Here is a 115,343-nt window from a genome sequence, read left to right as displayed (position 1 = left end):
GACGATAATCTGCAACTGCTGCTGTTTTAATGACAACGTCTACGTTTTGATAATGTTGAAGAACTGCTTCTAACATATCTTGTGCAGATTCCACTTGCACTGTCGTTACATGTAACGGTGGATTTAATGCTGTCGGTCCTGAAACGAGTATAACATCAGCGCCTAAATTCGCCGCCATTTCTGCAATCGCATACCCCATTTTTCCAGAAGAAAAATTCGTCATAAAACGAACTGGATCAACTTTTTCACGTGTTGGGCCAGCAGTTATTAATATTCTTTTTCCCTGCAATGGTTTGTGTTCTGAGAAAGCTTCCTCTAACCGTGCAATAATCGCTTCAGGTTCTTCTAGTCGTCCCTTCGCTACATATCCACATGCTAAAAAGCCTTCCCCAGGCTCAATAAATGTATATCCTAGCGTTTTCAATGTCATCATATTTTTTTGAACAATTTTATTTTCATACATATGCACATTCATAGCAGGCGCAATCCATACCGGGGCTGTAGTAGCTAACAGAGTAGTTGTAATCATATCATCTGCAATACCACCAGCTAACTTTCCAATACAATTGGCAGTAGCAGGTGCGACAAGTACAACATCCGCCCAATCTGCTAAATCAATATGAGCAATAACAGCCGAGTCTTTCTCATCAAACGTATCCGTATATACATCATGGCGAGAAAGCGCTTGGAATGTAAGAGGCGTAACAAACTTCATTGCCGACTCACTCATCATTACTTTTACAATCGCGCCAGATTGTGTCAATTTACTCGTTAACGCAGCTGCTTTAAAAACCGCAATGCCTCCTGTTACACATAGAAGTATCTTTTTCCCTTTTAGCATATGACTCGTCCTCTTTCTTTTTCAAACTTATAATACTGAAATAGAATTCCCAGCTCGTCAGTACCAATATTTCATTCCTTTCGTAAAAAAATAACAACCTACTTGTAAATAGGTTGTTACCGTTACATAGAAAATTATAAAGTCTATGTTTTATTTTGTCGAAGGCAAAGGCTTATTCAGCTACTTTATCTTCACTTGGTACGTAGCTTAATGCTTCTGCATCGATTTCTTCTAATGCTTTACCTACACATTTATGAGAAACAGGTTGCTCTACAACACAGTTATTAGCAAGTTGCATTTCACGTGCGCGTTTTGCAGCCACTGTTACTAATGTGTACTTAGAATCGATTTTTTGTAGTAATGAGTCAATTGATGGATTTAACATAATTATAGACCCTCCGTCATTTCTTTATAATATTTTGCTACCCTTTCGCGGCGGCAATGTTCGCCAACCACAATTGCTTTAATTCTATCACAAGCTAATTCAACTTGATCGTTTTCTACTACATAGTCGTAAGCGTCCATCATCTCGATTTCTTCTTTCGCTACAGTTAAACGATTTTCAATAACATCTTCAGTCTCTGTACCACGTCCGACAATACGGCTCTTTAGTTCAGATAAACTTGGAGGTGCTAAGAAAATAAATACACCTTCTGGGAAAGCTTTCTTAACTTGAATTGCTCCTTGCACTTCAATTTCTAAGAATACATCTTTTCCTTCTTGTAATGTTTTTTCAACATAGTCAATTGGTGTTCCGTAATAATTACCTACGAACTCAGCCCACTCAAGTAATCTTTCATTACGAATCATTTCCTCAAATTCTTCTCTTTCTTTAAAGAAATAATCCACACCATCTACTTCACCTTCACGCGGCTTACGTGTCGTTACTGAAATAGAGTACTGAAAACGTGTATCCTCATGGCTAAACAGCTCTTTACGAACCGTTCCTTTTCCAACCCCAGAAGGCCCTGAAAGAACGATGAGCAATCCTCTTCTACTTCTCATAAATATGTAAAACCTACCCTTCCTCACTTAAATCTTCTTTATTATTCAAACGATGTGCAATCGTCTCTGGTTGAATTGGACTTAATACAACATGCCCATCATCCATAACAATAACCGCCCTTGTTTTTCTCCCATACGTAGCATCAAGCAAAGCATTATGTTCGCGTGCTTCTTGTACTGTTCGTTTAATAGGAGCTGACTCCGGACTTACAATAGCAATAATTCGATGAGCAGATACAATATTTCCGTATCCAATATTTAAAAACCGCATGGCCATAGTTTGCGCCTCCTAGTAAGTCTATCCGATTTCTCCACCACGTATAACTTTATATATTTTTTGAAAGCTACTCAATATTTTGTACTTGTTCACGAATTTTTTCAAGGTTATTTTTCATTTCTACAACATATTTTGAAATTGTTAAGTCATTTGCCTTAGAACCAATCGTATTAATTTCTCTATGCATCTCTTGCACGATGAAATCCATTTTCCTTCCAACAGGCTCTTCAATCTGCAATGTTTCACGAAATTGCTCTAAATGACTTTGCAAACGAACTAACTCTTCATGAATATCACAACGCTCTGCAAAGATTGCGACTTCTGTTAGCAATCTTTGTTCATCTAACTCTTGATTATGTAATTCTTTTAAGCGATTTTCTAATCGTTCACGATATTTTTGTGTAACAATTGGTGCATGTGGAATAATTGCATTTACACAATTGCTAATCTCTTGTAAACGATACGCTATATCTTTATGTAATCGTTCTCCTTCGTCATCTCTCATCGTTTTCAACATATGAGCAGCTTGACGAACAGCCTCATATAAACTGTTCTCAAAATGTTCATTTACATTTTCTATTTCTTCAATTGCTGTTACTTCTGGCATTGCCATTAATTGCTCGAGTGTAATAGAATCTTGTAATTGAAACTTTCCTTTTATATCTTCCATCATCGATTGGTACTGCTCAAGAAGTGACCAATTCACACTTAATTTTCTTTCAACAAGTCCTTCACCTGCTATACTAATAGACACTTCAATGCGTCCACGTCGAACTTGCTGTGCAATTATTTTACGAATTTTGTCCTCAAATACCATCATTTGCTTAGGAAGTCGAATACTCATCTCTAAAAAACGGTGGTTCACCGATTTCATTTCTACTGTAATTTGAAAAGTATCACTTTCTACTTTCGATCTTCCAAACCCTGTCATACTAGAAATCATTTTTATCACATCCAAGCCATAAAATAACTCAATGAAAAAGGTAATAGAGACAAGGCTCTACTACCTTCTGTAAATTATATCACATTTTCATAACATTGACTATTTCAAGTTTAATCCCTTCTTATATAACATTGGCTTTTTCTTTTTCGCCTTTTTCCCTGTTAATAAAGAACCTACTAGTAAGAAAGTCGGAATTGATGACAAACCTCCAATTAATAACCAATCTCTTGCTTGTATCGGCATTGTGCTAAAAATCGGTTGTAACGGTGGATAATATATCACCACTAGCATGAGTAGTAATGAAATGATAACCGCCCCTACTAAATACACGTTCCCAAATGGATTACGATGAAAGACAGAATGCTCACTACGACAATCAAATACATGAATAAGCTGAGCAAGTACCAACGTCGCGAACGCTACAGTTTGTGCATATTTCAGTTCATTTGGATGTTGGTTATACGCAATAATAAACGCTACTAACGTCACTGCCCCAATTAAAAAACCTCGACTTATTATTTTCCACGCAAGCCCTCTAGCGAATACCCCTTCTTTCGGGTGGCGCGGCGTTCTCTTCATCACATCTCCTTCAGCCTTATCCAAACCTAATGCCATCGCTGGTAAACCATCAGTAACTAAGTTCACCCATAAAATTTGAATAGGAACCATCGGCAGGGGTAATGCAAGTAACATCGCAAATAACATAACTAAAATTTCTCCAACATTTGATGCTAATAAATATCGGATGAACTTACGTATGTTCTCGTATATATTTCTTCCTTCTTTAATCGCTGACTTAATTGTAGCAAAATTATCGTCTAGTAAAACAAGTGAAGAGGCTTCTTTTGCAACATCTGTCCCTGTAATCCCCATCGCTATCCCAATATCCGCTGTTTTTATAGCTGGAGCATCGTTCACTCCATCACCTGTCATCGCTACTATATGCCCTTGATTTTGCAGTGCCTTAACAATTTTTAATTTATGTTCAGGTGATACACGAGCGAATACATACGTATCTTCTACAACATTTTCTAATTCCTCCACATCCATATTCGCGAGTTCTACTCCTTCAACAACGCGTCCATCTGGTGGCAAAACTCCTAATTGTTCAGCAATCGCCATTGCTGTCACTTTATGATCACCTGTAATCATTACTGTTCGAATACCAGCTTCTTTACACTCTTTTACCGCCTGCGCCACTTCTGGTCTTGGTGGGTCAATCATACCTTGTATCCCAACCAACATAAAATCTTTTTCAACGTCTCTTTCATGTTCAATAGAATCCGTTATTTTTAAAGGTTTAAACGCAACTGCAATTGTTCGAAGCGCTTGACTACCTAAGCTATGAATAGCCGCCTGTACTTCTTTTCTATATAGCTCACTTAACGGCTGTTGCTTATCCCCCCATAAAATCGTTTGACTCATTTGTAAAAGAACATCCGGTGCTCCCTTCGTAACAATAAACTTTTTCCCCTCTCGATCTCGTACAATAACACTCATCATTTTTCGAGTTGAATCAAATGGAAATTCACGAATAACTTCAAATTTCCCTTTCAATGCCTCACATGTTATCCCAGCTTTCATTGCTGCAGCTACAAGCGCTCCCTCTGTTGGATCTCCATCTAATACGTACGCCTTTTTCTTTTGAATAATATTTGCATTGTTACATAGTGAACCAAATGTAAGTAGCTGATAAAGTGCTTTTGTCTTAGCTGGATTCACTTCTTTTTCACCTTTCATAAAAGAGCCATTAGGTTCATATCCTTGCCCTGTCACTTTCCACAATTCTCCGCCTGACCACATATGTGTTACCATCATTTTGTTTTGCGTCATTGTTCCCGTTTTATCAGAACATATAACAGAAGCACAACCTAACGTTTCTACGGCTGGTAACTTTCGTACAATTGCTCTCTTTTTTATCATACGCTGTACACCAAGTGATAAAGCTACTGTAACAATTGCCGGCAACCCTTCTGGAATAGCCGCAACAGCCAGAGACACACCAGCTAAAAACATATGATATACTTCATTCCCTTGATACACACCAGCTAATACAACGAGTGCTGTCAAAATAAGAGCCACAATAATTAATATTTTTCCGAGCTGTTCTAACCTTCTTTGCAGTGGTGTTTCCATTTGCTCTGCATTTTGTAACATATTTGCAATTTGCCCCATCGCTGTATTCATACCAGTTGCTACAACGACTCCTGTACCAGATCCTCGCGTAATCATTGTCCCCATAAAAGCCATATTTTTTTGATCACCAATTGCAACATCTTGCCCTTGCAATGCTTCTACCTTCTTTTGTACAGGTACGGACTCCCCTGTCAAAGCAGACTCTTCAATATATAAACTTGATGCTTCAACAAGACGCACATCAGCCCCAATACGATCACCACTGGAAAACTTAATAATATCACCTAAAACAAGTGCTTTAGATGGTGCTTTTACCCACTTTCCATTCCGCATTACAGTAACTTGTGGAGCGGCTAGTTCCTTTAAAGCTTCCAATGATTTTTCAGCTTTTCTTTCTTGAAAAAATCCGAGAATACCATTGATAATAACAATGGCAACAATAGCAATAGAATCAATGTATTCACCTAAAAACGCAGAAACAATTGTTGCTCCAAACAAAACGAGTACCATGAAATCTTTAAACTGTGCTAAAAATACCATTAGTGCAGAAGGCCTTTTTGCTTCTTCTAATTCATTAGTACCAAATTTCTTTACGCGCCCTTCTGCTTCTTTCTCTGTAAGTCCAACCTTTACATTCGTATTCGTTCTTTCTTCCACTTCATGTGCCCGCATTCCATACCAGTTCATCCTGCCATCGACCTCCTGATTCCAGACATACTCTATTGAAAGCTTATTCAGCCTCGTCCAAAAAAATGCTATAATTAACTTTTAGTTAGAAAGGAGTGTTCATTTATGGCATTCGATGGATTATTTACAAGAGCAATTACACATGAAATTGCAAATTCTCTTTACACAGGAAGAATTTCCAAAATATATCAACCTTCAAAGTATGAGATTTTATTACATATTCGAGCAAACGGAAAGAACCAAAAACTAATTCTTTCGTCTCACCCTACATATGCGCGTCTGCACTTAACGAATCAAAACTACGATTCACCAGCAATACCGCCAATGTTTTGTATGCTTCTTCGTAAACATTTAGAAGGTGGGTTTATTGAAAAAATTGAACAAATTGACTTAGAACGTATTATTCAAATTACAGTTCGCAGTCGGAATGAAATTGGAGACGAATCATTAAAAACATTAGTAATCGAAATAATGGGCCGACATAGTAACATTATCTTAGTAGATACGAAAACAAACGTTATTTTAGATAGCTTAAAACACATATCTTTAGCGGTAAACCGCCATCGTACTGTATACGCTGGAGCTGAATATATTGCACCACCAGCACAACATAAAATTAACCCACTTCAGATTGAAACAAATGATGAATTTATTAGACCACTAGACTTTCTATCTGGAAACATGGATAAACAGCTTGTCGGCACCTTTACGGGAATATCCCCGTTATTCGCAAAAGAAGTAGTGAAAAAAGCTGGTATGGTAAATGAAAAAGCATTAGCGGATGCATTTTTCTCCATACAAAAACCATTATTAACTCATACATATTCACCAGCGATGACTACTTCAAATGGGAAAGAATTCTTTTATCTTTTCCCTCTTGCACACTTGCAAGGAGAAGATAAGACGTTCTCATCTGTTAGTGAATTGCTTGATCGTTTCTTTTTCGGAAAAGCAGAGCGCGATCGTGTAAAACAACAAGCTCATGATTTAGAACGCTTTATGCAAAATGAAAAAAATAAAAACGAGAAAAAACTCATTAAACTCGAAAAAACACTGCAAGATGCTGGAAAAGCAGATAAATATCAACTATTTGGAGAGCTACTTACAGCTAATATGTACGCTTTGAAAAAAGGCGATAAAGATATTGAGGTCGTTAATTATTACGATGAAAATGGCGGAACTGTAAAAATCACATTAGATCCTTTAAAAACACCATCCGAAAATGCACAACGCTATTTCCAAAAGTATCAAAAAGCAAAAAATTCAGTTGTTGTTGTAGAAGAACAAATTGAAAAAACCAATGAAGAAATTCTTTATTTTGATAGCTTACTTCAACAAATGGAAGCTGCTTCTTCAAAAGATATTGAAGAAATTCGTGAGGAATTAGCTGAAGAAGGTTATGTGCGCAATCGCAAAACGAAAAACGCAAAGAAAAAGCCTACTAAGCCAGTATTAGATAAATATTTAGCAAGTGATGGCACAGAGATTTTCGTTGGTAAAAACAATAAACAAAATGATTATTTAACAACGAAGTTTGCCCGCCGTGATGAAATTTGGTTACATACGAAAGACATACCTGGCTCTCACGTTGTCATTCGTTCTTTAGAGCCTGCTGAAGAAACTTTACTAGAAGCTGCCAAAATTGCCGCTTATTACAGTAAAGCGAAAGAGTCTAGCTCTGTACCTGTTGATTTCACTAAAATACGCCATGTGAAAAAACCGAGTGGTGCAAAACTTGGTTTTGTTACGTACGACAATCAGCAAACCGTATATGTAACACCAGATGCTGATATTGTAATGAAATTAAAAGCGTAAATACAAAAATGCGTTGCTTATAAGCAACGCATTTTTTATATTCGTTCACACTAGTTCATATACCCATTTACTAATTCATAACATCTTGCTTTTGTCATCTTATATTTCTCTTCTGAAGCTTCTATACGCCTCATCGTTCCGTTATTTGTATCAGTACCAATTGCTTTAACTTTACTTTCTTTTTCTTTAACCCACGCAATTTGTTTCGTTTTTAATGACTGAAACGCATCAGGTGACATCGTACTTTTTAATGTACTGTAAATTTCATTTAGTTTATTATCCCACAGTTCATAATTTCCTTCTATTTCATTTACTATGTCATTATCTGACGCAACATTTGCATGTGTTTCTTGATTTTCTAGAGCAGCTAACTCATTTAAAACCTTAGTTTTGCCTATCGCTGACGAAGTTTCTTTTTTAGGTTGCTTCTCTTCTTTAGATGTAACTTGTGAACTCACACTATTTGCCTTAACCGTTTCTTGATCTTGACTATTATTTTCTCTTGCTACCTTTTCCTGTTTTTGCTCATCTAAATTATATGTAATAACCGATGTTTTTGCATCTACAGCAATTAATCTAGCATTTTCTTTAAAAATATATTTTTTGTCACCACTGTCTTCTTCTTTAACAAAATCAACATTCTTAAAGCCTTGAATTTTCAGAAATTCACTAGCTTCTTCCTTCGTAAGTTTTAAATCGCTAGGTATATGCGATGACCATTTATCTATTAACCATTTTCCATCTTTATAAACGAAAATAAATTCCCATATCTCTGCTTCATTTCCCATATCATTTGAAGGTGTGATAGTCTCAATCGTTAAAATATCTTTTTTCTGTGAATATGTTAATCTCATGTTCGGTTTAATATTAATAGGGAATGGTAACATATCCGTCTCTCTTGATCGATTAAATGTTGCAAGCGACTTAGGAAGCTGATTCTCTACAAACTTTTCTGAAACCAATCCTTTAACTCCTTTTTTAGCTGTCTCTAAATCCCCAGGATTATTTCGGCTCCATCCATTTTCTTTTTCCATCTCACTAAACGCATTTGCTATTCCATCTACACTCTTTCTTACAATCTTTTTCGCTTCTTTTTCTGTCACTTCTGGCGCTTCATCAAGCTGTTCAATCGTTTCATTTACTTGAACTTTGTGTTCACTTGTTTCACACCCCGTTATAACAAGCATACTAGCGGCCAAACAAAATGACATTACTTTACTTAATTTCTTCATACACTCACATTCCTTAACCCAGTTTTTTTCGTTACATCTCTTTACCTATAAAAAACGTAACAATCCCTTATTATACCAATTAACTTAATTCGTTTATACAAAAAATATAATATTTAAATTAAAAAGATTTTCGTTTGCGAGTTTATATTATTGTTCAGTCACATAAAAACTTACTGTAAAAATTTTATATATATTTATTTTACATTCGTCTAGTTTTTTTGACACACAGCTACCCTCTTCTCTTTTATTCTAAATAAATATACTGGCACAATTCTTGCTTTATTAATGTAAAAAGGAGGAATTAAAATGAATGTAAGAATAACTAACATCCAAAAACAACTACATAATTACGGAATCGACGGGTTACTTATTACAAAAAAAGAAAACCGTCAATACGCAACAAACTTTACAGGTAGCGCAGGCGTTGTCTTAATCGCTGCGCATAAAGCTATTTTCATTACTGATTTCCGTTACGTAGATCAAGCAAAAACGGAAATAAAAGCAGCAGAAATTATTATGCATAAAGGAAATTTAGAAGAAGAAGTTGCAAATCAAGTATCAAAATTAAACATTCAAAAACTTGGTATAGAAGACAATAATATGACTTTGCAACAATTTAAGAAACTACAAAAATATATACATACAGAAATGGTTCCAGTGTGTGAGATTATTGAAGATATTCGACTTATTAAAGACACATCTGAAATAGAAACAATGAAAATCGCAGCTACAATCGCTGACGAAGCATTTCACCATATTGTTACATTTCTAAAGCCTGGAATAAGCGAGACTGACGTTCGAGATGAGTTAGAATTTTTCATGCGAAAAAAAGGGGCCACATCTTCTTCATTCCAAATCATTGTAGCCTCAGGCGTTCGTTCTTCACTTCCCCATGGAGTTGCATCAAATAAAATAATCGAACGAGGCGATATCGTTACATTAGACTTCGGTGCACTTTACGACGGATATTGTTCCGATATAACACGTACCGTAGCAATCGGGGAACCATCGGAAGAATTCCAAAAAATATACAATGTTGTACGAGAAGCGTTAAAGCGTGGGACTGAAGCAATTAAGCCTGGAGAAACTGCGAAAAGTATCGATGATATAACGAGGAATTACATTACAGAACATGGATACGGTCAATACTTTGGCCACTCTACCGGGCACGGTCTTGGGTTAGAAATACATGAACCACTTCGCTTATCCCAAGAAAGCAAGGCAACTTTACAAGAAGGTATGGTTGTTACAGTTGAGCCGGGCATTTACATACCGAACTGGGGCGGTTGTAGAATCGAAGATGATATTGTCATCACCAAAGATGGTTATGACGTTATTACAAAATCAAATAGAGAACTAATTATAATCCCTTGTTAATATTATGAAGGTTTAAACAAAACTTTTTTTGCACATAGAATTCCTTCTCTGGAGTATTCATTTAAAGAGGGGGAATTTTAATTGAATTTTGTAATTGATAAATTGGAGGGTTTACATGTAGAATTTTCAAAGCTTGTTTCCATGATGAATTACGCTCGCTATACAACAATGCAAGCAGTGGAAAGTTTAACAATTGAAGAACTTGATTATTTATATGATAAGGAAGCAAATTCAATTGGCATGTTATTGTATCATATGGCTGCTATTGAATTTTACTACCAGATTCATACTTTTGAAGACCGTGAACCAACGGAGGCTGAATTAGAACGCTGGTTACCTGGCATTGAATTAGGCGATCTTGGGCGTGAGAAAATAAAAGGAAACGCTATAGAATTTTACATAAATACATTACAAGAAGTACGTTCCAAAACAATCGAGACTTTTCAATCGTTACCTGATGAATGGTTATTTAAAACGACAGACTTTTGGTATGACAAACCAGCAAATAACTATTTTAAGTGGTTTCACGTTTTTGAAGATGAAATCAATCATCGTGGACAAATTCGTTTAATTAAAAAGATGCAAAAAGCTCATGCAGTAAAATGAGGAAATGCCACCGAATAAGGTGGCATTTTCTTTTATTCATTAACGAATAGCTTTTCGTTTACTATTTTAGTGACTACCACTACCAACATTAAAATGCATATTAAATATAGCATTTTCGCAATAAACAACCACCCTTGAAACATTACAATTCCATCTATTATCTCATTTCCTTTCCATAACAAAAACGGAATTGTGCTGATTATAATGACAAATTCGATGCTGAAAACCATTTTCTTTTTTCGACTATATGCTTTCCATTCATTCCAGCGATACATAGGAGCAAAAATCAATACTCCTATACATAATATAACTGGTACCCATTCACTGTTAAGAAATTGTCCTGAAATAATTGATAATAGTAAACAAACTAGCACACCATAATATCCTATTTTTTCTCTCATTCGTACTCCCCCATTCTACTTCTCCTTTAATATGTAACTTGCTATACTTATAACAATTCTTAGAAAAATAACAACTATTATTACAAGATAAAGACCATTTGCAGAAGACATCCATTCTTGAAAAATAGACATTTTCTCCATTTGTTTCTGACCCTCTATTAAAATAACCCCTGCGAACAATGAGCAAACAACGATGATACCTATCATAATTCCGATACTTTTTACTGTATTGTTTCATACCATCCCAGTTATATAAAAGTATAAATACAAACCCGAAAACAGGTATAATACTTATCCATTCATTGTTTGTAAATAGCTTTAAAATGATTAATAGACTACAAGATATGATAAATCCCAAAAATCCATTTTTTTTGTGCATAAGCCCTCCTCGAATTCCATTTTTAGGATTAATTGTATTGTAACATCCATTTTTTATCCTTACCATTGCAGTACATGAAATTTTACCTTTTTTTCTGTTTCTTATACTCACATACTTTCCCTACTTTCATACAATAAACTACACGATTGCCTAAGGATGTGAATGTTATGGGAGTTGAATTAACGCTATTACACGCTCTCTATGTTATTTGTTTACTCACTATTATTACCTTTTTTATTCTCCGGAAAGATACTACAATTATTTGTATCGTTTTTATCTTTTTATTAGCATTAACTGCTACAAGTTCTATCCCTCTTGCCGTTAGCGGCATTTTTCAAAGTTTTATTTACGCCATTACTGAGCTATTACCAACTATATTAATCATTTCTATTATTGTATCCATGAGCAATTTACTCGTTCATACCGGTATAAATGATACAATGATTTCACCATTTACAAAGATGATCCGTACCCCTACCCTCGCCTACTGGATTATTGGCCTTTTGATGATGACAATTTCTTTCTTCTTTTGGCCTTCTCCCGCTGTCGCCTTAATGGGAGCTATTTTATTACCGGTTGCTGTACGTGTCGGTCTTCCTCCAATTGGAGTAGCAATTGCTATGAACTTATTCGGTCATGGCATTGCTTTATCCGGCGACTTCGTTATACAAGGCGCACCAAAATTAACCGCAGACGCTGCTGGTCTCCCTGTTTCCAGCGTCGTATCTGCAAGTGTTCCACTCGTTATCGTTATGGGCGTTGTGACAACTTCCGTCGCTTTTTTCTTCTTACGAAAAGAGTTTCATACAGGCTTAGCTATACAAGAATCTATTCTATCAACTGAGTCTTCTAAAACGCTCACTTCATTATCTCCTCGCACAAAGAAATGGCTCGCTATTTGTATCCCTATCGTATATATCATTGATATCCTTTGCATGATTCAATTTCAACTACAAGGAAGCGACGCAACTGCACTTATCGGCGGAACAACTGTTATTATGATTATCATCATTTCTCTCATCGCCTACAAAGGTAATGGACTGAATAAAACGACCGATTATTTCATAGAAGGGCTCCAATTTGGCTTTAAAATTTTCGGACCAGTTATTCCTATTGCTGCACTCTTTTATTTAGGAGATAGTGGCTTTGTGAAAATTATCGGGGACTATTTACCGAAAGGTTCACATGGAATCATTAACGACTTAGGCATCGCTTTATCTCAAACTGTTCCTTTAAATCAATATGTATCGGCAGGGACATTAACCATCGTTGGTGTCATTACCGGCTTAGATGGATCAGGTTTTTCAGGTATATCACTTGCTGGTTCCATTGCCAATCTTTTTGGAACAGCACTTGGCCATGGAACAGCTACATTAACAGCACTCGGGCAAATTGCAGCTATATGGACCGGGGGCGGGACGTTAATTCCTTGGGCACTTATTCCTGCTGCTGCGATTTGTAAAGTCGATCCATTTGAATTTGCACGCCGAAACTTTTTACCGGTTGTTATCGGTTTAATTGTCACCACGATCGTTGCAATGTTTATCCTATAACGTAAGCAAGTGTTCTCTTGCTTACGTTTTTTGCTTGTAAAATTCATCATGAATTATCAGTTTTCAAGAGGGATTCGTTATTACTTAGCGAAATTATATTAGGAGAGTAATTATTTCAAAACGTTTACGAGAAACAGATTACTGCAATTAGAAAAGGGGACATACCTATGAATGAATTGATTTTCGTCTTATTAATTTGTCCATTATTTATCTTTATCGTATCTGTTATTGGAACACGCAAAACGAAAACGTATTACGTAATGCCGATTGTAACGTTTGCTAGTTTTTTAATAATAGGTGTTATCGCCTTTACTCCAAAATTTTTCTTTTGGGTTGGCATGTACAGCATCTTCTCGTTTATCGTTTCTTATATGACTCTATTGTTTGTGAAAGGATATGAGGTTGCTGAAAACGCTAAATAGTTGTTAGCAAGGAGACAGCAATATGATTTTCTTTGATATTGATGGAACTTTACTTGATTATGAGGCTGCTGAAAGAAATGGTATTATAGATTTTTTTCAAATATATAATACTATTTTTTCAGGCAATGAATTAGAGGCAACGAAAGTCTGGCATGAATTATCAGAAGAATATTTCAACAAATTTTTATCCAGGGAATTATCTTTTCAAGAACAACAAGTAATGCGAATGTATCATTTATTTAAAACATATGGAGTAAACCTATCACCCAAAGAATCTCAGCATAGATTCAATCAATATATAGAACTATATAAGAACAACTGGACCGCGTTTGAAGATGTACACTATACATTACAGAACTTGCAGCAAGGCGGTCACTCATTAGGTATCATTAGTAATGGTGACTATGAACAACAAGTCGAAAAATTAACTGCCCTAAACATTTTAAAACATTTCAAATATATATTTACTTCTAGTGAACTTGGTATATCGAAACCAGATCCTGAAATTTTTCACAGAACCGTATTACAATCGAACCTTGAAATGAAAGATTGCTATTATATTGGCGATCGATTAGAGACTGATGCGATTAGTAGTACAGCAGCTGGGATGCAAGGGATATGGTTAAATCGAGATAACTCACAACTTAAGTACGATATTCCTACTATCTGTTCTTTACATGAAGTTTTAACAATAATATAAAAAACGACCGCGTTCCCCCGCGGTCGTTTTTTTCATGTTACGCTGTGATCCAAGCTTCGTTAGCTGGATTTTTACGCCACTCTTGTAATTTTTTCGTTTCAGCTTGTCCGATCATACCTTTTTCTGCTGCAACTTCAGTTAATGCACTGTAATCACTTAAAGAATATGATGCTACGTTAGCTGCTTCTAGCTTTTCTTTTCCTGCTTCTAGCTCGTATGTGAAGATTGATACGATTCCTAATACTTCACAGCCAGCTTCGCGAAGTGCTTCTACACATGTAATTGCACTTCCGCCAGTTGAAATTAAGTCTTCTACTACTACAACTTTTTGACCTTTTTCAGCTTTTCCTTCAATTTGATTCCCTTTACCGTGGCCTTTTGCTTTACTACGTACGTAGCACATTGGTAAATCCATACGATCGCTTACCCATGCAGCGTGCGCAATACCAGCAGTTGCTGTTCCTGCAATAACTTCTACAGTTGGGAAATGCTCTTTAATTAACTCTTCTAATCCAGCTGCAATCGCTTGACGTACTTTTGGATAAGATAAAGTTAAACGGTTATCACAATAAATTGGTGATTTCATACCTGAAGACCATGTGAATGGATCATTCGGTTGTAAAAATACTGCTCCAATTTCTAATAAATGCGATGCGATTTCTTTTTTCATACTGTTACACCTTCCCACTGTTGTTTTACTGTTTTATACGCTTCAAGCGGATTTTCTGCTTTTGTAATGCTACGTCCAACTACGATGTAGCTTGAGCCAAGTTCCCTCGCACGTTTCGGTGTTGCTACGCGCACCTGGTCATTTACATCATCGCTTGCAAGACGAATCCCCGGTGTTACTGTTACAAATTCATTTCCGCATACTTCACGTAATTTTGGAACTTCAAGCGTTGAGCAAACAACGCCATCAAGTCCACTTTCTTTCGTTAGTTTTGCATAATGAGCAACCGCTTCTTCTAACGTCTTCTCAATGCCGATCTCTTTTTTCATCATAGCTTCCGAAGTGCTTGTTAGTTGTGTAACTGCAATGCAAATCGGTCTCTCTTTTCCTTCTTGCTTACCTTCCTCTAATCCCTCAATCGCAGCTTTCATCATGCTGCTTCCCCCAGCAGCATGAACATTTACCATATCAACATCTAGACTAGCTAGGCTACGCATAGCGCTTTTTACTGTATTCGGAATATCATGAAGTTTTAAATCTAGAAAAATCTTATGTCCTTTTTCTTTTAAGTACGTAATAATTGCAGGGCCTTCTTTGTAAAATAACTCCATACCAACTTTGACAAATAACTCTTCCCCTTCAAAGTGGCGCAAGAATTGTTCTACATCTTGTTTCCCTGGAAAATCTAGTGCAACGATTAACGACTGTGACATGTTTGCTTCCAGCTCCTTCCTTGACATTCCGAAATGTGATTAAATCCTAATTCATCTAGTAATGCTGGTAACTCTTCAATAATTGTCGGACATACGAACGGATCGATAAAGTTCGCTGTACCTACTGCAACTGCGCTTGCGCCAGCGTAGAAGAATTCAATTACATCTTCCGCTGTTTCAATACCACCCATTCCAATAATTGGAATGTTAACCGCTTGGCTTACTTCATGTACCATACGAATTGCTACTGGCTTAATCGCAGGACCTGATAATCCGCCTGTACGGTTTGCTAAAATTGGTTTAGCTGTTTTTAAATCTAAACGCATACCAAGCAATGTATTAATCATCGTTAAACCATCTGCACCTGCATTTTCAATCGCTTTTGCAATTTCCACTATGTTTGCCACGTTTGGTGACAACTTCACGTATACAGGTACTTCAGAAACCTCTTTTACTCGCTTCGTTAAATCAGCAGCAATTTCAGGATTTGTACCAAAGGCGATACCACCTGTTTTTACGTTCGGACAAGAAATATTTAATTCTAGTGCATGGACATTAGGCGCTTTAGAAATTTCCTTTGCAACCGCTACATAATCCTCAGCTTGTGAGCCTGCAACGTTCGCAATGATTGGAAGGTCAAATTGTTCTAACCATGGTAATTCAGAATTCATTACTTTTTCTAACCCTGGGTTTTGAAGTCCGATCGCATTTAACATGCCGCCCGGTGTTTCAGCAACACGAGGCGTTGGATTTCCATAGCGTGGTTGTTCTGTCGTCGCTTTAATCATGATTGATCCTAGTACACTTAAATCGTAAAACTGTGCATATTCACGACCAAATCCAAAGCATCCAGATGCCGGTATAATTGGATTTTTTAATGATAATCCTGGTAATTCAACTTGCAATCTGTTCATAGTACAACCTCCCCGATTGGAAATACTGGTCCGTCGCTACACACCTTCTTGTAAGAATGTCCACTTGGATCTTCTTGTAAGTGGCATACACATGCGAAACAAGCTCCAATACCGCAGCCCATACGTTCTTCTAATGAAATATAGGCTTTTTTCTCTTTATAACGTCCTTCTAATGCACGAAGCATCGCTAACGGACCACATGAATAAAGAATATCAAAGTCAATTCCGTAATTATCAATTACATCTGTGACAAATCCTTTTGTACCGTGTGTACCATCTACTGTCGCAACGTACGTATCACCAAGTTCTGCAAATTTTTCTTCATAGAAAACTACATCTTTCGTTTGAAAACCTAAGATGTGAATTACACGTACACCTTTTGCAACGAGGCGCTGTGATAGTTCATAAAGTGGTGGTACACCAATCCCCCCGCCTACTAGTAAAGCTGTTTGACCAGCTTCAGCTTCTTCTACAGGAAAACCGTGTCCTAGTGGTCCTAGTACGTCTACCATTTCACCTTGTTTTCTAGTTGCTAATGTTTTTGTCCCTTGTCCTTCCGCACGATATAGCATTGTAAATTCGTTCTTCTCTTGATCTACATTACAAATACTAATCGGGCGGCGCAGAAGGGGCGCAATGCCCTCTGCTACCTTAATGTGTACAAACTGCCCTGGTTCGTTCATTTGCTGTACTAAAGTTCCTTGAAGCACTAACTCGTAAATGTTTTTTGCGATTTCTTTTTGATTAACGACGATCATATTTTGCTTTTGCATCATGCATGTACCACCTCGTGACGCTTTGTTTGCGTAATTTCTTTCATTGAATGAGCTGAGAATGTCATAGATTCTAATACTCGTAAGATTGCTCTTGTTGTATCAAGTGATGTTAAGCAAGCCACACCATTTTCTACTGATTCACGGCGAATGCGGAAACCATCACGCGCTGGTTGTTTACCTTTTGTTAATGTGTTAATTACAAACTGTGCTTTTCCTTGACGGATAATATCTAGTAAGTTGTAGTCTTCAGAATCAATTTTGTTTACAACTTGTACTGGGATATTTTGCTCTTCTAATGATTGTGCTGTTCCAGCTGTTGCTAATAAGTTATAGCCGATTTCGTGGAAACGTTTTGCAATTTCCATCGCCTCTTCTTTATCTTTATCCGCTACAGTAATGATTACTGATCCGTGCGTTGGGATGTTAATTCCTGAAGCAACTAATCCTTTATATAATGCTTTTTCAAGCGTTAAGTCTTTACCCATTACTTCCCCTGTTGATTTCATTTCAGGTCCTAATGTTGTATCAACTGAACGTAGTTTCGCGAATGAGAATACCGGAGCTTTTACATATACTTCTTTCTCTTCTGGGTGATAGCCCGTTCCGTATCCTTGCTCTACTAGGTCTTGCCCTAAAATAACTTTCGTTGCAACATTCGCCATCGGTACGCCTGTAATTTTACTTAAGAACGGTACTGTACGGCTTGCACGTGGGTTTACTTCAATTACGTACACTTGATCTTTGAATACTACAAACTGGATATTTAGTAATCCAACAATGTTTAATCCTTTTCCAAGTGCAATTGTATGTTCAATGATTTGTTCTTTTAGTTTTTCAGATAAACTTTGTGGCGGATATACTCCAATTGAGTCACCAGAGTGAACTCCAGCGCGTTCAATATGTTCCATAATACCTGGAATGAATACATTCTCACCATCTGAAATTGCATCTACTTCAATTTCTTTACCAACCATGTAACGGTCGATTAATACTGGGTGATCTGCATGAACTTTAACTGCATTTTTCATGTAGTGCAGCAGTTCTTCTTGACGATATACGATTTCCATCGCACGTCCACCTAGTACGTAAGATGGTCTTACTAATACTGGATAACCAATTTCTTCTGCGATTGCTACCGCTTGTTCTACAGTCGTTGCTGTTTTACCAACTGGTTGCGGGATACCAAGTTTTGTTAAAGCAGCTTCAAATTTATCACGATCTTCTGCACGGTCTAAGTCTTCAAGTGATGTTCCTAAGATTTTCACACCGTGAGCCTCTAATTTCGCCGCTAAGTTAATTGCCGTTTGTCCACCGAACTGAACAATAACGCCTTCTGGTTTTTCTAAATCAATGATGTGCATTACATCTTCGATTGTTAATGGTTCAAAGTATAATTTGTCAGAAATACTGAAGTCTGTTGAAACTGTTTCTGGATTGTTATTAACAATGATTGCCTCATATCCAGCTTCTTTAATTGCCCATACAGAGTGAACTGTTGCATAGTCAAACTCAACCCCTTGACCGATACGGATTGGACCAGACCCTAGTACAACAACACTCTTACGATCTGTTATCACCGATTCATTCTCATCACCATATGTGCTGTAGTAGTATGGTGTTGCAGATTCAAACTCTGCCGCACAAGTATCTACCATTTTATAAACAGGAGTTATATTGCTTTCTTTACGCATATCGTAAATTTCACGCTCCGTTTTGTTCCAAGCAGCTGCAATGTAGTGATCACTGAAGCCCATTTCTTTCGCAGCTTGTAGTACTTCCATATTTCCTACATTCGCTTTTACTTCGCGTTCCATATTTACGATGTTTTCAATTTTTTGTAAGAAGAAGAAGTCCATTTCACACCATTCGTTGATTTCTTCTTTCGTTACACCTTGACGAATTGCTTCTGCTACAATAAACAATCGCTCATCGTCTGCTTTAATAATGCGTTTTTTCATTGTTTCTTTATCAAGTTCTTTTAAGTGGTCTAATTCTAAGTGATAAATGCCAAGCTCTAAAGAACGAACCGCTTTTAATAATGATTGCTCTAAGTTACGTCCGATTGACATAACTTCACCAGTTGCCTTCATTTGTGTACCAAGTGTTCTGTTTGCTGATTCAAACTTATCAAATGGCCAGCGTGGAATTTTTGAAACAACATAGTCTAATGCTGGCTCGAAGCAAGCGTAAGTTTTTTGTGTTACTGGGTTTATGATTTCATCTAATGTTAAGCCGACTGCAATTTTCGCTGCTAATTTTGCAATTGGATATCCAGTCGCTTTAGATGCTAGTGCAGATGAACGACTTACACGTGGGTTTACTTCGATTACATAGTATTGGAAGCTATGTGGATCTAGTGCAAGCTGAACGTTACATCCACCTTCAATTCCTAATGCACGAATAATTCGTAATGAAGTGTTTCGTAACATTTGATATTCACGGTCGCTTAATGTTTGGCTTGGTGCTACTACGATAGAATCACCTGTGTGAACCCCAACTGGATCGATGTTTTCCATGTTACATACTACAATCGCGTTATCATTCGAATCACGCATTACTTCATATTCAATTTCCTTACAACCAGCAATGCTCTTTTCTAATAAACATTGTGTTACTGGACTATGTTTTAATCCACCGGATACGATTTCAATTAGTTCTTCTTCATTACTACAAATTCCGCCACCTGTTCCTCCCATTGTAAATGCTGGGCGAACAATAACTGGATAACCAATTTCTTTTACAAATTCATGTGCTTCTTCCAGCGTATGAATGATCGTACTAGATGGAATTGGTTCATTTAAATCCTGCATTAATGTACGGAATAAATCGCGATCCTCCGCTTGCTCGATGGCTGATAATTTCGTTCCTAAAATTTCAACTCCGCATTCTTCAAGTATGCCTGATTTCGCAAGTTCAACAGCCATATTTAACCCTGTTTGACCACCTAATGTTGGTAAGATTGCATCTGGACGTTCTTTACGAATAATACGGCTTACGAATTCTAATGTTAATGGTTCGATATATACTTTATCTGCTGTTGCAGTATCTGTCATAATTGTTGCTGGGTTAGAGTTAACAAGGATTACTTTGTAACCTTCTTCTCTTAGAGATTGACAAGCTTGTGTACCAGAGTAGTCAAACTCCGCTGCTTGCCCAATTACAATTGGTCCTGATCCGATTACTAAAATTGTGTTAATGTCTAGGCGTTTTGGCATAACTCTTCCCCTTCTTTCTTGAAGTTTTCAATCATTGCTAAGAAATCTTCGAATAAATCATTTGCATCTTCAGGTCCTGCTGAAGCTTCTGGATGGTATTGTACTGTAAATGCTGGGAACTTCTTATGACGAAGACCTTCTACTGTTCCATCATTTAAAGCAACATGTGTAATTTCAAGCTCTGTATTTTCAACTGATTCTTCTTCTACTGCGTAACCATGGTTTTGAGATGTAATTGCTACTTTTCCAGTTGCAAGATTTTTTACTGGGTGGTTTAAACCACGGTGACCGAATTTCAACTTACTTGTATTTGCACCAGATGCTAGAGCGAACAATTGATGTCCTAGGCAAATTCCGAATAAAGGAACTTTACCGATAATGTCTTTTAACATTTCAATTGCTTCTGGTACATCTTTTGGATCCCCAGGTCCGTTACTTAACATAATTCCATCTGGGCTAAGGCGTAAAATTTCTTCTGCTGTTGTGTTGTAAGGAACTACAATTACATCACAGTCACGCTTATTTAATTCTCGTAAAATACCATGTTTCATTCCAAAGTCTACAAGTACAACTCGGTGTCCGCGTCCTGGACTTGGGTATGGATCTTTCGTTGATACGCGTTTCACGTGATCTGTAAATACTGTCGCTTTTAATTGGCTCACGATGTATTCTACATCTGCATCCATGTTACAAAGGCGTCCGCGTAATGTACCGTATTGACGAATTTTTCTCGTTAATTTTCTCGTATCAATTCCTGCTAATCCCGGGATGTTTCTTTCTTTTAAGTAATCATTTAACGAAATTTCATTACGGAAGTTTGATGGATGATCACAAATTTCGTTTACGATTAAACCATTTACAGATGGGTGAATCGATTCGAAATCGTCACGGTTAATGCCGTAGTTTCCGATTAATGGGTACGTGAATGTTACGATTTGACCGCAATATGATGGATCAGATAATGTTTCTTGATATCCAGTCATTCCTGTTGTAAATACAACCTCACCTGACTTTTCGATTTCTCCTCCGAAACCTTTTCCAATTAATACTGTTCCATCTTCTAAGATAAGTTGTCTTTTCATACTAATGCACTCTCCTTTTGCCATGCGATCTTACCACCAACGATTGTCATTACCGGCCATCCTTGGCATTTCCAACCTGCGAATGGTGTATTTTTTCCTTTTGATAAGAATGTTGTTGGATCAATCTCTTCTTCTTGTTCTAAATCAATGATTGTAATATCAGCTGTTCTACCTTCTTTCAGGCGACCTGCTTCTAAGCCGAATGTATCAGCTGGCTTTTCTGTTAAATATTGAATTAATTGTTCTAGCGTAATAACTCCTTTTTTCACAAGGTTTGTGTATAGAAGCGGGAATGCTGTTTCAAAACCAGTAATTCCGAATGGTGCTCTTTCAATTCCTTGTGCTTTCTCTTCCGCTGTATGCGGTGCATGGTCAGTTGCGATCATATCGATCGTTCCATCTAATAAACCTTCAATTAATGCTGCATGGTCTTCTTTTCCACGAAGCGGTGGGTTCATTTTAAAATTAGGATCAGCTGATGGAATATCATCTTCACATAACACTAGGTGATGTGGTGTTACTTCTGCTGTTACTTTAATTCCAGCGCGTTTCGCATCACGGATTACACGTACTGAACCTTTCGTACTTACGTGACATACGTGATAGTGACAATCTGCTGCTTCCGCAAGCAATATATCCCTTGCAATATGTACAGATTCACATACTGATGGGATACCGTTTAATCCGTGTTTCTCAGAAAACTTCCCTTCATGTACACAACCTTTATTAATAAGCGTATTCTCTTCACAGTGCGCAACTACTGCCATATCTAATTTTGCTGCACGTTTCATAGCCGCTAACATCATGCTCGCATCTTGTACGCCTACGCCGTCATCTGTGAAAGCAAATGCTCCAAGTTCTTTTAATGTTTCGAAATCTGTCATTTCAGAACCAGCTTGACGTACTGTAATTGCTCCGTATGGTAGTACGTTGACATGTGCTTTTTCTCTAATACGATTTTGCAAGTCTTCCATATGTTCTCTGCAATCTGGTACTGGACGTGTATTTGGCATTGCACAAATTGTAGTGAATCCACCTTTTGCCGCTGCTAGTGTACCTGTTTCAATTGTTTCTTTATGTTCACCACCTGGTTCACGAAGATGTACGTGTACATCTACTAATCCAGGTGCGATTAACTTTCCGTTCACATCGATTACTTCAGCATTATCTGCCGTAATATTTTCTGCTACCTTAGCGATTTTACCGTCTTGTACGAGAAGATCTGTTGCTACAATTTTTCCTTCTTCATTCATATAACGACCATTTTTAAACAAGTAATTCATGTTTCATTCCTCCTAATACATTTGGTAAGGCGCGTTTTAGTACAGCCATTCTTACGTAAACTCCATTTTCCATTTGTTTAAATATGCGTGAACGCTCACACTCAACAAGTTCACTTGCAATTTCAACATCACGGTTTACAGGAGCTGGATGCATAATAATGCTTCCTTCTTTCATACGCTTTTCTCTTTCTACTGTTAATCCGTGTTTCTCATGATATTCTTTCATAATGTCTGTTTCATAATGATCATGACGCTCATGTTGTACACGGAGTAACATCATTACATCCACTTCTGGAACAAGTTCATCTAATGGTTTGTATGTTCCAAATGTGTTGTCTTCACCTTTCCACTCTTCTGGACTTGCAAAGTAAATTGTTGCACCAAGCTTCGTTAATGCTTCTGCATTAGAACGTGCTACTCGGCTATGACGAACATCTCCTACTATTGCAATCTTCAAACCTTCAAATCTTCCAAACTCTTGTTTAATTGTAAGAAGGTCGAGTAGGCACTGCGTTGGGTGGTTTCCACATCCATCTCCAGCGTTTAAGATCGGGATATTCACCTGATCTTTTAGTTCATCGAAGTAGCGATCTTGCTCATGGCGGATGACCACTGCTTTTGTTCCGATTGATTCTAGTGTTCTTATCGTATCGTATAAAGTTTCTCCTTTTTGTACGCTAGATGCATCAGCTGAAAAGTTTAAAACATCTAGTCCTAATCTCTTCTCAGCAACTTCAAAGCTAAATCTCGTTCTCGTACTATTCTCAAAGAACAAGTTTGCAACAAAAGTTTGCTCTGTCGTTTTGCTCTCTTTTCCATTCGCAAAATCTTCTGCGTCTTTTAGGATTTCTGAAATTTCTACTTCCGATAATTCACTCATCGTTAACAAATGGCTCATCGTCATCCCTCATCTTTCTGATTTTTATGTTACCACTTTTGTATTTTTATAACAACCTTTGCATAAAAATACCCTAGTCATGTAAGACTAGGGTGCAAGGAAGAAGCCACCCTTTTCCGTCTCACAGGACTGAATTAAAAGGTTATTTTTATGAAGCAATCTGCTTAGATTGTTTTGTATGTTTTTCTTGTTTTGATTCTGGTAGTAGTAGATTTAACAGTACACCTACAATTGCTGCAAGCGCCATTCCTTCGACTTGGAATGAATCCCCTACGTGAAGTACCGCTCCACCAATACCGATTACTAGTATTACTGATGCAATCATTAAGTTTCGTTTGTCACTTAAATCTGTTTTATCATCTACCATCATGCGTAATCCGCTTGATGCGATTACACCGAATAGTAAGATTGATACCCCGCCCATAACTGGTGTTGGGATCGAATGAATCAGTGCAGAAATCTTACCGATAAATCCGAACATGATTGCGAATACTGCTGAACCGATGAATAAGTATACACTGTATGCTCTCGTAATTGCTAGCACACCGATGTTTTCACCATACGTTGTATTCGGTGGCCCACCGATTAGTGATGCAATTAATGTTGCTACTCCGTCACCGAAGATCGAACGGTGTAAACCTGGTTTTTCAATTAAATCTCTTTTAATAACATTTCCAAGTACAATTTGATGTCCGATATGTTCTGATATTGTTACTAGTGCAACTGGTACCATCAAGAGTACAATCTTCCATGAAAACTCTGGTGTGTATGTTACAAATGGTACTGTGAAATCTGGTACAACAAACCATTTTGCCTCAGCTACCGGCTTTAAGTCTACTAGCCCTTGGAAGTAAGCGAAGATATATCCGCCGATAATGCCGAGTAACACTGGTATGATACTGAAAAATCCTCTTCCGAATATCGAGCAAATGATTGTAATTGCTAATGTTACTAATGCTACTGAAAAATGTGTAAAGCTGTATTTGCCATCCGCACCGTTCATCGCCATGTTAACTGCTGTATGTGCTAAAGCTAGACCGATTACCATTACTACTGGACCAACTACGATTGGTGGTAGTAGTTTCATAATCCACTCTGATCCTGATTTCTTAATTCCGAGTGAGATTAAGATGTACACAAGCCCTGCTAACAAACCACCAAGCATTGCTGCTCCCGGCCCACCTGCCGTTTTCGCTGTTATAATCGGTGCGATAAAGGCGAATGATGATCCTAAATATGCTGGTACTTGACCTTTCGTTATAAGAAGAAACGCTAGCGTTCCTAATCCACTTGATATTAATGCTACTGATGGATTCAATCCTGTTAAAAACGGAACAAGCACTGTTGATCCAAACATCGCGAACAAATGTTGTATACTTAAAAATAACCATTTTCCCGGTTTCGGTACTTCATTAACGTCTAACACTGGCTTTTGTTCCATTGTTACATCCTCCTTCAGTTTAAATCTTTGCAATAAAAAAACTCTTTGTGCCTGTGCACAAAGAGTCCTATACTTTCGTATGCCAAATTTGACATATGAAAGCCAAGACCCTTTGGCAGCCTCACAGGACTACATTTAAAAGGGCTTTACTTATCGTATATGCTTACTCGATCTTGTTGATCTGTCTCTTGCAAATCAACTTCGATACGCTCTTCACTTGATGTTGGAATGTTCTTTCCTACATAATCAGCGCGAATTGGTAATTCACGATGACCTCTATCAACAAGAACCGCCAATTGAATTTGAGATGGTCTACCTAAATCCATAAGAGCATCCATTGCTGCTCGAACTGTTCTTCCTGTATATAATACGTCATCAACGAGGATAACTTTTTTCTTCGTAATATCTACAGGGATATCAGAACCTTTTACAAGTGGTTCTTTATTTTTGGATTGTAGTGTTAAATCATCACGATATAACGTAATGTCTAACTCTCCAACTTCCATTTCTTTTCCTTCAATTTGACCAATTCGTTCTGCCAAACGTTGTGCAATAAAAATTCCACGAGTTTTAATTCCGACAAGAACACAATTATCGACACCTTTATTTCGTTCCACGATTTCATGACTAATTCGTGTTAAAGCGCGGCGAATCATTTGGTCATCTAAAACGACAGCTTTCTCTTGCATGCTCTACACCTCCAAGCTTTTTTTCTTGCGTGAGAGTAATGGTATAAAAAAAGTCCTCTCAGCGTGTGCGAGAGGACTTTTGAAAAAAGGGTACAACATACCCTAAGTATTTCAAACCGTTACCTTCTCAACCTCACGGGGCTGTGTTAAAGGATCATTATTTAACTGTTGTCAGTATCTCAGTTTTCTTATGATTTGTCAATACTATTTTCGTAAAATATTTAATGCGTCTTCAAACACTTCTGGAATCGGTGCCTCAAACTGAATATATTCACCAGTACGAGGGTGATCAAATCCTAAAATACCCGCATGAAGTGCTTGTCCATTCATATCTAATGTTTTCTTCGGACCATACTTCGGATCTCCTGCAAGTGGATAGCCAATATATTTCATATGAACACGAATTTGGTGCGTACGTCCCGTTTCTAAGCGACATTCTACAAGTGTAAAGTCTTTAAAACGTTCTAACACTTGGAAGTGCGTAACAGCGTTCTTACCATTTTCATCAACTGTCATACTTTGACGCTCTTTCTTATCACGACCAATTGGTGCATCGATAGTTCCCTTATCATGCGGAATCACACCGTGTACAATCGCTTTGTAACGTCTCGTTACTGTTTTGGCTACAAGCTGATTTACAAGCGATTCATGTGCCATATCATTTTTAGCAACCATTAATAGTCCAGATGTATCTTTATCAATACGATGCACGATACCTGGACGCATTACACCGTTAATGCCTGATAAGTCTGTACAATGGTGCATAAGGCCGTTTACAAGTGTACCACTTGTATGCCCTGGTGCTGGATGTACAACCATGCCACGTGGCTTATTTACAACAAGCACATCTGCATCTTCATAATAAATTTCTAAATTTAAATCCTCTGGTTGAATATCTAGCGCTTCTGGCTCAGGAATCGTTACTGTAATTTCATCTTCTTCTTTTACTTTATAATTCACTTTTACTGCTTTCCCGTTCACTGTCACAACATCATCTTTAATCCATTGCTGTACTTGTGAACGTGACCATTCGTTATTTATCCCTGTAACGAATTTATCAATTCGCTCGTTTTTTTGCTCTGCTGCAACTGTTACTTGTACTACTTCACTCATTCAATTACTCCTTCGCTTTCTTGCCTTCTAATAATGTTTGAATAATAATTAATACAACACCAATACATAATGCTGAATCAGCTATATTGAATACTGGATAGTTGTACGAGAAAATATACACGTGAATGAAATCCACTACTTCTTGTCTAAATACACGATCAATAAAGTTACCAATTGCCCCGCCCAAAATTAGACCTAACGAAATACCTAGAAGCTTGTCTGTTTTCGCATACTTTTTCATATAAAATACGATAAACACTACAAAAACAACTGTAATAATGTAGAAGAACCACATTTTATTTTCTAAAATACCCCAAGCAGCGCCTCTATTTCGATGTGATGTTATGTATAATACATTGTCGATAATCGGAATACTCGTACCCAATTCCATGTTCTTTACAATTAACCACTTCGATATTTGATCGATAGCAATGACAAATAACGCTATTACATAATATATCATTTTCATTTCCCCCACAAAGACAGTGTACCTCAAAATTTTAGCATAGCTGCTACCTTTTCACAATGAACCTTTATAGAAGAATAAAATAAATTAAAAAAAGGTAATATAATATCGTTGTGCGTATTCATACATTTACCTTTTCATAGAAGAATTCATGAATCGTACGAGCAGTCGGCATTGTCTTCATTTGCTTTGTCGAAATTAATCTCCCCGTCTCTTCACAAATACCGTACATGTCTATTTCCATTTTAAATAATGCGCGTTCTACATCCTTTAAATCCTCTTTTATATCATGTAATAGCAATTTTTTCTTTATCTCTTCCTTAATTTCATATCCAAGCTCTTGGCTGAACTCGACATCATATTTGTGCATTACTTCTTTAGCTAGTCTCTCTTGCAACTCTTTTCTCATCAATTGCAATTCTTCTTTTATTTCCATGTAAATTTCATTCACGTGTACATTCCTCCTAGCTGTAATGTACAGTTAGTGTGTCCGAAATTTATTTGCTTACCTCACACACATTTTTCCTTCACAGGAAAGAGTCTGAAAAGTTTTTTTGATATGCCATCAACAAAAAAACTGACTGCATGAATAGCAGTCAGTTTTTTATTATTTTACATAGTTTTCTTTAACAACTGTTGCACAACGCTCACATAATGTTTCATGTTCAGCATCTTTACCAATTGTTTCTGAAACTACCCAACAACGTTCACATGTTTCACCAGTTGCTTGAGCAACAACAACCGCTGTATGTTCATACTTCGGTGCCTCTGCTGGCGCTTCATCCATCATACCACCAAGTTTATACTCAGAAACGATGAATAATTGCTTTAAGTCTTCGCTAATAGACTCTAACATAGCTTTCATTTCTGCAGTTGGATATAGCGTAATGCTTGCATTTAATGACTTACCGATTACTTTTTCATTACGAGCTACTTCTAGTGCTTTTAACACGTCATCACGTAATGTCATAAATGCATCCCATTTTGTTTTTAACGCTTCCGCGTCATCTAATTGTACAGCTTCTGGCATATCAGTTAATTGTACACTTTCTTCTGTTACGCCTGGAATGTATGGCCATACTTCATCAGCTGTATGCGGTAAGATTGGTGTTACAAGTTTTGTTAACGCAACAAGAACATCATATAATACAGTTTGAATTGCACGACGATCTTCGTGATTTGCACCTTCAATGTATAAAATGTCTTTTGCAAAGTCTAAGTAGAATGAACTTAAATCAATTGTACAGAAGTTATGAATTGCATGATACACAGCAGCGAAGTCGTATGTCTCATATGCTTCTTTAACTTTTGTAATTAAGTCATTTAATTTCACTAACATGTAACGATCTACTTCACGAAGTTCAGCTACAGCTACTGCATTTTCACTTGGCTTAAAGTCGTCTAAGTTTCCTAATAAGAAACGGAATGTGTTACGGATTTTACGATACACTTCTGCTACTTGTTTTAAAATATCATCTGAAATACGTACGTCAGATTGATAGTCAACAGAAGATACCCATAAGCGTAAAATGTCTCCGCCTAATTGATCCATAATTTTCTTCGGTACGACGATGTTTCCAATCGACTTACTCATTTTACGTCCTTCACCATCTAATACGAAACCGTGACTTAATACGCCTTTATATGGAGCTTTACCTGTTACAGCAACTGCTGTTGATAATGAAGAGTTAAACCAACCACGATACTGGTCAGATCCTTCTAAATATAAATCAGCTGGACGCTGTAAATCTTCGCGCTCTTCTAATACCGCTTGGTGAGAAGAACCTGAATCGAACCATACATCCATGATGTCTGTTTCTTTACGGAATTCGCCATTTGGGCTACCCGGATGTGTAAATCCTTCTGGTAATAGATCTTTCGCTTCACGCTCGAACCATACGTTAGAACCGTGTTCACGGAATAAATCTGCTACATGGTTAATTGTTTCATCCGTAATAATTGGATCACCATTCTCAGCATAGAATACCGGAATTGGCACACCCCATGCACGCTGACGAGAAATACACCAGTCACCACGGTCACGAACCATATTATGAAGACGAGTTTCTCCCCATGCTGGTACCCATTTCGTTTCCGCTACAGCTTCTATTAATTCTTTACGGAATGCTTCAATAGATGCAAACCACTGTGCTGTCGCACGGAAAATAATTGGTTTTTTCGTTCTCCAATCATGTGGGTATGAATGTGTAATGAATGTTAGTTTCAGTAACGCGCCTACTTCTTCTAATTTTTCTGTAATTGGCTTGTTAGCTTTATCATAGAATAAGCCTTCAAATCCAGGTGCTTCATTTGTTAATACACCTTTATCATCGACTGGGCAAAGTACTTCTAATCCATACTTTTTACCAACAACGAAGTCATCTTCCCCGTGTCCTGGTGCTGTATGAACACAACCTGTACCTGCATCTGTTGTTACGTGATCTCCTAGCATAACTAATGAATCACGATCGTAGAATGGATGTTTTGCAACTGTGTACTCAAGTTCGCTACCTTTTACTGTTTTCACAACTTCAGCATTTTCCCACTCTAACGTTTTTGCAACTGTCTCAAACAGCTCAGAAGCAATGATATATTTCTCATCATTTACTTTTACAATACTATATTCAAGCTCTGGGTGAACAGAAATACCTAAGTTTGCAGGTAATGTCCAAGGTGTTGTTGTCCAAATGATGTACTTTTCATCACCTTCTAATACATTCTTTCCATCTTTTACAGGGAATGCTACGTAAATAGATGCTGATTTTTTATCTTGATATTCAATTTCAGCTTCTGCTAAAGCAGATTCACTCGTTGGAGACCAGTAAACTGGTTTTTGACCTTTATAGATATAACCTTTTTTCGCCATGTCACCAAACACTTTAATTTGTTGTGCTTCATAAGCTGGCTCTAAAGTAATATATGGATTATCCCAATCTGCACGTACACCTAAACGCTTAAATTGTTCACGTTGACGTTCTACTTGTTCATATGCATACTCTGCACATAACTTACGGAACTCAGCAACTGTCATTTCTTTACGTTTTACGCCTTTATTTGTTAAAGCTTGTTCAATTGGTAAACCGTGCGTATCCCATCCTGGAACATATGGCGCACTAAAACCAGTCATTGATTTATAACGAACAATAAAGTCTTTTAATACTTTATTTAATGCATGTCCCATATGAATGTCACCATTCGCATATGGAGGTCCATCATGCAATACAAATAAAGGACGACCTTTTGTATGTTCTTGTACTTTTTCGTAAATATTCATTTCAGCCCATTTTTCTTGCATTGCAGGCTCACGTTTTGGTAAGTTCCCACGCATTGGGAACTCTGTTTTCGGCATCAGTAATGTATTTTTGTACTCCATGCTCAATTCCTCCTTACATGTATAAAAGAAATACTTAAAAAACGGAATAAAAAAGAGACTTTCTCATCCCAAAAAGGGACGAGAAAGTCTCCCGCGGTACCACCCTAGTAGATCATATACATATGTATAGAATCCTCTTTATATTCTTAACGCGAATACACGCCTACGCTTACTCTATTTGTTCAGCGCGGAACTCCAGGGTGATATTCCCACTATCTCCTTATCCTGAGCTTACACCATCCTCAGTTCGCTATATAAGGTTTGAAAAGGTACTTATCCCTATCTTCGTTTTTCTTAATAAATATGTTGTTTAAAATTATATGTAATAATGAGAAAAACGTCAAGCTTACACTGTTTCTTCTTTTTTCAACAGTTCATCTACTTCGTCTTCTAACTCAATTAGTTTATCCCAATCATCGTTGTTTAACATTTCAAGCTGTGTTTCTAATAACATACGGAAACGAGTTCGGAATACTTTCGCTTGTTTCTTTAGCTCTTCAATATCAAAAGCAACTTTTCTTGATTTTACTAATGCTTCGTTAATAATACGATCAGCATTCTTTTCAGCTTCACGCACAATTAATTTCGCTTCTTTTTGCGCATTACGTTTTACTTCTTCCGCTGCTTCTTGCGCAACAACGATAGATTTGTTTAACGTATCTTCAATATTAGAGAAATGATCTAACTTCCCTTCTAACTGCGCAACTTTTTCTTCTAAAGCTTTTTTCTCACGAATGACCAATTCATAATCTTTGATAATTTGATCAAGAAACTCATTTACTTGATCTTCATCATAGCCACGGAATCCGCGACCAAATTCTTTGTTATGAATATCTAATGGTGTTAACGGCACAACGCCACCTCCAAGTAGTTATCTAAATTTCCTCTTTCAATTATATCTTTTCTTCGACAAAATAGGAGGATTTCCTTCTAAAAAACCAATCATTTTAGTATACCATACAAAATTCTCCATTTGTCGCGTTTTGTTCTACCTTCTACAGAAAATAATTTACTTCGGCCATATCCTCTAACAGAAAAAACGTCTCCTGGATAACATTCATAAGAAGTTTGCTCCACTGTTTTCCAATTGACTTTTACTAAACCATTTTTTATGAAAGGTTGTACTTTCTGTCTAGATAAATGTAACATTTCAGCTAACATAACATCTAAACGAAGTGAAGAAACCGTTCCAGATTTCTCCCCCCACGTTTCATGTATTTGTAGAATTTGTTCTCCTTGCACTGCTGATAAGGAGACTTTTACTTTTCCTATTGCTTGTAAGTTCATCTCAATGTACGATACGATTTCTTTCGCAACTACAATTTGGGCACGATTTTCTTGCAGCAAAATATCACCACATTTTTCTCTCGTTAAACCAAGAGACATAAATGTACCTAATATTTGCCTATGTTCTAGCGTATAAAACTTGGAAGGATAGTCAATTTCTAATACTTCTACTTGAAATTCTTCTTCATTTAATTCTAGATAGTCTGGATAAATGAGTGCTCTTTTACGCTCTGCATTAGGCGTTGCACCACCAAATTGCACAGCGACATCTCCTTGTCCAATTACCATAGAAACAATTTGTTGCTGTCTTGGATCAAGGAAATCTGTTAATTTCACTTGATGGTACTCCGCTGTTTGCTTCCACTCCAGCACTTTATCTACAAAGACCTCTTCATCAGGCCTAAAATGTTCGTAAATGCTCATGTATTTAACCTCTTACTATAAGAAATAGCTGAACAAACTGAACAAACCACTTTTAGCAAGTTTTAACGCAAAAATCGCAACGAGTGGAGAAATATCAATCATACCAAGCGGCGGAATAAATCTGCGGAATGGTTCTAAATACGGTTCACAAATTCGCGCCAAGAACTCTCCAAAAGATGATTCCTTTGCACCAGGAAACCATGATAGGAGAATGTAAATAATCAGTGCCCACGAGTAAATCTCGATAGCAGAACTTAACACCATTAAAACTGTTGTCATGGCGTATTACCACCTCTTTATATTTGTTTCTTCTTCTTCACCGAATAACTCTGAAATTGCACCAACAATATCAACATTTTCAGGTGTACACATAAATGTTTTCGGTCCTATTTTTTGAATGTCCCCGCCTATAGCGTATACAGTACCACTTAAAAAGTCAACGATACGTACCGCTTGATCAGTAGACATTCTCTGCAAATTAATTACAACAGCTCGTCTACCTTTTAAGTGGTCCGCAATCCCTTGTGCTTCCGAATATGTGCGTGGTTCTAATAAAACAACTTTTGAAGATTGTTTTGCTGTTTCAATACTCACAACATTTTGCTTCGGTTGCGCTTTTGGAAACGTAACATCTTGTTGTTCTGGTGGATCTTGCTGCTTTTTCATGTCTGTTTGCTCCTTTTCATAACCATATTGAGCTGCTTCTTTTTCTTCCGGTGTATCAAAAAAGAAGTATTTTACTTTTGACCAACTCATAATAAGATTCTCCTTCCTTTTACGCTTTTCCTACTAAAATCGTTCCCAAACGAATATATGTAGCCCCTTCTTCAATTGCAATCGTGTAATCGTTGGACATTCCCATTGATAATTCTTTACATGGCGCATGTAATAACTCTAGCTCCTGCACCTTTGTTTGCAACATACGTAATTCCTTAAAACAGCGTCTGATTTCTTCCTCTTCTTCTGTAAATGGAGCCATCGTCATTAGTCCAACCACTTCAATTTTATCGAATTCTTGCAAACTTTGAATAAAAGAAACAACCTCTTCTATTGCTAATCCTTGCTTCGATTCTTCAGATGAGGTTTTCACTTGAATAAAGCATTTCACTTTCTTATCAGCACGTTTCTGAATTTCTTTCGCCAGGGAAAGACGATCTAACGAATGTAAATAATCAATTTCATTAATGATTTCTTTTACTTTTCTCGTTTGTAATGAGCCAATAAAGTGCCAATTAACTTTTGAACCGAAATGCTCATATTTCTGTAAGAAACCTTCATTTCTATTTTCACCTAAATCGATAATTCCAGTTTCAATTACTTCGTTTGTTTTTTCAATCCCTACAGTTTTTGTCACTGCAACAAGTTTAATATCTTGCAACGAACGTCCAGCTCGAACGCAAGATTCTTTAATAGCTTCGTTTACAATTACTAAATTTTCTTGTACTGTCACTTGCTTCCTTCCTCCTTAAAACCTATGAAACTCAACATTCTTCCTGTCTTACCTTGATCACGACGATGAGAGAAAAATAGTTGCTCTTCACAGCTTGTACAAAGAGATGACATTACAATATGCTCTTCTTTTATGCCTGCTTGTACACATAATATACGATTAATTTCTTTTAAATTAATTGCGTACTGCCCGTCAGAAATTTTTTGATGAGGAACAGCACCGTTAATTACTTTCTGTGCTGCTGTTAATACTCGATCATCCACAACATAACAACAAGATCCAATCGACGGTCCAATTGCAACATGAATTTCATCACTTGAAATACCTTCTGCATTCCACTTTTGAATCATTTCCTTTGCAATCTCTTGTACAGTGCCTTTCCATCCAGCATGCGCAAGTCCTATCATACCATGTGATGGTGCATAAAAATAGAGCGGAACACAATCCGCGTAACAAGACGTTAACAGAACATCTTCATTACTCGTATAAATGCCATCTGTTTTTGAAATGCCGTCCTCATATGAATAAACGCCACTTCCTTTTTCCTGTTGCCCTACTTTTTCAACATGATGATCATGAACTTGTTCAGAGCAAATCCAGTTTTCTAATGGTTTTTGTAACTTATTTGCTAAAATGCGTCTGTTTTCATGAACGTTCTCCACGATATCATTCACATGTAATCCTAAATTCATCGCATGAAAGGAGCCCGTACTTATCCCACCATCTTTTGTCGTAAATCCAGCAGTAATGTTTCCAAGTTCTTTCCACGCTTGTAAATACAGTATACCGTCCACATATTTAAATGGTTCTCTCATAATAAAGCGGCTCCTTTTAATTAAAATAACAGAAAAAAGCATGGTACTTCCTGTCTATTTTACCATACTTTTATTTTTTCATAATCCTAACAGAAAAAAAAGAGGAATTTGTAATATTCTTTATGAAATTGTCGGTGTTTGTATTGATTCTGTTACAGTATTAACAGGATCTACTCTTACAAGTATGACATCCTCCCCAATTTTCACAATTTCCTTCCAAGGAATTACAATCTCAACATCTTTTCCAAAAATACCTAGCATACGTGTCTGTTTGGAAATAATAACAGAACAAACTTGCCCTGTGTTCATATCAATTTCAATATCTCCAATATTCCCAATCCTTTTTCCATCTGAAATATTTATAACATCCTTCATCTGTAACTCTGAAATTCGTATCACCATTTTTACCCTCTCCCTTATATGACGAATTGGAAGCTGTTTCTCATATTTACAGGAAGCCACCTATACGAAACACCATGCTAGTTTCATTATATGAACACTAATCCCCTACTATGAGCACAAACCATATTACATATAAAAAGGTCTCACCATAATTGGTGAGACCTTATCCTTGAATCGTTTTATTCATTTGTTTAATGGCTGACTTCTCTAAACGTGATACTTGAGCTTGGGAAATCCCAATTTCTTCTGCAACTTCCATCTGTGTCTTTCCTTGGAAGAAACGTTTTCTAATAATCATTTTCTCTCGATCATTTAAACGCTTCATTCCTTCTTTCAATGCTAGTTCTTCAACCCACTGCTCGTCCTTTTGTTTTTCATCACTTAACTGATCCATAACAAAGATAGGATCTCCTCCATCATTATAAATCGGTTCAAATAATGAAACTGGATCTTGAATTGCATCTAAAGCAAATACTATCTCTTCATGAGTTACTTCTAGCACTTTTGCAATATCCATTGCTGTTGGTTCTTTTGAATTTTCTGCAATTAACTTCTCTCTTACTTGCAAAGCTTTATACGCAATATCTCGCAATGAGCGCGATACGCGAATCGGATTATTATCACGCAAATATCTGCGTATTTCCCCAATAATCATCGGCACAGCATACGTTGAAAATTTTACATTTTGGCCTAAATCAAAATTATCAATTGATTTCATAAGTCCGATGCAACCAACTTGGAATAAATCGTCAACATATTCTCCTCTGTTATTAAATCTTTGGATGACGCTCAGTACAAGACGTAAGTTTCCATTCACTAATTTTTCTCTTGCGCTTATCTCTCCACTTTGCATTTCACGAAATAATTTACGCATCTCTTCATTTTTTAATACTGGAAGTTTAGCTGTATCAACACCGCAAATTTCTACTTTGTTTCTCGTCAAAGTGTTCCCTCCTATCGGGAGTTGCTGTACAGTGTAAAGTATTTCCTTTGAAGGGGATTTTATGCATATGGTTTTTTCACGATTTTTCATTTAAATTATCTTTCCTAATACAACTAAATAGAATAAGACCAGCCTACATAACGGCTGGTCTTATTCTTCACACCATTTTATTAAATTCTTTTCGTAATCTTTTTATAATTCTTTTTTCTAAACGCGAAATGTATGACTGTGAAATCCCAAGCATATCCGCCACATCTTTTTGCGTCTTTTCCTCTCCTCCAGCAAGCCCAAACCGAAGTTCCATAATTTGTTTTTCACGATCATTTAATTGGTGTAATGCTTTCATTAAAAGGTGACGATCTACAGTAGCTTCTAAATCTTTTGTAATAATATCATCATCTGTACCTAACACGTCAGACAACAATAGTTCATTCCCATCCCAATCAATGTTTAGCGGTTCATCAAAAGAAACTTCCGAACGATTTTTGTTATTCCGACGTAAATGCATTAAAATTTCATTTTCTATACAACGCGATGCATATGTTGCTAATTTTATTTTCTTTTCTGGATTAAATGTATTTACCGCTTTAATAAGGCCGATTGTTCCTATACTAATTAAATCTTCAATATTTATCCCTGTATTTTCAAACTTTCTTGCTATATATACAACGAGCCTTAAGTTGCGTTCAATAAGTAATGACCTTGCTGCCTGATCTCCTTTTGGCAATTTATTCAAAAGAACTTCCTCTTCTTCTTTCGTTAACGGTGGTGGCAACGCTTCACTTCCACCAATATAATAAATTTCATCGGTCTTAATTCCTAATTTCAGCAATACTTTATACCAAAGGTATACTAAATAAAATTTTAATTTCATCATATTATCCCGCCTCTCATTATTAAGCGATCACCATTTTTTGTGAAATCAACATTTTGGGATGCACAATACATTGATACTCCCCATTAGTAGACAGTTGTTGTGTATTTAATCCAATTAATACTTTGTTTACAACAATAGAACTACCTTCATGATCAACTTGCACACTGTCAGGCTTAATTGCCCACAAAAATTGACTTTCTACTCCTACTGCACGGAAAGGAATTAAACGTAATTTTGTCGCCCAACCAGAATCATTTTCTGGTATTTGAGGAATTTCTGTTTTGGAATAAATTTGTTCTGTTAACCAAGATGGTAAGCAATGTTCTAATGATGAAACATGCATAATCATAACGGGTGTTTTTGTTAATGGGTCGTAAAGTTGGTTCCCACTGTCAATAAGACCTGCCAGTTCTAGTTCTTCTTCCGCTAATTGAATTTTTACTTTCACAATTTGGTCATAGTGTATTTTCGTGACCTCTACGCTTTCAATACGCTTTTTAGAAAAATAATAAATTACCGGAAAACCAAAAATAACAAATAACCAACTAATTGGATCGCCGTAAGAAATTGACTGAGATTGAACCAATCCATTTACCATTTCATTCGTTTGCAAAAAGAAATGAGTTCCAATTAATCCTCCGCCAACCATAAAGGTTACAAAGTAAAAAGTAAAAACAGTTTGTGCATAATTTCTAAATGTTGTAAACCCAAATGCTGTATACACAATAAGTAACGAGTACAGTAGTTTCATAATTGGATGTGTCATCATAGAAGCAAAAGGAGTAAAGGCAAAAATAACAATAGTTGAACCTATAAATGCCCCTAACACAAGCCTCCATCTTTTGATCTTCTTTTTTAACACGGTAGCTGTTAATAAAAGCAAAAGAAAATCAATGCAGGCGTTTAACAACCAAACAACGTCGGCGTAAACAACCAAACAATTCACCTCTTTTTTCAAGTTGAGACTAGTATAATGCATATCCAATAGGAAAGTGTGTCAATTTGCGGAGGTGTTTTTTTGTTATTTTGTGATTTCTAGACATAATCTGTCGGTAAAAAATAAAAGTACAAATTCATAGAATGATATACTCTTATTTTCACCAACAAAATATATTGAAATATACGAAATAAAAAAAGACCTGCTTAGCAGGTCTTTTCCATTTAAAAAACAAAAAAGGAGCATGAAAGCTCCTTTTTTTATCGTCTACGACGGTTACGTAAAAATGCTGGAATATCGATATCATCTGAATCTGAATGACGCTCATGTACAACTGGCTCTTCACGCTTCATTTCACGTTTTACTTCACGTTGTTTTGAAGGTTGAGCTACTGGTTGTTGCTGTTGTTGCGTGTGGTTCGCATTCGGACGAATAATTGGTTTTGGTGGTTGAGTTGCAATGCTATCATCAAAACCAGTTGCAATTACAGTTACAACGATATCATCTTTTAATCCTTCGTTAATAACAGAACCGAAGATCATATTTACTTCTGGATCTGAAGCTGAAGCTACGATATCTGCCGCTTCTTGTACTTCATATAAGCTTAAGTTAGCGCCACCCGTAATGTTCATGATAACACCTTGAGCTCCATCAATAGATGTTTCTAGTAATGGACTAGAAATCGCTTTTTTCGCAGCTTCTGCAGCACGATTTTCCCCGTTACCAGAACCAATACCCATTAAAGCAGAACCTCTATTAGACATAATTGTCTTTACGTCTGCAAAGTCTAAGTTAATTAAACCTGGCGTTGCAATTAAATCCGAAATACCTTGAACACCTTGACGTAATACGTTATCAGCTTCACGGAATGCTTCTAACATTGGCGTATTTTTATCAACAATCTCTAATAAGCGATCGTTTGGAATTACAATAAGAGTATCTACATTTTCTTTAAATGCTGCAATACCAGATGCTGCTTGCGTCGCACGCTTACGTCCTTCAAAAGTAAATGGACGTGTTACAACACCAACTGTTAAAGCACCTAATTCTTTTGCAACTTGAGCAACAACTGGAGCTGCACCAGTTCCAGTTCCACCGCCCATACCGGCAGTTACGAAGACCATATCCGCACCACGAAGTGCTTCTTGGATCTGTTCTTTACTTTCTTCTGCAGCTTTTTTCCCTACTTCAGGGTTTGCGCCTGCACCAAGTCCACGCGTTAATTTTCCACCAATCTGCATTTTCGTTTCAGCTTTTGATAGATTTAATGCTTGTGCATCAGTGTTCACAGCGATAAAGTCTACACCTTGTACACCGTGTTCAATCATACGGTTTACAGCATTGTTTCCGCCACCGCCGACACCGATAACTTTTATATTCGCTAATTGATCTTGAGTAGTATCAAACTCTAACATGTCGAAATCCCCCTAGAACCTCATTTTTCGTGTCCAATTTTAATCCCATAAATAACGGAATACACGTTTTACTTTTGACATCATGCGGTCATCATTTTGATTATTATTGTTTTGATTACGAGTTTTTTGTTTTGCAGGTTGCTGTTGTACCGGCGTTGGTGCTGGTGCTGGTACTGGTTCAAAATGCTCTTGCTTTTCCTGCACATTTTTCCCACGTAATTTAGCTTTTTGATAAGAATGTTTAATTAATCCAACTCCACTTGTATATTGGGGCTCACGCACACCAATATAATCAGGAGTTGCTACACGAACATTTTCATGTAAAATATCATATGCAAGGTCAAGAACACCTGGCATAGAAGCAATTCCACCAGTTAGTACATAACCAGAAGCCACTTGCTTTACTCCTAACTTACGCACTTCATCTTGAACAAACATTAAAATTTCCTCTACACGAGCCTCTATTATATCCGATAATTCCAACTGAGAATATTGTTCTGTTTGATCACTTCCCATAATAGGAACCGTAAACATCTCTTCTTCAGATGCTGTATCATAAAAAGCATGTCCATATTTCAACTTAATTTGATCTGCATTTTCTGTTGAAGTTTTCAACCCAATCGCAATATCCTTCGTTATATGGTCTCCACCTAATGGTAATACGCTCGTCGCTTGTAACTCTCCATCTTTAAAAATAGATAAAGTTGTAGATCCTCCCCCCATATCAACAAGGGCTACTCCTCTATTTTTTTCATCTGAAGATATAGCAACTGTTGCAGCCGCTAAAGGTTGAAGACAAATATCAACAATTTCAAGACCTGCTTTTTCTACACAACGAAGTAGGTTATGTAGTAAAGTTCTCGAGCCTGTAATAAGTGTACCTTCCATTTCTAATCTTACACCGATCATCCCGCGTGGATCGTTAATCTCGTCAAGACCGTCTACGATGAACTGTCGAGGTACCACATCAATAAACTCACGTTCTGGAGCAATTGACACAACTTGTGCTGCATCTAGAACGCGTAAGACATCTTCATTCCCGATTTCACGATCTTCATTTGAAACAGCGACTACTCCGTGACAAGGAAGTAGCTGTACCTGGTTTGCATTGACACCTACTACAACTTGCTCAATGTGGATTCCCACCATGCGCTCAGCTTGTTCAATTGCTTTTTTAATTGATCGAACAGTCTCGTCTATATCAACTATCGATCCCTTCTTTAAACCATTTGATTTTACATTTCCAACACCAATAATGTTTAAGCTGTCATTAACCATTTCACCAATGATGACTTTAACATTGGATGTACCGATGTCAAGACTAACATATATTTCATTGCTGTTCATTCTTTGGCACCTCCTTCTTTATTTATACCATACAACTCAATATATGGAACAACAATCGCAACTTTACTATTTATAAGAAAAATATTCAACGTCTTTATACGTTTCCCTTTTTTAACCCTATATTTTTCTTATTTTTATTTAGCATTCAATTAAGAATATCGCAGTAAACTATGAATAACTGCTTATCTTGAAATAATTCTATTTCGAGTGTAAAGTTTACCGCCAAGTATAAGTCTACACTAAGATGTACTCATAGAAAAGTGAAACTTGTACCAATACTAGTATGAATCTAAGAATTTTTACATATTTTTCATCAAATGAACCATTCTTCTAAATTCGTATACATATAATAGAACATTCGTTTTGTTTTTTCTGCTATAATCAACGAAAACTACCATTCTATTCTTTTTTTTCTTCCGCACCTAATTCTTTCGTATATGCACCTACTTCTAAGTCAATTAATACCTTCTTACCTGGCTCAATTGTTTTTAAAATAAGCGGATAGGCTTCCATACGTTTTGCAAATTTTTGAATCGTAGTGCTCACTTCATAACCTTCATTCATATATAAAGTAAGATGATCTTCATTCGCATTTGTTGGTGAATAGCGAATCTCCGAAATAGATTTTAAAATAGCTGGTGTTAATTTTTCTAGTTCAGCGATTAACTCCTTCATTTTCTCTTCTTTAAAAGGTTCGAAAATCGGTGCTGCAACAGGAAGTTTTCCATTAGGTAGTACATCAAGCGTTTTTCCATTTTCTAATAACGGTTGTAATTTTCCCTCTTTATTTATATAACCAATCGTTAAATATTCTTCGATATGAATATCAATCTTGTTTGGAAAACGTTTTTTTACATTTACTGCTTTAATTTCTTTTCGCTTCGTTAAGTTTTCTTCAGCTTTATGTGCTGTCACTCGGAAATAACTTGTATCATATGTCACGCCTGAATCCTTCATTACTTGCTCATCCGTCATATAGTGATTTCCAAACACACTAATCTTTTTTATATTACTAAGCGGAGACCGAAAATAAATTAAAAAGAGCACTAATAAAAATAAAATTGATATGTATAAAATCAATCGATGATTAACATTTTTTTTGTTTTTTTTCTTTTGATTTTTCAATTTTGGTACACGATCTTGTAGTTTAATCACTTTACTATTATTCATGTACGATCCCCCTATGTAACATAAAGAACGGCATGTTCCTCATGCCGTTCTTATCTTCTTATTATAACATAAATGATAATGAGCGGAACGAATAACCGTTATCTTCCAATGATTTCTACTTCTGTATGCATATCTACATCAAATTTATCCTTAATTGTATGTTTTATTAATTCAATTAAGGACAATACATCTTGCGCTGAAGCTCCCCCGGTATTAACAATAAAATTGCCATGCATTTCAGAAATTTGAGCTCCACCAATCCTATAACCACGAAGCCCTGCTTTTTCTACTAAATCTCCTGCAAAATGTGGGATTGGATTCCGAAATACACTTCCTGCACACGGGTGATTCCATGGTTGCGTTTCACGGCGGTAATCTTTATTATTTTGCATGCTACGTACAATTTCTTCACGTTTTCCCGCCTGTAATTGAAACTCCGCCTCTAAAACAATACCAGGACGTTTCGTTTGCAATACAGATGCCCGATAAGAAAACTCCAGTTCTTTATTCATTAACCAGTCAATTGTACCGTCTTCAAACAGAATGAGAGCCTTCGATAATACACTCGATATATCCGATTTATGTGCACCTGCATTCATATATACTGCACCACCGACACTTCCTGGAATACCGCTTGCAAACTCCAATCCAGCTAACCCTTGACGACTAAGTAAAGTTGACAATTTAATAAGAGGATATCCACTACCAACTCTTACCTTATGTTTTTCGACCTCTAAGTGATCTAATCCTTCTCCTAAACGAATAACAACACCTTCTATGCCTTGATCAGATACAAGAAGGTTTGAACCGCGCCCAATTACAGTCCACTTCGTTTTGTATTGCTTTACTAACTGTAATGTTTTTTCAATACCGGCTACATGCTTTGGCACAATTAAAATATCCGCTGGTCCACCTATTTTCATAGTTGTATAACGTGCTAACAACTCGTTAACTAAAACACGACCAACGTCTGCTTCTATAAGCTCATTTACTAATTGTTCCATAGACAATCTCCCCCATATTAAGTCTCCTTATGACAATAATATGCAGGGCGTTCACCTAACGTTATCCCTCTATTTACGGGCAGTACAGCTCCTAAATCAAAATTCGGCGGTAACAAAGAAGTTAGGCGAGAATCGGGATGCCAGTAAACATCCGATTAGTGAAAGGTAATAATCAACGAGAAAGAATCACTCCCCACCGATTAAAGCCTCACTTTATTTTTTTACAAGCTTATTCATTACTTCATACAGCTTATTTGCTGCATCTGGAATACCTAGTTGCTTAGCAGCTAGCTTCATATTTTGTAATGTTTGTGCATCCAATAAAATCTCATCAATATCACGAATAAGCGTTTCAGCTGTTAAATCTTTTTCAAGTAACATTTTTGCCGCTCCTTTATCAACAACTGAACGTGCATTCTTTTCCTGATGATTATTTGTTACGTACGGACTCGGTATTAACACACTTGGTTTTCCTAACGCTGTTAATTCTGCAAGTGTTGTTGCCCCAGCCCTTGAAACAACAAGGTCTACACCAGTTAGTACCTCTGGCATATTATGAATGAACGGCTTAATAATAACATTGTTCGGGTTCCCTTTTTGCTTCACGGCTTCCATCACTTTGTCATAATGCACTTCACCTGTTACATATAGTATTTCGTAGCTTTTGTTCCCAAACTGTTCAATTGCTTCAACGAAGGCATCGTTAATCGGTCTAGCTCCACGACTTCCACCAAATATAAGTACAGACTTTTTAGGAAGAGAAAGCCCAACTGAACGTTTCCCTTTCATTCCATTTTGATCCATTACCTCTGATGCTCGCGGATTACCTGTCATTACCACTTTTGACTCTGGAAAATGCTCTGTAGCTGCTTCAAAACAAACAGCAACTTTATCAACATAACGACTTAAAAATTTGTTCGTTACACCTGGTACACTATTTTGTTCATGTACAATAGTTGGAATACCTAATTTGGCTGCAGCGTATACAACTGGTCCACATACATATCCACCCGTTCCAATTACGATATCCGGATTAAAACGACGAATATATCGTTTACTATCCTGTACACCTTTTAGAAAACGCATTACTGTTTTCACATTATCTAATGATATTTTTCGTTTAAATCCACTTATAACAATAGACTGAAATGGTATACCTGCTTTTGGAACGATTGTACTCTCTAGTCCATTTTCCGTACCAATATATAAAAATCTTGCTTCTGGATTTAACTTTTTTATTTCTCTAATTAAAGCAAGAGCTGGATAAATATGACCACCAGTACCCCCACCACTAACTAATACACGCACTACTAACTCCTCCGCTTCTCTTTTCTTATTTCCATTATATTTATTTCTATATACATATTGCATTTTTACACACATACGAAAAACCCTGTCTTATAAACAGGGTTTAGTAGCGAGAATGGCGACTTATATTTAATAATACACCTACTGCCATTAACATTAATGTCAAACTTGATCCACCATAACTTAAAAACGGCAAGGTAATACCCGTAACAGGCATCAGTCCTGTTACAACACCAACATTAATCATTACTTGAATCGCAATCATCGCCACAATACCTACTGCTAAAAACGTACCATATAAATCTGGCGCTCCTAATGCGATACGAATCCCGCGCCATAATAATAGACTAAATAATAATAACACAAATGAACCACCAATAAAACCTAATTCCTCGGATAAGATCGCAAATATAAAGTCAGTTTGTGGTTCAGGTAAATAAAGAAATTTTTGTCTACTTTGTCCAAGTCCAAGCCCAAATAATCCACCAGGTCCAATTGCGAGTAATGATTGGATAATTTGAAATCCACTTCCAAGCGGATCTGACCACGGATCTAAATATGATGTAATGCGTTTCATTCGATACGGTGCTGATGCAATTAATCCTACAAATCCCGCTACACCAATCAAACCAAACATTGCAAAGTGAAAGACCCTCGCTCCCGAAATAAATATCATAATGATACATGTCCCAACCATTACCGTTCCTGTCCCAAGGTCTGGCTGTAACATAATCATCCCAAAAGCAAGAAACACAAAACTAAGAGCCGGTAATAAACCACGTTTAAAAGATGTGATCAATTTTTGCCGTTCCGCTAAAAACTTTGCCAAGAAAATAATCATCGCAAACTTCATAAATTCTGATGGTTGAATCGAAAATGCTCCGATCCCAATCCAACTTCGTGCTCCTCCTCGAACAAGACCTACTCCAGGAATAAGAACGAGAATAAGAAGAATGAAGCAAACTAGCAAAATTACTTTTGAATACGTACGCCACACCCAATAATCAATTTTCATAATAAAAAACATAGCTACTACACCAAGACCCGCAAACAGTAATTGTCTTTTTGCAAAAAAGAATGAGTCCCCCATTTTATAAGAGGCCCAAACTGCACTCGCACTATAAACCATAATCATTCCGATTGTCAACAACGAAAGTGTTACGATGATGAGCATAAAATCAGGCGTTTTCTTCATTACCCACAAACACCACCTCTTTAGGCAGAACCTTTTGCCCTATGTAACAAAACATCAGTAGGTGTTAGCCTACTGATGTTTTGATTTACTTTATATAAGTTTATGCACAGCTTGTATAAAAATGTCTCCTCTTTCTTCAAATGTTTTAAATTGATCCCAGCTTGCACACGCTGGAGAAAGAAGAACAACATCACCTTCTTTAGAATGAGCATAAGCTTTCACCACTGCTTCATCTAAAGTATCGACACTTTCAATTATATCTAATCCCGCTTTTTCTGCCGCTCTTACTAGTTTGGGAGCTGTTTGTCCAAATGTTACAATCGCTTTTACATTTTTGAAATACGGAATTAAATCATCGAATTCATTTCCGCGGTCAAGCCCACCTGCTAGTAACACAATCGGTTGTGTAAACGCAGATAGTGCTTTCTCAGTCGCTAACATATTCGTTGCTTTTGAGTCATTATAAAACTTACGGTTGTTAATCGTTGTTACATATTCTAAACGATGTTTTACACCCGTAAAACGTTTTAACACGACCGTAATTGCTTCATTAGAAGTACCTAATAATTTCGCAATACTCATCGCAGCTAAAATATTTTCTAGATTATGTTGACCAGGTAAAACGATATCGCTTACTTCAACAACTTTTTCACCTTTGAAATAAAGAGCGTTATCTTTTATACACGCGCCATCTTCAATTTCTTTCGTTGTCGAAAACAAGATTTTTTGACCTTTAGTATCCGCAGATAAAGCCATCACATCTGCATCATCCGCGTTTATTACACTATAATCGTTTTCTGTTTGGTTTTTAAAAACATTTGCTTTTGCTAAACCATATTCCTTCTTCGTCCCATGATAATCTAAGTGGGCTTCAAATAAGTTTAAGAACGCTGCAATTTTAGGCTGGAACGATTCTACTCCCATCAATTGGAACGATGAAAGTTCTGTAACTACAACTTCATTTTCTTTTGCATCCTGTGCTACTTCACAAGCTACAGTTCCTATATTCCCTGCAATAACAGGATGCTTTTGTCCTTCTTTTAACATTTCAAATGTCAGCATTGTTGTCGTCGTTTTACCATTAGATCCTGTAATTCCAACAAATGGCGCTTTTGAAATACGATATGCTAATTCAACTTCCGTAACAATTGGAATTTGCTTTTCTTTCGCAGCAACTAATATTGGATTAGAATACGGGATTCCTGGATTTTTAACGACAAGAGAAATATTTCTCTCTAATAATTCTAAAGGATGGCCACCGCATACAACGTCCATTCCTTTTGCTTGTAATTCTGCAGCAAGTACATTGTCTGCTAAAGGCTTTCCGTCATTTACAATGACATTCGCCCCTAACTTTTGTAACAATGTAGCTGCTGCATAACCACTTTTTGCAATGCCTAATACAAGAATATTCTTATTTTGAAATTCAGTTACAGTTTTCAATTACATCCACACCCCGATATAAATTCCTAACACAGCTAATAAAAATCCTGCAGACCAAAACGTCACAACAACACGCCACTCTGACCAACCACATAATTCATAATGATGGTGTAATGGACTCATTTTAAAGACACGTTTTCCTGTTGTTTTAAATGAAATGACCTGAATAATAACCGATAAAGTTTCCATGACGAATACTCCGCCAATAATTACAAGTAGCAATTCTTGTTTTAATAAAATCGCTACAGCTGCAATGGCTCCACCTAAAGCTAATGAACCTGTATCTCCCATAAACACTTTTGCTGGATTCGCATTGAATACTAAGAATCCAAGTACAGCTCCTACCACTGCCATACAGAATATCGCTACTCCAAATTGCTCTTGTGCCACAGCAATAATACTAAATGCTCCAAATGCAATAGCAGCTGTTCCTGATAATAAACCATCTAAACCGTCAGTTAAGTTAACTGCATTTGATCCACCAATAAGCATAAATAGTACAAGTACAAAATACGCCCAACCTAATTCAAACTTAACATCCGTTCCCGGAATCATGATGTATGTGTGGAACGCTTGCCCTTTTCCAATTAAAAAGAATGCAATAGCAATAACAAGCTGCCCTACTAATTTTTGTTTTGATGTTAAACCAAGATTTCTCTTCTTAACTACCTTTATGTAGTCATCTAAAAATCCGATTAATCCGTAACCAAACGTCACTAATAGTAATAACGAAACCTCTGCACCTAAATAATTAAACTTAATCGCCATAATAAGTGAAGTTACCATCATAGATACGTATATGACGATACCACCCATTGTCGGTGTCCCTGATTTTTTTTGATGTGACTTTGGTCCCTCATCACGAATACTCTGTCCGAACTTTAATTTTCTTAAAAATGGAATAAACAATGGCGAAAGGGCAACAGAAATTAAGAATGCTACCCCAGCCGTTACTAATAAACCTTGCTCAAGCACATGTAGTCCTCCTCTCACGTTGTTACTCTTCGTTGTTTAAACGCCCTGTAATTGCTTCTTTCGCAACTTCTCGATCATCAAAATGATGAACTTCTTTACCAATAATTTGATACGTTTCATGACCCTTACCAGCAATAATAATGATATCATCTGCTTTTACTTTAGTGATTGCATGGTGTATCGCTTCTTTTCTATCAATAATCACTTCATAATTATTTCCACTTGCACCATGTACCATATCATCTAAAATAGCCGCTGGATCTTCACTTCTTGGATTATCTGATGTGTAAATTGCATGAGTTGCATATTTTGTTGCAACACTTGCCATTATCGGTCTCTTCGTTCGGTCCCTATCGCCACCACAACCAACGATACAATACACATCACCTTTTGCAAATTGTTTTGCAGTTTTTAATACATTTTCTAAACTATCCGGCGTATGTGCGTAATCAACAATAACTGTATAATTTTGTCCTCCATCAACAACTTCAAAACGCCCTGGAACCCCAGCTAGTTCCTTTATAACAGCAATGATTGTTTCTAATTTCACACCCGAAACAAGTCCTGCTGCTGTTGCTGCAAGTACGTTATATACATTAAATTTACCTATTAATTTCATCGTAACATTTACACTTTCATACGGTGTGACAAGGGTAAATGTAGTTCCGCCACTCGTCATAACGATATTTTTTGCCATAATGTCACTTGTTGTATCAATACCATATGTTACAACAGTTGCTGCAGTACTTCTCATATACTCTTCTGTTACATTATCATCGCTATTCAGCACAGCGTACTTTTCACGATTATGATTATAACTATTGCCAAGCTGTGCAAATAGTAACCCTTTTGCATGTTTATATTCTTCCATCGTTTTATGATAGTCTAAATGATCTTGTGTTAAGTTCGTAAACACCGCTACATCGTAATCACATCCGTGTACACGACCAAGATCTAACGCATGTGACGAAACTTCCATTACCGTGCTGTCCACACCTTGTTCAACCATTTTTGAAAACGTCTGTTGAAGTGTTAGTGCATCTGGTGTTGTATTTTTCACCTCAAATGTTTCATCACCGATTTTCATATTAATCGTTCCAATTAGCCCTGTTTTATGACCATGTGCTCGCATAATCTCATCCATAATATGCGATGTTGTTGTCTTTCCATTTGTACCTGTAATTCCGATTAAATGTAACTTGTGTGTCGGTTGACCATAAAAATAATCAGCTAAAACCGCTAACGAACGAAAAGTATTTTTCACAAGTACAACTGGAACGTCAACATCAATTGGTCTTTCCGCAACAATAGCAGCCGCTCCTTGTGCCGCTGCTTGCTTAGCAAAATCATGGCTATCAACCGTATATCCTTTCATACATACAAATAAGCTTCCTTCTTTCACTTTACGTGAATCAGCTTCTATAGATGTGATTTCTGGATTTTCTTTTGGAACAACTGGAAAATCATGCAAACATGATAAAAGTGTATGCAACTTCATTTCACTAAACCCTCTCTACATTGTTTATTTATCTTTTTTTCAGTAAGCAACACATTACCTCCTATATAAGGAGGTAAGTGCTACTGGCCTATTTATGACTGAGACACTTATTGTCTCAAGTTAAGTAACTGTTCTATAAAGAACTCACTTCCACCAATTGTACCATAAAACGTACTATGTTACCTTTAATTCCCGAAGTAAATTCTAATTTTTGAGCCTTCTTTTACTTTAGCTCCCGCTTCTGGTGATTGCTTAATTACTTTCTCTCCATCTCCACTTATATCAAGCTGCAAATCGACGAGTTGTGTTTGTAAATCTTTCTTTTTCATTCCAATTAAATTCGGAACTTCCACAGTTGGTGTATCGCCCCATTTATATTCTTTTTCAACTTGTTCTTTTCTCGGTTTCACTCCCATAACAGGAAGCGCATCTCGAAGGATATTCCCGACAATTGGAGCTGCTACCACTCCACCAAACTGTGTAACCCCTTTTGGATTATCAACAGCAACATACACAACAATCTCTGGATCATCCGCTGGAGCAAATCCGATAAAAGATACAATATAATTATTCTCTAAATATTTACCATCTTTCACCTTTTGAGCAGTACCCGTTTTTCCACCTACACGATATCCATCAATATAAGCACCTTTACCAGAACCTTTCGCTACAACATTCTCTAATGCATAACGAACTTTTTCTGAAGTTTCCTTGGAAATAACTTTTCTTTTCTCAACAGGTGTCTTTTTACTAACAACTTGATTATTTTTCGGATCAATAAACTCCTTAGCTATATACGGCTGATACAATGTTCCACCATTTACAGCCGCCGCTACAGCTGCTACTTGTTGAATTGGTGTAACAGAAACCCCTTGGCCGAATGAAGTTGTCGCTTGCTCTACTGGACCAACTTTATCTAAATTAAATAAAATCCCACTGCCTTCACCTTGCAAGTCAATCCCAGTCTTCTGCCCAAAACCAAAATTACGAATGTATTTAAATAATCGGTCTTTACCAAGGCGATCACCAAGTTCAATAAATCCCGGGTTACATGAGTTTTGAACGACTTCTAAAAACGTTTGACTGCCATGACCTCCTGCTTTCCAGCATTTCAATCTAGCTCCACCGACTTCAGCTGCTCCATCATCATAAAACGTATCCTTCTCTAAGTCTACTAAATTTTCATTCAATGCTGCAGCTAGTGTAATGATCTTAAATGTTGAACCAGGCTCATACGTACTCCACACAGGTAGATTTCTGTTATACACTTCTGGAGAGACACTTTGAAAATCCGCTGGATCAAAACTCGGCCGACTAGACATCCCTAAAATTTCACCATTTTTAGGGTTCATTGCAATTGCAATCATACCGTCTGGATTATAAGTTGACTCCGCAATATTCATTTCTCTTTCCATAATCCTTGTAATACGCGCATCGATTGTTAATCCTAAATTTAAACCGGCTTCTGGTTTTTTGAAATCATCACCAACATTAGGCATCCTTTGCCCTTTCGCATCTGCAAAAAAACGCACATGACCTTTGTCTCCATTTAGCTCTTTATCATAATATTTTTCTAGTCCCATAAGACCTTGGTTATCGCTACCTGCAAAACCTAATACATGTGATAAAAAGTTTCCAAATGGATAGTACCGGATAGAATCCTCTGCGATATACACGCCCTTCAAACTTAATCCTCGTACTTCTTTCGCTTTGTCATGTGATATTTTCCTTCCGCCTTTATCTAACCTTACAATCGATTCTTTTTTTGTAATTCTTTTATAAATCTCATCTTTTTCCACACCTAATACTGCAGCTAACTTCTCTGCAGTCTCTGCTGGTTTTTCAATTTGCCTTGGTACAACAAAGACAGTTGGAGCACTTTTATTCGTGGCAAGTTCCACACCATTTCGGTCTAAAATTTTCCCACGTTCGGGTTCAAAAGTAATATTACGACTCCATGAATCTTTCGCACGATCCGTTAACATATTCCCAAGAAAAAATTGCACATATCCAAGACGAATATCGATAATAGTGAAAATAAGTATACCTGATATAAGTATAAAAATAAGTCGTTTTCTAACTGTTACATTTGATACACGCATATCGGAACAAGCCTCCCTTACGCCTAGCTTGTTCCAATATATGCTTGTACTTATTTAATTAGAACTTCTTCTCTTTTACCATTACGGCTTTTCTGCTTCTTGTTGTGGTTCGAGTGGCGGTACGAGTGTGACACCTAATTCTGTACCAGGTTGTAATAATGTTCCTTCCGCCACACTTTGTTCTGTTACGTATCCTGTACCAGAAGGTTTCAAGTTAAGCTGTAATGTCTTCGCTAAATTCATAACATCACGCAGTGCCCATCCTTGTATATTTGGCATTGTAGGCTTATCTCCTACCAAGAAGACTCGGTCGCCTTTTAATGTTTGTTCAGTCGCTTTTGGTACTTGTTGCTGTACTTTCCCTTCACCTAGTACGATTGGACGAAGTTTTGCTTTATCAATCGCTTTCCCCGCTTCAGCCATCGTTTTACCAGTTACATCTGGAACAGTAGTTTGTTGTTCTTTCAGATGTTTTTTCGGATCTTTCACTTCATTTGGCTTAATCTTTAAATACTCTAAACTATTTTTTGTTACATATTTAAAAATATCAGCTAAAGGTTGTGCGCCGTTCTCATCATCTTTTAATTTCGGCTGTTTAACAGCTACATACACAACAAGTTGTGGATCGTCCATTGGTGCCATACCTAAGAATGAGAATATATAATTCTGTCTTCCTGTCATATAGCCGCCTTTTCCATCCGGAATTTGCGCTGTACCTGTTTTACCACCAACTGAATATCCATCAATTTTATAAGCTGTCCCTGTACCTTTCGGAGATGTAACAACACGTTCTAATAACTGTCTTACTTGCGCTGCTGTTTCCTTTGTAACAGGTTTTCCTACTTCTTCTGGCTTATGTTCTAATTTTACTTTGTCTGTTATCGGATCTACAATTTTATCAATTGCATAAGGTTTCATCATTTTCCCATCATTTGCAATGGCCGTTGCAGCTTGTACAAGCTGAATTGGTGTTACAGTGGAACCTTGTCCAAAAGCTGTTGTCACTTGTTGTATTTGCTGATCAAATAAAATTGTATTCGATCCTTCACCTGATAAATCAATGTTCGTTTTTTCATCTAATCCAAAACTATGAATATATTTTCGGAAACGTTCTGGACCAAGTTTTTGATCTCCTAAAATTGCAAACGCTACGTTTGAAGAACGCTCTACCCCTTCATCAAACGTGATAGAGCCCCAACCAGCACCACCGTTATGATCTTTTATTTTCCTATTTCCGACTTGATATGTCCCGGACTGATAATAATCTTGCCCTTTGTACACACCTTCATTAATAGCTGCCGCTAACGTGAAAATTTTCATTGTTGATCCCGGTTCAAATGCATTGGCAATTGCGTCATTGAAGAAATATTTAATTTGACGATCATTAGGGTCATAACTAGGTTTAGTAGACATCGCTAATATTTTTCCGGTTTTCGGATCTGCAACAATCCCTATTAAACTTTCTGGCTCATATTGCTTACTTGCTGCTTTCATCGCGTCTTCTAAATAACTTTGGACACGTTGATCAATTGTTAAATAAGCGTTATCTCCATTTTTAGGTGCCTTTACATTAACTTTTCCACCATCAAGGGATACACCTTTACGATCACCTGTATACGCTACTTCTCCATTAGAAGCACTTAAGTATTTATCCAAGCTTTTTTCTATGCCAAATTGACCTACCGAGGTTCCATTCTCATTTGGTTTTGCATGACCTATAACGTAAGATGCAAAATCACCGTTTGGATACACCCTTGCATTTTCTGTAATAAAAGATATTCCCGGCAATTTCAACGCTTCTATTTGTTCCTTCTTTTCTTTCGTCAAATCCTTGCCTAACGTTCCAAATTCGACTTGACTTCTACCTTCCTTATTTAAAGAAGCTAAAATATCCTCTTCGCCTTTTCCAAGTACTCCTGCAATTTTCTTTGCAGTATCTTCTTTATTCTCAACAGAGTTAGCACCTTTTAGCGCAGCTACTATTTTATAAGAGTTTGCGTCTTGTGCTAACACATGACCGTTTTGATCATAAATGGTTCCTCGGTTCGCTTCAAGAACTCCTTTTTTACTATGCTTTTGTTTAGCAAGTGCATCTAAATCCTGATTATGAACTGTTCCTGTTGATTGTATGTAAAAAAATCGGGCTAATAACAGCAAAAAGAGCAGGAGGAAAAATATCATAAAATAACCTGCTCCCTTATTGGTATGAAATTTAGTCATATTCTTCTTCATCGTTCCTTCACACCTATTGCCTTATTTGAGGCCTTTCACATTATTCGCATTAATTTCTAGCCCATGTTTTTTTGCAACTTCAGCGATTCGTTCATAGCGACTTAACTTCTCTACTTCAGCTTGTAATTCTTGATTTTCTTTTTGCTGCTGTACAATTTTTTCTTCTATCGTCGCTGCTTCTACATTAACTTGATAAAGGCCTGCTTTATTTCCAATAAACGCGACACAGGCATACAATAAAAAGCCAATAAACGCTACATACAACAGTTTTTCGATTCTTGTAATTTTCGCTTTAACCTTCGGCTTAGCCATCTGCTGTGGGGGCGTTTGAATTTGCACCTCTTCTTGCGCTTGTTGTTTGTACTTTACAGCTAAATTAGTCATACCTCTCTCTCCCTTTTATCGTTTTTCAGCGATTCTCAACTTCGCAGAACGCGCACGATTATTTTCTTCTAGCTCTATATCAGAAGGTAAAATCGGTTTTCTTGTAATAAGCTTTAATTTCGGCTTAAATTCATCAGGAATAATCGGTAATCCTGGTGGCAATTGTGGCGTTGTACTATTTCGCTTAAACGTTGTTTTACAAATACGATCTTCCAATGAATGGAATGTTATAACACTAACCCTTCCACCTGGCTTAACCATCTCAATAGCAGATTCCAATGCTTCTTCAAATACTTTTAATTCATCATTTACAGCTATACGAATTGCCTGAAACACCCGCTTAGCAGGATGCCCACCAGTTCTACGAGCAGGAGCCGGAATACCTTCTTTAATTAGCTCTACTAATTCTCCTGTCGTTTCAATAGCTTTATTCTCACGATAAGCTTCAATTTTTCTTGCAATTTGTTTTGAAAATTTCTCTTCACCGTATTGGAAGAAAATCCTTACAAGTTGTTCATATGACCAGCTATTTACAACATCATATGCTGTTAATGGGGCATCTTGATCCATCCGCATATCTAACGGTGCATCATGATGATAACTAAAGCCTCGCTCTGGTGTATCTAATTGTGGGGATGAAACACCTAAATCAAATAAAATACCGTCTACTTCTGTTATACCTATTTCTTGCAGTTTTTCAGCTAAATAACGGAAGTTACTCTTTACTGTTATAAACTGTTCACCGTATGAAGAGAACTTTTCTTTCGCGTTTTGAATCGCTATCTCATCTTGATCAAACGCTATTAATTTTCCACCTTCAGTTAATTGAGATAATAAATAAGAACTATGTCCTCCTCCCCCCAGTGTACAATCTACATATGTACCATCTGGCTTTATATCTAAGCCGTCTACTGTTTCCTTTAAAAGCACTGTTACGTGTTTAAACATTGTTGCACCTACTCTTTTTCCAATTAATTATGTTGAATGTATCCCTTCCTCTAAGCACATATTTCACGCTTAGAGAATGAAATAATACGAAAGAACGACTCATTTAACTTACCAACAAAGGCAACATACTATACAAATCGCTATTTTCTTTTATTATATACTAAATTTTATCATCTTTTGCGGGAATTTAAATAAAAAACTGTCGAAAAAGCGAATAATACGTTTACATTTTGTGCTATTTTGTCATATATTTAAGTATCCAACACAATTACCATATCCAACACTTTTTTGATTGATAATTCAGAAAAAAATCACTTCACAGTAAATTCAACGGAATAAAAATAAAATCCTGCTCCAAAGAGCAAGATTTTATAGTTTTATAACATGATGTTTTCCGTCCCAAGAAAAAGGGTTTTCCATTACACGATCAACGAAATCCAAACCAAACTGATTTAAATAATAACATACATTCCACACACGTTCTTGCGGCGCACCTAATGGACGAAGTGCGAATTGTATACGGCGGAATTTATTTAGCTGAACCTCATACTTTTTCTCAACATTTCTTTTCAACATTCTTTCCAGCAGTTCAATTTGTTCATTAATTTTCAATTCGTTTTTCCCTGCAAACGCACCTAATCCTGGCTCTATTTTCTTTACAAATTGCTGTAAAGATATATGAATATCGGCAATTTCTTTTTTCGCCTTTTCAAAATGATCATCAATCGGTTCCTCTACTCGATTAGACAACCAGTTTTCACGCAGTTTATCGACATCATTTAAAAACGGATCACTTTCTCTCAATTGCAGATCGAATAAATCTGTCGCTATATCTCTCTCCACATAAGTAATTGTAAGACGAGGAACGACAGGTGGCATTTGAAAACCGACAGTATGGAATACTTGTTGTAATTCACTCCAATAAGCTAATTCCCCTGGACCTCCAATAAATGCGAGCGTAGGAAATACATACTCTTGCATAAGAGGACGCGTTACAACATTATTACTAAAACGTGCCGGATTTCTCTCCATTTCTTCAATCAACTCTTCATATGAAAAGGAATGCGCCCCATCCTTTCCAACAAACTTACCTTGATGCTCTTCAAGCAATACTCGTTCATTATCTATTTCCATGAATATATGCACTGCATGAGACTTCGTTTCAATAATCGGTTTGTATCCTAGTTCTTTAATTACTTCCTGCTGATTACGAAGCCCCTCTTGCACCTCTTTATACTTACTTATAATTCGCTTAAAAAATGGAATTTCTAACTTTCTTAATTCAGGATGATGTGAATCAACAAGGATTAAACCAGAATTAGCAAAGATTTTCGTAATAAGATGAGCAAAGAAATCTACATACGTATTCGATTTTTTCAAAGCATCATCAACAAATTTTAATACATCCTTTGTAAAATTTGTTTCTGGGTATGTTTTAAAAATCTCTTCAATCCAACTTCTACAATCTTCAACAGAAAGTTCAGACTCAGAAGCACTCGCCTTTTTCGGATTACGATCATAAAAAATAGTTTTTTTCATCTTTTTATTTTTCGCTACAAAAGTATGGTTAATCTCATCCATATCATGATCTTCACCCGCAATCCAGAAGACAGGGACAACTTTAACCCCTAAACTTTCTTCCTTTTCCTTTGCAAGCTGTAAAATTGAAATAACTTTATGAATTGTATAAAGCGGTCCAGTTAATAACCCCGCTTGTTGTCCAGCTATAACAACATATGTATTTTCATCTCCAAGCGCTTTTACATTTTGAAGTGTAGATTCTCCCGCTTGTAATTTTGTATTATATTCTAATAAATGCGCTACTAAATCTTGGCGGAAAAACTCCCTTTCACGCAAATCATGTAAACGTTGTTTAAAAGCATCTTCTGTTAACATATAATCAAAACATGACTGTATCTCTTTTTTACCGTTCATATAGTCCGCTACAACACCTTGTTGCGGAACAGAGATTTCTTTTATCTCCATATAATTCTTCCTTTCGTATCCAGTTCTCTCACCAATCCACATTGTAGTCAATGTTTCACTTAAAAGCAAAGAATAACACTTATACTCTTGTTTCTAACCCCTTTATTGCATCGAACAAAAATTGAAGTGTCGGAACTGGTCGTTGCTGTTTCTTAGCCTCTTCTAATACATACCCAACAATCGCATTAATTTCCGTCTGTCTATTCGCTCTTACATCCGCTAACATAGAGGATGTATTACGAGACGTTCCTTCACACACATTTCGTACCATTTGCCATACCATTTCTTTTTCTCCTCTAATAAGAAATGCGACCTCCTGAAACACTTGCTCCATCATTTGATAAAAAAAACGATTCGTGATTAATTCACCATTCTTTACTCCCAATAACGCTGTCAACGGATTGATACATACATTTACTACTAATTTTTTGCGCATAATCTCTTCCCAATCTGTTTCTATTTGAACTGGAAAATAAGCAACAGGAAAAGAATGAAATATTTTTTTAAAATGTATAGATTGGCCACAAACCACTCCAAATCTCGTTACACCTACTCCAGTATGATGAACGATGTGCCCTCCCTCTTTTTTCGCACCATGTTCTACAATACCAACAGCTATATTTTCACTCCCTATTTGCAGCATCTTTGGGAGATGCGACATTCCGTTTTGCAAAAAGATTAATGATGATGCACCTTCCACAAACGGTAGTATGTCATCTATATGATATTGCTTCACAGCAATAAATATATAATCTAAATTTTGCGCTACCATACTTTCTATCGGTAAAACAGGCGGATATACTGTTTCCCATCTTCCATCTCTAATACAAGTTACACCTGTTTCATTTAATTCTTCAGCCTGCTTAGCTGTTCTTGTAAACAACGTAACATCTTGGTTACTTTTTTGTAAATAAAATGTATACAATAGACCAATAGCACCTGGTCCGACAATTCCAATTTTCATTTTCACACAAGGGATTCACATTAAGTGCCCTTGCCTCCCCCCTTTTTCATATCTTTTTAAAGTACATGAGCACGCCCTATAATTTCGTTGTCCTCTGCCAAACAAATACACTCTCATTTTTCACTATGTATATACTGCCTATTAATACACTTATACTCTTAGTTTAGCAAATCCTCAAAAAAATAATAAAAGAAATATACTATCTTCTTCATAAAAATAAAAAAATGAGTTATACTATTATTATAAATATTTTCACTTTTCTGCATTCAACGAGATAAGAAAAGGATGTGATGTAATGGGATTCCCAAAAGTTGAGCGCTTGCTCATCAATTATAAAACGTTAGATGAATTCAAAAAATTTAAAGGGTGCGGAGCCCAGGAACTATCTATGCTGGAAGAATTGCAAGCAAACATTATTGAAAACGACAGTGAATCTCCATTTTACGGTATTTATTATGGCGGATCACTAATCGCACGTATGAGTCTATATATGAAAAGAAACGGCGGAGAACCATTCGAAATTACAGGTCCTTACCTAGAACTTTATAAACTTGAAGTATTACCAACTTTTCAAAAACAAGGATTCGGACAAATGCTTGTAAATCATGCGAAACAACTGCAATTTCCTATTAAAACGATAGCGCGTATTCATTCAGCTGGTTTTTGGGATAAATTAAATTTCAGCCCCGTATCAGTAACTGATGGAGATTTTTATATTTGGCATCCAGAAACAAATTTGAATGCGGTTACAAATGAAGAATCGGCTTAAGAAATAAAAAAAACAGCTGTATAACAGCTGTTTTTTTATTTCTTAAGCTTCTCTAACTTCTCAGTCGAGCGAGCATTGTTTCTTTCCGCTACCATTACACTTCTTTTTTGATCGATATAATCAAGCAATGTTCTATACTCTTCCTCATATACTGATAATCGCTCCAGAAGACGCTCTCTTTCTGTTTGTAATGATTCAACTTGTTGTTGCAACACCGTTAAAGAGTTTTCATCTTTATAATTTTGCAAGAAATCAATAACATCATTCAACGTAATTGACGTAGGTTCTAACACTTTTGTCTCTTTCACTTCATAATTTTCTACTTTACGAAGTTGCTTCGCTTCCTCAATACGTTCTTTATATTGCTTTCTTACGTAAGAATTCCACCTAAATCCACATGCTGCTGGTGTACGAGATAAATTTTTCCCCACTTCCTTAAAGGCAGAAAGTTGTGTTCCACCTTCTCGAATATGCCGGAGTACTACTTCTGCCAGAAGCAAATCTTCATCATCAGTCCAAGCATCTTGTCTTGTTGTCGCCATTTCTCTAGTCCTCCCTATGCATTTTTTATTAAGCATATGCAGTTACTAGAAAAGATAGAATACAACAACTAAAGATTAAGACAAAAAAAATAAACGCAGAAGATATCTTCTGCGTTTATTTCCCTGCAATTACTTGCTGATTACTTCTTTACCTTTGTAAGTACCGCATGCTTTACATACACGGTGAGCTAATTTCGCTTCACCACAGCTTGGGCACTCTACCATACCAGGTACTGATAATTTGAAATGCGTACGACGCTTTCTTTTTACTGTTTTAGAAGTTCTTCTAAAAGGTACAGCCATTCTTCCCACCTCCTTAAAAGAAATAGTTATTTTCATATGAAGGCCTGAACCAGTCTTCCGATTATTTGTCAAAAAACTTTGCAAGTCCTGCCAATCTTGGATCAACAGTCTTTTCTTTGTCTTCTTCCGAAATCACTTGCCAGTCTTGACCTTGCGTCGGTGCTCCACCAGAAACATCATCACTGAAAATTTGCATTGGAATCTCCAAAAGTATATTTTCCTTGATTACGGGCAGTAAGTCAAGTACTTCTCCTTCTAAACAATGAATTTCAGCTTCAGTTTCAAATTCTTCTTGTGAAGTTTGGAACACCTCAGTTGTTTTAATGTCAAATGGTAATGTCACATCTACTAAAGAACGAGAACATGGTAAAACCATGCTTCCAGTTATGTGTAGATGAAACGTAAACTTACCGGAGCCAAAATCAACTCTTCCCGTTACATGAACAGGATTAATTTCACGAATATCTTTCTCGACCTCTTTTAGCTCACTTACATCTACCATCTCATCCAATGTCAATCCTTTATTTCTCAATTTATTCAATTGATGGATGGACCATTTCATATCATATCACCTCAAGGCAACAAACAAAATTATAGCTAGCCATTTTATATTTGTCAATGTTTTTTCTTTACACTATAATGAAGTCATCATAGTAAATAATATATAGAGTATCACGTTTTTCAAAAAGATGCTACATCGAAAGGAGAGATTACCATAAAAGCTGGTGGTATTGTTGTTGAATATAACCCTTTTCATAACGGTCATCTTTATCATGTGCAAGAGACAAAAAAGTTAACACAATCCGATATAATAATTGCCGTTATGAGTGGTCCTTTTTTACAGCGTGGTGAGCCCGCACTCATTTCCAAATGGTATCGCACTAAAATGGCCTTAGCAAACGGCGTAGACCTTGTTGTAGAGCTTCCATACGTCTTTGCAACACAAAAGGCTGAAACCTTCGCAAATGGTGCTATTTCCATTTTAAATGCCCTACGTGTTTCTGAAATTTGTTTCGGTAGTGAGGATGGACAAATCGAAAATTTTTATAATACCATCTCCGTACAAAAAAACGAAGAAGAGACTTTTAACTGCCTTGTAAAACAATTCATGGACGCTGGAAATAGTTATGCAAAAGCAACATCGGATGCTTTCTCACACATTTTAACATCCGAAAAAAACATAGATATGTCACAACCAAATAATATTTTAGGCTTCCAATATATTAAAGCAATTCTGTCACAAAATAGCTCTATACAAGCTCAAACTATAAAAAGATTCGCCTCTCATTATCATGATGAAACATTTAATGACCAACATATTGCAAGCGCGACAAGCATTCGGAAACAACTCTTTAGCGAAGAAGGATCATTTACAACAATTGAACCTTTTCTCCCACAGGCAACCACTTCGCTTTTAGCAAATTACAAACAAAACTACGGGATATTACATAATTGGGAACAATACTTTTCATTTTTTAAATATAAACTCATGACGATGTCTTCAGGAGACTTACGACATATATATGAAATAGAAGAAGGTTTAGAGCATCGTATTTTATCAAAAATACAAAACAGTTCCTCCTTCTATTCATTCATGGAAGCATTAAAAACAAAACGCTATACATGGACTAGACTACAAAGAGCTTGTACACACATTTTAACAAACACAACAAAAGAGGAAATACGTAGCGCAAATATAGAACAACATGCACCATATATCCGCCTGCTAGGCATGTCACAAAAAGGACAAACTTATCTTTCAAAAAACAAGAAAAAAATCGAACTTCCAATCCTTACTCATACAAAAACATTTGACCATGCTGCTTTAGATATAGAGAAAAAAGCAAACTCTGTATATTTCTCCATCATGCACGAACCGTTACGCACGCAACTATTAAAACAGGATATAACACACCATCCTATTCGCTATGATGAAACAACTACAAAATTCCTATAAAAAACCTCTCTATTTCAGAGAGGCTTTTTCCTTATCCATCTTTTCTAAATATGTTAACGCATCATCCAGCGTATCCACTGGTACAATTTTCATTTTTGTTTTAATGTCCTTTGCAGTCTCAAGTGCATCTTTATAGTTCGATTTCTCCGCTCCTTTTTCATTTGGCGCAAAGAACACCTCAGCCCCAGCATCGCTAGCAGCCACCACTTTTTGATTTATACCACCAATCGGGCCAACTTCTCCTTTTTCATTAATTGTACCTGTTCCAGCTATTTCATGTCCTTTTGTTAAGTCTTCTTCCACAAGTTGATTATATATTTCTAATGTGAACATTAAACCTGCGGATGGTCCACCAATTTCATGAGAATTAATTTTCACTTTCGGATCGACCACTAATTCTCTTTCCGTAACGATAGAAACACCTATACCGACACGTCCATTCCCATTAGGAATCGTCTTTACATTTAAATTTTCTTTCAATTGTTTTCCATTTCTCATGTACTCAATACTTACAGCATCGCTTTCTTTTTTCCCAGTCATATATTCAATAAATTGCTCCGTCTTTTCAAATGTTTTTCCATCAACAGCTATAATAACATCACCAAGCTTAAGCTTTCCTTCTGACGGCATTCCTTTTGCCACACCAGCAACTAATACACCTTTATTTTCAAAAGAAACGGAGCGATTTGCACGTTTATATGCATTATAAATTGCTGCATTTTGTGAATCTTTCATCGCATAATTTTGGCGAAATTGATATTCTTCATTACTCTCACCTTTTTGCAATATTTCTTCCGCTTTTGAAATATGTGTATATTTATTAAACTGTGCCGCTATTAAATTCACCACATTTGCGGGTCCCATTGAAACCGTAACAAGCATAAAATCACCAGATTCTTTCGTTCCACCCTCAACTTGAACGTAAGGCTCTAATTTGGCAGCCATTCCTGGTTTTGTTACATAATACGGTAAACGCACGTAAACAAGTAACATCGCCAATATAACCCCTATTAAGATTGCATATATAAACCGAAAACGCTTAAACATTATGTTTCTCCTTCCACTGCTCAATTAATAAATAAATATTTGAAACATGTTTTTCCGCTTCTACTTCTCCAACTCGAATAATGTCTTCAATGTTTGTAAAAGCACGTGAACTAAATTGCTCTACAGCTGGTCGCATCATTAAATCCGATGCAATTTGCCGATTCATTACAAGCTCATGCTGCATAATTTCTATACTTTGCATGATTACGTCATAAATGGACGTAACATCGCCATTCACCTTAATTGGAGACACATCCACAGCGATAACAATATCGGCCCCTAATTCTTTCACAACCGATACTGGGATACGATCAATAACCCCACCATCCACTAATAATCGTCCATCTATTTTTTCTGGTACAAACACTCCAGGAACAGATATGCTAGCCCTCACCGCATCTGCAACTGGTCCACTTGTAAAAACCACTTTTTCCCCCTTCAATATGTCAGTAGCCACAACAGCCGTCGGGATATCTAACTCTTCTAAATTTTTATTATATGTAAACATTTTAATCATATCTTTGACACGTTTTCCAGCAATAAATCCCATTTTCGGTACCGTGAAATCTAAATAATACTTCCGCTTGAAAACAGATGCCAATTTATACAATCTTTCAACGTTACTACTTGCCGCATAAAACGTACCTATTAGCGCCCCCATACTACTTCCTGCAATCATATGAATAGGGATACCAGCTTCCCTTAAAACCTTTATTACACCAATATGAGCAAACCCTTTCGCTCCTCCAGACCCAAGTGCTAAACCAATCTTTGGTTCTTTCATTTTTCTCACCCTTTAATTTTTTTCATTCCTTTTTCATACTTATGGTCTAAATTCACTACGTATCCACGTATACTGAAATGAACGTTTTTTGGGACAAAGGGGGATTTACTTACATGTATGAAAAATGGAAAACCGCTTTCCTTACCATATCAACGCTTTTTTTAACCTTTTCTCTTGTATTCCACCCCCAAGCCGCTTTACAAGCTTCTATTCGCGGGTTAAATATATGGTGGGAAGTTGTATTCCCTTCACTACTACCGTTTTTCATCATTGCGGAACTTCTAATTAGTATCGGTGTTGTAAAATTTATTGGCGTTATATTAGAACCACTCATGCGCCCACTTTTTCGCGTTCCAGGGATAGGTGGATTCGTTTGGGCAATGGGAATGGCTTCAGGTTTCCCTGCAGGCGCCAAACTAAGCGCTAGACTACGAAAAAGCAACCTTTTAACTCAGATTGAAGCGGAGCGCCTCGTTTCTTTCACAAATTCTTCTAATCCACTTTTTATTTTCGGTGCTGTGTCTATCGGTTTTTTTAATAATCCGAAATTAGGGATTATATTAGCGGCTGCCCATTATTTAAGTAACTTTGCTGTCGGATTAATTATGCGTTTTTACGGCCATAATACCGCTTACAAAAATAATACACACACTACAAAAAAACGCCGCTTTCAAAACCCTTTTTTAATTCTTCACGAGACACGCTTACAAGAAAAAAGACCAATCGGTAAATTACTTGGGGATGCTATCGTTTCTTCTATTCAAACATTACTTATGATTGGCGGATTTATTATTTTATTCTCTGTGTTAAATAAAATGATTACTGTATTCCACATTACAGCAGCTCTTTCTTTTATTATGCAACATATTTTATCATTCTTCCAACTAAGTACAGATTTTAGTATACCTATATTATCAGGTGTTTTCGAAATGACACTCGGAAGCCAAATGATTAGTCAAATAAATGAAACACCCCTCTTACAACAAGCTATGGTAACAAGCTTCATTTTAGCATTTAGCGGTCTTTCTATTCAGGCACAAGTTGCTAGCATATTAGCTGAAACAGACATCCGATTTAAACCCTATTTTTTCGCACGAATTATTCAAAGTATTCTTGCCCCTATTTTTACATTTATATTTTGGACACCATTTTATGAGAAAGTAAGTTCTTTCTCACCTATGCAAAAAGATATTCCTGTATTTTTATCCAAGCATCCTTCTATACTACATGAAATTTGGACATCTTTTATACATTACGGACCAATTTTCACATTATTTTGTCTATATTTATATGTTATTTTATTATTTTTTCGCACGTATAAAGAAAAACCCCGTTCACTTTAACGGGGTTTGAAACTTTTCTTTTAAAGCACGCTCTACAATAGGAGGCACAAGATCTACTACACTTCCTCCATACCTCGCAACTTCTTTCACAATACTCGAGCTTAAAAATGAATATTGGTTGTTTGTCATAATAAAAAATGTTTCAATATTTTCATCTAATTTTCGATTCATAGAAGTAATTTGCATCTCATATTCAAAATCAGAAACTGCTCGTAAACCACGTAATATTGCATTTGCATTACGCATTTTTGCATACTCTACTAACAGCCCACTATGCGAATCTACTTTTACATTCGGGATATCCTTTGTCGCTTCTCGAATTAGTTCTAATCGCTCTTCAACTGAAAAGAATGGTTTTTTAGATGAATTGTTTAAAACGACTACGTACACCTCATCAAATACTTTTGCTCCCCTTTTAATAATATCCAGATGCCCAAGGGTAATTGGATCAAAACTTCCTGAAGAAATAGCTATACTTGTCATTCTGTCCCCTCACCTTCATACTTATAAATCGATATTGCAGTAATCCCATAATTCTCAGCTCGTACTTTTACAAGCTTTCCTATTGAATCAGGTAAAACCACATCATTACCATGCTCTGCCATAATTAATCCATCACTATGTAGCAATCCATGTTGATCCATTACACTAATTAAAGATACAATTTTTTGCTCTTTATATGGTGGGTCTATTAATATAAGATCGAATGACATTTCACGTTTTATAAGCGCCTTTACTGCACGTTCCGCATCATTTCGATATACTTCAGCTTGTTCCTGTATTCTACAACTTTCTAAATTTTGATGAATTACTTTTATCGCTTTACTATCCCTATCAACAAAAATCGCTTTATCGATCCCTCTGCTCAAAGCCTCAATTCCAAGGCCACCACTACCACCAAATAAATCAAGGGCGATACCACCATCAAAATAAGGACCTATCATATTAAAAATAGATTCTTTTACTTTATCTGTCGTTGGACGTGTTGTATTACCAGGAACCGCTTTAAGTGGGTGTCCTTTACATTTTCCTGAAACTACTCTCATCTGTTGTCACTACCTTTATTTCAATCTATCGAGCGATTATAGAAAGCCATTCCCACTTCGGTAACCGTTAACAAATTACATTCACCAAAATATTAGAAAACTCAGCATCAAATAACCACTCATTATTTTTATGTATTCATCTCATCATTCACTAATATGAATCCAATATGTATATTAGTTCCACTTTATCTTTTTTATCCTATCACAAAATAAAAAAAAGAAAAATAAAAAGCCTGACATAAAATTTAATTTCATTATGTATATCTTCATTTAGATTGGACATAAATAATTATAACAACATCACCTTCGATGTTGTTGCCAACCGCGGAGAAGACTTACGTTTCCCCATAAGTTCTTCCTCCGGTTTCTCCTCTCCCTTTGCCTTCTTACTAGTACATGCTAGTATAAGAAGGGCCCTGCTATGCAGGGTTTTTTTTCTTTGTGTGCTTTTCATTTAAAAAGTGAAATGGTACAGTAAAAGAAAGAGGAGGAAAAAATATGATTCAACGCTTTATAGAACTCGGAGAAGGCTACTCTGATTTATATGAATTACTTGAAATTGCCAAAACAAATCAAGAACGTATAGCACATATGTTACAATTTGAAACGATAAAAAACGATAAAAAAGTGTGTTCGCTTGTTGTAATATTAAAACCAACTACTACTGGTGATTTCCAACCATTATACATATGTCGTGAAGGCATTCCTGTATTTGAAAATAAAAAAAGTAAACGTGTCATTTTATTTGAAGAAACGGCAGAGCAACTCGGAAAAAAAGTGGCTACTTTTACTGTAAAGCCATCTACAACTTTCCCAGAAAAAGAACTATTTTTTAATCATTTAATTGGTATTTTACGAATGAACAATTTCATTCCTCCGATGAAATAACACTTTATTTCAATTAAAAAATCCCCCGCTAAATTTAGCAGGGGATTTTTTCTATTAGCTATAATCGTATTCTTTTGCTCGATCAGGACGGGAATTTTCAAATTCCGTTTTTAAATACGGGCGATACGACTGTTCTATCTTTTTCACAAAAGGAAGTTTGTTCAATTTATGCATCATATGCTCAATTTGTTCCATGTCACAATATACTACAGCATATTTTAATCGTTTTGATATGTAATGTATGTTACCATATTTCCTTAAAATCTTGGCATGTTTCAATGAATGTAAATAAACAATCATACTTTGTCGTTGCCCGAACATAATCTTCTCCATCTTCTCCTTTTAAAAACATATATTTTATATTCTATGAAAACCAATCAGAAATTTATAACATTACAGGACAAACTCTGTATACGTTTCCTTCCAACTTCTAAAAAACGGGGTACATCACCCCGTTTTTTTACAACCACAACCTCCGCCAGTACCACAACCTCCACCACAGCCACCAGCATCAAAGAATGGATTCCCTGTTGGCACTTTAATGGAAGAAGACACTTCCGAACCGATTGCTACACTAACTTCATCTAATAACTTCTGCAAAGCAGTTTCTGCTCTTTTAAAAGCTGCAACCTTATCATGTAAGTCCACAGAACGCTTTAATTCTCTCATTTTCATCGATACGGTAGTGTAGTCAGGATGGTATTTTCCAAAACGCTGTACTTCCTCATACCGTTCTTTCATCGCTGTAAATTGCTGAATTAACGTCTGAAGTTCCATATCTTCATGTAATTCTCTATAATACTTACGATAATCTTCTGCTATATCTGAACAGATAATCGCTTTTGCAAGCTGCTCTGCCTTATCTAATATTAATACGCTTTCTAGCGTCGCTACAATCATGAGAGACACCTCCGAGTATCCATCATACCACATTTAGATTAGAACTACTAATTGAAGTGACTTACTCAAAAGAAAGATATAATGAAACTATTTTCACACTATATCCGTACACACTTATACATTAATATGTTCCGCTATATTATATTTAAGAACATCCCATTTCCCACTATTTTGTTTCACATAACTAATACACGCATTTTTTAATGGTGTCTTAAATGTAATTTCATCTGGTTTAATGGCATGTAAAATTGCTTTTATCGCGTGTGAGTGAGCAACAATAATAATACGTTTGCCAAAATGAGTTGTTGCAACATCTTCTAAAGCAGCAAAGCAACGAGCTACAATCTCTTCATCTTGCTCCATACCTTCTACTTTACCCTCAGCAATCAACTCTCTAACAGTCGCAACTGGCTTCCCTGAAGCTTCTCCAAAATTCCGTTCAACAAATCGATCATCTAATAAAATCGATTGTAATCCAGCCGCCTTTGCGATTTCATTAGCCGTTTCTTGCGCTCTAATTAACGGGCTACTTATAATGATATCCCACGTTTCTTCTTGTAAAGCAGCTGCACTTTGACTCGCTTGCTTCTTACCAACTTCATTAAGCGGAATATCTTCTCGCCCCTGAATAATTTCTTGAAAATTCCAATCAGTTTGTCCATGTCGTACTAAACAAATTTCCGTCATGCTGCAACTCCTTTTTAAATAATCAATCTCTATTGTAACAAAAGTTCTGCATGACGGACATATTTTTCACTTGTAATTAGGTTGCATTTTGTTGCTTCATATACTGAAACATATCAATCATGATCGAAGCAACAGCCAATTGATTTTGAAATTTTTCCACTTTATCTGGTATTGTTTTTTTGAAATGTTGCATCGCCGCTAACTCAAAAGCCTCTTTTTCTTCAGGATTTCGTGTTAATTTTCTATACCAGTACGGTTGCTCTCTAATATAGCGAGATAAATCCTCATCAGCCTTTATAAACTCCATAATTTCTGCTCTCATCATCTTTCCCCCTAATCCTTTTGAAAGAAAAACGGGTTATTTTCTGAAGTACTTTGTTCTTGCTGCGTACGGTTACCTTGAAATTGCTGAATAACTTGTTGCACGCTCCCAATAGCACTCGTCACATTAGCTAAATGGTTCTGCATTTGTTCCACGTCCAACTTTTTAAAAAAAGAAAGCATTTGCCCCATCACATCAGCAGTTTTTTCCTCTTCAGTTCGATTATCTTTTTCTTTTTTATTTTCTTTTACCGAAGAAAACGCAGGCGCTCCATCCGGTCTATAAGTTGCCCATATTGGATCTTCTTCACCAAGTAAGTACCATTCTTCATAAAATTGTTGCCAAGTTTTGTGACCACTTCTAACCTCATGAACCATTTTAGGGTGATGGTTTACAAATTCTTTAAACTGTTGAACCGATGGATGTAACGGCCCTTTTGTTGTTGGCATAATCCTCACCTCTCCATGTATATCTACTATATAGTAAGAAAAAAAAGGCGCATGGTTCGCCTATTTTTAGACGATTCATGCACCTTTTTTTCTGCTATTTGCATACGGTCAGATTCCCACCTACAATTCAGTGAATACGAAGTAACTAATTAGGTGATGTAACACCCCATTGCTTACAGTTTCGCTTTATTTTCGAATAAAGTTTTGTGTATAAAATTTATCGTATACACCAACACCTAATCCTGTAAATTGTTCATTTAATAAATTCTTTCTATGCCCCTCACTATTTAACCAACCTTGCACTGCCGCAATTCCATCACTATGTTGCGCCGCTATGTTCTCACCAGCAAGTTGAAATCCTACTTTCCCGCGCTGCAAACGATCTCCTAGCGTACCTAATGTAGGTGAGTCATGAGAAAAATAATTATTGTCTTTCATATCTTTACTGTGACCAACAGCAACATCTGCCGTTTCCTGATCCCATGTTAATAATGGTAATTTATGACGACTTCGAATGATATTTGTTAAATCAAAAATTTGTTGCATATTCCCATTTTCTACTTGTTTTATCTTTTCTGGAGTCAATGGTTGTTCTGCTATTAATTCACCTGAATAAACGAGCTGATACGGTCTTTGGCGTAATAAAGTTTCATCATCCATATAACGAACACCCACAAGCTCATGTGTAAATTGATCAAAATACAATTGCGCCCATCCATCTTCTACAGGTATTAACGGTTGTTCCATGACTTCGGTATCAGATAGTTCAAATTGATAACTATTTTTCCCTCTTTTTAATGAAATTTCATGCGAAAGCGGACTTTTTTTATATACTTCTTCATATTTTTCATTTATATAATAAGGTGGAACCTTAACTTGTTCACCAGCAGCGTACGCCGTTATAACTTTACGTTCAGAAACTCCGAATTGAACATACTGAGTTAAATCCTGATTGTATACCCACCATTCATATCCGTATGCAGATGGCTCTATTCGAGAGGGTTCTCCCCACTTCGCTAATAAATTTTCAGAGTCTTCACCAATCATATTTAAAACAGTGTCTGAGGAGTCTTCCTTAATTTGCTTTTTCTTTTTCACAATTTTATTTTCTTGCTTTGATTGAGATGGGGTTAATATATATTGTGAAACGAGTAATTTCCCGTATAAATCAACAGCTAAAATTAAAATTGTAATCATTACGATACGCAATAATTTCTTCAAACGATATACCTCCTGAACAAAACATAAAATTGAGATATACACAAATCCTTTTCTTTCTTTTTGTGTGTACCGTACTCTTTTCACTATATCATATTTTTGTGAAAAAAGTCTGGATTATCCCTTTTCTCTCAATATGAATTGCACTTTCTTATTATTCATACTATTATAAAAATAATGGTGTAACATTAAAAAAGGAGGTATTATATGCAATTTACAAATACGAAATTTAATGGAGCCGTCGTTGAATTAACTCTTTTAACTGAAATCATGGAAAACAACCACTTCGTACTTGCTGGACAGTGGGATTATGAACGGGTTACATACGATTATAAATTTGAAATATTAAATGATGTTTATTATTTGCGAGTGCAAGGAGTTGCTGTTGAAGGTGACATCGGCAGTAGACACGCTGAAGTAAAACTACTCCCTCCCTTATTAGGAAAACATTATTATCCTCACGGCGTTGAATATGGCGATGATGAGACTTTCCCAACGAATGTACTTCAAAAAAGTGAACAACTCCTACAAAATGTCGAAAAAGAGTTAAAGGAACTTCAAATTATTGATTAACAAAAACAAGCGCATCAATATGATGCGCTTGTTTTATTTCCCTTCCCTAAGAATGAATCGTTTTTTTTACTGGATATCCATAAATAGATCCATCTTTTACTTTAATCTCATCTTCCCAAGGAACCTTATATTTACCTTCAGCTAAATCTTTTACAAACGTATATGGGTTTTCTTTCACCCCACCAGGAGTTGCTACATATCCTCTTGAACCTAGATTATATATATTATTTTCTAATCCCCATCCTAATCTAGCCTGATCTGCTAGTTCTGGATATACTTCAGCAGTAACAATCTCCCAAGGATTTCGATGCCCCTGTACTAAAGTAGTCCCATCAAAATTACATACTTGTCCTTCACCAAAGTAATAAAATACACCATCATAACCCGCTAAGTTTACCGACAATGTATACATTAAATTCTGCCATGCATTTGAACGATTGGTTAGCATCCATTGTTCACTAACTTGTGTGCTATACCCAGAAATACGAATCAAGACATTTGCACCTTTATAGGCTGCTTCACGAGCTACTTCAGGGAACATGCCATCATGACAAATACAAACAGCTAATTTACTTCCTCCAGGTCCATCACAAACAGGTAAGCCTAAATCTCCAGCTTTCCAAGGCTCGACTGGCACCCAAGGATTTAGCTTACGATACTTCAAAATCATTTCACCTTGTGGATCAATAATAACTGCTGTATTATATGGCTCTCCACCATCAGGGTTTTTTTCCATTATTGAAAAAACACCATATACTTTAGATTCCTTACATGCCTCAGCAAATAAGTCTGTTTCTGGCCCAGGCACTGTACATAAAAATTCTTCTGTAGTCCATTTTTTTGTATTGAGCCCTTGTGTACTATATTCAGGAAATACTATCAATTCTAATCCTGGGTAACCTGATTTGGTCGAATGAATTGTTTTTATGATTTGTTGAATTTGTTTATCAATGTCTGCACGTGACTCTACTACTGGTACTGGATATTGAATTAGCGCTGTCAAAAAACCACTAATCGGCTTTACCATACTTCCACTACTACCCATTTAAATTCCCCCTTAAAATAGTTCGTATTTATTAAAGATAACAATATATATTTGTAACTCTCTAAAAAACTTGCACTACATATGGAATTATTACGTATGAAAGCTAGTAGTAAATTTTATATCCACTTTTAGTACACGCCTACACTAACTTAACATAAATAATTAGAAAATTCAATCTTTTATAAAAAGCTAAAACTAAAAAAGAAAAAGCGTATGGAATCCCATACACTTTTTTTACTTAGTTTGTAAATACGGCGGCAATTGTTGTAACTGCTCCTTATCCTTTTCACGTTCTCTACGTGCCCATCTAAAGAATACATAGCCTATAATTGTACCGTACACTATTTCCTGGACAATTTTCATTATGATACCACCAGTTTGCTGGTCTTGTACTACTGGCATCCAGTGCAAAAATTCCGGTCCCGTTATATTTAAATCTGATAAAGTGCCCGCTGGTACACATAGTTCCATCGCTTTCATCCAAGCAGCCGGATCCGTATACGTTGCAAATAACGGGGCTGTCGCAAAAATTATTAACGCACAAGCTGGCGTTAATAATATACCATTAGCAAACATGTAACCAAGTTTCTTTATATCACTTAACGTTTGATATTCTGGTAATGGATTTAACATCGGCCACCACATCATGATTGCTGTAAAAAACAATATAGCGAGACAAATAGGATGAGCAATTTGACTTTGTTTTACCGTATCAAAAACAACTGGTAAATGATAAAAAGAAAACAGGCCGTTAAATACAAACAACGCAATAAGTGGTTTAGCAAATACCTTTAATATAATTTGAACGAACTTAAAAGAAGTAATGTAACGATATAACCAAGTTGGTATACCAAGCAACAGTAACGGTGGAACTGCAATATACATGACTGCCATTTCAAACATATGAGCACTAAATATAATATGGCCAATTAAATCAATAGGCCCTCCCTTTACAAAATACAAAAGAACAATACCAGTCATAAAATAAAAAATTTGCTTCTTACTTACCTTCGTCGCATTTTCAAATCGCATTCTATAAGGTCCAATAATTAAGAAGTACCCAATAAGAATCGAAAGCATAAATAATAAAAAAATTGGACTCCATAAAGCCTGAAAACCAAATATCCACAAGTTACTCATTTTCACACCTACCTTCGTAAGGTTATCCCATAATATGAAGAGGGAGCTGTGACAACACAAGCTCCCTTATATTTCACTTTTCAAATCCACACAATTGTCATAAAAGCTAAAATTGTAATTAACCCTATTAGCAGGCCAGAGTAAAGAAAGAAACTTGCTGCTTCATGTCCTTTATGGCTCATATGCATAAAATAATACAATTGAAAAATTACTTGTACCACTGCTAATAGTAAAATAAATGGCACAGAGAAAGTCGGACTAAAAGTTTTTGGATACGCCACTGCTACAAATGCAACTAATGTTAAAAAAACCATTAATGCAAACGTAATAACTTGATGCTTCATTTCCTCCGCACTTTTTCTCTTCCGATAAACAAGATCAACTTTAGGATTATTCGTTTGCTTTATCGCCATTGTTTATCCCACCATTCCCATTAAATATACTACAGTGAAAATAAACACCCAAACTACGTCAATAAAGTGCCAATAAATCGATGCAACATAAAACTTCGGTGCATTGTATAAATTTAGACCTCTCTTCGCATTTCTAAAGATTAATGTTAAAATCCAACACAACCCAAACAATACGTGGAGTCCATGTGTACCAACAAGAGCATAAAATGCAGAGCCAAACGCACTACTTCTCATAGTATGCTTAAATTCATGTGTATAATGGTAAAACTCATATATCTCAAACCCTAAAAATCCTAAACCTAGCAATACAGTTACTAGTAACCAAAGTTGCATTTTCTTAAAGTTAAAGTTTTTCATGTGATACATCGCATATACACTTGTTAAGCTACTCGTTAATAAAAGCATCGTCATAATGAAAACGAGTGGCATTTGGAACATTTCTTGAGATGTTGGTCCACCATTTGTAGAATTCTTTAATGCTAAATATGTTCCGAATAAGGAAGCGAACAACACTGTTTCGCCTCCAAGAAATAACCAAAAACCGACAAACTTATTTTTCCCTTCAAGGGTTGCTTTTTCAGGCTCTGCTGGAAATGTTTCATTCGTTAATTTTTCATCTACATGCATTATGCCTTGCCCCCCTTATCATCTAAATCTTCCTTATGAATATGGTATCCATGATCATCGATTACTGAACGTAGGAACATTGCGCCAAATGTAATGATTAAACCAATAATTGCTACTAATAACCAGAACTTATCTTTTCCGCCCTGCATATACATTGCACCAAATGCCGCTATAAACAATCCGAAAGAAATGACAAATGGTGAAAACGAAGGATTTGGCATATGAATATCACCAACTGGTTCCGCTGCTGTCATCTCTTTATTACCTTCACGTTTTTCAATCCAAAACGGATCTAATCCGCGAACAAATGGTAGTTGTTTAAAGTTATATTCTGGTGTCGGTGCTGGCATCGTCCATTCTAATGTACGTGCATCCCACGGATCACGACCAGCTTTTTCTTTTGATACTGTCGTTTTAATTACATTGAATAGAAGAACAATCGTCCCAAGAGCCATAAACACCGCTCCGATAGAACTAATCATATTCCCCATTTCCAACCCTTGCCCTTCAAGATATGTGTAGTAACGGCGTGGCATACCAATCAAGCCAAGGAAATGCTGAATAAAGAACGTTAAATGGAAACCGATAAAGAATAGCCAAAACGTTATCTTTCCTAATGTTTCATTTAATACTTTATTAAACATCAGTGGCCAATAATAATGAGCTCCTGCAAGTAAACCAAATACAACACCGCCAACGATTACATAATGAAAATGTGCTACTACGAAATAATTATCATGAAATTGATAATCAGCTGGTGCAGATGCTAGCATAACCCCTGTAACTCCACCCATGACGAATGATGGAATGAAAGCTACTGCCCACATCATCGGTGTCGTAAAACGAATATTTCCGCCCCACATTGTAAAGAGCCAGTTGAATATTTTGATACCAGTCGGAACCGCAATCGCCATTGTTGCAACTGAGAAAATAGCATTAGCAACTGGACCAAGTCCAACAGTAAACATATGATGCGCCCATACCATAAATCCTAAAAATCCAATTAATACAGTCGCAAACACCATGGATGAATAACCAAACAATCGTTTTTTCGAAAATGTCGCGAAGATTTCTGAGAATATTCCGAAAGCTGGGAGTATAAGAATGTATACTTCTGGATGACCGAAAATCCAGAATAAATGCTCCCATATAATTGTATTCCCACCCAATGCTGGATTAAAGAAACTTGTTCCAAATAAACGATCTAACATTAAAAGTCCTAATCCTACAGTTAACGGTGGAAAAGCGAATAATATAAGCGAAGATGTTACAAATGTCGTCCATGTAAACATCGGCATACGCATATACGTCATTCCTGGCGCACGCATATTAATAATGGTGACAAGGAAGTTAATCCCTCCAATTAATGTACCAATACCTGAGATTTGCAAACCGAGTACATAGAAATCAACACCATGACCTTTAGAGGCTAAAGCTAAAGATGCATAAGATGTCCATCCTGCATCAGGTGCTCCACCTAAAAACCAACTTAAATTTAAAAATACTCCACCAAAGAAAAATAACCAAAATCCGAGTGAATTCAAAAACGGGAACGCTACATCACGTGCACCAATTTGAAGTGGTACAGCGGCGTTCATAAATGCAAACACGAGTGGCATAGCTGCGAGGAAAATCATTGTTGTACCGTGCATCGTTAATACTTGATTATAAGCATCCCCAACAAGAAAAGCGTTGTTAGGAATCGCTAATTGAAGGCGAATAAATAGAGCTTCTATTCCGCCTATTACAAAAAACAATCCACCTGCAATTAAATAGAGAATGGCAATCTTTTTATGGTCTACTGTCGTTAAATAATCCCATATGACAGCACCCATCCCCTGTTTTTTTGCTACAGAACTCACGTTTTCAACCTCCCCTTCGCGAATAATCCCTCTTTACTTTTCAACTTTTAACGTTTGTAAGTATGCATTTAATGCATCAATTTGATCATCCGTTAAGTTGCCATATTTGCCAGTCATTTTGTTTCCTGGCTTCATATTTTCAGGATCTTTCAGCCATTTTTTTAAGTTTTCTTCATTGTTTTCGGCAATACCGGCAACCATATCGCGATCCGCAAAGTTTGCTAAGTTTGGTGCGATACGAGCGGAAGGTGGTCTACTATCATTAGATCCAACTGCGTGACAACCAATACAGCTTTTATTAAATATTTCTTGGCCCTCTTGCGCCTTTGTTGAAGCTACTTCTTTCTTCCCATCAATCTTCTTCATATCAGCAAGCCAATTTTTGTACTCGCTTTCATCTAAAGCTTTCACTTTAAATTGCATTAAAGAATGTGATGGGCCGCAAAATTCTGTACAAAAACCATTATAAGTGCCCGATTTATCTGCCTTTAACCACATTTTGTTCACATTGTCTGTATTTGTATCCATTTTCCCAGCTAAAGATGGAACCCAAAATGAGTGTTTAATATCGGCACCCTTCAAATTTAAATACACTTTCTTACCTGTGGGGATGACTAAATCTTGCGAAGTTACTATCTTTTCTGATTTATAAGAAAATTCCCACCAATAAAGATTCGCTGTTACATCAACAACGATAGTATCTTTATCAATATTCTTTTTCTCCATCGCACTTACATCAGCAAGTTTGAATGTATATGTAACCGTTGGAACAGCTAAGATTAGTAAAAGAATAATCGGAATAACTGTCCATATAATTTCTAGCTTGTGATTTCCTTCAACTTGCTCTGGAATATAATCTTCCTGACCTTTCTTTTGTCGGAAACGCACAATTACATACAAGAAAATAATAGTAACTACTAGTACTACTCCTACCATAATTGCACTTGCCAGTAGAAGTAAATCATATTGCATTTTTGCTACTTCTCCTTGCGGAATTAAAGTAGATTGAAAGGCTTTACCGCATCCCCCTAACAGTAAAGCCAGCAGTGAAACGAACGAAAGCAGTCGCCACTGTTTCTTCATACAAACAACCCCCACTTTCCTTGTGAATTAGATTGTACTTTATAGTTAAGTAAAGTAAATCTCAACGTAAAGAAATCCAATTATGTCGTTGTCTTAGAAGAATGTAACTACAATCATTGATACAAATAAGATTGTTAAATAATTTAGGGAATAAACAAACATTTGCACAGACCATTTTATGTCATCTTTCTTACGGAATCCATAAAATCCTAAAGCGATCCATCCGATGTTAAGCAGTGTTGCAATTACCATAAATGTTATCCCTAGTCCACTCATATAAAATGGTAGTGGTAATAAACATACTGTCCAAATCATAATTTGGCGTTTCGTAATTTCAAATCCATGAACTACAGGAAGCATTGGAATTCCTGCATTTCGATATTCATCAACACGTTTCATCGCTAATGCAAGGAAATGTGGGATTTGCCAAATAAACATAATTAAAAATAACATCCAAGCAATTGGATGACCTAAAGATGGATCAATTGCTGCCCATCCAATTAAAGGTGGAACTGCACCAGATATACTACCTACAACAGTATTTAGTGTATACTTTCTCTTTGTCCATAAACTATATAGAACAACATATGTGAAAGCACCAATAAATCCCATTAAGACTGCCATTGGTGTTGTTAATAATAAAAATACAAAACCAAGAAGTAATATGACTAGTCCAAATGTAAGTGCAAATCCTGGTTTATACTTTCCAGTAACCGTTGGACGGGTCTTTGTTCTTTCCATTAATGGATCGATGTCTCGATCAATGTAGTTGTTTAAACAACATACCCCTGCCATAACTAATCCAGAACCAACGATTGTAAAGAATAACTTATCCAGATTGTCCATTACACTTAATCCATTAAAGTGTAATGCCAACCAAAATCCTGTAAATACAGTAAGTGTATTTGAGTTTACAATCCCCATTTTAACGAGTGCTTTTAAATCTTGTATCCGAGTTGTTTCCGGTACACTTGTAACAGCGGACTCATCATGCAGCTCACTTGTTGCATGGTTCATCACTCTAACCCCCTCTTAAAACTTTCATCTTTCTTTTTGCGCCTATTTCAAATGAAATAATTCGCTTCTATATAGCAATATTATTACAGTAGAAACATTGTTAACCCATTCTACTACTAATCTACGCCCATACTCCAATATATTAAATCATATTTCCCGAACATTTTGTGAAGAAAACATGAACTTTTTGTGTCGAATATAAAAAACTTCATTCTGACTTGTCCTTATCATAACATGATGTTACCTTCTATAATAAACTATTTTATCCTATTTAACACGTATTCTCCCCATTTCTTTTCAAAATAGCCTATTTTTCACCTAATTTTTTCCTTAGGAACCCTGTTTTTACACCTATTTTCTCCCCCTTTCCTTTCCCCTCCATTTCTTTGCTATTTTATTATTTTTTATATATCATAGGAACTAGCGCATTTTATTCTATACATAATGGAATGAAAATATTTCGCAATAACTTCATAGCAGAAAGATGGTGAAAGAGATTGCAACGCTTTATTAAATGGTTAGCAGTCATTACAAGCCTTGATTTATTAATAGTTTTATTAGGAGGCGCTTTAGTTACAAAAACAGGTTCTGGTCAAGGTTGTGGTAAATCATGGCCACTTTGTAACGGTGAATTTGTTCCATCTAATTTATCAATGGAAACTATTATTGAACTTAGCCACCGATTAACATCAGGATCAGCTGGAATTCTTGTCACTCTCCTTTGTATTTTGTCCTGGAAATATTATAAACATGTGCGTGAAACAAAAACGTTAGCAATTTTATCCTTCGTATTTTTAGTTGCACAAGCATTAATGGGAGCAGCAGCAGTTGTTTGGGGACAAATGCCAGCTGTACTTGCTATCCATTTCGGTATTTCCTTAATTTCATTTGCTTCTGTCATTTTATTAACGTGTCTTATCTTTGAAATTGACCAAAAATTTGATGCACGTTCTCTTATTATGGACAAAAAAATGAAATTTCATATTTATGGTGTAACAATTTACAGTTATATCGTCGTCTACACAGGTGCTTTAGTACGTCACGAACGAGCTAGCTTAGCCTGTCCAGACTTTCCTTTATGTAGCAAAAACAGACCTATGCCAACTCAACTACATGAATGGGTTCAAATGGGCCATAGAGTTGCAGCAATGTTAATTTTCGCTTGGATACTTTACGCGATGATTCTCGCTATTCGTCATTACAAACAGCAACCTGTAGTATATTGGGGATGGATCATTTCATTTATCCTTGTTACACTTCAAGCTGTAGTAGGAATTTTAGTTGTATTTACAAACGCTAGTTTAGCAATGGCATTGTTACATTCTCTATTCATTTCTTGCTTGTTTGCCGTACTATGCTATTTAGTTATGTTAGGAACAAGAAGTAAAGTGAATGCAAAAGAAGCTGGATCAACTTCTAAACAAACAAAATAATTTAAAACTAAAATCCCTTGCCAATTCGGCAAGGGATTTTTTGCAATAAAGAAAAGAGCTGTATTTACACAGCTCTTTTCTTTATTTTAGTGATCTAATTCAATAAGTAAATCACCCGTTTGAATTGCATCACCATCGTTAACATATACTTTTTTCACTTTACCATTGAACGGCGCTTGAACTGTCGTTTCCATTTTCATCGCTTCTGTAATTGCCATAGAATCGCCTTTTTTCACTTCATCGCCTTCTTTTACAACTACTTTAATTACCGTTCCTGGCATTGTTGCACTAATGTGATTTGGATTTTCACGGTTTCCTTTCACACGTTGTGCAACTGTTGCTTTCACACTCTCGTCTTTCACGACAATTTCACGTGGTTGACCATTAAATTCCAAGTAAAGGACACGATTTCCATCCGGCTGTGGTTCTCCAATTGATACAAGTTTAACCATCAATGTCTTACCTTGTTCAATTTCCACATCAATTTCTTCACCTAGCCTCATACCATAGAAGAATGTCGGTGTATCAAGTACAGATACATTTCCATAAAGCTCAGCAACTTTTTCATAGTCCATAAATACTTTTGGATATAATGCATATGCAACTACATCAAAAATTGTTACTTCGCGTCCAAGTTTATGGAATAATTCTTCTTTTAACGCGTCGAAATCTACTGGCTCTAGTAGTTCACCTGGTCTTACTGTTAACGGCTCTTTCCCTTTTAAAATAATCTTTTGCAATTCTTTCGGGAAACCACCGTACGGTTGACCTAAATCACCAGAGAACATTTCAACAACAGATCCAGGGAAGTCCAAAGCATGTCCACGCTCTAAAACATCTTGTTCTGTCAGGTGGTTTTGAACCATAAATAACGCCATATCGCCAACAACTTTTGATGACGGTGTTACTTTTACAATATCTCCAAACATGTCATTCACACGACGGTACATTACTTTCACTTCATCAAAGCGATCTCCTAAACCAACCGCCTTCGCTTGTTGCTGAAGATTACTATACTGTCCACCTGGCATTTCATGCATATATACCTCTGTGTGAGGTGCATTCATACCACTTTCAAACGGTGCATAGTATTTGCGTACATCTTCCCAATAATGAGATAGCTTTTCTAAAGAATCGATATTAACATCTGGTTGTCTTTCATTTCCACCTAGTGCATAGAATAATGTGTTCGCACTCGGTTGTGACGTTTGACCAGCCATAGAACTCACTGCTACATCGACAATATCAATCCCTGCTTCAATTGCCTTCGTATACGTTAATATACCATTTCCACTCGTATCGTGCGTATGCAGGTGAATCGGAATCGATACCGTCTCTTTTAATGCTGAAACTAAATCATATGCTGCGTTTGGTTTTAGTAAGCCAGCCATATCTTTAATACCTAAAATGTGAGCTCCCGATGCTTCCAACTCTTTTGCTAAGTTTTTATAATAATTCAAATCATATTTACTACGTAATGGATCATGAATATCTCCTGTATAGCACATTGTCGCTTCTGCAATTTTACCAGTATCTCGTACAGCATCAATTGCAACTCTCATACCTTCTACCCAGTTTAAACTATCAAAAATACGGAACACATCAATGCCTGCTTGAGCAGAACACTCCACAAATTTTTGAATTAAATTATCTGGATAGTTTTTGTAGCCAACTGCGTTTGACGAACGTAGTAACATTTGGAATAAAACGTTCGGCATTTTTTCACGAAGATCTAGTAATCGTTCCCATGGATCTTCTTTTAAGAAACGATACGCGACATCAAACGTTGCACCGCCCCACATTTCAGCTGAGAATAGGTTTGGTAACATTCTTGCTGTTGGCTCTGCAATTTGATGTAAATCTTTTGTACGAATACGAGTTGCAAGTAATGACTGATGTGCATCACGGAATGTTGTATCCGTTAAAAGTACACGGTTTTGATCCTGTACCCATTTTACTAATCCATCTGCTCCACGCTCGTCCAAAATTTGTTTCGTTCCATTTTGGATTGGCTCTGAATGTTTTAAACATGGAATACGAGCATCTGGGAATATTGGCTTTTCTTTTTTCCCTACTCCTGGGAAGCCATTTACTGTTACTGAACCAATATAATTTAACATTTTCGTTCCGCGGTCTTTACGTTTCGGGAACAAGAATAGTTCAGGTGACACATCAATAAACGAAGTATCATATTCTCCTGATAAGAAGTTTTTATGTTTTACTACATTCTCTAGGAATGGAATATTTGTTTTAATACCACGAATACGGAATTCTTTTAAGTTACGTTCCATTTTTGCAGCAGCTTGCTCAAAAGTAAGTGCCCAAGTTGTAACTTTTACAAGTAAAGAATCGTAGTATGGTGTAATAACTGCACCTTGGAAGCTATTTCCTGTATCAAGACGCACACCAAAACCACCGCCTGATCGATACGCCATAATTTTTCCTGTATCCGGCATAAAATTATTTAGTGGGTCTTCAGTTGTTACACGAGATTGGATTGCAAATCCGTGTACAACCACTTCCTCTTGCTTCGGAACACCTACTATTTTACTATGTAATGCATGTCCATCAGCTATTAAAATTTGTGATTGAACGATATCGACTCCTGTGATCATCTCTGTAATCGTATGTTCTACTTGAACACGTGGATTTACTTCAATAAAGTAAAACTCATCATCTTTTACAAGGAATTCTACTGTCCCTGCATTTAAATAGTTTACATTTTTCGTTAACTTCACAGCAGCATCACAAATACGCTGACGCAGATCATCTGAAAGTGATACACTCGGTGCTATTTCTACAACTTTTTGATGACGACGTTGTACAGAACAGTCACGCTCGTATAAATGAACAACATTGCCTTCTTCATCTGCTAAAATTTGTACTTCTATATGTTTAGGTTTTTCAACGAATTTTTCGACGTAAACTTCATCATTACCAAAGGCTGCTTTCGCTTCTGATTTTGCTCGATTATATGATTCTCCTAATTCCTCACTAGTACGCACAATACGCATACCACGACCGCCACCACCAAGGGACGCTTTAATAATAATCGGGTAATCATACTTTTCAGCAAATTTTTCGACTTCTTCTAATGAATCTACTGGACCATCACTACCAGGTATAACTGGAATTTGTGCTAGCTGCGCTTGTGTTCTTGCTTTCACTTTATCTCCAAACATATCTAAATGCTTACTTTTCGGACCGATAAAGATAATTCCTTCTTCTTCGCAACGTTTCGCGAATTGAATATTTTCTGACAAGAAACCATATCCAGGGTGGATTGCATCTACATGATTACTTTTTGCAATCTCAATAATGCCTTCAATATCTAGATAAGCATCAATTGGTTTTTTTCCTTCCCCAACTAAATAGGACTCATCGGCTTTATAGCGATGATAAGAACCACTATCCTCTTTCGAATAGATTGCAACTGTTTTTAATCCAAGTTCCGAACAAGCTCGAAACACACGAATTGCAATCTCTCCACGGTTAGCTACCAATACTTTTTGAATACGTTGCAGCTTTGTCATGATTTTCCCCCTCTACTTTCCTACCACTCTAGAGATAAAATATATACACACCTTAAAAAGCGTGAAGTTCTTCACTTTCCACATTATATTATACTTAGAAAGCTTCACTTTATTTTTATCCATCATACCTTATTTTTTAACAAATGATAAGTTTTCTGTGCAATTTGTTTCACAAAAATAGTATAGCATACCTCTTCCTTTTCTAACAACTTAATTGTATATCACATTTAAACAAATGTGATATATCTTTTAACTGAAAGAGAAATTAATACATCATATTTAAAACTACTTGAAAATAAAAAACACATCCTGCTCTAAAGCACGATGTGTTTTTTATTTTACAACTACAAGATGTGGTCCATTTTGTTCTCTTTCTTTCATTACCTCATTCTGCTGTTTTTCTTCTCGTTTTACATGACTAGCAATATTAAGTAGTATTCCCATCGCAAGTAGATTAGCTAATAAAGAACTACCACCATAGCTGACAAACGGTAATGGTACTCCTGTAAGTGGTATTACTCCAGACATACCACCAACATTAATAAACGTTTGAACTCCAAACAAGCTTGCAATTCCGATAGCTATTAAACTTCCAAATGGATCTGTACATTTTTGTGCAACTCTAAATGACCGAATAATAATAAGTAATAAACAGATTAAAATGATAGCTACACCTATAAAACCAAGTTCTTCAGATATAATTGCCATTATAAAATCCGTTTGCGGTTCTGGTAAATAACCATATTTTTGTACACTATTCCCTAATCCTCTACCATTAAGCCCTCCAGAAGCGATTCCAATAAATGAATTCACTAATTGAAACCCATCCTTTTGAGGATCATTAAACGGATCAAGGAAAACAGAAAAACGCGCCTTTTGATATGGATTTAATGCATAATTACCAAGAAGATATAGTGCCGGAATCCATACTATAGAAGTTAAAGCAATTCGTTTAATCCATAAGTTAACCTGTACTCCCGAACAAAGAAACATAATTCCTACTGTTCCTGCAATTAACAAATCAGTACCTAAATCATTTTGCTTTAATATTAAAAACATGATTATACCAACACCAATAAGTACTGGACCTGACCCTTTGGAAACAGGTGTATTCGTTTCTTGTCTTTTGGCAAAGAAATGAGCTAAGACAAGAATAACTGTTATCTTAACAAATTCTGCAGGCTGTATTCCAAATATCCAGCCGTTTGCACCGTTTACTTTCTTAGTGAAAAAGGCAGCTGCAGCTAATAAGGCAACACTAGCACCGTAACTCCCCAACAAAAAAATTCGTTTTCTCCAAACTTTATATGGGATAGTAGCAATAATTATTAATACTATTGTCCCAGCAACTAAAGTAATTAATTGTCTTTTAAAAAAGAAATTTGCTGGTTTATCAAATCTCGAAATTGCAACAATGGAACTAGAACTATATACCATTATTACTCCCAGCACACATAAGATAACAAGAGGAAGTAACAATGAATAATCCATTGATTTCCATACTTTTTTCATTTCATTTCCTCTTTCTGTTTCAATTTAATTATTGTTGTATTCCATATGTACATTGATTCTTCCTGCTTTATTATACAAATAAAAAGCTCAAACTAATTTAGTTTGAGCCCCCTTATTTGAACCCGTTATTGTTGTTTGTTTGTAAACGCTTCATGAAGTGCAGATAACTCACGTTCGAGCTCACCTAACATTGCTTTCCCTTGTTCTTCTGCAATAAGACCAAGGCGAACTGCAAAATCGACCTCGCGGGATAGTCCAAACATTTGTGTGTCTAACACTTCTTCATATAATGGACATTGCGGCATTGTAAGATGGTCCATTTGCACCTTAATAAGTCTTAAAATCTTCTCTGCATCCGCTTGTAGAAGGGCTAGTGCCTTTTCCTGATGATTTGCTACTGTCTCAGACGCCAAATTGATTCCCTCCGTTTCCGTCCTACTCTCCTCTATCCTATCTATTAATATTAGCGATAGTTTTAATAAATTGCAATAGAAACATTTTTTGTGACAACAGTGTCTAATGCTATTATACTGAAAAGTGGGAGTATAACACAAATGGGGGAACAACAATGAGCGAAATTTTATTTATTAACGGAAAAGTACGTTTTCCAATCACTATTGATCCAACTGTTTGGATCTTTGATGATCGAAAAGTAGATTTGACAACTTACTTTGATGAAACTAGAGAAAACACGTCTGAACTAGAAACTTATTTAAAAAACACTTCAGAACATTGGGATCGTGAAATTCGTGATGGTGCTGCCTTCCCGCCAATACAACAAAGTGTAAAGAAATATAAAAAAGAACAGCTAATTACTGGAACATTTGGTATACCCTTTCATCCATTCCTTGCTAACGCTGAAATTTTAGAGGACGCTACGCAAGTTGAAATTGAAACTGTAGATCATACAATGACACTTCCATTAGAAACTGTCAAAAATGCTATACTAGGTTTTTCAAAAGAAGGAAAGCCATTAAAAGAAGACGGACCTGTTCATCTCTATTTCAATGATGGATCTAATCGACAAAATCCAATCCGGAACATCCGTAAATTTACAATTATTTAAAGAAAAGGAGTGAGCTTAAGCTCACTCCTTTTTACAATAAATCTGCTGCTAGTTGAGCTAAATTAGATCGCTCCCCTTTAACAAACTTCACATGACCACTAATGCGCTGTTCTTTAAACTTCTCTACAACATACGTTAAGCCATTATTATATTCATCTAAATATGGGTGATCAATTTGCTGAGGATCTCCCATCAATACAATCTTACTCTTTTCCCCTACCCTAGTTAGTATCGTTTTCACTTCATGCTTTGTTAAATTTTGTGCTTCGTCAATGATAATGAACTGATCTGGAATACTTCTCCCGCGTATATAAGTAAGGGCTTCTACTTCAATCGAACCCATTCCAGCTAAAATAGCATCTAACTCTCCTGGCTTTTTCGTATTAAATAAATACTCTAGGTTATCAAAAATTGGTTGCATCCATGGTCTTAACTTTTCTTCTTTTTCTCCTGGTAAATAACCGATATCTTTTCCGACTGGGACAATTGGTCTTGCAACGAGTAATTTTTTATATAACCCTAAGTCTTCTGTTTGCATAAGTCCCGAAGCTAACGCAAGTAACGTTTTTCCTGTGCCGGCTTTCCCCGTTAATGTTACGAGCGGAATATCTTCACGAAGCAACAATTCTAATCCCATAATTTGCTGCACGTTTCGTGGTCGTATCCCCCACACTTGTTCATTGTGAAAAATAAGTTTCTTTACCTTCTTACCTAAGTGATCCACAATGCCAAGCGCAGAACTAGAGCCCCCTAATGCATCTTTCATTACTACAAATTGATTTGGGTAAAAAGGGTGATTCGCAATTTCAGATAGAGGCAATTCACCTTTCTCATAAAAATAATCCAATTGTTCTTTTGATATATATCCTTCTAAAAAGCCAGAATATATATTTTCTACTTCAATTACGCGATCACTTAAATAATCTTCAGCCTTCAAACCAATTGCATCAGCTTTTACCCTTACGAGTACATCTTTACTTACTAAAATAACAGACTTCCCGTCCTCTTTTTCCTGTTCTTCTAAAGATAGATTTTTTGCTACAGCTAAAATTCGATTATCATTTGTTTTTTCTACAAAAATATCTTGTAGTTGCACAAATGAACGATGGTTTAATTCAATACGAAATGTTCCGCCATTTTCTAGCGGGATACTTTCATGCAGCTTTCCTATTTCACGAAATTTATCTATTAACTTAGATACATAACGAGCATTTCGTCCTACTTCATCCATATAACGTTTTTTCGAATCAACCTCTTCTAATACAACTGCTGGAATCACTACTTCATTGGTTTCAAATGAAAAAATAGATAAAGGATCCTGCAAAAGTACATTCGTATCTAACACATAAATTTTATCCAACCTGTTACCCCCTGACTCCACTTTTAAATTTGTAGAACAAGGGTTTCATCCATAAAATATGGACGAACCATTGTTATAATTATATGTACCGTGTAAACGAGGTAGAATCGAAAATCATAGTCATTAAACCTTTTATTTATTCTTTATTCATTTCTATTCAATATATTACTTTTTATTATAATTATTAACGTTAAATCACAATAACCGATTACAAAAGTGAATAAACGAATTTCTTATTTAGCACATTTATAATTCTCTTATTCCTACTAGTACTTCGTTATCCAGCTTTTTGGCCGCCCGAAGATCGTATGTTTTTTCATATGTTGGTTCAATTGCAAGTTTCGCTCCATAAAACATAACATCACGTACTTCTTGCACATTAACTTCTATTACAGTTAATTTCAAAGAAATACCTTCCATTCTATCTGTCAAAATTTCACCTGCACCACTTATAGAAAATACGGATTCATTCGCCATTATAGTCAATACTACACCTGTATTATGCCTTATATTTTCCACAATACGTGAACGTTGATCTACTGCAAATCGAATACTAGTTTTGCTCACTGCATACACCCAAGAAATAGCACTTACGTTAGGAACTTGTTTTTCGAAATCTGTCGTTGCTATCATCACAATACACTCTTTACGCAACGTTTGTACTAAACCCTCTGTTAAAGTAGGCTCTACTACATTCGCCATATTTTCACCTCCAAACATACTTGGTATATCCTTATCATAACTTATTTTTCGAATTGCGAAAATATTATTTTTTCCCACTATTATTCAAAAACATTATACTTCCATGATATACTTATACTGATAGAATTCGTATTGAGGTGACGAAATGAGAGTCAAATGTATGATTTGTGATAAAAAAGATATGTTAGATGATGAAAATCCTATGGCAAAAAAACTGCGTAATCGCCCTATTCATACATATATGTGCATGGAATGTTCGGAACGAATTGCAGAGCGTACAATGGAACGTCATGCAAGTGGTAATTTCCGATTATATCGTGATAAAAAAGTCGAAGACGATTGGTAAAATGTAAATAAGTCCTTACTCATATAGATAAGGACTTATTTATATTTTTCAGGCTCACGATTCATTTGATCCAAGAAACAATCAATAGCTTCTAATGGAAACCTTGCAGATTTCCTTTCCCCTTTCATTTCATATGTAATTAAATACATTTCCTCGTTCTTTTTAACTTCCACATTTTTTAATTTATGTTCTTCATATATCATATTTTGAAATAACAAATACGTTTCTTTTGCAGCACTATCATCCGGACGTGCTTCCGCAACTGTTTTAATTGTTAACCAATTATATAGTGCATCTTGTACTGAACGCATAAAACTTCGCCCCCTCACCCTGCTTTTTGTTGTTTCGCTTGACGCAAACGCAATCTATAAATTCCAAGTACAATTGCCGCTACAACAAGTCCTTCTCCAACAGGTAAAAATACAGCAAAAAAGGTTAATACTGTACATCCAATTGCTAATGATATGTATATTACTATATTTTTTAGTACAGACAACTTTCTAGCAAATCCTAAATTATAGACGAGAGCACTTAATATAATAATCGTCCCATAAAGTAACCACATTCCTAACTCTGGATTTTCATCAACTTTACATAATTTCGCAAAAAAAGACATTCTTTCTAACACTATTTATCCCCCCTTCTCATAAAAAACAAAATTTCTTTATGTACTTAATACAAGAGTAACCTGCGAAAAAAATACTGTCCACTAAAAAGAGTAAATATTCTAAAAAATAAACATAAAAAAACAGCTACCTTAAAGGTAGCTGTTTTATTTTTTATGCTTCTACAGATTTCTTTTTCTTAGCAGCTCTTTCACGTTCGCTCTTATCAAGAATCTTTTTACGTAAACGAATTGATTCTGGAGTTACTTCACAGAACTCGTCATCGTTTAAGTACTCTAATGACTCTTCTAGAGTCATTAAGCGTGGTTTTTTCATTGTTGAAGTTTGATCTTTCGTTGCAGAACGAATGTTAGTTTGTTGTTTCATTTTCACAACGTTAACTGTTAAGTCGTTCTCACGAGTATGTTCTCCTACGATCATACCAGCATATACTTCTGTACCTGGTTCAACGAAGATTACACCACGGTCTTCAACTTGCATAATACCGTATTGTGATGCTTTTCCTGTTTCAAGTGAAACTAGAACACCTTGGCGACGTCCACCCACTTGTCCAGCATGTACTGGTTGGTAGCAATCGAATGTATGGTTTAAAATACCGTAACCACGAGTTAATGTTAGGAATTCTGTTGTGTAACCAATTAAACCACGTGCCGGAACCATGAAAGTAAGGCGAACTTGACCGTTTCCGTTATTCACCATATCTAACATTTCACCTTTACGTGCACCCATTGATTCCATAATAGAACCAGTGTATTCTTCAGGAACATCGATTTGTACGCGCTCTACAGGTTCACATCTTACGCCATCGATATCTTTAATAATTACTTCAGGCTTAGATACTTGTAGTTCATAACCTTCACGACGCATGTTTTCAATTAAGATAGATAAATGCAATTCCCCGCGTCCAGATACGATCCATGCATCAGGAGAATCTGTATTATCTACACGTAAACTTACATCTGTTTCTAATTGTGAACGAAGACGCTCTTCAATTTTACGAGATGTAATAAATTTACCTTCACGACCTGCAAATGGGCTGTTATTTACAAGGAATGTCATTTGTAGCGTTGGCTCATCAATACGTAATAATGGTAAAGCCTCTTCATGCTCAACCGGACATACCGTTTCACCTACGTTGATGTCTTCCATACCTGAAACAGCTACTAAATCTCCAGCTTTTGCTTCTTCAATTTCTTGACGTTTTAATCCAATGTAACCGAATAATTTCGTTACGCGGAATTGTTTTACACTTCCGTCAACTTTCATTAAAGCAACTTGTTGTCCAACCTTCATTGTACCGCGGAATACGCGTCCAACTCCAATACGTCCAACGTAGTCGTTGTAATCAAGAAGTGCTACTTGGAATTGAAGTGGCTCTTCGCTGTTATCAACTGGTGCTGGAATATGTTCGATAATTGTATCGAATAATGATTTCATATTCTCTTCTTGATTTGCCGGATTTGAATCCAAGCTTGCTGTTCCGTTCATTGCTGATGCAAATACAACTGGGAACTCTAATTGATCTTCGTTTGCACCAAGTTCGATGAATAAGTCAACTACTTCATCAACTACTTCATCAGGGCGAGCGAAGTCACGGTCAATTTTGTTTACAACAACGATTGGAGTTAAGTTTTGCTCAAGAGCTTTCTTTAAAACAAATCGTGTTTGTGGCATACAACCTTCATATGCATCAACAACAAGTAGAACACCATCAACCATTTTCATGATACGTTCTACTTCTCCACCGAAGTCAGCGTGACCTGGTGTATCTAAAATGTTAATTCTTTTATCTTCATAGTGAATCGCTGTATTCTTCGCTAAAATTGTAATACCGCGTTCTCTTTCTAGATCATTTGAATCCATTGCGCGTTCTTCAATATGTTCATTCGCACGGAATGTCCCCGCTTGACGTAATAACTGGTCAACAAGTGTTGTTTTACCATGGTCAACGTGGGCAATAATTGCTATATTACGTAAATCTTGTCGTTTTTTCAACATGTCCAACTCCTAATGTCTTTTTAATCCTTCTCTATTATAAGAGCGAAGGGGATACAATAGCAATTAAAATAAAAGCAAGAATGAAAATATAGTTGTATTCTTACTTTTGTGAAAGTAAAATGAGATTGGAGGGTGAAGAAATGGAACACATTCAATATCGCTTTTTATTAACCGCAATTATCGGTGTTATTTTCTTAATCGGTATCGGCATTATGATTGCTGAAAATAGTCCAATCGGTATTATTATTTGCATTATCGGTACATTTGTTGCAGTTGGATACGGTTTTGTAACAAAAAGAAAAATGCGCAAATCACAATAACGCTAAAAAGTAAGAAGCTTATACATAGCCTCTTACTTTTTTTGTGGCTCTGATATAAAAGATAACACTTCTTCATACACTCCTGGTTTTGCAACTAGCACACTGCTCTTCTCTATGATAGAAAGTGGCGCTCCAGAGAATGTCGTTACCTTCCCTCCAACTTCTTCTACAATTATCTGTCCTCCGCCAAAATCCCATGGTGATAATCTCGGCGTTACATATGCATCTATTCTTCCTGTTGCAACGTACACCATCTCTAACGCTGCACAGCCATACGATCTCGTGCCCCTTGCTTTCTTAACAAGTGCCATCATACTTTCCATATTAAGCAATGGATTATCTGTAAGCCATACCGCATTTAAAGCTACAATACCTTGCTCTACAGTTCCTTTTTCCAATGGAGGAATTGATATATCATTACAAAAAGCTCCAGATCCCTTGACTGCATGATATAGTTCATCATGTACTGGATCATAAATAAGTCCAATCTTTCCGATACCGTTCTTATAAATCCCAATTGAAATTGCAAAATTTCTTTTTTGATGAACAAAGTTCATCGTGCCGTCAATTGGATCAATTAACCAAACAACCCCGTCAGAAGACGTTATCTCGTCTCCATAACCTTCTTCTCCTAAAATATTATGATTCGGGAATGTTTCTTTAATTTTCCCAATTAAAAACTGTTCTATCTCTCGGTCCATATTTGTAACTAAGTCAGCTGCATTGGATTTTGTTTCTATAATAAGTGCTTTTTTCATGGATGCCATTAAATGCTCTCCTGCATCCCGAATCCACCGTTTGGCGTGTGCATCGATGTCTTTCCATACTTCTTGCATGTTTAAACACTCCGATCTTTACTGTTCACAGAAAAAACGAACCCTTTATAAGGTTCGCACCAACTAATTTTTTATACATATACTATTATTACGCTTCTAAACGAATCATTTCAAGTCTTAACACTTCTAACTTTTGTACACACTCTTCTTTTTTCTGTTTATCATCTTCCATCATCGCATCATATAAAGTTGCTAATTCATAATCTAGCTCCAAACGTAGCACCGGTATTCTCTTTTCGGCATCTGTTCTCTTTAACGCATTAATCACCTGTCTCATATTATTTGCCTCCTCCCAATATTCGTCTGCCCTCGGACTAGAATTAATTCAATTTTCTGATTTTTTGTTTTATACTATACTATGTTGGATAAATCATCTATGCAACAAAATTATATTTTTTTATTTAAATTTTTTTGTGCTGTTTTTTTTATGAATAGTACAAGCTATGCTAAAATAAAAGCAAAATAGGAGTTGGAGGAACAATCATGACAATACAAACATTCAAGTCAACTGATTTTGATGTCTTTACAGTTGATGGTCTCGAAGAACGAATGAGTGCAATTAAAACGAACATTCATCCTAAGCTAGAAGCTTTAGGGGAACAATTTGCAGAATACTTATCCCAACACACTGATGAGAACTTTTTTTATCATGTTGCAAAACACGCACGTCGCAAAGTCAATCCACCAAACGATACTTGGGTTGCTTTTTCAACAAATAAACGAGGATATAAAATGCTACCGCATTTCCAAATCGGCTTATGGGGTACTCATGCCTTCATATACTTTGGTTTAATCTATGAGTGTCCACAAAAAGTTGAGACGGCTCATGCCTTCTTAGAACATTTAAATGATTTAAAAACAAATATTCCAAATAACTTCGTTTGGTCCATTGACCATACTAAACCAAGTGTGAAATTACATAAAACACTTGAAACCGAAGACTTACAAAAGATGATTGAACGACTAGCTACTGTAAAAAAAGCAGAATTATTAGTTGGTATTCATATATCACCAGAGGAGTTTTCAGCAATGACCAACGAACAATTCCTTGCTAAGATTGAATCTACGATGCAATCACTCCTTCCTTTATATGCACTTTGTAATCGATAGTAGAAAACGGACAATATATATTGTCCGTTTTTAGTTGTTATCACATTATATCACTTCAGTTTTTATTTTTCAAAATATTTTTTACATTTTTACAAGCTTTTGTTCTTCGACTTCCTTTGCTCTTTGAATAGCACGATATATAGAGTATCCACTTACTTCTTGAAACTCTTTATCAATTTTCTTTTCTTCTGCTTTCGATGGAACAATCTCTTTAAAACGACGATATAAACCCATTAATTCTTCTCTTATAATTCCTTTTTCATAAGCTTTCTCAATTGCTTCATAAAACTTCACAATTATAACCATTTCCTCATTTGACCAATCATAATCTAACGGATATTGATATTCCATTTCGCACCTCATTTATCATTTCTTCTTGTTTCATTATGCTATCTTAAAGAGAATGTTTTATTCTTCATTATAGCCACTCTGCATTATACACTATTTATTCATTTTAATGGAATTGTCTTCCTCCATTCATTAGTTGAGGCTAACTATTAAACATACTCACCTTAAAAATATTTTTTTCTATACATCTATAATTATTGGTGATATAATGCTTTTGTTTTATAGAAAATAAAGTGAAGCTACCATCTCAAAACCGATTTTTTGAATGGCAGAAAAACAAGCCTCATTCTAAAAAAAAGGACTTACCTTTTTTAGAGCAGGATTATATAAAACAAATTAAATATTATGAAGAAGAAGGGGTGTATAGATTGTCCCAATACGAAACACCATTGTTTACCGCTTTAGTTGAGCACAGTAAGCGAAATCCAATTCAATTCCATATTCCTGGTCATAAAAAAGGACAAGGCATGGATCCTACATTTCGCGAATTTATTGGGCATAATGCATTAGCAATTGATTTAATTAATATTGCGCCACTCGATGATTTACATCATCCAAAAGGTATGATTAAAGAAGCACAGGATTTAGCAGCCGCTGCATTCGGTGCAGATCATACTTTCTTTTCTATTCAAGGTACAAGTGGCGCTATTATGACAATGGTGATGAGCGTTTGCGGTCCTGGTGACAAAATCCTAGTACCACGAAACGTGCATAAATCAGTAATGTCAGCTATTATTTTCTCAGGTGCAAAACCGATTTTCATGCATCCTGAAATCGATCCGAAACTCGGTATTTCTCATGGAATCACAATTCAATCTGTCAAAAAAGCACTTGAAGAGCACTCAGATGCAAAGGGCTTACTTGTTATTAATCCAACGTACTTTGGATTTGCTGCAGACTTAGAACAGATTGTACAATTAGCACATTCTTATGACATCCCTGTACTAGTCGACGAGGCTCATGGTGTTCATATTCATTTTCACGATGAATTGCCGATGTCAGCGATGCAAGCTGGTGCAGACATGGCAGCAACAAGTGTTCACAAATTAGGAGGCTCTTTAACTCAAAGTTCTATTCTTAATGTGAAAGAAGGCTTGGTGAATGTAAAACATGTCCAATCTATTATTAGCATGCTTACAACTACATCAACTTCTTACATCTTGTTAGCATCACTTGATGTTGCGAGAAAACGTCTTGCTACAGAAGGAACAGCACTCATAGAACAAACAATACAATTAGCTGAACATGTTCGTGATGCTATAAATTCTATTGAGCATCTTTACTGTCCTGGAAAAGAAATGTTAGGTACAGATGCTACCTTTAACTATGATCCTACAAAGATAATTGTATCTGTAAAAGATTTAGGTATTACCGGCCACCAAGCTGAAGTATGGCTTAGAGAGCAATATAACATTGAAGTAGAACTCTCAGATCTATACAACATACTATGTCTTATCACTTTAGGAGACACAGAAAGTGATACAAATACACTTATTGCAGCATTACAAGATTTAGCAGCAACATTTAGAAATAGGGCAGATAAAGGTGTTCAAGTACAAGTAGAGATTCCAGAAATTCCAGTGCTAGCACTTTCTCCTCGAGATGCTTTTTATTCGGAAACAGAAGTCATTCCATTTGAAAATGCAGCGGGTCGTATTATAGCTGATTTTGTTATGGTTTATCCGCCAGGGATTCCAATCTTTACTCCGGGGGAAATTATTACACAAGAAAACTTAGAGTATATTCGTAAAAACTTAGAAGCAGGTTTACCTGTACAAGGTCCTGAAGATATGACATTACAAACATTACGTGTTATTAAAGAGTACAAGCCTATCAGTTGATAGGCTTTTTTTTCACCTTTTTTCCTTTTCTTCATACGATACTAAAGAATGTAACGTATAGGTGGGGATACTATTATGATTGTAATAGGCCGTTCTATTGTACATCCTTATATTACAAATGAATATGAGCCATTTGCAGCAGAGAAACAACAAATTTTATCAATAATGGCAGGAAATCAAGAAGTTTATTCCTTCCGAACAGCTGATGAACTCAGCTTTGATCTCAATTTACGAGTTAATATTATTATCTCTGCACTAGAACTTTTTCAAAGTGGATTTCAGTTTCGCACATTTCAACAATCCTTTTGCAACCCCCAGTATTGGAAAAGAACATCCCTTGGAGGATTCGAGCTTCTTCCAAACATACCACCTTCTATTGCCATACAAGATATTTTCAAAAACGGAAAACTATATGGAACTGAATGCGCAACCGCTATGATCATTATTTTTTATAAAGCTTTATTATCATTGTATGAGGAAGAAACTTTCAATCGTCTATTTGCAAACCTTTTACTTTATACATGGGACTACGATCAAGATCTAAGGCTCATAACAAAAACCGGTGGCGATCTTGTTCCAGGTGACCTCGTTTACTTTAAAAACCCACAAGTGAATCCAGCTACGATTGAGTGGCAAGGAGAAAACACAATCTATTTAGGAAATTTCTTTTTTTACGGACATGGCGTAGGTGTAAAAACAAAAGAAGAAATTATTTATTCATTAAATGAACGACGAGTCCCTTACGCTTTTATTTCAGCTTTCTTGACCGATACTATTACCCGTATAGATAGCCGTATAATGAGCCAATACGCTTCTTCTAGTACACCACAGACATCCATAAGCTTTATTCCAATTAGAGATGATGCAATCGTTGCAACAGTTGGCCATACAACTACAATTTATTAAAAAAGCGCCTACACATGTAGGCGCTTTTTCTTATTATTAAGCTTTTGTATGTTCTTTATGGTCACATTCGCAATGAGATCCACATTTCCCGTATAGTACTGTTGATTTTTCATCTTCAAAATGTCCAATTGTTCCTTCACATACTTGGCATACGATTGTTCCCATTTTCATTTCCCCCTGAGTTTTAATAGTAATCTATTTATCTATCATTAAGCTTTCGCATTATCTTTTCTAGCACAGTCACAATTTGTTCCACATTTTCCGTAAAGTACTGTCGTTTTCTCATCTTCAAAATGTCCGATTGTTCCTTCACATACTTGGCATACGATTGTTCCCATTTTTCATTTCCCCCTAAGTTTATGGTCCTAAAAACTTTTAGCTGTCCATTTCCTATAAATTATTGGGCTTTTGTATGCTCTGTGTGATCACATCCGCAAGATCCACATTTCCCGTAAAGTACCGTTACTTTCTCATCTTCGAAGTGTGCAATTGTACCTTCACAATCTTGACATACGATTGTTCCCATTTTTCATTTCCCCCTAAGTTTATAATCCCAAAAACTTTTTTGTAACCGCTTAACTTTCTGTCTTTATTTTAATATGTTATACTTTTTACGTCAATAGGTTTTTAGTATAACACATTAAATATTTTAAATTTTAATTAGTATGCGATATTCAAATAAAAAACAGCCATATTTATAAGTACGACTGTTTCACATTAATTATTCTTCATATTCCGCATGTAAAGAAGTTGACGGAACTAGAAATTTGAAAAACTGAGCTAACTCCTTCGCTTCCTCTTCTGATCCTAATTTAAAAATCTCCTGTATATATTGAACATTCTCTACATCATCTCTTCCGAGTAAAGTAGACCTTCCTGTTTGCATACAAACAATGAGCGGTTTTCCAAAAAACATATTTGTATAAATAACACCAAAATCATAACGTGTATCATGTGTCATAAACCCTAAAAATCGTACCTTCACACTTTCATGCTCATCATACAATTTTTCAAACATTGGTTTCCACCTTTCTACATCACGTTTCATTAATAGTATATTAAACAAAACATGTAATACTCCTTTTAATTGTCAAAAAATTCAGTAGGATGTAGAATGATAGTATTCTACTAAGTTAGGGGGAACTTATATGCAACACGCCTTTATTACGCTTGTACCTAAATCCAACCAACAATCTGTTTCAATAGATGATATAAAACAACTTTTTCATTATTATAAAACAGTTACTTCTAAAACTGGTGCCCAAATTAATTACACGTATACAAATACCGCTTTTCCTTATGAAATTTTAGATACATCTACAACAACATTAAAACTTCAATCCAATCACGACCGGTATGACTCAATTTATATTGGTGTTGGTATAGAAAATGAACAATTTTTCATCCAAGTTTCTTTACCACCTAATGCAACATATGGTGACAAAGGGAAAGCAAATGAATTTTGCCGTTTTTTAGCGAAGAAATTAGAAGGAGAGTTACAATTATTTAATGGAAGAACAATGTATTTTTATAAACGTTAATTTAAAAAATAAATAATACGATTAAAAATAGTATACAATTCGAACATGTAAGAAATAACGCTTGCTTTCTTACGTGTAATACAAAATACGCTATTACATAGGCTAAATACAGGAATACGAAAAAAAGAATAACTTTATAATGAAACTTATCACCATTCGATAATGTTAATACAGTGGAAAAGCCACTCCATAGTAGTAAATGATAAAATATAACATGTAATATTTTCATGGAACCTTCTCCTTTGACATGCTCTATTTTATTAATATATGGGGTTAAGTTTGAATCAATTACATATTATAGAATGATATATATTACCTTTGAAGTAAGTTACGCCTAAATCATTTGTTAAAGTATTATATATTCATTCGACAAGTACGTTTAAAGACCTTGCAAGTCATTTGATGAAAATAAAAATAGCCCCTCTCTTACAATAAGAGAGGGGCTATTTACATTACTTAAATTATTTTACAATGTGAATTGGCATTCCAAGAGCAACTTCAGCTGCTTCCATTGTGATTTCACCTAATGTTGGGTGAGCATGGATTGTTTGAGCGATATCTTCAGCTGTCATTCCAGCTTCGATAGCTAAACCAATCTCAGAGATAATATCAGAAGCACCTGCACCTGCAACTTGAGCACCTACAAGAAGACCATCTTCTTTACGTGTTACAAGTTGTAGGAAACCGTCAGTGCTGTTTAATGATAATGCACGACCGTTAGCAGCGAATGGGAACTTAGATACAGTTACAGTCATTCCAGCTTCTTCAGCTTGTTTTTTAGTGTAACCAACAGATGCTAATTCTGGATCAGTGAAGCATACTGCAGGAATTCCGATGTAATCGATAGCTGATGCATGGCCACTAATTGCTTCTACAGCTACTTTACCTTCGTAAGAAGCTTTGTGAGCTAATGGTGGTCCAGGAACGATATCACCGATTGCATAGATGTTTGGTACATTTGTACGACATTGCTCATCGATTTCGATGATGCCGCGGTCAGTCATTTTAACTCCAACTTGCTCAAGACCGATTTCTTGAGTGTTTGGACGACGACCTACAGTTACTAATACGTAATCTGCTTCTACAGTTTGGATTTCACCTTTAACTTCAAAGCTAACTTTTACGCCAGTTTCTGTTTCTTCAACGCCTTTAGCCATAGCTTTTGTATGGATATTTACGTTACCTTTTTTCTGTAGAGCACGTTTAACAACAGAGCTCATAGCTTTTTCGAAACCAGCTAAGATTTCGTCGCCAGCTTCTACTACAGTAACTTCTGTACCGAAGTTAGCATATGCAGTACCTAATTCCATACCGATGTAACCGCCGCCGATTACAACAAGTTTTTTAGGAATTTCAGGTAAGCTTAAAGCACCTGTAGAGTTGATAACACGTTTAGAGTATTTGAATCCTGGAATTTCGATTGGTGTAGAACCAGTTGCAAGAACAGCATTTTTAAACGTATAAGTTTGAGCTGCATCTTCAGTCATAACGCGTAATGTATTAGCATCTACGAAGTAAGCTTCACCGCGAATGATTTCAACTTTGTTACCTTTAAGAAGGCCTTCAACACCGCCAGTTAATTTCTTAACTACGCCGTTTTTCCATTCTTGAACTTTTGTAAAGTCAACTTTTACGTTCTCTGCAGTGATACCCATGTCATCAGAATGCATTGCATTCTCATAACGATGACCTGCATTGATTAACGCTTTTGAAGGAATACATCCAACGTTTAAGCATACGCCACCAAGGTTAGCTTTTTCAATGATTGCTACCTTTTGACCTAATTGTGCTGCACGAATTGCCGCAACGTATCCACCAGGACCTGCACCAACAACGACTGTATCTAATTCAATTGGGAAATCTCCTACTACCATTGTTATTACGCCTCCATTACTAATAATTGTGGGTCATTCAATAGACGTTTAATTTGGTTTAACGCTTTTTGAGCAGTTGCGCCGTCAATTAAACGATGGTCAAAGCTTAGAGATAATGCTAATACTGGAGCTGCAACGATCTCACCATTTTTCACAACTGGTTTTTCAGCGATACGGCCGATACCAAGGATTGCTACTTCTGGGTGATTGATAACTGGAGTGAACCATTGTCCACCTGCAGAACCAATGTTTGTAATTGTGCAAGAAGCACCTTTCATTTCAGTTGGAGCTAGACGACCTTCACGTGCTTTACCAGCAAGATCATTGATCTCGTTAGAAATAGTGAAGATAGACTTGCGATCTGTATCTTTAACCACTGGTACTAATAGACCTTTGTCTGTATCAGCTGCGATACCGATGTTGAAGTAATGTTTATGAACTACTTCTTGAGATGCATCGTCTAAAGAAGTGTTTAACATTGGGTATTCACGTAATGCAGATGTTAAAGCTTTAACAACGTATGGAAGGTAAGTTAATTTAATACCTTTATCAGCTGCTACTGCTTTGAACTTCTTACGGTGAGCAACAAGCTCAGTTACATCAACTTCATCCATTAATGTTACGTGAGGAGCTGTATGCTTAGAGTTAACCATTGCTTTCGCAATCGCTTTACGGATACCACTCATTTTCTCACGAGTTTCTGGATATTCACCAGCTGGAATTGGTTGTGCTTTTGGTGCTTCTTCTTTCGCTGCTGCTGGAGTAGCTTCTACTGCTGCTGGAGCCTCAGTTGCTGCTACAGTTTGTCCACCATTTGCAAATGCATCGATGTCAGCTTTTACGATACGGCCGTTCTTACCAGTACCAGCCACTTTATGAATGTCTACACCTTTTTCACGAGCGTATTTACGAACAGATGGCATAGCGATTACGCGCTCATTTACTACTTCTGCAGTTGCTGCTGGAGTAGCTTCCGCTGCTGGAGCTTCTACTGCTGCTTCTTCAGCTTTTGGAGCTTCATCATGATCGTCACCTTTAAATTTAAGGTTTTCGTATCCAGGAGCATCAAATTTAATTAATGTATCTCCTACGATTGCAACTGTTCCTTCTTCTACAAGTACTTCAAGTACTTTACCTTTAACAGGAGAAGGGATTTCTACTACTGCTTTATCATTTTGCACTTCAAGAAGTACATCGTCTTCATTTACTTCATCGCCTGGTTTAATAAACCATTTTACGATTTCACCTTCGTGGATACCTTCACCGATATCTGGTAGTTTAAATTCAAATGCCACGGAATTCAGCCCCCTGATTCATTTCATTATTATGGAATATGTACAAAAGAAACCAGCATGTGCTGATTTCTTTTGCACATGAAAAACTAAAAATTAGAAGTTCATTACTTTGTTTACAGCTTCAACAATATCCTTGTGGTTTGGTAACCATACGCTCTCTGCTTGAGAGAATGGGAATACTGTATCAGCAGCTGCAACACGTACAACTGGAGCTTCTAAGTTTAAGATTGCACGGTCGTTAATTTCCGCTACAACGTTAGCTGCAATACCAGCTTGTTTTTGAGCTTCTTGAACTACAACTACGCGACCTGTTTTTTCAACAGAAGCGATGATTGTTTCGATATCTAATGGTTGAACTGTACGTAAGTCAACAACCTCTAAAGAGATACCTTCTTTTTCAAGTTCTTCAGCAGCTTTTAATGCAGCGTGAACCATAGCACCGTAAGCGATAACAGATACATCTGTACCTTCACGTTTGATATCAGCTTTACCTAAATCAATTGTGTATTCGCCTTCTGGTACATCTTGACGGAATGAACGGTACAATTTCATATGCTCTAAGTAGATAACTGGATCGTTGTCACGAATCGCAGAGATTAAAAGACCTTTAGCATCGTATGGAGTAGATGGAATAACAACTTTTAGACCAGGTTGTTGAGCCACTAATCCTTCTAAGCTATCAGCATGTAGTTCAGGAGTATGAACACCACCACCGAATGGAGAACGAACTGTTACTGGAGCAGTCCAACGTCCACCAGAACGGTAACGCATACGAGCCAATTGACCAGAAATTGAATCCATTACTTCAAAAACGAAACCGAAGAATTGGATTTCTGGAACTGGACGGAATCCTTCAAGTGCAAGACCAACTGCAAGTCCACCAATACCAGACTCTGCAAGTGGAGTATCCATTACACGATCTTCACCAAATTCAGCTTGTAAACCTTCAGTAGCACGGAATACACCACCGTTTACACCAACGTCTTCACCAAATACAAGTACGTTAGGATCATTTTTCATTTCAACGCGTAAAGCATCAGTGATTGCTTGAATCATTGTCATTTGAGCCATGGCTTACTTCGACTCCTTTTCTTTGTAAATTTCATATTGTTCAGCTAAGTTGTAAGGCATTTTTTCGTACATGATTTCCATTAAATCAGTTACTTTTTGTTTTGGAGCTTGGTCAGCCTTAGCAATTGCTTGTTTGATATCTTCTTTTGCTTCTTCGATTACTGTCTCTTCAACTTCTTGAGACCATAGGCCTTTAGCTTCTAAGAACTTACGGAAGCGTACGATTGGGTCTTTTTGTTCCCATTCGTTTTCGATATCTTTTGTACGGTAACGAGTTGGGTCATCACCAGCCATTGTATGTGGACCGTAACGGAATGTTAAAGTCTCGATTAAAGTAGGGCCTTCGCCATTTACTGCGCGCTCACGAGCGAAAGCAGTTGCTGCGTATACAGCTAATGGATCCATACCGTCTACTTGAATTCCGTAAATACCTGCTGCTACTGCTTTTTGTGCTACAGTTTTAGCTGCAGATTGCTTTTCTACTGGAGTAGAAATTGCATAACGGTTGTTTTGAACAACGAAGATTGCTGGAGCTTTGAATGCACCTGCAAAGTTCATACCTTCGTAGAAGTCACCTTGTGAAGCACCACCGTCACCAGTGTAAGTAATTGCAACAGATTTTTTACCACGTAGTTTCATACCTAACGCAACACCAGCAGTTTGGATGATTTGCGCACCGATAATGATTTGTGGAGCTAATGCATTTACATTCTCAGGCATTTGGTTACCCATGAAGTGTCCACGAGAGAATAAGAATGCTTGGTATAATGGTAATCCGTGCCATACTAATTGTGGTACATCACGGTATCCTGGTAAGATGAAGTCTTCTGCTTCAAGTGCGAAATGACTCGCTAATTGAGAAGCTTCTTGTCCAGCTGTAGGTGCGTAGAAACCTAAACGTCCTTGACGGTTTAAAGAAATAGAACGTTGATCTAATACGCGTGTATACACCATACGACGCATTAATTCTTTTAATTGATCATCAGATAATTCAGGCATAGCTGCTTCATTCACAACTTCACCGTTTTCATTTAAAATTTGTAATGTTTCAAATTGAGCTGCGATAGCTTTCATTTGCTCATCAACATTAAATAGGGTCTTTTTTGTTTTAGTACCCATTCCGTTCACCTCTTCCTCTCTTGAACCATATTCTGAAACGCTTTCACTGGCTATTTTCCAGTTTAAAAAGCGCAACGATGTAAACCAACATGTTTGTCTGTCGGTTGAGAATAATTTTGTGTACCTAACAATCTGTACTAATGTTTTTTCAGAAACATATTAATACAATCTTGATCACGTTTTTTAGTTTACAACTATTCTAATTACGATGTCAATTACTTTGAATACGTTTTTTTATAAATAATATGCAGGTTTCTACTACACAAACGTGTTTTTATTTTTTACATCTGTATTAGTAAGCATTGACCTACTGTTATATTATTCCCTTTTTCACTTATTTTTTCTCTTAGAATAATATGTAAACGATTTAATTCTCTTTAGTTTTTCTCTCTTCGTAACAAAAATATACAAACTACTCTTCCTTTTTTAGGTAAATACCTATACATTTCCACCCTCTCTTCCATACATTATAGTAACCGCAGTATTAGCGGGAAATGATAAAGGAGGTCATCTCATGTACGGATACTCATATTGTTATCCAACTTGTTCATATCCTTCCTACGGTTATGGCGGTTCTTGTGGCGGGTCTGGACGCGGCTTCGCCTTAATCGTTGTGTTGTTTATTCTTTTAATTATCGTTGGTGCTGCTTGCATTCGCTAATGTAAAACGAAACAACTATGGAAAGAAAAAGACGGCTTTGCCGTCTTTTTCTTTTTATCACATACATAACTACTCTATAATAGAACGATTTCCAAAATGCCTACCCTTTCTTGCCGATGACTTTTTCCATCTCCTTTGGTAGACTAAAGAGGAAAGGAGAGATTACATATGCTTACAATGAAAGATGTTATTCGCGAAGGAGATCCTATTTTGCGCAACGTTGCAGAAGAGGTGTCATTACCGGCAAGCGAAGAAGATACAACTACCTTAAAAGAAATGATTGAATTCGTAATAAATAGCCAAGATCCTGAAATGGCTGAAAAATATAGTTTACGCCCTGGAATCGGATTAGCGGCTCCGCAAATCGGTGTTTCAAAAAAAATGATTGCAGTTCATGTAACCGATGCGGATGGTACATTATATAGCCATGCATTATTCAATCCAAAAATCATTAGCCATTCTGTTGAACGTACATATTTACAGGGTGGTGAAGGCTGTCTATCTGTAGACCGCGAAGTACCTGGTTATGTTCCTCGTTATACAAGAATTACAGTAAAAGCAACTTCTATTAACGGCGAAGAAGTAAAATTGCGTTTAAAAGGTTTACCAGCAATCGTATTCCAACACGAGATTGACCATTTAAATGGCGTTATGTTCTATGACCATATCAATAAAGAAAATCCTTTTGCCGCTCCTGATGATTCCAAACCTCTAGAGCGATAATAATAAAGAGGCGGAAGTTAATCTTCCGCCTCTTTATTATGAAATGGGTTCCATATTCACTTATAGCAATCCAGCCCACTTTAGTCCATGATATATACCGTCTTCACTAACATCCTTTGTCACATGATTTGCAAGTTTTTTCAAGTCTTCATGGCCATTTCCCATCACAATACCTGTGCCAACGGCTTCGATCATTTCTAAATCATTTAAACCATCTCCAAATGCATACACTTGATCACGATTAAAACCTAACTTTTCAATGTATTTCTCAATTCCTTTTGCCTTAGAACCACCATTCGGAATGATATCCATTGAATATGCATGCCAACGAATAAAATGAAAATCTGGATAATGATTAATAAACTTTTCCTCTTCATTTACTTCACAAAAAAGTAGTGTTTGATAAATATTACGTTCCTCATAAAAATTAGGCTCATATGGTGGATGCTCAAAGTTTAAGCTTCCAAAGCCTTCTTTCACATAATCATGATATTCCACTGATGCTCTCATATCTTGATGGTCAAGATATACAAGTGGATATCCTTCTTGTTTTGCAAACTGAGTAAACTTATGTAAAGCATCTGGATGTAACGGATTATTAAATATTATCTCATCTTCAAAGACAACGTATTGTCCATTAAAACTAACATAATTATGTATATCAAGTTCCTTACGAATATCTTCGAACATAAATGGCGCGCGCCCTGTCGCAATTGCTACATGTACACCTTTTTCTTGTAACTGTTTTACTGCATCTCGTGTAGATTGTGGAATTTTTTTATCATGATCTAATAATGTTCCATCAATATCAAAAAAGACAATTTTATCATTCATTTGTCAAAATCCTTTCTGGCACTCTATATTCCTATTTTGAATATCACTTTTCAAATTCTAAAAAAAAGTATAACATATTAAACATCTGTGAAGAAAGCGTTCCCTTTCTGACCTTATTTGTAAACTTTGCATATATATATTAGTAAAACATGTGGATACTTGTTCGGATGAATTTTCTTTTCCATTCTTCCTCATACTATACCTATAACTAACGGCTACTAATCGTTACTATAGAATAACTTTCACTGTATAGGAAAGGACAAGACTCACCATTCACTTTTGTCCTATCTCTTATATCAGAGATAGAATTTTCACTAGTAATATGCATGTTTAAAATAAGGAAAGGAAGGAGTAATCATGCTGAAGAAGCTGAAGAAAAAGCTCAAGCGTTATTTAAACGGTCTAGTCCGTAAAAAGACAATCGCTTAAATTGTGCCCATTTCGGGCTTTTTCTTCATTCTCATTCGAAAAAACATGAAAATCGTGACTGTTTGCTTTATAATAAGTAACAGATAATGCAAAACATAGACAAGGAGAGGTTTTCCAAATGATTTTTAAAGTATTTTATCAAGAAAAATTAACTGAGGTTCCAGTACGTGAAAATACAAAAGTTTTATATTTAGAGGCTACGTCTGAAAAGGATGTTCGTACAAAATTAAATAAGTTCGCATATAATATCGAGTTTGTTCAGTCTGTTACTGGCGCTCATCTTGAATATGAAAAAGAAAACGCTGATTTAACATTAGCGGAAATCGTATAGCGATATGAAATTTCTAAAAAACGACCAAGTTGCTGTATTTGCTCTCGGTGGGCTTGGTGAAATCGGTAAAAATACATACGCTGTTCAATTTCAAGATGAAATTATTATAATTGATGCTGGAATTAAATTTCCAGAGGACGAACTTCTCGGAATCGATTATGTAATACCAGACTACACTTATTTTGTGCGAAACGAAGATAAAATTAAAGGGTTATTCATTACACATGGTCACGAAGATCATATCGGCGGAATCCCTTACCTATTACGTCAAGTGAACATCCCGATTTACGGCGGAAAATTAGCAATTGCACTCATCAAAAACAAATTAGAAGAACACGGCTTACTTCGTAAAGCAAAACTTTACGAAATTCAAGAAGATGACGTTATTAAATTCAAAAAAACGTCTGTATCCTTCTTCCGTACAACTCACAGTATTCCAGATTCGTACGGCGTTGTTGTGAAAACACCTCAAGGTCAAGTTGTTCATACAGGTGATTTCAAATTTGATTTCACACCAGTTGGTGAACCAGCTGATTTAACAAAAATGGCTGAAATCGGTAAAGATGGCGTGCTATGTCTATTATCTGATAGTACGAACAGTGAAGTTCCAAACTTTACTATGTCTGAACGTCGCGTTGGTGATAGCATTCAAGACATTTTCCGTAAAGTAGACGGACGGATTATATTCGCAACCTTTGCATCAAATATTCACCGCTTACAACAAGTTATTGAAGCTGCTGTTGAAAACAACCGTAAAGTAGCTGTGTTTGGTCGAAGTATGGAAGCAGCGATTGAAATCGGACAAAACCTTGGTTATATTCGTTGCCCGAAAGATACATTCATAGATGCATCTCAACTAAACCGCTTACCAGCTAATAAAGTTGTTATTTTATGTACAGGTAGTCAAGGTGAACCGATGGCAGCACTTTCACGTATTGCAAACGGTACACACCGCCAAATTCAAATTATTCCTGGAGATACAGTTGTTTTCTCTTCTTCACCAATTCCAGGAAATACAATTAGCGTAAGTCGTACAATTAACATGTTGTACCGCGCTGGCGCTGATGTAATTCACGGGAAACTTTCAAATATCCATACAAGTGGACACGGTGGACAAGAAGAACAAAAGTTAATGTTACGTCTAATTAAACCGAAGTACTTCATGCCAATTCATGGTGAATATCGTATGCAGCGTATGCACATGAACATAGCAAATGATTGTGGTATCCCTGAAGAAAATTGCTTCATTATGGATAATGGCGATGTTCTTGCTTTACGTTCTGATGAAGCTAGCGTAGCTGGAAAAATCCCATCTGGTTCGGTCTACATTGATGGAAACGGTATTGGGGATATCGGCAATATCGTATTACGAGATCGTCGTATCCTTTCTGAAGAAGGACTTGTAATTGTAGTTGTAAGCATTGATATGAAAGAATTTAAAGTTGCAGCAGGACCTGATATCATCTCACGCGGTTTCGTTTACATGCGTGAAAGCAGCGATTTAATCAATGATGCACAAACATTAATTACAACTCATTTAGAAAAAGTAATGGAGCGTAAAACAACACAATGGTCTGAAATTAAAAATGAAATTACAGACACATTAGCTCCATTCCTATATGAGAAAACGAAACGCCGTCCAATGATTTTACCCATCATTATGGAAATATAAGAAAAAGGACAATGCTATGAAGGCATTGTCCTTTTCTTTTCTCTTATCTTAAAAAGTGTTTAAATCGATCCACTTCATCGTCATGACCAATGACAATTAATATATCTCCTGCTTGAATATTCTCCGTAGCCCGAGGGGATACGATAACTTCTTTACCTCGTTTAATTGCTACAATATTCAATCCAAACTTCGCACGAATATCTAATTCAATTAAAGAGTGCCCATCAATTTTTTTATTCGCAATAATCTCTACAATACTATGCTCATCTGAAAGCTCAAGGTAGTCTAACACATTGCTTGATGCAATATTATTAGCAATCCTTTTTCCCATATCACGTTCTGGATGCACAATATGATCTGCACCTATTTTACTTAACACTTTTTCATGATAATCATTTTGAGCTTTTACAGTAATATTTTTTACACCCAATTCTTTCAAAATCAAAGTAGTTAGAATACTTGAATTTAAATTATCTCCAATAGCAACGACTACGTGATCAAAATTTCGAATACCAAGGCTTTTTAATACCATCTCATCTGTTGAATCTGCAATTACAGCATGCGAAGCTATATTTGCAAATTCATTAATTTTATCCTCATCTGAGTCGATTGCCATTACTTCCATACCTAATTGAGCTAGTTCTCGGCAAATACTTCCACCAAAGCGACCAAGTCCAATGACAGCAAATTCTTTTTCTTTCTCACCCACAGGAATTCCTCCAATAACTTCAAGTACTATTTATTTTCAGTGTAACACATTTTATATGCGTCACAAAAACTGTAATTAGCTCTTATTTTTGTTTTTGTATATAAAAATATTGTTGCAAGTAAAAAGCGATACCAACAAGTAACATAGCAAATACAAATATATTTCCAAACGAACTAAATGTTTCAAAAACGAATAATAATGTTTCTTGACCAAAAAAGGCAAATAGAAGCTGTATGAATGCAAATAACAACGCCCATATGTAATGATGTTGATGGAATAAATAATGCGTTGCACCTAAAAAAGCAATAAACGAAAAGATAAAGATCCACCAATTTTCTAAAAATAGTTGCCAACTAGAAAATTGATATCCATTTACTAATATCGCAATAAGCGCGATAACTGCCATCGTCGGCACACTCCAAAATAATGCCCGTCCTCTAAAGAAACAAGTGCCTTTAACATCTCCTTTTTCATGTGCAATATAAGTTAGTACTACTGTGCTTATATACAAAACAGAAAGAATTGTTAAAACGATAATAAGCCAAAAATGTAATTGATAATATTCATGTTCTATATTTGTCACGATTGCAGCTAACATGCATGGAATTAACATTCCCGTCCAACCATCTACTTTTCTTTCATTCCAAAAGACCGTATTACCAATCCTTATTCCTAACAACATAAAAATAATGATACCCAATACAAATAACGTAGTTTTATTCCCTACTAAACTCGTTGAGAAAGCAATTAATCCAATAAATAAAAAGAGCACAAACCCATTCATAATTTCTAGTACAGGTGATAAATATCTCTTCACCCATTTGTATGTTTCGTCATATTCATTATTATCTACTAAACGATAGGCATAAAAACTTATCCCAAAATAAACCGCCGCAATAATAACATACGCATATAAGACGAAACATAAAATCGCACTGCTAATTTGCACGTAATTCCCCACCCTTTTTTCTATGTTTCACATTGATTTTACACACTTTTCATACTAAAAGTAAACATATATAAGTTAGTCAAATAATTAATAATGAGCAGTGGCTAAAAACCCCCTGCTCATTATTAAAACAGTCCAATTAACTTTATTCTTTCATTTGTATGTAAATGTCTAAAATCAATCTATACGAGCGTTACTTACACCTCATAACAAAAAGTTTTTTGGAACCTTCAATAAAGCGGAAGTTTTATTTTCTATTCCCTTTCCACTTTACATATTGGCTTAAAAATGTAATTGCCTTTTCAATCACTTCTTCGTCTGGTTTTAATTTCGCATGATGTAAACCATATTCTGAATTTACTCCAAGCCAAAACATAAATCCAGGGATTTCTCGAAGCATATAACCAAAATCTTCACCTGTCATTGCCTCAGTACATGTAATAACATTCATATCTGTTTGTTTATGTACAAATTGCATAAACTCTCTTGTTAACTCTTCATGGTTATATACTTGATGATACATTGCTCCGTAATCTATAATCGCCTCACACTGGAAAGAAGCTTCGATACCTGCAACAATTGCCTCAATTCTGCTTTTCACACGCTTCATTGATTCCACTGATAATGTTCGAATCGTTCCTTCTAAACGAGATTTTTCTGCAATAATATTTTGAACCGTACCACCTGTAATTTTCCCGATTGTAATTACTGCACTATCAAGAGGATTTACATTGCGACTAATAACGGATTGAAGCTGTGTAACAAGATGACTCGCTGCAACAATCATATCATTTGCAGTATGCGGATAGGCAGCATGGCCACCTTTCCCTCTTAAATCAATATATAATTCTGAAGTATTAGCAAATAACAGTCCTTCTTTCGTTGCAATTGTCCCTACAGCGTATTCTGGTGCAATATGAAGACCAAGAATTATATTTGGTTTCCATTCTTTTAACTCTTCACTTTCTAACATAGGAAGAGCACCGCCTGGTCCTTCTTCTGCTGGCTGGAATAGAAATACAAGGTCATCATCTATTCTTTCGCTCACAGCTTTCGTTAGAAGGCCTAAACCGATTGTTGTATGTACATCGTGGCCACATGCATGCATCATTCCTTCATGAATAGAAGCAAACTCATATCCAGTTTCCTCTGTAATTGGCAGACCATCTATATCTGCACGATAACCTATTATTTTTTCTGGATTTTTTCCATTTACTTTAACGATTACACCCGTTTTCCATGTCTTCATTTCCACAAATTCATGAGAAAGTGTTCCTATATAATCTAAAATATACTGTTGTGTTTTCCATTCCTTAAATCCAATTTCTGGAATTCTATGTAGATCTCTACGAATTTGGACAAATTTGCTTACTGTCATTTTTGCACCTCTATCTATAAAAAGCGTAAGAGCCCATTTACGCTCTTACGCTTTTTTTGCTTTTTATTTCTCTGGGTTTAATTGACGAAGCTCTTGTTTAATTTCTGTTTTTGCTTTTGTCTTCTCATCAATTTCTTTAATTACTCGTGCTGGAGTACCTGCAACAACTGTGTATGGAGGCACATCTTCTGTTACAACAGCTCCCGCTGCTACAACTGCACCTTTACCTACTGTAACACCCTCTAAAACAACTACGTTTGCACCGATTACTACATCATCTTCAACGATAACTGGTTTTGCAGAAGGTGGCTCAATAACACCTGCAAGTACAGCACCTGCACCTACGTGACAGTTTTTACCGACTGTTGCACGTCCACCAAGTACTGCGTTCATGTCGATCATAGAACCTTCACCAATTACAGCACCAATGTTAATTGTTGCATTCATCATAATTACAGCGTTGTCACCAATTTCAACATGGTCACGAATAATAGCACCTGGCTCGATGCGAGCTTTAATACCTTTTAAATCAAGCATTGGAATTGCAGAATTACGACGATCGTTTTCTACAACGTAGTCAACGATGTGCTTATTATTCTCATCAAGAATTGTCTTAATTTCAGACCATTCTCCGAATAATACACCTGATTTTTTATTCACAAATGCTTGTACTGTTTCAGGGAATGTTACTTCTTTTAAATCCCCTTTTATGTATACCTTTACAGGAGTTTTCTTTTCACTTTTTTGAATAAACGAAATAATTTCGTTAGCGTCCATCATTTTCATTCTTGTTGCCTCCTAAATCCATTTATAATGTTACTCTACCAAACGAAAGAGCGAGTAGCAAGATAATAATCTTATTTTTCCCTTTGAATTTCTTCTATAATTTCTAAAAATGCTTGTACTTGCTTCAACTGTCTTGCCGAGTCACTTGTTAACAACCATGTTTCTCTCGTCAGTTGAACAGGTGTTTTATACATATTTTCCTGTACTTCCTTTAAAACAGTAGAAGGTAAAAGGGCGTAACCTATACCATTTAAAACAAGTTGTTTGCATGTTTCAATTTGGTCAACTACAATCGTTCGCTTAGGCGGATTAGAAAATAAACCATACCACCAATTTTGAATTTGTCCATAATAAGTTGAGTCACTTTTAAATTGAATGAACGGTCTATTTGTTTCTTTTAGCATCGAAATATCTTTTATTTCTTTATCAACTAAATACAGTTCATCTTCAAATAATTGTTGCTTTTGACCTTTATATTCTTGTGTTCCCCTCAGTATAGCAACATGAACGTCTCCTTCATAAAACTGCTTTTGCACTTCACTACTCCATCCAGTAAACAGCGATATCTTTACAGAAGGATATTTATGCACAAACTTTTTCAAAACAGGAGGGAGCCAATATTGACCAATAACTGATGCAACAGCTATTTTTAAAGTTCCATGAGTTTCCGTTCTAAAAACAGCTAGCTCACTTTTTATATCCTCTTCCTTTTGCAACATTTCTTTGGCATAATTTGCAACTTTTTCCCCTTCAGGTGTAATTGTCAATCCTTTTTGTGAGCGAATAAAAAACTTCATTCCCCATTGTTTCTCCATAGATTGTAATCGTTGACTCAGCGCAGGTTGGGAAACAAATAAACGTTCCGCCGCTTTTCTCATATTTGATTCCTGAGCTAACACAACCATCATTTGAAAATCATCAATTTGCAACTTTCTCCCTCTTTCCTTAGCTTCCATACACCTTATTCCATTAAGCTTTCATTCAGAAAATACAATTTTTCAGCGCAAACTTCCCTTATGTTTTATGTCTTTTTTAATATAATACATACACAAGTGATATGCACGAAAAAAAAGTGACTTCTTCGTTTCTATGAAGTCACTTTTCTCACGTTATCGATTATGTTGCCTTACTTTCTTATTCAACAATTTTAAAATAGCCCGACGTGTTAAAATCCCCTCAAAATAGCCTTCTTCATTAACAGCGCAAATAAAAGGATGATCAATTGTCATTTCTAAAGCTTTTGCAAATGAATCTTCTAATTTAAGAAAAGGTATATCTTCCTTCATCACCTGCTCTACTTTCATATCATCAAGTCTTTCAAACTCAATACGTTCTAATCCTAACATACCATCTAATATCATGGCCGTACTAATCAAACCATGTAATTTATACATTGGATCTAAGACAGGTATCGCCGAATATCCAGATTTCACAAGAACGAGTAAAGCATGTTCTAAACCATTTCCAATTTGGACATGAGCTACTTTTTCCGATGAAATCATTAAATCCTTCACAAGAATTTGTTGAAATTCGTCTTTCGGAATACTAATCATATTACATCCCCCATTTTCCCTTTTTCCTGCTTATGTTCATAACTCTATTCACATTTTATGACAGCGTTTTCATATTATTATTTTGTCCTAAATTTATTTCAATAAAAATACAATCACACAGCTATTTTAGCATACAGCACAAAAAAAAGACTACCATTCCGGTAGCGCTTAATACCCTTTATTTTTTAATCTGTAAAATAACCTTGTGATTTTTTTATATTGCATCACATCTGTCTGCTTCAAACCATTCTCAATGTCCGTAAGTTCCACAGCTAAAATTTCACTTGCATAATTTTGCTGAAATAAAATATCTAGTAGTAAACTTTCTTCTTCCTTCGTTAAAACAACTTCCCTTTGCATATACCCCTCTCCTTACACTCGCATCGTTACTCACTCTTATTATATAAAAAATTTAACCTATTTAATAGATGTAATATTCAGTTTTTACCAAAAGATATGTAGCAATTATAAACATATAAAAAATCATTTCGTATATCGATTTGCATAACTAAACGCCGCATAAGCATCCGGCTTAATTTTTGCAGTTAATCCCATCGCTCGAATTTTTTCTGTCATATCTAAAATAAATTCTCTTGTTAAACCATCATTCCCAATGTCTAAATGAATTTCCATTATGAATCCAGCCCCATCTTGAGCATAAGGATGCAATAACTCCCATATTGTTTGTATATGAGTAGGCGTAAATAGACATGCGATTTCTTGACTAAACTGCGTTTCTAAATATATTTTCTCACGTAAGGTCGCTGGCTTATCTTTTACTGATCTATGGTGTAAACAACCCCAGGCACCTTTTCCAACACGATGAATATGGATTGCTGTAATAAACCTCGTATCCTTTTGATGCGCTTGCGAGTCTGTCCCAATGGATAATCGATACAAATTTCGCGGATCCTTTTCAATGAAACTACAAATACGGTTAAAGACCATATCAAAATTTAAATGTCTCTCTGAAACATTGTAAAATTTATGTGCACCGTCCACAGAGTCACGTCCTTTCAATTAGACAGACTTTTCGTATTCTCATTGTATGGGACAAAAACTAAAATTATAACTTCCTATCCTTTATTCGTTTCAATATTTCGAATTACAAAGTGACAAACTTGGCACGTATAAATTACATTTTGATTAGATTGAGCCGTTAATACATGAATAATCTCAGCAGAACTTTGACAATTAGGACAAATCACAACTGGTAAACGTTCCATACGATAACCTCCTAGTTATATTTCTCCCGCTATTTGCAAAACCCAGCGATAGTGAGAAGTTTAGCTTCACATATTCACCCGGTTGACGGGACTAATTATCCACATGGATAAGCAAACTTGCACGGATTAAATTTTCATTTTAATACCATTGTAGGAAAAATAAAAAACTTCTATACATTATGCTAGAAAGTAATAGAACTAAAAAAGGTACTGCCATGTGGCAGTACCTTTTTTATATGTATCAAGAAATGATATCGTAAATCTCAATTGCAACCATGTCGATATTATCGAATTGATATACTTGAGGTTTTTCACCTTGTTGATACACTTCTAACTCATACATTTCACTTTTATCGAAAAATTTCACGCTACATTTGCGCTCACCGTTCACTTCAAAATAGCGTTGTGCTACTTCACCGCTTTCAGCTTGTTCTTGTAGACTAACAAGTCGAGTTAAAATTCCTTGGAGTAGAGACATGAAATCTCTCCTTTCTCTGATCTTCCTACCAATAGGTTTTACAGCTATACTCATTCTATCCGTCATAACAGAAAAAATGTTCCACACTCTAGGATAAAGGTTATTAGCCAGAAACTCAACTAAAATTTGTCGAAATGCGAAGGAAAAAACAGAAAGAACATATTTCCCCTTCTTTATTGCGGTTTTTATACTGGAAGAATATAATAAAAAACAGAAAAAGGGAGGAATTACAATGAAAAAAATTGAGGTTTATACACAACCCGATTGTCCGCCATGTGTTATTGTGAAAGAATTTTTGAAGCATAATAACGTTGCATATGAAGAATTTGACGTAAAAAAAGACGCTGCTGCTCGCAACCGTCTTTTAAACGACTATGATTCCTATTCAACTCCAACAGTCGTAATTGATGGCGAAGTAGTTGCAGGTTTTCAAATTGAAAAGTTACAACAACTACTCAATATAGAATAGGAATAGGTAAATACCTATTCCTATTCTTATCCCGCTATTTGTAGGTAGTAAAACTCCCACCCACTAATTAAAAGTTTCACTTTATAATTGTTGCAACCTTTTTATTTCAGTTAAAAGTTCCTGACTTTCATGATATCCTGCTAACTTCCATTTATCTTGATCCCTTTTCAATGTTACAATT

The 115,343-nt window shown here is 36.2% G+C and carries 123 protein-coding genes, 1 pseudogene and 1 other annotated feature (2 of these 125 only partly in view); of the genes and pseudogenes, 24 read left to right on the top strand and 100 right to left on the bottom strand.

The features are described 5' to 3' along the window. The 6 genes from coaBC to H6481_RS02825 all read right to left on the bottom strand — a co-directional run. A protein-coding gene (gene coaBC / locus H6481_RS02850) for a bifunctional phosphopantothenoylcysteine decarboxylase/phosphopantothenate--cysteine ligase CoaBC (protein WP_182811006.1) crosses the window boundary here: on the bottom strand, positions 1–841 show its 5' portion. 365 nt of this gene lie to the left of the window's left edge; the window shows 841 of its 1,206 coding nt (coding positions 1–841); its start codon is at positions 839–841; the stop codon falls past the left edge of the window. 172 nt (positions 842–1,013) lie between these two features. Next, a complete protein-coding gene (rpoZ, locus tag H6481_RS02845) occupies positions 1,014–1,226 on the bottom strand; it encodes a DNA-directed RNA polymerase subunit omega (protein WP_000933961.1) in 213 nt (70 codons plus the stop codon). A 2-nt stretch (positions 1,227–1,228) separates the two neighbouring features. Beyond that, on the bottom strand, positions 1,229–1,846 hold the full coding sequence (gmk, locus tag H6481_RS02840; protein ID WP_001257742.1) for a guanylate kinase: 618 nt from the start codon (positions 1,844–1,846) through the stop codon (positions 1,229–1,231). Between the two features lie 13 nt (positions 1,847–1,859). Then, positions 1,860–2,123: a DUF370 domain-containing protein gene (locus H6481_RS02835; protein ID WP_001251456.1), complete on the bottom strand. Its 264-nt coding sequence runs from the start codon at positions 2,121–2,123 to the stop codon at positions 1,860–1,862. A gap of 67 nt (positions 2,124–2,190) precedes the next feature. Continuing rightward, positions 2,191–3,066, bottom strand: a complete 876-nt coding sequence (locus H6481_RS02830; RefSeq protein ID WP_000625865.1) for a YicC/YloC family endoribonuclease — start codon at positions 3,064–3,066, stop codon at positions 2,191–2,193. Positions 3,067–3,165: 99 nt separating this feature from the next. Continuing rightward, a complete protein-coding gene (locus H6481_RS02825; protein WP_182811004.1) occupies positions 3,166–5,889 on the bottom strand; it encodes a calcium-translocating P-type ATPase, SERCA-type in 2,724 nt (907 codons plus the stop codon). A 105-nt stretch (positions 5,890–5,994) separates the two neighbouring features. Between H6481_RS02825 and H6481_RS02820 the strand changes: the two genes are divergently transcribed. Further along, positions 5,995–7,704 carry an NFACT RNA binding domain-containing protein gene (locus H6481_RS02820; RefSeq protein WP_000863271.1) on the top strand — a complete coding sequence of 570 codons (1,710 nt, stop codon included), beginning with the start codon at positions 5,995–5,997 and terminating at the stop codon, positions 7,702–7,704. A 50-nt stretch (positions 7,705–7,754) separates the two neighbouring features. Here H6481_RS02820 and H6481_RS02815 read toward each other — a convergent pair whose 3' ends face one another. Further along, positions 7,755–8,936, bottom strand: coding sequence for a lysozyme inhibitor LprI family protein (locus H6481_RS02815; RefSeq protein ID WP_098852188.1), 1,182 nt, complete (start codon positions 8,934–8,936; stop codon positions 7,755–7,757). Positions 8,937–9,242: 306 nt separating this feature from the next. On the opposite strand from H6481_RS02815, the gene H6481_RS02810 reads away from it, so the two are divergent. Together H6481_RS02810 and H6481_RS02805 are read left to right on the top strand one after the other, a co-directional pair. Beyond that, positions 9,243–10,313, top strand: a complete 1,071-nt coding sequence (locus tag H6481_RS02810; protein ID WP_001102865.1) for a Xaa-Pro peptidase family protein — start codon at positions 9,243–9,245, stop codon at positions 10,311–10,313. 81 nt (positions 10,314–10,394) lie between these two features. Further along, a complete protein-coding gene (locus tag H6481_RS02805; protein ID WP_001012056.1) occupies positions 10,395–10,919 on the top strand; it encodes a DUF664 domain-containing protein in 525 nt (174 codons plus the stop codon). A 32-nt stretch (positions 10,920–10,951) separates the two neighbouring features. Here H6481_RS02805 and H6481_RS02800 read toward each other — a convergent pair whose 3' ends face one another. Both H6481_RS02800 and H6481_RS02795 read right to left on the bottom strand, forming a co-directional pair. Then, positions 10,952–11,320 carry a YoqO family protein gene (locus H6481_RS02800; RefSeq protein ID WP_001208250.1) on the bottom strand — a complete coding sequence of 123 codons (369 nt, stop codon included), beginning with the start codon at positions 11,318–11,320 and terminating at the stop codon, positions 10,952–10,954. A 15-nt stretch (positions 11,321–11,335) separates the two neighbouring features. Then, positions 11,336–11,699, bottom strand: a pseudogene (locus H6481_RS02795) (YoqO family protein). 167 nt (positions 11,700–11,866) lie between these two features. Here H6481_RS02795 and H6481_RS02790 point away from each other — a divergent pair. The 3 genes from H6481_RS02790 (at position 11,867) to H6481_RS02780 (ending at position 14,374) form a co-directional block, all read left to right on the top strand. Then, positions 11,867–13,252, top strand: a complete 1,386-nt coding sequence (locus tag H6481_RS02790; protein ID WP_182811002.1) for a hypothetical protein — start codon at positions 11,867–11,869, stop codon at positions 13,250–13,252. 167 nt (positions 13,253–13,419) lie between these two features. Then, positions 13,420–13,674 (top strand): YbeF family protein, encoded by a 255-nt coding sequence (locus H6481_RS02785; protein WP_001003915.1) that lies wholly within the window; start codon positions 13,420–13,422, stop codon positions 13,672–13,674. Positions 13,675–13,696: 22 nt separating this feature from the next. Beyond that, positions 13,697–14,374 (top strand): HAD family hydrolase, encoded by a 678-nt coding sequence (locus tag H6481_RS02780; RefSeq protein ID WP_053563752.1) that lies wholly within the window; start codon positions 13,697–13,699, stop codon positions 14,372–14,374. Positions 14,375–14,411: 37 nt separating this feature from the next. On the opposite strand, the gene pyrE is transcribed toward H6481_RS02780, so the two are convergent. The 39 genes from pyrE to panE form a co-directional block, all read right to left on the bottom strand. Continuing rightward, a complete protein-coding gene (gene pyrE, locus H6481_RS02775; protein ID WP_000711449.1) occupies positions 14,412–15,044 on the bottom strand; it encodes an orotate phosphoribosyltransferase in 633 nt (210 codons plus the stop codon). Then, a complete protein-coding gene (gene pyrF / locus H6481_RS02770) occupies positions 15,041–15,757 on the bottom strand; it encodes an orotidine-5'-phosphate decarboxylase (protein WP_000083496.1) in 717 nt (238 codons plus the stop codon). Before pyrF ends, pyrE begins: the two co-directional genes overlap by 4 nt. Continuing rightward, positions 15,742–16,671 carry a dihydroorotate oxidase B catalytic subunit gene (gene pyrD, locus H6481_RS02765; protein ID WP_061659886.1) on the bottom strand — a complete coding sequence of 310 codons (930 nt, stop codon included), beginning with the start codon at positions 16,669–16,671 and terminating at the stop codon, positions 15,742–15,744. Before pyrD ends, pyrF begins: the two co-directional genes overlap by 16 nt. Continuing rightward, positions 16,668–17,447, bottom strand: coding sequence for a dihydroorotate oxidase B electron transfer subunit (pyrK, locus tag H6481_RS02760; RefSeq protein WP_000983359.1), 780 nt, complete (start codon positions 17,445–17,447; stop codon positions 16,668–16,670). Before pyrK ends, pyrD begins: the two co-directional genes overlap by 4 nt. After that, the gene (carB, locus tag H6481_RS02755) at positions 17,444–20,662 is read right to left on the bottom strand and encodes a carbamoyl-phosphate synthase large subunit (RefSeq protein ID WP_001126128.1); all 3,219 of its coding nucleotides are present in this window, start codon (positions 20,660–20,662) and stop codon (positions 17,444–17,446) included. The genes pyrK and carB overlap by 4 nt, the downstream gene beginning before the upstream one ends. Further along, complete coding sequence (locus H6481_RS02750) at positions 20,647–21,744, bottom strand: carbamoyl phosphate synthase small subunit (RefSeq protein WP_000828670.1); 1,098 nt, start codon at positions 21,742–21,744, stop codon at positions 20,647–20,649. Before H6481_RS02750 ends, carB begins: the two co-directional genes overlap by 16 nt. Next, a complete protein-coding gene (gene pyrC, locus H6481_RS02745) occupies positions 21,741–23,027 on the bottom strand; it encodes a dihydroorotase (RefSeq protein ID WP_065485049.1) in 1,287 nt (428 codons plus the stop codon). Before pyrC ends, H6481_RS02750 begins: the two co-directional genes overlap by 4 nt. Further along, positions 23,011–23,925, bottom strand: coding sequence for an aspartate carbamoyltransferase (pyrB, locus tag H6481_RS02740; RefSeq protein WP_000018860.1), 915 nt, complete (start codon positions 23,923–23,925; stop codon positions 23,011–23,013). Before pyrB ends, pyrC begins: the two co-directional genes overlap by 17 nt. Positions 23,926–24,073: 148 nt before the next feature. Then, the gene (gene uraA / locus H6481_RS02735; RefSeq protein WP_000435927.1) at positions 24,074–25,366 is read right to left on the bottom strand and encodes a uracil permease; all 1,293 of its coding nucleotides are present in this window, start codon (positions 25,364–25,366) and stop codon (positions 24,074–24,076) included. 146 nt (positions 25,367–25,512) lie between these two features. Next, a complete protein-coding gene (gene pyrR, locus H6481_RS02730; protein WP_001156491.1) occupies positions 25,513–26,055 on the bottom strand; it encodes a bifunctional pyrimidine operon transcriptional regulator/uracil phosphoribosyltransferase in 543 nt (180 codons plus the stop codon). Positions 26,056–26,259: 204 nt separating this feature from the next. Beyond that, the gene (locus H6481_RS02725) at positions 26,260–27,168 is read right to left on the bottom strand and encodes an RluA family pseudouridine synthase (protein ID WP_000005832.1); all 909 of its coding nucleotides are present in this window, start codon (positions 27,166–27,168) and stop codon (positions 26,260–26,262) included. 4 nt (positions 27,169–27,172) lie between these two features. Then, positions 27,173–27,631, bottom strand: coding sequence for a lipoprotein signal peptidase LspA (lspA, locus tag H6481_RS02720; protein WP_000642180.1), 459 nt, complete (start codon positions 27,629–27,631; stop codon positions 27,173–27,175). Between the two features lie 124 nt (positions 27,632–27,755). Next, positions 27,756–28,085 carry a molecular chaperone DnaK gene (locus H6481_RS02715; RefSeq protein ID WP_001002956.1) on the bottom strand — a complete coding sequence of 110 codons (330 nt, stop codon included), beginning with the start codon at positions 28,083–28,085 and terminating at the stop codon, positions 27,756–27,758. 156 nt (positions 28,086–28,241) lie between these two features. Continuing rightward, a complete protein-coding gene (gene ileS2, locus H6481_RS02710) occupies positions 28,242–31,007 on the bottom strand; it encodes an isoleucine--tRNA ligase (RefSeq protein WP_120459865.1) in 2,766 nt (921 codons plus the stop codon). Between the two features lie 71 nt (positions 31,008–31,078). Next, positions 31,079–31,302, bottom strand: a binding site (T-box leader). Between the two features lie 51 nt (positions 31,303–31,353). Beyond that, the gene (divIVA, locus tag H6481_RS02705) at positions 31,354–31,860 is read right to left on the bottom strand and encodes a septum site-determining protein DivIVA (RefSeq protein WP_001131611.1); all 507 of its coding nucleotides are present in this window, start codon (positions 31,858–31,860) and stop codon (positions 31,354–31,356) included. An 89-nt stretch (positions 31,861–31,949) separates the two neighbouring features. Continuing rightward, positions 31,950–32,717, bottom strand: a complete 768-nt coding sequence (locus H6481_RS02700; RefSeq protein WP_023522859.1) for an RNA-binding protein — start codon at positions 32,715–32,717, stop codon at positions 31,950–31,952. 15 nt (positions 32,718–32,732) lie between these two features. Beyond that, positions 32,733–32,996, bottom strand: coding sequence for a YggT family protein (locus H6481_RS02695; protein ID WP_000214324.1), 264 nt, complete (start codon positions 32,994–32,996; stop codon positions 32,733–32,735). Between the two features lie 6 nt (positions 32,997–33,002). Then, positions 33,003–33,473 (bottom strand): cell division protein SepF, encoded by a 471-nt coding sequence (locus H6481_RS02690; protein WP_000119129.1) that lies wholly within the window; start codon positions 33,471–33,473, stop codon positions 33,003–33,005. Positions 33,474–33,492: 19 nt separating this feature from the next. Further along, on the bottom strand, positions 33,493–34,167 hold the full coding sequence (locus tag H6481_RS02685) for a YggS family pyridoxal phosphate-dependent enzyme (RefSeq protein ID WP_000218011.1): 675 nt from the start codon (positions 34,165–34,167) through the stop codon (positions 33,493–33,495). Continuing rightward, entirely contained in the window at positions 34,164–34,982 is an 819-nt protein-coding gene (gene pgeF, locus H6481_RS02680) for a peptidoglycan editing factor PgeF (protein ID WP_001209012.1), read from the bottom strand. The genes H6481_RS02685 and pgeF overlap by 4 nt, the downstream gene beginning before the upstream one ends. 120 nt (positions 34,983–35,102) lie before the next feature. Then, entirely contained in the window at positions 35,103–35,384 is a 282-nt protein-coding gene (locus H6481_RS02675) for a YlmC/YmxH family sporulation protein (RefSeq protein WP_000236749.1), read from the bottom strand. Between the two features lie 163 nt (positions 35,385–35,547). Further along, positions 35,548–36,327, bottom strand: a complete 780-nt coding sequence (sigG, locus tag H6481_RS02670; RefSeq protein ID WP_000197755.1) for an RNA polymerase sporulation sigma factor SigG — start codon at positions 36,325–36,327, stop codon at positions 35,548–35,550. Between the two features lie 157 nt (positions 36,328–36,484). After that, the gene (gene sigE, locus H6481_RS02665) at positions 36,485–37,204 is read right to left on the bottom strand and encodes an RNA polymerase sporulation sigma factor SigE (RefSeq protein WP_000976948.1); all 720 of its coding nucleotides are present in this window, start codon (positions 37,202–37,204) and stop codon (positions 36,485–36,487) included. Between the two features lie 19 nt (positions 37,205–37,223). Beyond that, entirely contained in the window at positions 37,224–38,141 is a 918-nt protein-coding gene (spoIIGA, locus tag H6481_RS02660; RefSeq protein WP_000261975.1) for a sigma-E processing peptidase SpoIIGA, read from the bottom strand. Between the two features lie 260 nt (positions 38,142–38,401). Beyond that, positions 38,402–39,556 (bottom strand): cell division protein FtsZ, encoded by a 1,155-nt coding sequence (gene ftsZ, locus H6481_RS02655; RefSeq protein ID WP_000888984.1) that lies wholly within the window; start codon positions 39,554–39,556, stop codon positions 38,402–38,404. Positions 39,557–39,595: 39 nt separating this feature from the next. Further along, a complete protein-coding gene (gene ftsA / locus H6481_RS02650) occupies positions 39,596–40,903 on the bottom strand; it encodes a cell division protein FtsA (protein WP_001087557.1) in 1,308 nt (435 codons plus the stop codon). 399 nt (positions 40,904–41,302) lie between these two features. After that, the gene (gene divIB, locus H6481_RS02645) at positions 41,303–42,073 is read right to left on the bottom strand and encodes a cell division protein DivIB (RefSeq protein WP_182811000.1); all 771 of its coding nucleotides are present in this window, start codon (positions 42,071–42,073) and stop codon (positions 41,303–41,305) included. Positions 42,074–42,171: 98 nt separating this feature from the next. Then, entirely contained in the window at positions 42,172–43,077 is a 906-nt protein-coding gene (murB, locus tag H6481_RS02640; RefSeq protein WP_023522862.1) for a UDP-N-acetylmuramate dehydrogenase, read from the bottom strand. Between the two features lie 213 nt (positions 43,078–43,290). Beyond that, positions 43,291–44,385, bottom strand: a complete 1,095-nt coding sequence (gene murG, locus H6481_RS02635) for an undecaprenyldiphospho-muramoylpentapeptide beta-N-acetylglucosaminyltransferase (RefSeq protein ID WP_024927913.1) — start codon at positions 44,383–44,385, stop codon at positions 43,291–43,293. A 103-nt stretch (positions 44,386–44,488) separates the two neighbouring features. Beyond that, on the bottom strand, positions 44,489–45,580 hold the full coding sequence (gene spoVE / locus H6481_RS02630; RefSeq protein WP_000753524.1) for a stage V sporulation protein E: 1,092 nt from the start codon (positions 45,578–45,580) through the stop codon (positions 44,489–44,491). Positions 45,581–45,670: 90 nt separating this feature from the next. Beyond that, complete coding sequence (gene murD, locus H6481_RS02625) at positions 45,671–47,023, bottom strand: UDP-N-acetylmuramoyl-L-alanine--D-glutamate ligase (protein ID WP_000860103.1); 1,353 nt, start codon at positions 47,021–47,023, stop codon at positions 45,671–45,673. Continuing rightward, positions 47,024–47,998 (bottom strand): phospho-N-acetylmuramoyl-pentapeptide-transferase, encoded by a 975-nt coding sequence (mraY, locus tag H6481_RS02620; protein WP_000893060.1) that lies wholly within the window; start codon positions 47,996–47,998, stop codon positions 47,024–47,026. Between the two features lie 22 nt (positions 47,999–48,020). Continuing rightward, positions 48,021–49,496: a UDP-N-acetylmuramoyl-L-alanyl-D-glutamate--2,6-diaminopimelate ligase gene (gene murE, locus H6481_RS02615; protein ID WP_000766289.1), complete on the bottom strand. Its 1,476-nt coding sequence runs from the start codon at positions 49,494–49,496 to the stop codon at positions 48,021–48,023. 185 nt (positions 49,497–49,681) lie between these two features. After that, entirely contained in the window at positions 49,682–51,598 is a 1,917-nt protein-coding gene (locus H6481_RS02610) for a stage V sporulation protein D (RefSeq protein ID WP_001266235.1), read from the bottom strand. Between the two features lie 81 nt (positions 51,599–51,679). Further along, the gene (locus H6481_RS02605; protein ID WP_002094122.1) at positions 51,680–53,779 is read right to left on the bottom strand and encodes a penicillin-binding protein; all 2,100 of its coding nucleotides are present in this window, start codon (positions 53,777–53,779) and stop codon (positions 51,680–51,682) included. A gap of 72 nt (positions 53,780–53,851) precedes the next feature. After that, positions 53,852–54,214, bottom strand: a complete 363-nt coding sequence (ftsL, locus tag H6481_RS02600) for a cell division protein FtsL (RefSeq protein ID WP_000182804.1) — start codon at positions 54,212–54,214, stop codon at positions 53,852–53,854. Between the two features lie 15 nt (positions 54,215–54,229). Further along, entirely contained in the window at positions 54,230–55,162 is a 933-nt protein-coding gene (gene rsmH / locus H6481_RS02595; protein WP_000472508.1) for a 16S rRNA (cytosine(1402)-N(4))-methyltransferase RsmH, read from the bottom strand. A 369-nt stretch (positions 55,163–55,531) separates the two neighbouring features. Further along, the gene (gene bshC, locus H6481_RS02590; RefSeq protein ID WP_000403042.1) at positions 55,532–57,148 is read right to left on the bottom strand and encodes a bacillithiol biosynthesis cysteine-adding enzyme BshC; all 1,617 of its coding nucleotides are present in this window, start codon (positions 57,146–57,148) and stop codon (positions 55,532–55,534) included. 79 nt (positions 57,149–57,227) lie between these two features. After that, complete coding sequence (gene panE, locus H6481_RS02585) at positions 57,228–58,112, bottom strand: 2-dehydropantoate 2-reductase (RefSeq protein WP_014482115.1); 885 nt, start codon at positions 58,110–58,112, stop codon at positions 57,228–57,230. A 295-nt stretch (positions 58,113–58,407) separates the two neighbouring features. Here panE and H6481_RS02580 point away from each other — a divergent pair, with 295 nt between their 5' ends. Then, positions 58,408–58,881: an N-acetyltransferase gene (locus H6481_RS02580; RefSeq protein WP_000506690.1), complete on the top strand. Its 474-nt coding sequence runs from the start codon at positions 58,408–58,410 to the stop codon at positions 58,879–58,881. Between the two features lie 35 nt (positions 58,882–58,916). Here H6481_RS02580 and H6481_RS02575 read toward each other — a convergent pair whose 3' ends face one another. From H6481_RS02575 to H6481_RS02565, 3 genes are all read right to left on the bottom strand, one after another. Then, positions 58,917–59,423 carry an RsfA family transcriptional regulator gene (locus tag H6481_RS02575; RefSeq protein ID WP_000246469.1) on the bottom strand — a complete coding sequence of 169 codons (507 nt, stop codon included), beginning with the start codon at positions 59,421–59,423 and terminating at the stop codon, positions 58,917–58,919. 129 nt (positions 59,424–59,552) lie between these two features. Further along, positions 59,553–59,726 (bottom strand): 50S ribosomal protein L32, encoded by a 174-nt coding sequence (gene rpmF / locus H6481_RS02570; RefSeq protein ID WP_001984764.1) that lies wholly within the window; start codon positions 59,724–59,726, stop codon positions 59,553–59,555. 61 nt (positions 59,727–59,787) lie between these two features. Next, on the bottom strand, positions 59,788–60,288 hold the full coding sequence (locus H6481_RS02565) for a DUF177 domain-containing protein (protein ID WP_000872146.1): 501 nt from the start codon (positions 60,286–60,288) through the stop codon (positions 59,788–59,790). 213 nt (positions 60,289–60,501) lie between these two features. Between H6481_RS02565 and H6481_RS02560 the strand changes: the two genes are divergently transcribed. Further along, entirely contained in the window at positions 60,502–61,683 is a 1,182-nt protein-coding gene (locus H6481_RS02560; protein ID WP_063548507.1) for a nucleotidyltransferase, read from the top strand. 9 nt (positions 61,684–61,692) lie between these two features. Here the strand turns inward: H6481_RS02560 and H6481_RS02555 are convergent, their stop codons facing one another. Beyond that, a complete protein-coding gene (locus tag H6481_RS02555) occupies positions 61,693–62,730 on the bottom strand; it encodes a SepM family pheromone-processing serine protease (protein ID WP_000476314.1) in 1,038 nt (345 codons plus the stop codon). After that, positions 62,723–63,514 (bottom strand): patatin-like phospholipase family protein, encoded by a 792-nt coding sequence (locus H6481_RS02550; protein WP_000662590.1) that lies wholly within the window; start codon positions 63,512–63,514, stop codon positions 62,723–62,725. Before H6481_RS02550 ends, H6481_RS02555 begins: the two co-directional genes overlap by 8 nt. Before the next feature lie 113 nt (positions 63,515–63,627). On the opposite strand from H6481_RS02550, the gene ylbJ reads away from it, so the two are divergent. Then, entirely contained in the window at positions 63,628–64,857 is a 1,230-nt protein-coding gene (gene ylbJ / locus H6481_RS02545) for a sporulation integral membrane protein YlbJ (RefSeq protein ID WP_000273075.1), read from the top strand. Here ylbJ and coaD read toward each other — a convergent pair. Further along, on the bottom strand, positions 64,849–65,340 hold the full coding sequence (coaD, locus tag H6481_RS02540) for a pantetheine-phosphate adenylyltransferase (RefSeq protein ID WP_000200601.1): 492 nt from the start codon (positions 65,338–65,340) through the stop codon (positions 64,849–64,851). The two genes, ylbJ and coaD, sit on opposite strands and share 9 nt — an antisense overlap. After that, on the bottom strand, positions 65,337–65,903 hold the full coding sequence (gene rsmD / locus H6481_RS02535; RefSeq protein WP_001266976.1) for a 16S rRNA (guanine(966)-N(2))-methyltransferase RsmD: 567 nt from the start codon (positions 65,901–65,903) through the stop codon (positions 65,337–65,339). The genes coaD and rsmD overlap by 4 nt, the downstream gene beginning before the upstream one ends. A gap of 498 nt (positions 65,904–66,401) precedes the next feature. Between rsmD and H6481_RS02530 the strand changes: the two genes are divergently transcribed. Further along, positions 66,402–66,791 carry a hypothetical protein gene (locus tag H6481_RS02530; protein WP_000616017.1) on the top strand — a complete coding sequence of 130 codons (390 nt, stop codon included), beginning with the start codon at positions 66,402–66,404 and terminating at the stop codon, positions 66,789–66,791. Positions 66,792–66,845: 54 nt separating this feature from the next. Here the strand turns inward: H6481_RS02530 and H6481_RS02525 are convergent, their stop codons facing one another. From H6481_RS02525 to H6481_RS02500, 6 genes are all read right to left on the bottom strand, one after another. After that, positions 66,846–67,112 carry a YlbG family protein gene (locus tag H6481_RS02525; RefSeq protein ID WP_002082261.1) on the bottom strand — a complete coding sequence of 89 codons (267 nt, stop codon included), beginning with the start codon at positions 67,110–67,112 and terminating at the stop codon, positions 66,846–66,848. A 126-nt stretch (positions 67,113–67,238) separates the two neighbouring features. Then, positions 67,239–67,691: a YlbF family regulator gene (locus tag H6481_RS02520; RefSeq protein WP_000634366.1), complete on the bottom strand. Its 453-nt coding sequence runs from the start codon at positions 67,689–67,691 to the stop codon at positions 67,239–67,241. 114 nt (positions 67,692–67,805) lie between these two features. Continuing rightward, positions 67,806–68,378 (bottom strand): histidine phosphatase family protein, encoded by a 573-nt coding sequence (locus H6481_RS02515; protein WP_098256509.1) that lies wholly within the window; start codon positions 68,376–68,378, stop codon positions 67,806–67,808. Positions 68,379–68,454: 76 nt separating this feature from the next. Beyond that, a complete protein-coding gene (locus H6481_RS02510; RefSeq protein WP_001200990.1) occupies positions 68,455–68,700 on the bottom strand; it encodes a YlbE-like family protein in 246 nt (81 codons plus the stop codon). An 11-nt stretch (positions 68,701–68,711) separates the two neighbouring features. Continuing rightward, complete coding sequence (locus H6481_RS02505) at positions 68,712–69,149, bottom strand: YlbD family protein (protein WP_001143346.1); 438 nt, start codon at positions 69,147–69,149, stop codon at positions 68,712–68,714. 186 nt (positions 69,150–69,335) lie between these two features. Next, entirely contained in the window at positions 69,336–70,370 is a 1,035-nt protein-coding gene (locus H6481_RS02500; protein ID WP_000735387.1) for a CAP domain-containing protein, read from the bottom strand. A 204-nt stretch (positions 70,371–70,574) separates the two neighbouring features. Here H6481_RS02500 and H6481_RS02495 point away from each other — a divergent pair, with 204 nt between their 5' ends. Next, on the top strand, positions 70,575–70,940 hold the full coding sequence (locus tag H6481_RS02495; RefSeq protein ID WP_001160949.1) for a YugN family protein: 366 nt from the start codon (positions 70,575–70,577) through the stop codon (positions 70,938–70,940). A 46-nt stretch (positions 70,941–70,986) separates the two neighbouring features. Here H6481_RS02495 and H6481_RS02490 read toward each other — a convergent pair whose 3' ends face one another. The 7 genes from H6481_RS02490 to ctaB all read right to left on the bottom strand — a co-directional run bounded on the left by H6481_RS02490 (position 70,987) and on the right by ctaB (position 78,127). Then, positions 70,987–71,985, bottom strand: a complete 999-nt coding sequence (locus H6481_RS02490; protein ID WP_000535802.1) for a formamidase — start codon at positions 71,983–71,985, stop codon at positions 70,987–70,989. 234 nt (positions 71,986–72,219) lie between these two features. Further along, the gene (gene ctaG, locus H6481_RS02485; protein ID WP_098256507.1) at positions 72,220–73,125 is read right to left on the bottom strand and encodes a cytochrome c oxidase assembly factor CtaG; all 906 of its coding nucleotides are present in this window, start codon (positions 73,123–73,125) and stop codon (positions 72,220–72,222) included. An 80-nt stretch (positions 73,126–73,205) separates the two neighbouring features. Further along, entirely contained in the window at positions 73,206–73,538 is a 333-nt protein-coding gene (gene ctaF / locus H6481_RS02480; protein WP_182810998.1) for a cytochrome c oxidase subunit IVB, read from the bottom strand. Between the two features lie 3 nt (positions 73,539–73,541). Beyond that, positions 73,542–74,165: a cytochrome c oxidase subunit III gene (gene ctaE, locus H6481_RS02475; RefSeq protein WP_000557861.1), complete on the bottom strand. Its 624-nt coding sequence runs from the start codon at positions 74,163–74,165 to the stop codon at positions 73,542–73,544. After that, positions 74,165–76,000 carry a cytochrome c oxidase subunit I gene (gene ctaD, locus H6481_RS02470; RefSeq protein ID WP_153596374.1) on the bottom strand — a complete coding sequence of 612 codons (1,836 nt, stop codon included), beginning with the start codon at positions 75,998–76,000 and terminating at the stop codon, positions 74,165–74,167. Before ctaD ends, ctaE begins: the two co-directional genes overlap by 1 nt. A 60-nt stretch (positions 76,001–76,060) precedes the next feature. Continuing rightward, the gene (coxB, locus tag H6481_RS02465) at positions 76,061–77,110 is read right to left on the bottom strand and encodes a cytochrome c oxidase subunit II (RefSeq protein ID WP_000745273.1); all 1,050 of its coding nucleotides are present in this window, start codon (positions 77,108–77,110) and stop codon (positions 76,061–76,063) included. Between the two features lie 93 nt (positions 77,111–77,203). Then, complete coding sequence (gene ctaB, locus H6481_RS02460) at positions 77,204–78,127, bottom strand: protoheme IX farnesyltransferase (protein WP_001015053.1); 924 nt, start codon at positions 78,125–78,127, stop codon at positions 77,204–77,206. A gap of 497 nt (positions 78,128–78,624) precedes the next feature. Here ctaB and ctaA point away from each other — a divergent pair, with 497 nt between their 5' ends. After that, positions 78,625–79,560, top strand: coding sequence for a heme A synthase (gene ctaA, locus H6481_RS02455; RefSeq protein ID WP_001188740.1), 936 nt, complete (start codon positions 78,625–78,627; stop codon positions 79,558–79,560). An 86-nt stretch (positions 79,561–79,646) separates the two neighbouring features. On the opposite strand, the gene pyc is transcribed toward ctaA, so the two are convergent. The 3 genes from pyc to H6481_RS02440 all read right to left on the bottom strand — a co-directional run bounded on the left by pyc (position 79,647) and on the right by H6481_RS02440 (position 85,018). After that, a complete protein-coding gene (gene pyc / locus H6481_RS02450; protein WP_078993999.1) occupies positions 79,647–83,093 on the bottom strand; it encodes a pyruvate carboxylase in 3,447 nt (1,148 codons plus the stop codon). A gap of 333 nt (positions 83,094–83,426) precedes the next feature. Further along, positions 83,427–84,605, bottom strand: a complete 1,179-nt coding sequence (locus H6481_RS02445) for an FtsW/RodA/SpoVE family cell cycle protein (protein ID WP_182810995.1) — start codon at positions 84,603–84,605, stop codon at positions 83,427–83,429. A gap of 125 nt (positions 84,606–84,730) precedes the next feature. Then, a complete protein-coding gene (locus H6481_RS02440) occupies positions 84,731–85,018 on the bottom strand; it encodes a YlaN family protein (protein ID WP_000135694.1) in 288 nt (95 codons plus the stop codon). 155 nt (positions 85,019–85,173) lie between these two features. On the opposite strand from H6481_RS02440, the gene H6481_RS02435 reads away from it, so the two are divergent. Beyond that, a complete protein-coding gene (locus H6481_RS02435; RefSeq protein ID WP_001289810.1) occupies positions 85,174–85,671 on the top strand; it encodes a hypothetical protein in 498 nt (165 codons plus the stop codon). A 31-nt stretch (positions 85,672–85,702) separates the two neighbouring features. Here the strand turns inward: H6481_RS02435 and H6481_RS02430 are convergent, their stop codons facing one another. After that, positions 85,703–87,031, bottom strand: a complete 1,329-nt coding sequence (locus tag H6481_RS02430) for a PhoH family protein (protein WP_000358083.1) — start codon at positions 87,029–87,031, stop codon at positions 85,703–85,705. Positions 87,032–87,277: 246 nt separating this feature from the next. Beyond that, positions 87,278–87,733, bottom strand: a complete 456-nt coding sequence (locus tag H6481_RS02425; protein WP_000024600.1) for a pyridoxamine 5'-phosphate oxidase family protein — start codon at positions 87,731–87,733, stop codon at positions 87,278–87,280. A gap of 145 nt (positions 87,734–87,878) precedes the next feature. Here H6481_RS02425 and H6481_RS02420 point away from each other — a divergent pair, with 145 nt between their 5' ends. Then, the gene (locus H6481_RS02420; RefSeq protein WP_001995040.1) at positions 87,879–88,079 is read left to right on the top strand and encodes a YlaI family protein; all 201 of its coding nucleotides are present in this window, start codon (positions 87,879–87,881) and stop codon (positions 88,077–88,079) included. Positions 88,080–88,114: 35 nt separating this feature from the next. Here the strand turns inward: H6481_RS02420 and H6481_RS02415 are convergent, their stop codons facing one another. From H6481_RS02415 to typA, 3 genes are all read right to left on the bottom strand, one after another. Beyond that, positions 88,115–88,390 carry a hypothetical protein gene (locus tag H6481_RS02415; protein WP_001258141.1) on the bottom strand — a complete coding sequence of 92 codons (276 nt, stop codon included), beginning with the start codon at positions 88,388–88,390 and terminating at the stop codon, positions 88,115–88,117. A 14-nt stretch (positions 88,391–88,404) separates the two neighbouring features. Beyond that, complete coding sequence (locus H6481_RS02410; protein WP_000893662.1) at positions 88,405–88,707, bottom strand: YlaH-like family protein; 303 nt, start codon at positions 88,705–88,707, stop codon at positions 88,405–88,407. A gap of 151 nt (positions 88,708–88,858) precedes the next feature. Then, a complete protein-coding gene (gene typA, locus H6481_RS02405) occupies positions 88,859–90,703 on the bottom strand; it encodes a translational GTPase TypA (RefSeq protein ID WP_000914752.1) in 1,845 nt (614 codons plus the stop codon). A 140-nt stretch (positions 90,704–90,843) separates the two neighbouring features. On the opposite strand from typA, the gene H6481_RS02400 reads away from it, so the two are divergent. Next, positions 90,844–91,023: a DUF5325 family protein gene (locus H6481_RS02400; protein ID WP_000400123.1), complete on the top strand. Its 180-nt coding sequence runs from the start codon at positions 90,844–90,846 to the stop codon at positions 91,021–91,023. A gap of 32 nt (positions 91,024–91,055) precedes the next feature. Here H6481_RS02400 and H6481_RS02395 read toward each other — a convergent pair whose 3' ends face one another. Both H6481_RS02395 and H6481_RS02390 read right to left on the bottom strand, forming a co-directional pair. Further along, on the bottom strand, positions 91,056–91,859 hold the full coding sequence (locus H6481_RS02395; protein WP_001158706.1) for an inositol monophosphatase family protein: 804 nt from the start codon (positions 91,857–91,859) through the stop codon (positions 91,056–91,058). Between the two features lie 88 nt (positions 91,860–91,947). Beyond that, a complete protein-coding gene (locus tag H6481_RS02390) occupies positions 91,948–92,136 on the bottom strand; it encodes a hypothetical protein (protein WP_001250164.1) in 189 nt (62 codons plus the stop codon). Between the two features lie 206 nt (positions 92,137–92,342). Between H6481_RS02390 and H6481_RS02385 the strand changes: the two genes are divergently transcribed. Next, a complete protein-coding gene (locus H6481_RS02385; RefSeq protein ID WP_182810993.1) occupies positions 92,343–92,969 on the top strand; it encodes a DUF1054 domain-containing protein in 627 nt (208 codons plus the stop codon). Between the two features lie 81 nt (positions 92,970–93,050). Here H6481_RS02385 and H6481_RS02380 read toward each other — a convergent pair whose 3' ends face one another. Next, positions 93,051–93,320 (bottom strand): UPF0223 family protein, encoded by a 270-nt coding sequence (locus tag H6481_RS02380; protein ID WP_000456546.1) that lies wholly within the window; start codon positions 93,318–93,320, stop codon positions 93,051–93,053. Between the two features lie 365 nt (positions 93,321–93,685). On the opposite strand from H6481_RS02380, the gene speA reads away from it, so the two are divergent. Next, positions 93,686–95,158: an arginine decarboxylase gene (speA, locus tag H6481_RS02375; protein WP_000084899.1), complete on the top strand. Its 1,473-nt coding sequence runs from the start codon at positions 93,686–93,688 to the stop codon at positions 95,156–95,158. A gap of 75 nt (positions 95,159–95,233) precedes the next feature. Beyond that, the gene (locus H6481_RS02370; protein ID WP_000635339.1) at positions 95,234–96,064 is read left to right on the top strand and encodes a protein-glutamine gamma-glutamyltransferase; all 831 of its coding nucleotides are present in this window, start codon (positions 95,234–95,236) and stop codon (positions 96,062–96,064) included. A 36-nt stretch (positions 96,065–96,100) separates the two neighbouring features. Here the strand turns inward: H6481_RS02370 and H6481_RS02365 are convergent, their stop codons facing one another. The 4 genes from H6481_RS02365 to H6481_RS02350 form a co-directional block, all read right to left on the bottom strand. Next, positions 96,101–96,229 (bottom strand): GapA-binding peptide SR1P, encoded by a 129-nt coding sequence (locus H6481_RS02365; RefSeq protein ID WP_000536796.1) that lies wholly within the window; start codon positions 96,227–96,229, stop codon positions 96,101–96,103. Between the two features lie 44 nt (positions 96,230–96,273). Beyond that, positions 96,274–96,402, bottom strand: a complete 129-nt coding sequence (locus H6481_RS02360) for a GapA-binding peptide SR1P (protein ID WP_000536803.1) — start codon at positions 96,400–96,402, stop codon at positions 96,274–96,276. A gap of 59 nt (positions 96,403–96,461) precedes the next feature. Continuing rightward, positions 96,462–96,590 carry a GapA-binding peptide SR1P gene (locus H6481_RS02355; protein WP_000536778.1) on the bottom strand — a complete coding sequence of 43 codons (129 nt, stop codon included), beginning with the start codon at positions 96,588–96,590 and terminating at the stop codon, positions 96,462–96,464. A gap of 195 nt (positions 96,591–96,785) precedes the next feature. Continuing rightward, positions 96,786–97,082: a DUF3055 domain-containing protein gene (locus H6481_RS02350; protein WP_000462038.1), complete on the bottom strand. Its 297-nt coding sequence runs from the start codon at positions 97,080–97,082 to the stop codon at positions 96,786–96,788. A 130-nt stretch (positions 97,083–97,212) separates the two neighbouring features. On the opposite strand from H6481_RS02350, the gene H6481_RS02345 reads away from it, so the two are divergent. Beyond that, the gene (locus H6481_RS02345; RefSeq protein ID WP_001163297.1) at positions 97,213–97,605 is read left to right on the top strand and encodes a DUF1885 family protein; all 393 of its coding nucleotides are present in this window, start codon (positions 97,213–97,215) and stop codon (positions 97,603–97,605) included. Between the two features lies 1 nt (position 97,606). Here the strand turns inward: H6481_RS02345 and H6481_RS02340 are convergent, their stop codons facing one another. The 5 genes from H6481_RS02340 to pdhA all read right to left on the bottom strand — a co-directional run bounded on the left by H6481_RS02340 (position 97,607) and on the right by pdhA (position 102,964). Next, positions 97,607–97,834 (bottom strand): hypothetical protein, encoded by a 228-nt coding sequence (locus H6481_RS02340; RefSeq protein WP_000697470.1) that lies wholly within the window; start codon positions 97,832–97,834, stop codon positions 97,607–97,609. Between the two features lie 232 nt (positions 97,835–98,066). After that, positions 98,067–99,479, bottom strand: a complete 1,413-nt coding sequence (gene lpdA, locus H6481_RS02335; protein ID WP_000260104.1) for a dihydrolipoyl dehydrogenase — start codon at positions 99,477–99,479, stop codon at positions 98,067–98,069. Positions 99,480–99,484: 5 nt separating this feature from the next. Next, a complete protein-coding gene (gene pdhC, locus H6481_RS02330) occupies positions 99,485–100,774 on the bottom strand; it encodes a pyruvate dehydrogenase complex dihydrolipoyllysine-residue acetyltransferase (RefSeq protein WP_000863420.1) in 1,290 nt (429 codons plus the stop codon). A gap of 93 nt (positions 100,775–100,867) precedes the next feature. Beyond that, positions 100,868–101,845, bottom strand: coding sequence for a pyruvate dehydrogenase complex E1 component subunit beta (gene pdhB, locus H6481_RS02325; protein ID WP_000068163.1), 978 nt, complete (start codon positions 101,843–101,845; stop codon positions 100,868–100,870). Positions 101,846–101,848: 3 nt separating this feature from the next. After that, on the bottom strand, positions 101,849–102,964 hold the full coding sequence (pdhA, locus tag H6481_RS02320) for a pyruvate dehydrogenase E1 component subunit alpha (protein ID WP_000536895.1): 1,116 nt from the start codon (positions 102,962–102,964) through the stop codon (positions 101,849–101,851). A gap of 514 nt (positions 102,965–103,478) precedes the next feature. Between pdhA and H6481_RS02315 the strand changes: the two genes are divergently transcribed. Beyond that, entirely contained in the window at positions 103,479–103,625 is a 147-nt protein-coding gene (locus H6481_RS02315) for a YjcZ family sporulation protein (protein ID WP_000274562.1), read from the top strand. Positions 103,626–103,793: 168 nt separating this feature from the next. After that, positions 103,794–104,348, top strand: a complete 555-nt coding sequence (gene def, locus H6481_RS02310; RefSeq protein WP_000957048.1) for a peptide deformylase — start codon at positions 103,794–103,796, stop codon at positions 104,346–104,348. Positions 104,349–104,408: 60 nt separating this feature from the next. Here def and H6481_RS02305 read toward each other — a convergent pair whose 3' ends face one another. Beyond that, on the bottom strand, positions 104,409–105,182 hold the full coding sequence (locus tag H6481_RS02305) for a Cof-type HAD-IIB family hydrolase (RefSeq protein ID WP_000998265.1): 774 nt from the start codon (positions 105,180–105,182) through the stop codon (positions 104,409–104,411). Between the two features lie 547 nt (positions 105,183–105,729). Here H6481_RS02305 and H6481_RS02300 point away from each other — a divergent pair. Together H6481_RS02300 and rnjA are read left to right on the top strand one after the other, a co-directional pair. Then, positions 105,730–105,942, top strand: coding sequence for a DNA-dependent RNA polymerase subunit epsilon (locus H6481_RS02300; protein ID WP_000576435.1), 213 nt, complete (start codon positions 105,730–105,732; stop codon positions 105,940–105,942). A 4-nt stretch (positions 105,943–105,946) separates the two neighbouring features. Next, positions 105,947–107,614 (top strand): ribonuclease J1, encoded by a 1,668-nt coding sequence (gene rnjA / locus H6481_RS02295; protein ID WP_000670375.1) that lies wholly within the window; start codon positions 105,947–105,949, stop codon positions 107,612–107,614. Positions 107,615–107,657: 43 nt separating this feature from the next. On the opposite strand, the gene H6481_RS02290 is transcribed toward rnjA, so the two are convergent. The 10 genes from H6481_RS02290 to H6481_RS02245 all read right to left on the bottom strand — a co-directional run bounded on the left by H6481_RS02290 (position 107,658) and on the right by H6481_RS02245 (position 114,693). Beyond that, the gene (locus H6481_RS02290) at positions 107,658–108,323 is read right to left on the bottom strand and encodes a TrkA family potassium uptake protein (RefSeq protein WP_000504032.1); all 666 of its coding nucleotides are present in this window, start codon (positions 108,321–108,323) and stop codon (positions 107,658–107,660) included. A gap of 82 nt (positions 108,324–108,405) precedes the next feature. Next, positions 108,406–109,272 carry a cytochrome d ubiquinol oxidase subunit II-related protein gene (locus H6481_RS02285; protein ID WP_023522927.1) on the bottom strand — a complete coding sequence of 289 codons (867 nt, stop codon included), beginning with the start codon at positions 109,270–109,272 and terminating at the stop codon, positions 108,406–108,408. 247 nt (positions 109,273–109,519) lie between these two features. Then, positions 109,520–110,650 carry an N-acetyldiaminopimelate deacetylase gene (locus tag H6481_RS02280; protein WP_182810991.1) on the bottom strand — a complete coding sequence of 377 codons (1,131 nt, stop codon included), beginning with the start codon at positions 110,648–110,650 and terminating at the stop codon, positions 109,520–109,522. A 63-nt stretch (positions 110,651–110,713) separates the two neighbouring features. Next, positions 110,714–111,436: a 2,3,4,5-tetrahydropyridine-2,6-dicarboxylate N-acetyltransferase gene (dapD, locus tag H6481_RS02275; protein WP_000783241.1), complete on the bottom strand. Its 723-nt coding sequence runs from the start codon at positions 111,434–111,436 to the stop codon at positions 110,714–110,716. 71 nt (positions 111,437–111,507) lie between these two features. After that, a complete protein-coding gene (locus tag H6481_RS02270) occupies positions 111,508–112,392 on the bottom strand; it encodes a LysR family transcriptional regulator (RefSeq protein WP_002094125.1) in 885 nt (294 codons plus the stop codon). Between the two features lie 153 nt (positions 112,393–112,545). Beyond that, complete coding sequence (gene cbpB, locus H6481_RS02265; protein ID WP_000623573.1) at positions 112,546–112,989, bottom strand: cyclic-di-AMP-binding protein CbpB; 444 nt, start codon at positions 112,987–112,989, stop codon at positions 112,546–112,548. A 168-nt stretch (positions 112,990–113,157) separates the two neighbouring features. Continuing rightward, positions 113,158–113,349 (bottom strand): antirepressor AbbA, encoded by a 192-nt coding sequence (gene abbA, locus H6481_RS02260; protein ID WP_001188692.1) that lies wholly within the window; start codon positions 113,347–113,349, stop codon positions 113,158–113,160. Between the two features lie 123 nt (positions 113,350–113,472). Then, the gene (locus H6481_RS02255; RefSeq protein ID WP_000348490.1) at positions 113,473–113,991 is read right to left on the bottom strand and encodes a ribonuclease H-like YkuK family protein; all 519 of its coding nucleotides are present in this window, start codon (positions 113,989–113,991) and stop codon (positions 113,473–113,475) included. A gap of 74 nt (positions 113,992–114,065) precedes the next feature. Continuing rightward, entirely contained in the window at positions 114,066–114,215 is a 150-nt protein-coding gene (locus H6481_RS02250) for a hypothetical protein (RefSeq protein WP_000440540.1), read from the bottom strand. A gap of 241 nt (positions 114,216–114,456) precedes the next feature. After that, a complete protein-coding gene (locus H6481_RS02245; RefSeq protein ID WP_000055151.1) occupies positions 114,457–114,693 on the bottom strand; it encodes a YkuJ family protein in 237 nt (78 codons plus the stop codon). A 232-nt stretch (positions 114,694–114,925) separates the two neighbouring features. Between H6481_RS02245 and H6481_RS02240 the strand changes: the two genes are divergently transcribed. Then, positions 114,926–115,162, top strand: a complete 237-nt coding sequence (locus H6481_RS02240; protein WP_000717873.1) for a glutaredoxin family protein — start codon at positions 114,926–114,928, stop codon at positions 115,160–115,162. Between the two features lie 81 nt (positions 115,163–115,243). Here H6481_RS02240 and H6481_RS02235 read toward each other — a convergent pair whose 3' ends face one another. Further along, on the bottom strand, positions 115,244–115,343 hold the 3' portion of the coding sequence (locus tag H6481_RS02235; protein ID WP_001233805.1) for a DUF3993 domain-containing protein. Its footprint extends 389 nt past the window's final position; 100 of the gene's 489 nt are visible here — the last part of the coding sequence; its start codon lies beyond the right edge, outside the window; its stop codon occupies positions 115,244–115,246.

Origin of the sequence: Bacillus sp. ME78 (assembly GCF_903970865.1) — a bacterium.
In the GTDB taxonomy this organism is placed as follows: Bacteria; Bacillota; Bacilli; order Bacillales; family Bacillaceae_G; genus Bacillus_A; species Bacillus_A cereus.
Note: the sequence above shows the minus strand (reverse complement) of the source record. Positions and strands in the feature narration are given on the sequence as shown.

Excerpts from the sequence above, each read along its gene's own strand:
- H6481_RS02835 (WP_001251456.1), bottom strand. The coding sequence starts at position 2,123 with ATGGCCATGCGGTTTTTAAATATTGGATACGGAAATATTGTATCTGCT.
- uraA (WP_000435927.1), bottom strand. The coding sequence starts at position 25,366 with ATGGAACAAAAGCCAGTGTTAGACGTTAATGAAGTACCGAAACCGGGA.
- ctaG (WP_098256507.1), bottom strand. The coding sequence starts at position 73,125 with ATGAGTAACTTGTGGATATTTGGTTTTCAGGCTTTATGGAGTCCAATT.
- H6481_RS02510 (WP_001200990.1), bottom strand. The coding sequence starts at position 68,700 with ATGAGAGCAGAAATTATGGAGTTTATAAAGGCTGATGAGGATTTATCT.
- H6481_RS02820 (WP_000863271.1), top strand. The coding sequence starts at position 5,995 with ATGGCATTCGATGGATTATTTACAAGAGCAATTACACATGAAATTGCA.
- H6481_RS02750 (WP_000828670.1), bottom strand. The coding sequence starts at position 21,744 with ATGAAAAGACAACTTATCTTAGAAGATGGAACAGTATTAATTGGAAAA.
- rpoZ (WP_000933961.1), bottom strand. The coding sequence starts at position 1,226 with ATGTTAAATCCATCAATTGACTCATTACTACAAAAAATCGATTCTAAG.
- coaD (WP_000200601.1), bottom strand. The coding sequence starts at position 65,340 with ATGACAAGTATAGCTATTTCTTCAGGAAGTTTTGATCCAATTACCCTT.
- pdhA (WP_000536895.1), bottom strand. The coding sequence starts at position 102,964 with ATGGGTACTAAAACAAAAAAGACCCTATTTAATGTTGATGAGCAAATG.
- H6481_RS02790 (WP_182811002.1), top strand. The coding sequence starts at position 11,867 with ATGGGAGTTGAATTAACGCTATTACACGCTCTCTATGTTATTTGTTTA.
- pdhB (WP_000068163.1), bottom strand. The coding sequence starts at position 101,845 with ATGGCTCAAATGACAATGATTCAAGCAATCACTGATGCTTTACGCGTT.
- ylbJ (WP_000273075.1), top strand. The coding sequence starts at position 63,628 with ATGTATGAAAAATGGAAAACCGCTTTCCTTACCATATCAACGCTTTTT.
- H6481_RS02520 (WP_000634366.1), bottom strand. The coding sequence starts at position 67,691 with ATGATTGTAGCGACGCTAGAAAGCGTATTAATATTAGATAAGGCAGAG.
- H6481_RS02370 (WP_000635339.1), top strand. The coding sequence starts at position 95,234 with ATGATTGTAATAGGCCGTTCTATTGTACATCCTTATATTACAAATGAA.
- pyrR (WP_001156491.1), bottom strand. The coding sequence starts at position 26,055 with ATGCAAGAGAAAGCTGTCGTTTTAGATGACCAAATGATTCGCCGCGCT.
- pyc (WP_078993999.1), bottom strand. The coding sequence starts at position 83,093 with ATGACAAAGCTGCAACGTATTCAAAAAGTATTGGTAGCTAACCGTGGA.
- H6481_RS02550 (WP_000662590.1), bottom strand. The coding sequence starts at position 63,514 with ATGAAAGAACCAAAGATTGGTTTAGCACTTGGGTCTGGAGGAGCGAAA.
- rpmF (WP_001984764.1), bottom strand. The coding sequence starts at position 59,726 with ATGGCTGTACCTTTTAGAAGAACTTCTAAAACAGTAAAAAGAAAGCGT.
- H6481_RS02435 (WP_001289810.1), top strand. The coding sequence starts at position 85,174 with ATGAGCGAAATTTTATTTATTAACGGAAAAGTACGTTTTCCAATCACT.
- H6481_RS02385 (WP_182810993.1), top strand. The coding sequence starts at position 92,343 with ATGACAATACAAACATTCAAGTCAACTGATTTTGATGTCTTTACAGTT.
- ctaF (WP_182810998.1), bottom strand. The coding sequence starts at position 73,538 with ATGGCGATAAAGCAAACGAATAATCCTAAAGTTGATCTTGTTTATCGG.
- H6481_RS02445 (WP_182810995.1), bottom strand. The coding sequence starts at position 84,605 with ATGAAAAAAGTATGGAAATCAATGGATTATTCATTGTTACTTCCTCTT.
- H6481_RS02575 (WP_000246469.1), bottom strand. The coding sequence starts at position 59,423 with ATGGCGACAACAAGACAAGATGCTTGGACTGATGATGAAGATTTGCTT.
- H6481_RS02525 (WP_002082261.1), bottom strand. The coding sequence starts at position 67,112 with ATGTTCGGGCAACGACAAAGTATGATTGTTTATTTACATTCATTGAAA.
- H6481_RS02825 (WP_182811004.1), bottom strand. The coding sequence starts at position 5,889 with ATGAACTGGTATGGAATGCGGGCACATGAAGTGGAAGAAAGAACGAAT.
- H6481_RS02360 (WP_000536803.1), bottom strand. The coding sequence starts at position 96,402 with ATGGGAACAATCGTATGCCAAGTATGTGAAGGAACAATCGGACATTTT.
- H6481_RS02580 (WP_000506690.1), top strand. The coding sequence starts at position 58,408 with ATGGGATTCCCAAAAGTTGAGCGCTTGCTCATCAATTATAAAACGTTA.
- H6481_RS02815 (WP_098852188.1), bottom strand. The coding sequence starts at position 8,936 with ATGAAGAAATTAAGTAAAGTAATGTCATTTTGTTTGGCCGCTAGTATG.
- bshC (WP_000403042.1), bottom strand. The coding sequence starts at position 57,148 with ATGGAGATAAAAGAAATCTCTGTTCCGCAACAAGGTGTTGTAGCGGAC.
- ctaB (WP_001015053.1), bottom strand. The coding sequence starts at position 78,127 with ATGAACCATGCAACAAGTGAGCTGCATGATGAGTCCGCTGTTACAAGT.
- def (WP_000957048.1), top strand. The coding sequence starts at position 103,794 with ATGCTTACAATGAAAGATGTTATTCGCGAAGGAGATCCTATTTTGCGC.
- H6481_RS02690 (WP_000119129.1), bottom strand. The coding sequence starts at position 33,473 with ATGAGTTGGTCAAAAGTAAAATACTTCTTTTTTGATACACCGGAAGAA.
- dapD (WP_000783241.1), bottom strand. The coding sequence starts at position 111,436 with ATGAAAATGATGGACGCTAACGAAATTATTTCGTTTATTCAAAAAAGT.
- panE (WP_014482115.1), bottom strand. The coding sequence starts at position 58,112 with ATGAAAATTGGAATTGTCGGACCAGGTGCTATTGGTCTATTGTATACA.
- gmk (WP_001257742.1), bottom strand. The coding sequence starts at position 1,846 with ATGAGAAGTAGAAGAGGATTGCTCATCGTTCTTTCAGGGCCTTCTGGG.
- H6481_RS02700 (WP_023522859.1), bottom strand. The coding sequence starts at position 32,717 with ATGAGCATTTACGAACATTTTAGGCCTGATGAAGAGGTCTTTGTAGAT.
- H6481_RS02415 (WP_001258141.1), bottom strand. The coding sequence starts at position 88,390 with ATGCGTTCAGTACAAGATGCACTATATAATTGGTTAACAATTAAAACA.
- H6481_RS02695 (WP_000214324.1), bottom strand. The coding sequence starts at position 32,996 with ATGACAACAGTTTTAATGGTGTTAAGTTCTGCTATCGAGATTTACTCG.
- H6481_RS02495 (WP_001160949.1), top strand. The coding sequence starts at position 70,575 with ATGCAATTTACAAATACGAAATTTAATGGAGCCGTCGTTGAATTAACT.
- pyrB (WP_000018860.1), bottom strand. The coding sequence starts at position 23,925 with ATGAGCCATTTGTTAACGATGAGTGAATTATCGGAAGTAGAAATTTCA.
- H6481_RS02605 (WP_002094122.1), bottom strand. The coding sequence starts at position 53,779 with ATGATATTTTTCCTCCTGCTCTTTTTGCTGTTATTAGCCCGATTTTTT.
- H6481_RS02725 (WP_000005832.1), bottom strand. The coding sequence starts at position 27,168 with ATGAGTGAAGTAGTACAAGTAACAGTTGCAGCAGAGCAAAAAAACGAG.
- H6481_RS02380 (WP_000456546.1), bottom strand. The coding sequence starts at position 93,320 with ATGGAATATCAATATCCGTTAGATTATGATTGGTCAAATGAGGAAATG.
- H6481_RS02305 (WP_000998265.1), bottom strand. The coding sequence starts at position 105,182 with ATGAATGATAAAATTGTCTTTTTTGATATTGATGGAACATTATTAGAT.
- H6481_RS02555 (WP_000476314.1), bottom strand. The coding sequence starts at position 62,730 with ATGTTTAAGCGTTTTCGGTTTATATATGCAATCTTAATAGGGGTTATA.
- H6481_RS02270 (WP_002094125.1), bottom strand. The coding sequence starts at position 112,392 with ATGGAAGCTAAGGAAAGAGGGAGAAAGTTGCAAATTGATGATTTTCAA.
- pyrC (WP_065485049.1), bottom strand. The coding sequence starts at position 23,027 with ATGAATTACTTGTTTAAAAATGGTCGTTATATGAATGAAGAAGGAAAA.
- H6481_RS02810 (WP_001102865.1), top strand. The coding sequence starts at position 9,243 with ATGAATGTAAGAATAACTAACATCCAAAAACAACTACATAATTACGGA.
- H6481_RS02420 (WP_001995040.1), top strand. The coding sequence starts at position 87,879 with ATGAGAGTCAAATGTATGATTTGTGATAAAAAAGATATGTTAGATGAT.
- divIB (WP_182811000.1), bottom strand. The coding sequence starts at position 42,073 with ATGAATAATAGTAAAGTGATTAAACTACAAGATCGTGTACCAAAATTG.
- carB (WP_001126128.1), bottom strand. The coding sequence starts at position 20,662 with ATGCCAAAACGCCTAGACATTAACACAATTTTAGTAATCGGATCAGGA.
- H6481_RS02355 (WP_000536778.1), bottom strand. The coding sequence starts at position 96,590 with ATGGGAACAATCGTATGTCAAGATTGTGAAGGTACAATTGCACACTTC.
- coxB (WP_000745273.1), bottom strand. The coding sequence starts at position 77,110 with ATGAAGAAACAGTGGCGACTGCTTTCGTTCGTTTCACTGCTGGCTTTA.
- ileS2 (WP_120459865.1), bottom strand. The coding sequence starts at position 31,007 with ATGGAGTACAAAAATACATTACTGATGCCGAAAACAGAGTTCCCAATG.
- H6481_RS02400 (WP_000400123.1), top strand. The coding sequence starts at position 90,844 with ATGGAACACATTCAATATCGCTTTTTATTAACCGCAATTATCGGTGTT.
- H6481_RS02505 (WP_001143346.1), bottom strand. The coding sequence starts at position 69,149 with ATGCCAACAACAAAAGGGCCGTTACATCCATCGGTTCAACAGTTTAAA.
- H6481_RS02490 (WP_000535802.1), bottom strand. The coding sequence starts at position 71,985 with ATGGGTAGTAGTGGAAGTATGGTAAAGCCGATTAGTGGTTTTTTGACA.
- H6481_RS02240 (WP_000717873.1), top strand. The coding sequence starts at position 114,926 with ATGAAAAAAATTGAGGTTTATACACAACCCGATTGTCCGCCATGTGTT.
- ctaD (WP_153596374.1), bottom strand. The coding sequence starts at position 76,000 with ATGGGTGCTGTCATATGGGATTATTTAACGACAGTAGACCATAAAAAG.
- pyrK (WP_000983359.1), bottom strand. The coding sequence starts at position 17,447 with ATGATGCAAAAGCAAAATATGATCGTCGTTAATCAAAAAGAAATCGCA.
- H6481_RS02245 (WP_000055151.1), bottom strand. The coding sequence starts at position 114,693 with ATGTCTCTACTCCAAGGAATTTTAACTCGACTTGTTAGTCTACAAGAA.
- H6481_RS02315 (WP_000274562.1), top strand. The coding sequence starts at position 103,479 with ATGTACGGATACTCATATTGTTATCCAACTTGTTCATATCCTTCCTAC.
- ftsL (WP_000182804.1), bottom strand. The coding sequence starts at position 54,214 with ATGACTAATTTAGCTGTAAAGTACAAACAACAAGCGCAAGAAGAGGTG.
- H6481_RS02425 (WP_000024600.1), bottom strand. The coding sequence starts at position 87,733 with ATGGCGAATGTAGTAGAGCCTACTTTAACAGAGGGTTTAGTACAAACG.
- pgeF (WP_001209012.1), bottom strand. The coding sequence starts at position 34,982 with ATGAGAGAACCATTTAAATATGTGGACGGTATACTGTATTTACAAGCG.
- rsmD (WP_001266976.1), bottom strand. The coding sequence starts at position 65,903 with ATGAGAGTAGTTTCAGGAAAATGTAAAGGACACCCACTTAAAGCGGTT.
- H6481_RS02390 (WP_001250164.1), bottom strand. The coding sequence starts at position 92,136 with ATGAGACAGGTGATTAATGCGTTAAAGAGAACAGATGCCGAAAAGAGA.
- H6481_RS02565 (WP_000872146.1), bottom strand. The coding sequence starts at position 60,288 with ATGAAATGGTCCATCCATCAATTGAATAAATTGAGAAATAAAGGATTG.
- pyrF (WP_000083496.1), bottom strand. The coding sequence starts at position 15,757 with ATGTCACAGTCGTTAATCGTTGCACTAGATTTTCCAGGGAAACAAGAT.
- H6481_RS02675 (WP_000236749.1), bottom strand. The coding sequence starts at position 35,384 with ATGGTGATACGAATTTCAGAGTTACAGATGAAGGATGTTATAAATATT.
- H6481_RS02345 (WP_001163297.1), top strand. The coding sequence starts at position 97,213 with ATGCAACACGCCTTTATTACGCTTGTACCTAAATCCAACCAACAATCT.
- H6481_RS02340 (WP_000697470.1), bottom strand. The coding sequence starts at position 97,834 with ATGAAAATATTACATGTTATATTTTATCATTTACTACTATGGAGTGGC.
- abbA (WP_001188692.1), bottom strand. The coding sequence starts at position 113,349 with ATGCAAAGGGAAGTTGTTTTAACGAAGGAAGAAGAAAGTTTACTACTA.
- typA (WP_000914752.1), bottom strand. The coding sequence starts at position 90,703 with ATGTTGAAAAAACGACAAGATTTACGTAATATAGCAATTATTGCCCAC.
- pyrD (WP_061659886.1), bottom strand. The coding sequence starts at position 16,671 with ATGAACAGATTGCAAGTTGAATTACCAGGATTATCATTAAAAAATCCA.
- H6481_RS02300 (WP_000576435.1), top strand. The coding sequence starts at position 105,730 with ATGATTTTTAAAGTATTTTATCAAGAAAAATTAACTGAGGTTCCAGTA.
- H6481_RS02350 (WP_000462038.1), bottom strand. The coding sequence starts at position 97,082 with ATGTTTGAAAAATTGTATGATGAGCATGAAAGTGTGAAGGTACGATTT.
- H6481_RS02530 (WP_000616017.1), top strand. The coding sequence starts at position 66,402 with ATGATTCAACGCTTTATAGAACTCGGAGAAGGCTACTCTGATTTATAT.
- murB (WP_023522862.1), bottom strand. The coding sequence starts at position 43,077 with ATGGAACAATTAGTAAATGAGCTTATAGAAGCAGACGTTGGTCGTGTT.
- H6481_RS02610 (WP_001266235.1), bottom strand. The coding sequence starts at position 51,598 with ATGCGTGTATCAAATGTAACAGTTAGAAAACGACTTATTTTTATACTT.
- spoVE (WP_000753524.1), bottom strand. The coding sequence starts at position 45,580 with ATGAAGAAAACGCCTGATTTTATGCTCATCATCGTAACACTTTCGTTG.
- lspA (WP_000642180.1), bottom strand. The coding sequence starts at position 27,631 with ATGATATATTATGTAATAGCGTTATTTGTCATTGCTATCGATCAAATA.
- ftsA (WP_001087557.1), bottom strand. The coding sequence starts at position 40,903 with ATGAACAGCAATGAAATATATGTTAGTCTTGACATCGGTACATCCAAT.
- rsmH (WP_000472508.1), bottom strand. The coding sequence starts at position 55,162 with ATGTTTAAACACGTAACAGTGCTTTTAAAGGAAACAGTAGACGGCTTA.
- ctaE (WP_000557861.1), bottom strand. The coding sequence starts at position 74,165 with ATGCATGTAGATGAAAAATTAACGAATGAAACATTTCCAGCAGAGCCT.
- H6481_RS02830 (WP_000625865.1), bottom strand. The coding sequence starts at position 3,066 with ATGATTTCTAGTATGACAGGGTTTGGAAGATCGAAAGTAGAAAGTGAT.
- lpdA (WP_000260104.1), bottom strand. The coding sequence starts at position 99,479 with ATGGTAGTAGGAGATTTCCCAATTGAATTAGATACAGTCGTTGTTGGT.
- sigE (WP_000976948.1), bottom strand. The coding sequence starts at position 37,204 with ATGATGAAATTAAAATTTTATTTAGTATACCTTTGGTATAAAGTATTG.
- H6481_RS02365 (WP_000536796.1), bottom strand. The coding sequence starts at position 96,229 with ATGGGAACAATCGTATGCCAAGTATGTGAAGGAACAATTGGACATTTT.
- pyrE (WP_000711449.1), bottom strand. The coding sequence starts at position 15,044 with ATGAAAAAAGAAATCGCATCGCATTTATTAGAAATTGGAGCAGTATTT.
- H6481_RS02780 (WP_053563752.1), top strand. The coding sequence starts at position 13,697 with ATGATTTTCTTTGATATTGATGGAACTTTACTTGATTATGAGGCTGCT.
- murE (WP_000766289.1), bottom strand. The coding sequence starts at position 49,496 with ATGAAGTTGCATACACTTTTATCATGTTTGCATGATTTTCCAGTTGTT.
- H6481_RS02515 (WP_098256509.1), bottom strand. The coding sequence starts at position 68,378 with ATGACGGAAATTTGTTTAGTACGACATGGACAAACTGATTGGAATTTT.
- H6481_RS02250 (WP_000440540.1), bottom strand. The coding sequence starts at position 114,215 with ATGGAACGTTTACCAGTTGTGATTTGTCCTAATTGTCAAAGTTCTGCT.
- H6481_RS02785 (WP_001003915.1), top strand. The coding sequence starts at position 13,420 with ATGAATGAATTGATTTTCGTCTTATTAATTTGTCCATTATTTATCTTT.
- ftsZ (WP_000888984.1), bottom strand. The coding sequence starts at position 39,556 with ATGTTAGAGTTTGATACTACTCAAGATCAATTAGCGAATATAAAAGTT.
- rnjA (WP_000670375.1), top strand. The coding sequence starts at position 105,947 with ATGAAATTTCTAAAAAACGACCAAGTTGCTGTATTTGCTCTCGGTGGG.
- cbpB (WP_000623573.1), bottom strand. The coding sequence starts at position 112,989 with ATGATTAGTATTCCGAAAGACGAATTTCAACAAATTCTTGTGAAGGAT.
- H6481_RS02280 (WP_182810991.1), bottom strand. The coding sequence starts at position 110,650 with ATGACAGTAAGCAAATTTGTCCAAATTCGTAGAGATCTACATAGAATT.
- H6481_RS02800 (WP_001208250.1), bottom strand. The coding sequence starts at position 11,320 with ATGAGAGAAAAAATAGGATATTATGGTGTGCTAGTTTGTTTACTATTA.
- H6481_RS02395 (WP_001158706.1), bottom strand. The coding sequence starts at position 91,859 with ATGCAAGAAGTATGGAAAGACATCGATGCACACGCCAAACGGTGGATT.